Raw genomic sequence first — 95,185 nt, 5'->3', positions numbered from 1 at the left:
CCGCGTCCAAGCCTCAAATGTGTAAACGATGTCCCCGGTTTCAGATGTAAACGATGTCTACGGTTCTACACCCCGATGACAGTGTGTCAGTCAGCAAATCCAGTGACTGACACTCCGCTATCGGGGGCAAGCCCCCTCCCATATTTAGATCATACCCACAGGCATTTTTAGTGAGTGCGCGCGACCGCAAACTCACTCAGCTCGACCAGGGCGTCCCGGTATTCGCTGGCGGGAAGGGCTTCCAGGCACTGAATGGCACGGGCCACGTAGTCACGCGCCAGTTGCGCGGTGTAGTCCAACGAACCCGAAGCTTCCACGGCTGCACGGATGGCTTCCAGGTCTTCGATCCCGCCTTTCTGGATCGCCTTGCGCACCAGGGCAGCCTGTTCCGGCGTGCCTTCGCGCATGGTGTAGATCAGTGGCAGGGTCGGCTTGCCTTCGGCCAGGTCGTCGCCGACGTTCTTGCCCAGGGTTTCAGCGTCGCCCTTGTAGTCGAGCAGGTCGTCGACCAGTTGGAACGCTACGCCCAAGTGATCACCAAAGGTACGCAAGGCTTCGGCCTGTTCGGCCGTTGCGCCGCACAGCGCAGCGGCGCTGTGGGTGGAGGCTTCGAAGAGCATCGCGGTTTTGCCGCGAATCACTTCCATGTAGGTTTCTTCGGTGGTGCTGGCGTCACGCACCTTCGACAGCTGCAACACTTCGCCCTCGGCGATGATGCGTGTGGCTTGTGAAAGAATCTTCATCACTGGCATCGAGCCCAGCTCGACCATCATTTCGAACGAGCGCGAGTACAGGAAGTCACCCACCAGCACGCTTGGGGCGTTGCCCCACATGGCATTGGCGGTCTCGCGGCCACGGCGCATGCCGGACATGTCGACCACGTCGTCATGCAGCAGGGTGGCGGTGTGCAGGAATTCGATAGTGGCTGCCAGCAGGCGCAGGTCATCGCCTTCGCGACCCAGGGCCTTGCCGCACAGCAACACTAATAAAGGACGCAGGCGCTTACCGCCCGCCGACGTAATATAGTCGCCAATTTTGGAGACCAGCGGCACTTTAGACGTCAGCTGCTGCTTGATGATGCCGTCGACGGCGCTAAAATCGTCCGCGACCGCGCGGTAGAAAGCTTGGGGTTGCATCAGCGACAGTCGCTCCAGAAGGGTTGCGCGGCATGCTAGGACCCAGACCCCCGGGTGTCAAGGCGCGATGGACGGCCACTTGCAAGGCCTCTATAGCTTGCGTACAATCGCGCACCCTGAACTTCCTGGGCAGCACCTGCCTTACGCAATTGCATTCGGGACGTCCATCCCATGCAGCCATGCCAGCCAATACCTTTTCTTATAAAGCGCTGGGTGAGCAGGATTATCGGAGAAATACCATGTCGTACGCAGTAATTGTTACTGGTGGCAAGCAATACAAAGTCGCCCCAGGTGAATACCTGAAGATCGAAAAACTGGAAGTCGCTACCGGCGAATCCGTTACCTTTGATCGCGTTCTGTTGGTCGCCAATGGCGATGACGTGAACATCGGCGCTCCAGTTGTTGCTGGCGCTACCGTTGTGGCTGAAGTGATCTCCCAAGGTCGTCACGATAAAGTCCGCATCATCAAGTTCCGTCGTCGTAAGCACCACATGAAGCGTATGGGCCACCGCCAGTGGTACACCGAGATCAAAATCACCGGTATTCAGGCTTAATTTCAGCCTAATTCCTCACTAGGAGAATTGACTCATGGCACACAAAAAAGCTGGTGGTAGTACCCGTAACGGTCGCGACTCAGAAGCCAAACGCCTTGGCGTGAAGATGTATGGCGGCCAGAAAATCATTCCGGGCAACATCATCGTGCGTCAGCGCGGCACCCAATTCCACGCCGGTTACGGTGTAGGCATGGGTAAAGATCACACCCTCTTCGCTAAAATCGAAGGCGTGATCAAGTTTGAAGTAAAAGGCGCGTTCAACCGCCGTTACGTGAGCGTTGTCGCAGCTTAATTGCGAGATCGCTGGAAAAGCCCTGTCTTGCGACGGGGCTTTTTCGTTTGTGGAGTGAGTCTCTTGCAAAGCTGTTTGTAATCGGCGAGAGCAGCAGGATTTGCGGTCGTTGCTTGAGGTCGCTGCGCTCATTTTTGCAAGAGTCTTATGTCTTGGTTTCTTAAGCTCGTCCATGCGACGAGAGGCGTTTTGTTATGAAGTTCGTTGATGAAGTTTCCATCCGAGTAAAAGCAGGCGACGGCGGTAACGGTTGCATGAGTTTCCGTCGCGAAAAATTCATCGAAAACGGTGGCCCGAACGGCGGTGACGGCGGTGACGGCGGTTCCATCTACATGATGGCCGACGAAAACCTCAACACCCTGGTCGACTACCGTTACACCCGGCACTTCGATGCTGAGCGTGGCTCCAACGGTGGCAGCACCGACTGCACCGGTAAAAAAGGCGAAGACCTGGTACTGCGTGTACCGGTTGGCACCACGATTATCGACTCTGCTACCCAGGAAGTGATTGGCGACCTGACCAAGGCCGGCCAGAAGCTGATGGTTGTACAGGGCGGCTGGCACGGTCTGGGGAACACCCGATTCAAGTCCAGTACCAACCGTGCGCCACGCCAGACCACGCCAGGCAAGCCGGGCGAGCAGCGTGACCTCAAGCTGGAAATGAAAGTACTCGCCGACGTAGGCCTGCTGGGTCTGCCGAACGCCGGCAAAAGTACCTTCATCCGTTCAGTTTCGGCCGCCAAGCCGAAAGTCGCCGACTACCCGTTCACCACCTTGGTGCCGAACCTGGGCGTGGTCAGCGTCGACCGTTGGAAAAGCTTCGTAATCGCCGACATTCCTGGCCTGATCGAAGGGGCTTCCGATGGCGCAGGCTTGGGTATTCGCTTCCTCAAGCACTTGTCGCGTACCCGGTTGCTGCTGCACCTCGTCGACATGGCGCCGCTGGATGACACCAGCGCACCGGACGCCGCCGAAGTGATCGTCAGCGAGCTGACCAAGTTCAGCCCGTCCCTGGCTGAGCGTGATCGCTGGCTGGTGCTGAACAAGTGCGACCAGATCCTCGAAGAAGAGCACGAGGAGCGCGTCAAGGAAATCGTCGAGCGCCTGGAGTGGGAAGGTCCGGTCTATGTGATCTCGGCCATTGCCAAAGAAGGTACTGAGCGCCTGACCCGCGACATCATGCGCTACCTGGAAGACCGTGCCGACCGCCTGGCGGCCGACCCAGTGTTCAAGGCCGAACTGGCCGAACTCGACCAGCGCATCGAAGACGAAGCCCGTGCCCAGTTGCAGGCTTTGGATGATCAGCGTGCCCTGCGCCGCAGCGGCGTGAAGTCGGTCCATGACATCGGCGACGATGATTGGGACGAAGAAGACGTGGATGATGAAGACGGTCCTGAAATCATTTACGTGCGCGACTGATTCGTTGCGATAAACTTGAACGCCGCTCCCTGGAGCGGCGTTTTGGTATCCGGGTATAACGTTACGGGCCGCGCTGGGTCGCGCAGCCCTCAATCTAAGGTTGAAGATGATGCGGAGCAAAGTGACAGGTGCGCAGCGCTGGGTCGTAAAGATCGGCAGTGCGTTGCTGACGGCGGATGGCAAGGGGCTGGATCGCGCAGCCATGAGCGTCTGGGTCGAGCAGATGGTGGCCTTGCATGAGGCCGGTGTGGAGTTGGTGCTGGTGTCGTCCGGTGCCGTTGCCGCCGGGATGAGCCGCCTCGGCTGGACCGCGCGACCCAGCGCGATGCACGAGCTGCAAGCCGCCGCCGCCATCGGCCAGATGGGCCTGGTGCAAGCCTGGGAGTCCAGCTTTGCCGAGCACGGTCGCCACACGGCGCAGATCCTGCTGACCCACGACGATCTGTCGGACCGCAAGCGCTACCTGAACGCCCGTAGCACCCTGCGCGCGCTGGTGGAGCTCAAGGTCATCCCGGTGATCAACGAAAACGACACGGTGGTCACCGACGAAATCCGCTTCGGCGACAACGACACCCTGGCCGCCCTCGTGGCCAACCTGGTGGAAGCCGACCTGCTGGTGATCCTCACCGACCGCGACGGTATGTTCGATGCCGACCCACGAAATAACCCCGATGCCCAGTTGATCTACGAAGCCCGCGCCGATGACCCGGCGCTGGACGCCGTGGCTGGCAGTGTCGGCGGTGCGCTGGGCCGTGGCGGTATGCAGACCAAGCTGCGAGCGGCGCGCCTGGCTGCACGCTCCGGTGCCCACACCATCATCGTCGGCGGGCGCCTGGAGCGTGTGCTGGACCGCCTCAAGGCTGGCGAACGTATCGGCACACTGTTGTCGCCGGAACGCGGCATGCTGGCGGCGCGCAAACAGTGGCTGGCCGGTCATCTGCAAACCCGCGGTACCTTGGTGCTGGACGACGGCGCCGTGTCGGCGTTGTCCCAAGGCAACAAGAGCTTGCTGCCGGTGGGCGTCAAGTTGGTGCAAGGCAGCTTCCGCCGTGGCGAGATGGTGGTGTGTGTCGCGCCCGATGGTCGTGAGATCGCCCGTGGCCTGGCCAACTACAGTGCCCTGGAAGCGCAGAAAATCATTGGACAATCGTCTGATTCGATTGTCGGACTATTGGGTTACATGGCTGAACCGGAACTGGTTCACCGCGATAACCTGATCCTGGTCTAACCAAAGGAATACACAATGCGTGTCATGAAGGGATTGCTTGGCCTGCTGCTGGCCATGCCGTTGCTGGCCTCGGCCGAAGAGATCGGCCAGGTGTCGACGGTGTTCAAGTTTGTCGGCCCCAACGACCGCATTGTGGTCGAGGCGTTTGATGACCCCAAGGTGGATGGCGTGACCTGCTACCTGTCGCGCGCCAAGACTGGTGGCGTGAAAGGCGGGCTGGGTCTTGCTGAAGATCGTGCCGAAGCCTCGATCGCCTGCCGCCAGGTGGGGCCGATTCGCTTCAAGGGCGAGCTCAAGGACGGCGACGAGGTGTTCAAGGAGCGTACCTCCCTGGTGTTCAAGACCATGCAGGTGGTGCGCTTCCTCGACAAGAAGCGCAATACCTTGGTTTACCTGGTGTACAGCGACCGCTTGATCGAAGGCAGCCCGCAGAATGCGGTGACCGCGATTCCGATTTTGCCGTGGCCGACCGCTCAGTAGTCCGCAGGCAAGTTTTATCATCGGCGTCTATGATTGCAGGCTTGCGAGTTGTAATCTCGAATGGCCGTAATGCAAAGAACATGGGATATCTGGAGTTCGTCATGAGCGCTTTCCACGACTTGAAACTCAAAGCTTTAGACGGACACGAGCTGCCGCTGGCACCTTTCAAGGGGCAGGTGGTATTGGTGGTCAACGTGGCCTCCAAATGTGGCTTGACCCCGCAATACGCGGCGTTGGAAAACCTCTATCAGCAGTACAAGGACCAGGGTTTTACCGTGCTTGGCTTGCCATGCAACCAGTTTGCGGGCCAGGAGCCGGGCAGCGAGGAAGAGATCCGGGAGTTCTGCAGCCTCAACTACGGTGTGACGTTTCCGTTGGGCAGCAAGCTTGACGTCAATGGCCATGATCGCCATCAGCTCTACCGCTTGCTGGCGGGCGAGGGCGCGGAGTTTCCTGGGGATATCACCTGGAACTTCGAAAAATTCCTGCTGGGCAAGGATGGGCGTGTGCTGGCGCGCTTCTCTCCACGTACAGCGCCGGATGATCCGACGATCATCCAGGCCATCGAAAAAGCCCTGAGCTAAACGCCGTCTTTGTCGTGAGCGAGCTTGTCCTGCGCTGGGCTGCGAAGCAGCCCCAAACGGCCATCACTTTTACCCCTTAATCACCCTGATCAATAGTGCTGTTCAGCGCTAGGCACGCTCCATATTATCTACATCATAAATCCCGTCTCCCGTGGAGTGATCCCATGCCTGTCCAAGCCTTGTTCAAACCGTTCCAGCTCGGTGCATTGCAACTGTCGACTCGCGTAGTCATGGCGCCGATGACTCGCTCGTTCTCGCCGGGTGGCGTGCCCAACTCCAAAGTCATCGAGTATTACCGCCGTCGCGCTGCCGCCGGTGTAGGACTGATCATTACCGAAGGCACCGTGGTCGGCCATCAGGCTTCCAATGGCTACCCCAACGTTCCGCATTTTTACGGTGAAGCGGCCTTGGCCGGCTGGAAGAAGGTGGTCGACGCAGTGCACGCCGAAGGCGGAAAAATCGTTCCACAGTTGTGGCACGTGGGCAGCGTTCGCCGTATCGGCACTGAGCCAGATGCCAGCGTTCCCGCCTACGGGCCGATGGAAAAACTCAAGGATGGCAATGTGGTCGTCCACGGCATGACCACTCAAGACATCAAGGACGTGATCAACGCCTTCGCCCAAGCCGCCAAGGATGCCCAGCGCATCGGCATGGACGGTGTGGAGATCCACGGCGCCCATGGCTACCTGGTGGACCAGTTCTTCTGGGAAGGCAGCAACCAGCGTACCGACGAATACGGCGGCAGCCTGGCCAACCGCTCGCGCTTTGCCATCGAGCTGATCCAGGTCACTCGTGCCGCCGTGGGCCCAGACTTTCCAATCATTTTCCGGTTTTCCCAGTGGAAGCAGCAGGATTACACCGCACGTCTGGTGCAAACGCCTGAGGCGTTGGGTGAATTCCTCAAGCCTCTGGCTGACGCGGGCGTGGATATTTTCCACTGCTCCACTCGCCGTTTCTGGGAGCCGGAATTCGAAGGCTCGGACCTCAACCTGGCCGGCTGGACGCGCCAACTGACTGGCAAGCCGACCATCACCGTGGGCAGTGTCGGCCTGGACGGCGAGTTCCTTCAATTCATGGTCAACACCGACAAGGTCGCGCAACCGGCCAGTCTGGAAAAGCTGCTGGAGCGTCTGAACAACGATGAATTCGACTTGGTGGCCGTGGGCCGGGCCTTGCTGGTTGACCCGGATTGGGCGTTGAAGGTACGTGAAGGTCGCGAAGGCGACATCCTGCCGTTCAGTCGTGAGGCGTTGATGACCCTGGTGTAAGAGGCGACAGGGCGGGCACCGGGTGCCCGTCCTTGCATACACCGCGTAACTGGCGTTCGAATTGCTCGATAATCGCTGGCCAGCCTTGGCGGCTCGCATGTTGGCGGGCATTCAAACGCATGCGTCGCAAACTCTCTGCATCCTCCAGCAACCAATTGGCAGCCTCGCAAAACGCGTTCTCGTCCCCGGGCATCGCCAGCACGCCGTTGTAGCCATGGCGAATATGCTGGGTAGCGGCCGCTTGGTCGTAAGCCACTACGCCCAACCCTGAGGCCATGGCTTCCAACACTACATTACCGAAGGTTTCGGTCAGGCTGGGGAACAGGAACACATCGCCTGATGCGTAATGTCGGGCCAACTCCTCACCGCGCAGGGTGCCGCAGAAAACCGCCTCGGGCAGTTCCTTCTCCATCATTGCCCGTTGTGGGCCATCGCCGACGATGATCAGTTTCATCTGGCGCAGTGGGTAGGTGTCTTGCAGCGTTTCAAAGCAGCGTTTGAGCAGCCCCAGGTTCTTTTCCTGAGCCAGGCGGCCTACATGCAACACAGCGATTTGCTCACTGTTCAATGCCCAGCTCTCACGCAATGCGTTATCGCGTTTGGCCGGGTGGAACAGCTGGCTGTCGACCCCACGTGACAGCATCCCCAGGCGCTCGAAATGTCGGCGCTCCAGCTCCAGGCGCTGGCTGGCGCTCGGCACCAGGGTCAACGTCGAGCGGTTATGAAACCAGCGCAGATAATGGGTGACCATGCGGCTCAGCATGCTCAAGCCGTATTGGTTTGAATACTGTTGGAAGTTGGTGTGGAAACCGCTGACCACACTGATGCCCAGGCGACGTGCCGCACGCAGGGCGGATAAGCCCAGCGGCCCTTCCGTGGCGATGTACAGCACGTCCGGGCGTTGACGGGTCCAGCGCCGCAGCAATTTATGCATCGACGACTGGCCCCATTGCAGGCCCGGGTAACCCGGCAATGGCCAGCCGCGGCACAGCAGCAATTCGTCGTCGCTGGTGCGACTCTGGTCGGTGCCCTGGCGTGGACGTACCAGTTCGACTTGATGGCCACGCGCGCGCAAACCCTCACACAGGCGACCAAGGGTATTGGCCACCCCGTTGATTTCCGGCGGGAAGGTTTCGGTAATTAAGGTGATGTGAAGCGAGGCTGTCGTCATGACCCACAGTGTCACCGTGGGCCATGTCGTCATTGTGTCATTGGGATGATGGATTTATGACTTGGCCACATTTTGCCCTGCCATCGCCTCGGCACCTTGTTCTCGTACCCAGAACAGTGTCGCCCCTGCCACCGCCGCCGGCATCATCAGCAAATTGACCACCGGTACCAGCAACACCAGGTAGACGATGCCGCCGAAGCTCATGCTCTGCCAGCGCTTCTGGCGCAACCACGCGAGCATCTCGTTCCAGCCCAGCTTGTGGTTATCGGCCGGGTAGTCGATGTACTGGATTGCCATCATCCACACCCCGAACAGCAACCATAGCGGCGCGGCGATCAGGTTGACCACCGGGATGAACGACAGGATGAACAGGCCGATGGCGCGCGGCAGGAAGTAGCCCAGTTTACGCATCTCCCGGGCCAGGGTTCGCGGCACCATCGCGGCCAACTCCGCCCAACTGAATGGCGGAAAATCATCGGTGCCACGCACCACCACTTCAACCTTCTCAGCGAGGAAACCGTTGAACGGCGCCGCGATGATATTGGCGAGCATGGTGAAGGTAAAAAACACCATCAACACCACCAGCACCACAAAGAGGGGCCACAGGATGTAGCTGAGGAAACTCAACCAACTGGGCAGCGTCGGCATCAGGCTGTCGACCCACAGGCTGAACTGATGGCCGGCGAAATAGATCAAGCCGACGAACAGCACCAGGTTGATCGCCAGCGGCAGCAGCACAAACAAGCGCAGGCCGGGGCTCAACACCAGTTTGAGGCCTTCACGCAGGTACTGCGGGCCGGAAAGGGCAGGGGCAGGCATGGAAAACTCCGAGCAAAAGGACGAACGCGCCGACCTTACCGACTTTGCACTTGAGGTGAAAGTGGCGACATCAGCAGTAACAAACACGTCGATCAACCGAGTCGACTGCATAGAGACCACCTATGAGCTGGATTGTTATTCCGTATTTCCTTAATCTTGCCCCCCTCGATACGCTGCACCCATTATTTTTCAGGGCCTGCGAGTTGAAGCCTTCCCCAAGTGCTTCGCGGTCCTTTTTTATTCCAGCCGTCTTGTTATCTGGGCGGTCGATAGGAGTGAGTCATGTCTGATACCCGTCATTCGCGAGTGATTATTCTCGGTTCCGGCCCTGCCGGTTACAGCGCTGCTGTCTACGCTGCCCGGGCCAACCTCAAGCCGCTGCTGATCACCGGCATGCAGGCGGGCGGTCAGTTGACCACCACCACTGAAGTCGACAACTGGCCGGGCGACGTCCACGGCCTGACCGGCCCGGTGCTGATGGAGCGCATGAAAGAACACGCCGAGCGTTTTGAAACCGAGATCGTGTTCGACCACATCAACAAGGTCGACTTCTCCAAGAAGCCTTACAGCCTGACCGGTGACAGTGGTGTCTACACCTGTGACGCCCTGATCATCGCCACCGGCGCCAGCGCCCGCTACCTGGGCCTGCCGTCGGAAGAAGCGTTCATGGGCAAGGGCGTTTCCGCCTGCGCGACCTGTGACGGTTTCTTCTACCGCAACAAGCCGGTCGCCGTGGTCGGTGGTGGCAACACGGCCGTGGAAGAGGCTCTGTACCTGGCCAACATCGCCAGCACCGTGACCCTGGTTCACCGTCGTGAAACCTTCCGCGCCGAAAAGATCCTGATCGACAAACTGCACGCCCGTGTGGCTGAAGGCAAGATCATCCTCAAGCTCAACGCGACCCTGGACGAAGTCTTGGGCGACAACATGGGTGTGACCGGTGCGCGCCTGAAGAACAACGACGGTAGCTTCGATGAGCTGAAAGTCGACGGCGTGTTCATCGCCATCGGCCACACGCCAAACACTTCGTTGTTCGAAGGCGTGTTGGACGCCAAAGACGGCTACCTGATTGTACAGGGCGGTCGTGAAGGCAACGCTACGGCCACCAACATCGAAGGTATCTTCGCTGCGGGTGACGTGGCTGACCACGTGTACCGCCAGGCCATCACCTCGGCCGGCGCCGGTTGCATGGCGGCACTGGATGCCGAGCGTTACCTGGATGGCTTGGGTAACGCTTCGCTCTAAATCCGCTGAACAAAAAACCGGCTGCGAGGCCGGTTTTTTTATGCGCACGATTTCAATAACACCGAAGGACAAATGTGGGAGCTGGCTTGCCTGCGATAGCGGTGTGTCAGTCACCACCGCCATCGCGGGCAAGCCCGGCTCCCACATTGACCGGGTGCTTATGTTGAATCAGCGGCGTGTCAGCGGTTGTGCGCTGAACTTCACACCAGCCAAGCCATGGGTGATCAGTGCACGGATGTTGCCGTGGTCGCTGCCTTCCGGCGTTGTCACCACCGAACGATAATGCTCGCCAAACGCCAGCAGTGTTTCTTGATCGCTCAGGCCTTCCAGCAGGGCCAGGCCCAGGGTTTTGCACGATCCTTCATTCTGCCCGGCCGCGTTTTCTACATCGCCGTTGCTGAACGCTTGCGGCTGGTAATCGTAACCGGCTGCCACAAAGGCCAGGGTGTCGGCAAAAATGTGTTCGCCGCTGTTGAGGCTGGCGCGCAGGGTGTTCAGATCAGTCATGGGTTTTTCCTTTGGCAAACGCCGCCTGTTGATCGGCGCTGGCTTCTTTCTGGTATTGGGCTTTCCACTCGGCGTATGGCATGCCGTACACCACTTCACGGGCGTCATCGAGGCTCAGTTCGATCTGGCGCTCGTCGGCCTCGGCCTTGTACCACTTGGACAGGCAGTTGCGGCAGAAGCCGGCGAGGTTCATCAAGTCGATGTTCTGCACGTCCTTGCGGTTGTCCAGATGTGCCACCAAACGGCGGAAGGCGGCGGCTTCGAGTTCGAGGCGTTGTTGGTCGTTCATAAGGCTCACGCAGATTCAGGGGGAGTTAGCGGCTGGCCGCCAGGGTAATCGACACCGATTCGGCAAAGCGCAGCGCATGGGGTTTGTCCACTTCGACTTCGGCGTACAGCACCGATTCGTTACTCATCACCAGGTCCAGCAACTCCTGTGTCAGGCGCTCCAGCAAGGCGAAGCGGTTGCCTTCGACGTGGGCAATGATGGCCTTGGTGATGGTGCGATAGTTCAGCGCGTGGTCGATATCGTTGTCGCGCACGGCTTCCTGGGCGGCATACAGGATCGTCAGGTTGATCAGCACATCCTGCTTGTTGAGAATCTCGTCCTCGTTGATGCCGATAAACGTGCGCAGGCACAGGTCCTTGACCCGGATGCGCGCCATGCCTGGTTGAAGTTGTGGCATTGCTACTTGCTCCGTCCGATCAGTTGCAGGAACTCCATGCGCGTGGTGTTCGATTCGCGGAACGCGCCGAGCATCACCGAGGTGTTCATGGTTGAATTCTGTTTCTCCACGCCACGCATCATCATGCACATGTGCTTGGCTTCGATCACCACCGCCACGCCGGCGGCCTGGGTGACCTGCTGGATCGCGTCGGCGATTTGCCGCGTGAGGTTTTCCTGGATTTGCAGGCGCCGTGCGTACATGTCGACGATGCGCGCCAGCTTCGACAGGCCCAGCACCCTGCCGGTCGGAATATAGGCCACATGGGCCTTGCCGATAAAGGGCAGCAGATGGTGCTCGCACAGCGAGTACAACTCGATATCCTTGAGGATCACCATCTCGTCATTGTCGGATGCGAACAGCGCGCCATTGACGATCTCATCCAGGTCTTGCTCGTAGCCGTGGCACAGGTACTGCATGGCCTTGGCGGCGCGTTTGGGGGTGTCGAGCAAGCCTTCACGCTCGGGGTCTTCGCCCAAGTCCTTGAGGATCTCGCGGTAATGGTGGGGCAGGGATAAGGTCATACAACATCCTCACAAACGGCTTACTTGATATGCCGCCCGCCGTTGACGGTCAGGGTGGTACCGGTGACATAGGGGTTGTCCAGCAGGTAACGCACGCTCTGGTAGATCACCTCTGGCCCGGGTTCAATACCCAGTGCCGATTTGGCCAGGACCTTGGCGCGGTAGGCCGCGTCGTCGCCCTCGTTGAACATCACCATCGCCGGGGCAATGCCGTTGACCTTGATCAGCGGCGCGAACTGCGCGGCAAATGACAACGTGAGGCTGTCGAGCCCGGCCTTGGTGGCGCAATAGGCAATGTGCTGGCGGCTGCCCTTGCGCACCACATCATCGCTGATATGCACGATATCGGCAGGTGTCGAGCGGCGCAGCAAGTCTGAACAATGCAGGTTGATCAGGTACGGCGCAAGCATATGCACGCTGAACATGTCGTGGAAGGCTTGGCTTTCGTCACCTGGCGTTTCCGCGATCCACGCCGAAGCGTTGTGGATGATTGCGCGCAGGCTGTCGGTGTGGGCCTTCAGTTCTGCGATAAAGGCAAGAGTCCCGGCTTCGCTGGAAAAGTCGGCAAACAGGCCGATCGCGCCACGTTCGCGCAGCGTCGTCACGCCTTGGCGCTCGCTGCGGTAGCTGAAGATCACCGAATGGCCTTCATCCAGCAGGCGCTCGGCGCAATGCAGGCCGACACGCTGGCCGGCACCGGTGATCAGGATCGGGGCGTTGGTTGCAGTCATGGGGGGCTCAAATCGCTGGCAGGTTCAAACTATACCAGCGACCGGCCACCCCTGTACTCACGCGGCCGCTTCGGTGACCTTGCGCGGTGGCGTGGGATGCAGCCAGTTCGCCAGCAGATGAGTCGACAACGGGATAAAGAAGTACACCATCAGCGGCGTGAGTGCCGCCGTGCTGACCAATACGCGGCTGAACAGGTCCAACTCGCTGAGCAGTGGCCCCAGGCCAAAGTTGAACAGCAGTGAGACGGGGAAAAATGCCAACCAGATCGCCACGGCCTGTTTCCAGCGAGGGGGACGTGCGCCCACGGCGCCGAACCAGCCATCGATACCACTGACGCGATGCTCGGACGGGTTGGCGAACAACTCACTGCCACGGCCCAGCCAAGCACTGCGTGAAGCGGAGAACTCCCAGGCATGCAGGGTTTTTTCGTCGGCGAAGCGGAAGATGATCTGGAATTCGTCATCGTTGGGCGGCGGTGCGAGCACGCCGGAGCCCAGGTAGCCGGGGAAGTCGGTGGCCAATTGCTCGCCTTCGCGCAGCCAAGCCATCAATTCTTCGTAGCGTCCTTTGGCCACGCGACGCGCAACCATCAAGGTGACGGGGGAGGTAGACATTGTGTATCTCCAAATAGACGAGTGCACTGAACCGGGTAGGTGGCGCACGAACGAAGCTGCGGGGGTGTTGCAGCTACGTGGAAAAAACAGGCAAGGATTATTCCTGTTTTAAAGAAATACGCCAGTGGCATTGGTCTGAAGTGAGCAGGCCTTGAAAAAGACAGCTCTAAAGGCGTTAAATGAGCGCCCAGTCACCGTTGGTTTTTTGCTCAAAATGCCCGTGATTACAGCTCCGTTAGATGGAACTTCGCAGCTAGATACGACCGATTCAGATAAGCTGTTTCCGATTCGTGAAGTCTCGAGATTGACAGGCATCAACCCGGTCACCTTGCGCGCCTGGGAGCGCCGTTATGGCCTGATTCAGCCAGTGCGCACCGAAAGTGGGCATCGCCTCTACTCAAAAGCCGATATTGAAACCGTCAATCGCATTCTCGATTGGATCGAGCGAGGCGTCGCGGTCAGCAAGGTGGGCAAGATTCTCGCCCGCGATGATCAACAGGCCGAAGCGATTCGCGCTGAGCAGGGTGCCGTCGAAAGGAGTGAATTTTCACAATGGCGTGTACGTTTGTTGCACGCCGTCAGTGCGTTTGACGACCGCCAACTGGAAAGCCTGTACGGCCAGATTTTCGCAACCTACCCCCTCAGCGTGGCGTTCCAGGACATCCTGATGCCCCTCTGGAGCGAACTGTTGCGGCACCCTGGGGGATTTGGTCAGGCCAGCGAGTGGCTGTTTTTCGACTCCTTTTTGCGCATCCATACCTTCCTACGTCTGCAAGCCGCAATACTGTCGCCTGCGCCCCGTGTATTACTGGCCGCCATTTCCGGCGAGTGCCGCAAACTGGAACTGCTGGTGGCAGCGCTGTTGATGAGTCGGGACGATCTGGCCGTACAAGTGCTGGGGTTGGGGCAGCCGTTCGATGAATTGACGCTGGTCTGTGAAAAGATTCGCCCCCAGGCATTGGTCATTTTTTCCAACCATGCCCATAACCATGATCTGCCTGGCCGACTCAATCGCCTGGCGTTGACCCTGGATTGCCCATTATTGCTGGCCGGCGCCGCATCGGACCTGGCGCAGAAAGAACTGGCAGGTTCCGCCGTCGGTTGCCTGGGCAGCGAGGGGCGCCTGATGCAGCGCCGCTTGCAGCAGTTTCTCAGTGGTCAGCTCGATACCTGACGTCAGGCGTGTACGTGGGGGTGGACCAGTCGATGTTGATGCAGGATGAACTGGCGCAGGCGCTCGATTTCATCGGCGTCACTCTGGTTCAGGCGGTAAGCGAACAAGCCTCGGGCGGTTTCCCGCTCCAGCGTGCCGCGCAGGGCAATGCGTTCGTAGCCTGACGGGCTGAACCACAGGGAAAAGGTTTTCGGCGGCTTGGCCCGGCCACGACACTCCACCAGTACACCCTTGAATGACACCTCATGCACCCAGAGTGCGCCCGGATTACCACGCACATTCTCCAGCGGCACCGGCGCTTCAAGGGCCAGGCGCCAGGGGCGGATCATCGGCCCATCCTCGAAAATGCTTGGTACACCCAGGCGCAAATGCACCGCATGAAACTCATCTTCAACCAATTGCAGGGGAAAGGTGAGCTGCTGGTTATCGAACTGCGCCTGGATGGTGACATGGTCATGAGCGACCAGCCGCGTAAGCAGATCGCGGATCTGTGCTCCGCCATTGACTGTCAGGCTCGACCAGGCATCCCGCAGGTTGAGCTGCGGGTTATGTTGCATGTCCTGGATGAAATCCAGTTCGTCCTGCGTCAGAAGAGCGTCGCGGTGCATTGATGTAGCTCAAGGGTGAGGCATTAAAAAGCCATTATCGCTCTAAAGACCGCATTTTTTACAGTTTGTTAAATCCACTCGTCGCCTTGAGTGCCGCCAGCTCGTCTTTAAGCTCGGCCACCTGGGCTTCTAACAGGGCCACACGTTGCTGGGCTTTGACTTGAGTCGTGACGTCTTTTTGCACACCGACGAAATACGTCTGCTTGTCCGCCTCGTTGTAAACCGTCGACAAAGACAGTTCGTTCCAGAAGTGGGTGCCATCCTTGCGGTAGTTACGCAGGATTTCCCGGCAGGCGCCGCCGTTGTCGAGGGCTTCACGAATGGCCGTCAGGGCCGGTTGGTCACGGTCGCCCGACTGCAGGAAGCGGCAGTCCTGATACAGGATGTCGTCCAGCGCGTAGCCGGTCAGGCGCTCGAACGCCGGGTTGACGTAGATCAGCGGTTTATCCTTGCCCTCGCGTTCGGCGATGACGATACCGTCGTTGGAGGCGTTGACGACCATCTGCATCAGCTTGGCGTTAATCATTGAGCGGTCCATGGCTTGTTTTTGAAGCTTGGAGTCTATGGCAAGTCTTGAATGTTGCACGGGGTGTGCTGAAAAAATTGCATCAGCTGCTAACATCCCACGCTTTCGCTCAATTACAGGATCAGATTGATGAAAGTCGCCATCCTTTCCGGCTCGGTGTACGGCACGGCTGAAGAAGTCGCCCGCCACGCCGCAGGCATCCTCAACGCGGCCGGTTTTGAAGCCTGGCACAACCCGCGCGCTACCTTGGCCGACGTGCAGGCGTTTGCCCCCGAAGCGTTCCTGGCGGTGACCTCGACCACCGGCATGGGTGAGCTGCCGGACAACCTCCAACCGCTGTATTCGACTATTCGCGACCAACTGCCAGCCGCCTGGCGTGGCCTGCCCGGCGCGGTGATCGGCCTGGGCGACGCCAGTTATGGCGACACCTTCTGCGGTGGCGGCGAGCAAATGCGCGAGCTGTTCGGCGAACTGGGTGTGCGCGAAGTGCTGCCCATGCTGCGCCTGGACGCCAGCGAAAGCGTGACCCCCGAGGCCGACGCCGAACCGTGGCTGGCCGAATTGATCACTGCATTGCGCGGTTGACCGGAAACCCGCGCAACAATGCCAGCCAGGCCTGGGCCGCTTTCGACAGATAAGCGCCCTCGCGCCAGATAAACGCAATGTCCCTGCGCAGATAGTCGGGCGCCTTGAGCGTCAGGCGCACCACACCCGGTCGCCGCGCCTTTACTGGCGGCACTTCTCTGACACGATTTGTACTATTCTCATGGCTGACTCGCTCAGTCATCAAGCTGGCTGCCAAGGCAACTCCGCCTGCCACGACGTCTGACTAGACTGGCCCTTCACTTAAAAAATATAAGAAGTGCGCCAAGGAGGTCGTTGCCGTGAGCCTAGCCCCCGTTCAAACGCCACAGAATATCAAAGACCAGGTCAGTGCTGCCGAATGGCAGACCCGTGTTGACCTGGCGGCCTGCTATCGCCTGGTGGCGATGCATGGTTGGGATGACCTGATCTTCACCCATATTTCGGCCAAGGTGCCGGGCACCGAGGATTTCTTGATCAACCCGTATGGGCTGATGTTCCACGAAATCACTGCGTCGAGCCTGGTCAAGGTCGATCAGGCCGGCAACAAGCGGATGGACAGTCCCTACGAGATCAACCCTGCCGGCTACACCATCCACAGTGCCATCCACGAAGTGCGCCACGACGTGGTGTGCGTACTGCACACCCACACCGCTGCTGGTGTGGCGGTATCTGCGCAGAAGCAGGGCGTGTTGCCCATCAGCCAGCAATCGTTGTTCGTGCTGTCGAGCCTGGCGTATCACGCCTATGAAGGCGTGGCGCTGAACCACGAGGAAAAGGCCCGCCTGCAGGCCGACTTGGGCGAAAGCAACTTCCTGATGCTGCACAACCACGGCCTGCTCACCTGTGGCAGCACCATCGCCGACACCTTCCTGATGATGTTCACCTTCCAGCGCGCCTGCGATATCCAGGTGCTGGCGCAAAACGGTGGCGTCGAATTGATTGCCATCGAGTCGCAGATTCTGGCCGGGGCCAAGGCGATGGTGGCAGCTGTCACAAAGAGCGCCCAAGGTATGGGAGGCGCGCTGGCCTGGCCGGCGCTATTGCGTAAATTGGACTTGCAAGATCCTGGGTATAAAAGCTGATGCCTCTCGCCGAAATCCCGCTCAGTGCCTGGCGTAAACGTGGCCAGGCGTTCGTCTTTCGTGGTCACACAATTCGCTATTGGGTGGCCGGGCAGGGCGAGCCGCTGTTGATGATCCATGGCTTTCCCACGGCCAGTTGGGACTGGCATTACCTGTGGCAGCCCCTGGCCCAGCGCAACCTGGTGATTGCCTGCGACATGCTGGGCTTCGGTGATTCGGCCAAACCGCTGGACCACGACTATTGCCTGTTGGAGCAGGCGGATTTGCAGCAGGCGTTGCTTGAACACCTGGGCGTGGAGCAGCCGGTTCACGTGCTGGCCCATGACTATGGCGACAGCGTCGCCCAGGAATTGCTGGCTCGCCATTACGAAGGCCGGTTTCAGATGGCCAGTTGCGTGTTCCTCAATGGTGGGCTGTTCCCGGAAACGCATCGGGCGGCTTTGGTGCAGAAATTATTGCTGAGCCCGCTCGGCTGGATGATCGGTCGAGCCTTTGGGCGCAACGCATTGGCTAACAGCTTCAATCAGATTTTTGGCCCACACACGCGACCCAGTGAAAGTGCGCTGGATGATTTCTGGAGCCTGATCTACGCCAACGACGGCACCCGCATCCTGCATAAACTGATCGCTTACGTTCCACAACGCCGCCGCCTGCGTGAGCGCTGGGTGGGCGCGATGCAGCGTGACCAGGTGCCGTTGCGGGTGATTGATGGCGAAATCGACCCCATCTCCGGCGCCCATATGGTGGAGCGTTATCAGCAGTTGGTGCCCCACGCCGATACGGTGCTGCTGGCGAATATCGGCCATTACCCGCAGATCGAAGCGCCAGTGCTGGTGCTCAAGCATTACCTGGCGTTTCGCGAGCGTATTGGCCGGTCGGCGCCGCGCGTCGCCTATTCCTGAGCGGTGCAATTATCCTGCTGCCTTATCGTGCACCATTCAGCCTCGGCCGACTTTATTGTGACCCGAAGCTGTGTGCCTGACACTCGATACATTCCCATTGTCACCAGCGGAGTTCGGTATGAGTGAGTCAGTGCAGTTCCAGGATAAGGTCGTGATCGTCACCGGTGCCGGCGGCGGGTTGGGCCGAGCCCATGCGCTGTTGTTCGCCGCACATGGGGCCAAAGTACTGGTCAATGACCTGGGCGGTTCGGCGCAAGGCGAAGGTGCCAACGCCTCGGCGGCGGACCGGGTGGTGGCTGAGATCCATGCGGCGGGCGGCATTGCCGAAGCCAATCATGATTCCGTCACCGACGGTGACAAGATCGTACAGAACGCCCTCGACGCCTTCGGCCGCATCGACGTGGTGGTGAACAACGCCGGTATCCTGCGTGACAAGACTTTCCACAAAATGGAAGACAGTGACTGGGACCTGGTTTACCGGGTGCATGTCGAAGGTGCCTACAAAGTCACCCGCGCCGCCTGGCCGCATATGCGCGAGCAAGGTTATGGCCGGGTGATCTTCACCGCGTCCACTTCAGGCATCTACGGCAACTTCGGCCAGTCCAACTATGGCATGGCCAAGCTCGGCTTGTATGGCTTGACGCGCACCCTGGCGCTGGAAGGGCGCAAGAACAACATCCTGGTCAACGCCATTGCCCCCACCGGTGGCACGCGCATGACCGAAGGCCTGATTCCGCCGCAGGTGTTCGAGCGCCTCAAGCCGGAGTTGGTCAGCCCGTTGGTGGTGTACTTGGGCAGCGAAGCCTGCCAGGAAACCTCCGGGCTATTCGAAGTGGGCGGCGGCTGGATCGGTAAAACCCGCTGGGAGCGCAGTTTGGGCGTGGGCTTTGACCCAGACGTCGGTTTCTCGCCGGACGATGTGGCGGCGCACTGGGCGCAGATTTGCGACTTCGAAGGCGCCGTCCACCCCAAGGACAATATCGAGGCGTTGAAGGAAATGATGGCCAACTTACAGAAGTTCAGCCTCTGATCGTTGTTTAAACAACATTGAATTCTACGGGGCGCTGAGGGCGCCTCGTTTTATTGCGGGCATAAAAAAGGCCGCTGCAAGGGCAGCGGCCGAAGTAAGACGTTGGATCAAGGAGCGACAAATCAACGTCAGTGAACACCGGTAACAGATTGAATACATTAGCCAATCTGTCGAAAATCGGCTTCTTTCCCGAAGGTGGGAGCGGGCGGTTTGCCCTGAAAGCCCAGTAAGAATAGTCCGTTGTAACAAAATGAGTAATAGCAGATCGGGACAAGGACTGTTACCAGATTGGCAACAGTCACTCGGCGTGCCATCCATCCTCCTGATAACCCGCCATCTACCCAATCCATGGTTCGCCGCGAAGCCCGGCCAGCGCGCCCATTCATCCTTTCGAGCGACAACACGAATACCTCCTTGGTGCGCTTATCCCTCCTGACGAGCGGCAGTAGGGTGGGGCCTTCTGTCACTCACCGGGGAAGACGCATGACAAAAACAACAATGCGCGCCATCTTCACGCCACAGGCGCTCGCCGCGGCGGTTGCATTGGGCTGCTGTGCCCAGGCCCAGGCCGTCTCGTTCAACATTGGCGAGATCGAAGGGCAATTCGATTCTTCGCTATCGGTCGGTGCCAGTTGGGGCATGCGCGATGCCGACAAGAAGCTGGTGGGCGTTTCCAACGGCGGTACGGGGCAGGCATCCACCGGGGATGACGGGCGGCTGAACTTCAAGAAGGGCGAAACCTTCTCCAAGATCTTCAAGGGTATTCACGATCTGGAGCTCAAGTACGGCGACAGCGGCGTATTCGTGCGCGGCAAGTACTGGTACGACTTCGAACTGCAGGACGAAAACCGCGAATTCAAGCAGATCAGCAATAACCACCGCGATGAAGGGGCACGTTCCTCCGGCTATGAGCTATTGGATGCGTTCGTGTATCACAACTATTCCATCGGCGACCTGCCGGGAGCCGTTCGTGTCGGCAAGCAGGTGGTGAGCTGGGGCGAGAGTACGTTTATCGGTAACTCGATCAACAGCATCAACCCCATCGACGTCTCGGCCTTCCGCCGGCCGGGTGCCGAAATCAAGGAGGGGCTGATCCCGGTGAACATGCTGTTCGCCTCCCAGAGCCTGACCAATCAACTCTCGGTGGAAGGCTTCTACCAGTTGAACTGGGAAAACACCGTGGTGGATAACTGCGGCACCTTCTTCGGCAACGATGTGGTCGCCCATGGCTGCAATAACAACTACACCGTTGGCAGCCCGGCGATTGCGCCGTTGCAACCGGTGGCGGCGGCCTTCGGGCAGGGCTTCCAAGTCACCCGCGAAGGCGTGGTGGTACAGCGCGCCAAAGACCGCGAGGCCCGTGATGGCGGCCAGTTCGGCGCGGCCTTGCGCTGGCTGGGGGATGACACCGAATACGGCCTGTACTTCATGAACTACCACAGCCGTACACCGACGGTGGGCACCATTACTGCCAACACCAACCTGGCCACCATCGGGCGTATCGTCAACGCCGCCAACGCCATTGCACCGGGTTCGGGCGCGGGGCTGGCCCAGAGCACCATGCTCGGTCGCGGCCAGTATTACCTCGACTACCCGGAAGACATTCGCCTGTATGGCGCCAGCTTCTCCACGACGTTGCCGACCGGCACGGCCTGGACCGGAGAGATCAGCTACCGCCCGAATGCGCCGGTGCAACTCAATACCACTGACCTGACCCTGGCCTTGGTCAACCCGATCGCCGGCAACACGGCTTCGCCGATCCGCAGCTCATTCGGCTCGGACAACTCTGGATACCGCCGCAAGGAAATCACCCAGATCCAAAGCACCATGACCCAGTTCTTCGACCAAGTGCTGGGTGCCGAACGCCTGACCCTGGTGGGCGAAGCGGCCTACGTGCATGTTGGCGGACTGGAAGCCAAAAACAAGCTGCGCTATGGCCGCGACTCGGTGTTCGGCGCCTACGGCTACCAAGGTGATACCGATGGGTATGTCACCGCCAACTCCTGGGGTTATCGCGCCCGCGCAATCCTCGACTACAACAACGTGTTCGCCGGGGTGAACCTCAAGCCCAACCTGTCCTGGTCCCATGACGTCAGTGGCTATGGCCCCAACGGCATTTTCAACGAAGGCGCCAAGGCGATCAGCGTCGGCGTGGATGCGGACTACCGCAACACCTACACCGCCAGCCTGAGCTACACCGACTTTTTTGGCGGCGACTACAACACCCTGACCGACCGCGACTTTATCGCCCTCAGCTTCGGCGTGAACTTCTGATCTGGTTTTAAGGAAGGACAACAACCTATGCGTAAGCTATTTGCAGTGATGGCGCTGAGTGTATTGGCCGCCAACGTGATGGCGGCGGTGTCGCCCGAAGAAGCCGCCAAGCTTGGCACGACCCTGACCCCGGTCGGCGCCGAGAAAGCCGGCAACGCCGATGGCTCGATCCCGGCCTGGACCGGTGGTATCCCGAAGAATGCCGGCGCGGTAGACAGCAAGGGCTTTCTCGCCGACCCGTTCGCCAATGAGAAACCGCTGTTCGTGATCACGGCCGCGACCGTGGACAAGTACAAGGACAAGCTCTCCGAAGGTCAGGTCGCGATGTTCAAGCGCTACCCCGAAACCTACAAGATCCCGGTCTACCCGAGCCATCGCACGGTCAACCTGCCACCGGACATCTATGAGTCGATCAAACGCAGCGCCTTGAATGTACACGCCATCAATGACGGTAACGGCCTGGAGAACTTCACCGGCAACCGTTACTACGCGTTCCCGATCCCCAAGAACGGCGTGGAAGTGCTGTGGAACCACATCACCCGTTACCACGGCGGCAACCTGCGCCGCATCATCACCCAGGCCACCCCGCAGACTAACGGCAGTTACACGCCGATCCGCTTCGAGGAAGAAGTGGCGGTGCCCCAAGCCATCCCCGACATCGACCCGGCCAAGGCGGCCAACGTGCTGAGCTTTTTCAAGCAATCGGTGACGGCCCCGGCGCGTCTGGCGGGTAACGTGTTGCTGGTGCACGAAACCCTCGACCAGGTGAAGGAACCACGCCTGGCCTGGATCTACAACGCCGGTCAGCGCCGTGTACGGCGTGCGCCGCAAGTGTCCTATGACGGGCCGGGCACCGCGTCCGACGGCCTGCGTACCACCGACAACTTCGACATGTTTTCCGGCGCCCCCGACCGCTACGACTGGAAGCTGGTGGGCAAAAAAGAGATGTACATCCCTTACAACAGCTACAAGCTCGATTCGCCGACCCTCAAGTACGACGACATCATCAAGGCCGGGCACATCAACCAGGACCTTACCCGCTATGAGCTGCACCGCGTGTGGGAAGTGGTCGGCACCGTCAAGCCGAGTGAGCGCCACATCTATGCCAAGCGCCACATGTACATTGACGAAGACAGCTGGCAAGTCGCGCTGGTGGATCACTATGACGGCCGTGGCCAACTGTGGCGTGTCGCCGAAGGCCACGCGCAGTTCTACTACGACCACCAAGTGCCGGCTTATACCGTGGAAACCCTGTACGACATCATCGCCGGGCGCTACATCGCCCTGGGCATGAAGAACGAAGAGAAGAGCAGTTTCGTGTTCGGCTTTGCGGCCAAGGCGGCGGATTACACGCCGGCGGCGTTGAGGTCCGAAGGCGTTCGATAATGCCTATTTGAAACGCAATAAAAATGTGGGAGGGGGCTTGCTCCCGATGACGGTGTATCAGTCACTTATAAGTCGACTGTCACCCTGCCATCGGGAGCAAGCCCCCTCCCACATTTGGTTTTATGCATGCCCATCAATCAGTGTGCTGAATACTTCTTCAATAACCGCCGCCCACAGGACTAGGGTAGGGGTCAGGTTGCATAACAATAAAAAAGCAGGATGCAGCAATGACCGCCATGACACGCTGCCTGGACCGTCCTGGATTCATGCCACGGCTGTCCGCCCATCATCTGTTGCGCCCGCGCCTGACTGAGCCGTTGCTCGCCGCGTCGGTCAGGGTGAAGCTGCTGTGTGCTCCCGGTGGCAGCGGCAAGAGTGCGCTGCTGGCGGAGTGTGCATTGCAGGCACCGGCGGGGTGCCAGGTCTGTTGGCTGCCTCTCAATGGCGCCGCTCTCACGGCTCTGGATTTTTGCCGGCTGCTGGCGCAGAACCTCGGGTTGCCCTTCGTCGACGAGGCGACCTTGTTGCTCGATCTTGGCCACTGGCAGCGCCCGGGGTGGGTATTCCTCGATGACTTTTGCCGCCTGCCCGCGCCCGAACTGGACGCCTTGCTTGACCGTCTGCTCACTGCCGCCAGCCCGGCGCTGACCTGGTGGCTGGGCGTACGGCGGCGCCCGGCGTGCAACTGGCCGCGGTTGCTGCTCGACGATGAACTGTTGGAATGCAACGAGCTGCAGTTCAGTCCTGCGGAGATCCAGCCCTTGCTCGATACCGGGCACACTCTCGACGATGTGATGCAGTTCAGCGGTGGTTGGTGTGCCGGGGTGCGCATCGCGTTGCTCGGCGACGGCCATCCCGATAAGACCTTGCTCGATTACCTTCAGCACGAGCTGTTCAGTACCTTGCCGCCCGAGTTGGCCGAAGCCTGGCGCGTGCTGGCCCATTTGCCACGCTTCAATCCGGGGTTGTGCGAGCACCTGTTCGGCTTTGGTGACGGTGATCATTACCTGCGTGAGTTGCAGGCGCTGGGTGCCTTTATCCAGCCCTGGGAAGACACCCAGGACTGGCTGCAGGTGTTCCCACCTCTGGCGCGATTGCTGCGTGATGAGCCTTGGCCGGCCAAACGTTCCTGGCATCGACGCGCCTGCCAGTGGTTTACCGGCGAGCGTGATTGGCAGGCGGCCTTTGAACAGGCGCTGCTGGCCGAAGAGTACGAAGTGGCGGTGAGCCTGTTACAGCACTTCAGCTTCGAGGATCTGTTTCGTGGGGAAAATGCCGTGCTGTTGTTGCGTCTGCATGAGCAGCACGGAGATGAATTGCTGCTGGGCTCGGCGCAACTGGTCGGGCTGGTGACGGCGGCATTGCTGTTTGCTGGCCGTTTCGAGCAAGCCGGTGTGTGTATCGATCAACTTGCACGGTTTGCTCCGCAGCCGACGGGCGCGCAGCAACGCCATTTGCTGGCACGCTGGCAGGCGCAATGGGGTTGGTTGCTGCACCTGGGCGGAGATGCCGAGCGCTCTCGCGAGCATTTTCTGGAGGCGTTGCAGGCCTTGCCTGACAGCGCCTGGACCTCGCGCCTGATGTGCCTGTCGGGCCTGACCCAACAAGCGTTGCTGCGCGGCGAGCTGGATGTGGCGCAAGCCTTGAATCGCGAAGCCCTGTGCCTGGCCCGCGCCCATGGCTCACTGGTCCTGGAAGCCTTGCTTGAGTTGGATCACGCTCAATGGTTGGAACAACGTGGTGCGCCTTACCGGGCACAAAGCTTGCTGGAAACGGTGCAGGCGATGCTGGTTCGCCAGCGTCTCAAAGCCGGGCCGCTGATGGGGCGTATTGCGCTGCGCCGTGGTCACCTGGCGTTGCGCCAAGGGCAAGACGCCTTGGCGAGTGAGTGTTTCACCGAAGGGTTGAAGATGTGCCTGCACAGCCACGACAAACGCGTGCTGTACGGGTTTCTCGGCCTGGCGCTGCTGGCCGCCAACCGTGGCGATTACGCCCAGGCCTTTATCCAGTTGCGTGATGCCGAGCGCTTGATGCAGCAACGGCATGTGCCAGACACGGTGTACCGCGCCGTACTGCTGTTGGTCAGCGGGCACTTCTGGTTACAGCAAGGGCGCGCCGAGTTGACGGTGGAGGCGGTGCGTCGGGTCTTGCGTCACTTTCGTGCCCCCCAGGCCCGGCAGGCGCCGCCGGCTACCCTGGAATTGGTGCCGCGTCTGGAATACCTGCTGGTGTTGGCCGAGGTGAAACTGGGTTGTGCCGACCAACCTATCGCACGCCTCAATGCCTTGCTCGACACCACTCGGCAACGCGGCATGCTGTGCCTGGAAACCGAATTGCACCTGGTACTGGGTGAAGTGGCTTGGCAACTGGGCGATTCGGCCCTGGCGCGTGGTGCGCTGCAAACCGGCCAGGCTCTGGCGCAGCGCTGTCAGGTACAACAGGCAATTCGTGAGCTGCGCTTGCGCGCGCCGGGGTTGTTGAGCGAGTTGGGTCTGGAGGCTCAGGTGTCTACGGCGGGCGTAGCGGAGAATCCCCTGAGCCAGCGCGAGCTGGAAGTGTTGCAGTTAATCGCCCAGGGCAACTCCAACCTGGAAATCGCCGACCGCCTGTTTATTTCCCTGCACACCGTCAAGACCCACGCGCGGCGCATCCATAGCAAACTCGGTGTGGAGCGGCGCACCCAGGCGGTGGCCAAGGCCAAGACGTTGGGCTTGATGACCTAGGCGCTGAACGCCTGGCGGTACTCCCCAGGCGTGGCGCCCATGGCCTGGCGAAAACGGTGAGTGAAGTGGCTGGCACTGGAGAAACCGCACATCCAGGCGATTTCACCCAAGGGCAGCGCGCCACCGCGCAGCAGGGTTTGCGCACGCGCCAGGCGACGCGCCAAGAGATATTGATGGGGCGGCAGGCCGAAGCTTTGGCGGAACATCCGCGCAAAATGGTACTCCGACAGCGCACACAGTCCGGCCAACTGCCCCAAGCTGATCGGTTCTTCCAGGTGGTGGTCGATGTATTCCACCAATAGCCGCCGCTGGTGGGCGGCCAGCCCGCCTTTCAAGCGCAGTCCGTTTCGCGCGCCCACTTGGCTGAGCAGGGTGTGGCTGAGCATTTCGTGGGCCAGGCTGCTGGTCAGCAGGCGCTCGGCGGGTTCGTGCCAGTTGAGGGCGATCAACTGGTGAAAGCGCCGGGCCTGGGCGGCGTCTTCCAGGAAGGTGCTTTCGCGCAGTTGAAGTTCACGCGGCTCGCGGTCAAGCAGGGTGACGCAACCGAGGGCAAATTGTTCCGGGCTGAAATACACGTGGGCCAGGCGGATCTCACCGTTGATGACCCAGGCCGACTGATGCTCGGCGGGCAGGATGCACAGTTTGTCGGGGCCGCCCTTGGTGCCCGGCTGGTCACGCCGAAAGGTGCCGGTGCCACCGCCGATGTAGCAGGACAAGGTGTGATGGCCGGGTGCCTGGTAATCCTGGGCATCGTGGTGATTGCTCCACAGGGCCGCAGACAATCCGTCACCGAGCTCGGCGCAAGCTTCGAGGCGTGCGTTGGGCGAGCGGTTAAGGGACTGAAAGACTTGCAGGGATTCCAGATCTGGCATGGCGTGTTCTCCGACGCCTTGCATCCTACTCCTGGCGACCGGCGCTGTGAGCCCTCCGGCCGACAAAAGCGCAAGAATCTGCAAGTGCTTTCCCGGCGTTGGCGGCGACACTGTGGCTCAATTGACGGAGCCCGCTATGAACCTTTTCCTGTATTTACTCACGGTGTTGATCTGGGGCACGACCTGGATCGCCCTCAAATGGCAGTTGGGCGTGGTGGCGATTCCCGTGTCGATCGTCTATCGCTTCGGCCTGGCGGCGCTGGTGCTGTTTGCGCTGTTGCTGCTCAGCCGCAAACTGCAGGTGATGAACCGGCGTGGGCACCTGATCTGCCTGGCCCAGGGGTTGTGCCTGTTCTGCGTCAACTTCATGTGCTTTCTCACCGCCAGCCAGTGGATTCCCAGCGGGTTGGTAGCGGTGGTGTTTTCCACGGCCACGTTGTGGAACGCGTTGAATGCCCGGGTGTTCTTCGGTCAGCGGGTAGCGCGTAATGTGTTGATGGGGGGCGCGTTGGGGCTGTTGGGGCTGGGCTTTCTGTTCTGGCCGGAATTGGTCGGGCATACCGCCAGCCCACAGACTTTGCTCGGCCTGGGCTTGGCGTTGCTCGGCACGATGTGTTTTTCGGCGGGCAATATGCTGTCGAGCCTGCAACAGAAGGCCGGGCTCAAGCCGCTCACCACCAACGCCTGGGGCATGGCGTATGGCTCGGCGATGCTGGCGACCTACTGTGCCGTGCGCGGTATTCCGTTCGATATGGATTGGAGCGCGCGCTACATCGGCGCCCTGTGGTATTTGGTGATCCCGGGCTCGGTGATCGGTTTTACCGCCTACCTCACGCTGGTCGGCCGCATGGGGCCGGAGCGCGCGGCGTATTGCACGGTACTGTTCCCCGTGGTGGCGCTGAATGTGTCGGCGTTTGCCGAAGGCTATCAATGGACCGCGCCAGCGTTTGCGGGGTTGGTGCTGGTGATGCTGGGCAATGTGTTGGTGTTTCGCAAACCCAAGCCTGTGAGCCCGGTGTTTCAGGCTAAGCAAATCTAATGTGGGAGGGGGCTTGCCCCCGATGGCGGTGCATCAGTCAGCTAATTTATTGACCGGCACACTGCTATCGGGAGCAAGCCCCCTCCCACATTTGACCGAGTTGCCTGGGTTATTTGAGGCCAAGGCGCTTGGCCATGCGCCCCAGGTTGGCGCGGTCCAGGCCCAGTTCGCGGGCGGCGCCGGCCCAGTTGTGCTGGTGGCGTTCCAGGCAAGCGCTGATGATCTGGCGCTGATAGTGCTCGGTGGCTTGGCGCAGGTCGCCGGTGACGACGGGGGCTGATTCGGCCTGCGTTTCGACCGGCAGTGGCGCGCTGATGTCGGGCAAGTCCAGGTCCTGGGCGCTCAGGCTGAGAATCTTCGGCCGTTCGCGACAGTTACCCAGGGCCTTCAGGGCGCTGCGGCCAATTAAATGTTCCAGCTCGCGCACATTACCCGGCCAGTTGTAGGCCAGCAGTGCTGCCTGGGCATCGCTGGTCAGACGCAGGCTGCCCAGGCCCATGCGCGAGCGGTTCTGCTCCAGGAAGAACCCCGCCAACAGCAGCACGTCCCTGCCGCGCTCACGCAACGCCGGCACTTGCAGCGGGTATACGCTGAGGCGGTGGTAGAAGTCCGCGCGATAGCGACCATTGCGTACTTCTTCGGCCAGGTCACGGTTGGTGGCGGCGATCAGGCGCACGTCCACTCGGTGCTCTTTGTCCGAGCCCAGGCGCTGCAACTGACCGCTCTGCAGTACGCGCAGCAGCTTGGCTTGCACGGTCAGTGACAACTCGCCCACTTCGTCGAGGAACAGGGTGCCGCCATTGGCCAGCTCGAACTTGCCCCGGCGCTCGTTCAACGCGCCGGTGAAGGCGCCGCGCACATGCCCGAATAACTCGCTTTCCACCAGGGTTTCCGGCAACGCGGCGCAGTTGAGGCTGATCAACGGTTTGTCCGCACGGGGCGAGGCCGCGTGGATCGCGTGGGCCACCAGCTCCTTGCCGACACCGGTTTCGCCAGTGATCAGTACGGTGAGGTCGCTGCCGCCCACCAGCTTGATCTCTTCCACCAGGCGTTTATGGGGCTTGCTCTGGCCGATCATTTCCTTGTGCTGCTGGCCGCTGGCCTCGCGGTAGATTTCGGCGCGCAGGGTCAGCCGTTCGATGCGTTCAGCCACGTTGACGGTCGCCGCGGCGAGGCTGGCAAAGGCTTGCAGGGCGTCCAGTTCGACGCGCTCGAAACGCTCGGTGTCCAAGGCGTCGAGGGTTAGCAGGCCCCAGGGTTGATCGTCGACAAACAGCGGGCAGCCCATGCAATCGTGCACTTCCAGATGCCCGTGCAAACCGTCGACCAAACCGTCGTAAGGGTCGGGCAGTTCGCTGTCGCTGTCGAAGCGCGTCGGGCCGGGACTGCTTAATAGCACGGCAAAGCGCGGGTGTTCGCTGACCTTGAAGCGCCGGCCCAAGGTATCGGGGCTCAAACCGTCCACTGCCAGGGGCACCAGCCATTCACCGTCCAGGCGTAGCAACGCGGCGGCATCACACGGCAGCAAGGCGCGCATGGCTTGCAGCAGGCGGCGGTAGCGCTCGCCTTCGGGCAGCTCGCGGGACAAGTCGGCGACCAGGGGCAGCAGGGTGGTGAGCAGCGATTGTGCAGTCATAATGACTCCTTGTAGTCCTTATGACTATAAAGTGTAGGAGGTCATACTGACCACATAATATTTAAGTCATTGAAAAATAACGATTAATAAGTTGGCACGAATACTGACTAAGCAAAGGCAATCAGTAAAAAGACCCAGGAGTCAGCCATGCTTAGTGCCCAAGACCGTGCCATCGTCAAATCCACTGTGCCCCTGCTGGAAAGCGGCGGCGAAGCCCTGATCACCCATTTCTACCGCATGATGCTCAGCGAATACCCGGAAGTTCGCCCGCTGTTCAACCAGGCCCACCAGGCCAGCGGCGACCAGCCTCGTGCCCTGGCCAATGGTGTGTTGATGTACGCGCGGCATATCGACCAGTTGGATCAACTGGGTGACCTGGTGGCGAAGATCATCAACAAACACGTCGCCTTGCAGATTCTGCCGGAGCACTACCCGATCGTGGGGGCCTGCTTGCTGCGCGCCATCTCCGAAGTGTTGGGCAGCGAGATCGCCACCCCGGAAGTGATGAGTGCCTGGGGCGCGGCGTATGGTCAGCTGGCGGATATCCTGATCGGTGCCGAAGCCGCCATCTATGACGAAAAAGCCCAGGCTCCGGGCGGCTGGCGCGGTGCGCGGACGTTCATCCTGGTCAAGCGGGTGGAGGAGAGCGACGAGATCATCTCCTTCTATTTCGCTCCGGTGGATAACGGCCCGATCCTGGCGGCTGCGCCGGGCCAATACATTGGCCTGAAGTTGGTGCTCGATGGCGAGGAAGTGCGCCGCAACTATTCCCTGTCGGCCCTGACCGATAAAGGCCTATACCGCATCAGCGTCAAGCGTGAAGCCAATGGGCGGGTCTCCAATTACCTGCATGACCAGATGCACGTTGGCGCGACCATCGATCTGTTCCCACCTTCGGGCGAGTTCACCCTGGCAGCCAGCGACAAGCCGCTGGTGCTGATCAGCGGTGGGGTTGGCATCACGCCGACATTGCCGATGCTCGAAGCAGCCCTGGCGACAGAACGGCCTGTGCACTTCATTCACTGTGCGCGTAACGGCGGGGTGCATGCGTTCCGTGATTGGGTCGATGGCCTGGCGGCCCAGCATCCGCAGCTCAAGCGTTTCTATTGCTATGCCGAGGACGACGGTGTGAGCCCGGTGGCGGACAAAGTGGGCATGCTGACCCAGGAGCAACTGGCGGCGTGGTTGCCTGAGCAGCGTGATGTGGATGCTTACTTCCTGGGGCCTAAAGGTTTCATGGCGGCGATCAAGCGCCACCTCAAGGCGCTGGGCGTGCCAGAGAAACAAAGCCGCTACGAATTCTTCGGCCCGGCGGCGGCGCTGGAATAAGGTTTAACCGAAACATAGGGGAGGCACCATCGCGGGCAAGCCCGGCTCCCACAGGGGATCGCATTTCCCTGTGGGAGCCGGGCTTGCCCGCGATAGCGTCCGCACAGCCACAACATTCCTCCTGATTAATCCGCACTTAACCCCCCTCTGTTTAAACGGTGGCCTGTGTGTAAACTTGCGGCCATTGGCACAACGACAAAGGGAAACGGGGATGAGTGACGAATTGCGTTTGGGCAGGGAGCGGCGCTTTCTGGTGTTGCTGGGCATCATCTGCCTGTCGCTGATCGGCGGAGCGCTGTACATGCAAGTGGTGTTGGGCGAGGCGCCGTGCCCGCTGTGCATCCTGCAGCGCTATGCGCTGTTGTTGATCGCGGTGTTCGCGTTTATCGGTGCCGCGATGCGTACCAAGGGCGCGCTCACCTTTTTCGAAGGGTTGGTGGTGCTCAGTGCCCTGGGTGGCGTCGCTGCCGCCGGTCATCATGTGTACACCCAGTTCTTCCCACAAGTCAGCTGCGGCATTGATGTACTGCAACCGATTGTGGACGACCTGCCTCTGGCCAAGGTGTTCCCCCTGGGCTTTCAGGTCGATGGCTTCTGCAGCACCCCATACCCGCCGATCCTTGGCCTGTCCCTGGCGCAATGGGCGCTGGTGGCGTTCGTGCTGACGGTGATCCTGGTACCCCTGGGCATTTACCGTAACCGCCAACGCAACAACTAGCCGTTCACGAAAAACGCCCCGGTCTTCCTTGAAGGAAGGTCGGGGCGTTTTGCTTTGTAGGTATTTTGTGAAACTGCCGTGACGGGGAGCAATTTCAGGTGCGCGCAGCGTGCGACATGTTGTCACACGGAAGCTGTCGCAGGACGTTTCTGATCCGTCGCATGGGCCATTAAATTTGCGTCAAATGCGCAATTTGTGCTGTCAGTTCGTGGCGTGTGAGACACCGCAAAGCTCACGGGGTTCCAGCGCCAGGGCGATCTGCGAATGCCTTGTTTTATGGGGACTTGCTCGCGTTTGCCATGCCCTTACAGGCTGTAAGGGATGTGGCTCTTTGCCCAATAACACGGCAATTTTTGTGGTTTTTGTTGAGAATCGAACGCGATAAGATCGCGAACCTTTGCAAGAATGGCGAAGGATTATTGCTGTAATCGATAAAAATTATTTCTTTATAAGACATGGTTTATACATCGCTAGCTAACTACAATCGCCCGCACTGAATGTCCGGTGCTGTTCAATATTTGAGCATTGGAGCGGTCGAGGAGCAGATGGAAGGCTCTGTGCGACCCCAGGTTCCGGCAGCCTTTCAACTATCCGCACCAAATGGAATTGGTCTGTAACAAGGCCTTTTAACCACGAAATCGAATAAGAACTCACTGCAGGTCCGTGAAACGTACAGATATGACGTGGCGGGCAGGCTCTTATTCAATCGAAGAGAAATGCCAACCCTTGGCAGGGTGAAGTGTTGGCGATCAAAACCCAACTGCATTGCGCAAGCTGCTTTAGAGGTCGTGAGATGAGTAAAAACAGGTACCCCCGATTACTAGGCTTTTTGCCGCTGCTTGGCATGATGTTAATGCTGGGAGGCTGCAAGTGGACCTTGATGGACCCGAAAGGACAGATCGGTCTGGATCAACGAAACCTGATCATCACCGCCACCCTGCTGATGCTGCTGGTCGTGGTTCCTGTGATCGTCATGACCTTCGCCTTCGCCTGGAAATACCGCGCGTCGAACACCAGCGCGACCTACGCGCCGAAGTGGTCGCACTCCACCAAGATCGAGATCGCGGTGTGGCTGGTTCCGATCCTCATCATCATCGCCTTGGGTTACATCACCTATAAGTCGACCCACGAGCTGGACCCGTACCGTCCGCTGGAGTCCGACGTCAAGCCGATCAACATCGAAGTGGTCGCGCTGGACTGGAAGTGGCTGTTCATCTACCCGGACCTGGGTATCGCCACTGTCAACGAGATCCAGTTCCCGGAGCACACTCCGCTTAACTTCCGGATCACCTCCGACGCCGTGATGAATTCGTTCTTCATCCCTGCCCTGGGTGGTCAGATCTACGCGATGGCAGGCATGCAGACCCGCCTGCACCTGATCGCCAACGAAAAAGCTGAAATGGAAGGCATCTCCGCAAACTACAGCGGCGCTGGCTTCACCGGCATGAAATTCAAAGCGATCTCGACGAGCCAGGAAGATTTCAACGCCTGGGTAGCCGCAGTCAAGGCCGCACCTAAACAGCTTGATCAAGCTGAATACGACGCCCTGACCAAACCAAGCCAGAACAACCCAGTCGCCCTGTACTCCACGTATGAGCCGAACCTGTTTCAGAAAATCGTCGACAAGTACGAAGGTATGAAGCCAGGCAAGCCGGTCAAGCACGAGAAGAAAGAAGTGGCCGTGGTTGAAGGTTCTGACACGGGCTCGCATTCAACTGCTGGGGCAGAGGAGTAAACGATGTTTGGTAAATTAAGTTGGGATGCGGTCCCGTTCCACGAGCCGATCGTGATGGTGACCATCGCCATGATCGCGCTGGGTGGTCTGGCACTGTTTGCAGGTATCACGTACTTCAAGAAGTGGACCTACCTGTGGACCGAGTGGCTGACGTCGGTCGACCACAAGAAAATCGGCGTCATGTACGTCATCGTTGCCATGGTCATGCTGCTGCGTGGCTTTGCCGACGCCATCATGATGCGTACCCAGTTGGCCATGGCCACCGAGGGTTCGCCTGGCTACCTGCCACCTGAACACTATGACCAGATCTTCACCGCTCACGGTGTGATCATGATCATCTTCATGGCGATGCCTTTCTTCACCGGCTTGATGAACCTTGCCTTGCCGCTGCAGATCGGTGCGCGTGACGTTGCCTACCCGTTCCTGAACTCCCTGAGCTTCTGGCTGCTGGTTTCCGGCGTGGTGCTGATCAACGTTTCCCTGGGCGTCGGCGAATTCGCCAAGACCGGTTGGGTTGCGTATCCGCCATTGTCGGGCATTCAGTACAGTCCGGGCGTGGGTGTGGACTACTACATCTGGGCGCTACAGCTATCAGGACTCGGGACGACGCTGACGGGGGTCAACTTCCTGGCCACCGTCCTGAAAATGCGCGCCCCTGGCATGAAACTGATGGACATGCCGATCTTCACCTGGACCTGCACCTGGGCCAACGTCCTGATCGTGGCTTCGTTCCCGATCCTGGCCGCTACCATGGCGCTGCTGTCGCTTGACCGTTACCTGGATTTCCACATTTTCACCAACGAACTTGGTGGCAATCCAATGATGTACGTGAACCTGTTCTGGGCGTGGGGTCACCCTGAGGTGTACATCCTGATCCTGCCAGCGTTCGGTATTTTCTCCGAAGTGATCTCGACCTTTACCGGCAAGCGCCTGTTCGGTCACCACTCGATGGTCTACGCCTCCGGCGCGATCTCGATCCTGGGCTTCATGGTTTGGCTGCACCACTTCTTCACCATGGGTTCGGGGGCCAGCGTCAACGCCTTCTTCGGCCTGGCGACCATGCTGATTTCCATCCCGACGGGGGTGAAGCTATTCAACTGGCTGTTCACCATCTACCACGGCCGTCTGCGTATCACCAGCCAGGTCCTGTGGACCCTGGGCTTCATGGTGACCTTCGCCATCGGCGGCATGACCGGCGTACTGCTGGCCATTCCGGGTGCTGACTTCGTCCTGCACAACAGCCTGTTCGTGATCGCTCACTTCCACAACGTGATCATTGGTGGTGCTGTATTCGGCTACATCGCTGGTTTCGCCTTCTACTTCCCGAAAGCGTTCGGCTTCAAGCTGCACGAAGGCTGGGGCAAGGCTGCGTTCTGGTTCTGGATCTCGGGCTTCTTCGTCGCATTCATGCCGCTCTATGCACTGGGCTTCATGGGCATGACCCGTCGTCTGAACGCCACTACCAACCCTGAGTGGGTGCCGTACCTGTACGTCGCCATGTTCGGTGCGGTGATGATCGCCGTGGGTATCGCCTGCCAGCTGATCCAGCTGTATGTCAGCGTGCGTGATCGCAAGCAGAACATGTGCGAATCCGGCGACCCATGGAACGGCCACACCCTGGAATGGTCGACCTCGTCGCCACCTCCGTTCTACAACTTCGCCGTGATCCCTACTGCGGACACCATTGATGCGTTCACCGAAGCCAAGGAAAACGGTACTGCGTACCAGAAGCCTAAGCACTACGAACCGATCCACATGCCAAGCAACACCGCCACTGGCGTGGTGATGGGCGGCCTGCTGACCGTGTTCGGTTTCGCGATGATCTGGCACATCTGGTGGCTGGCAATCGTGAGCCTGGTCGGCACTATCGGTTACTTCATCATCCACGCTGCCCGTGATGATCAAGGCTACATGGTGCCGGTCGAGACGATCGAGCGCATCGAAGCCGAGCAGCACGCTCGCCTGGTAGCCGAGAAGAAGATTCCGGCCAACCGTGTAGAAACCTCGTTGGAACAGGCTTAAACCATGTCGAACTTAGTGACCAATGCTGGACACGCCCATGTCGATGACCATGGGCACGATGACCATCACCACGATTCGGGGCCAATGACCGTTTTCGGTTTCTGGCTCTACCTGATGACCGACTGCATCTTGTTTGCGTCGATCTTCGCGGTATACGCGGTACTGGTAAACAACGTAGCGGGTGGCCCGTCGGGCCACGACATCTTCGAACTGCCTTACGTGCTCGGCGAAACCGCCTTGCTGTTGTTCAGTTCGATCACCTACGGCTTCGCCATGTTGGCCTTCTACAAGGGCAACAAGAAAGGCGTACTGAGCTGGTTGGCACTGACCTTCCTGTTCGGCCTGGGCTTCATCGGCATGGAGATCAACGAGTTCCACCTGCTGATCTCCGAAGGCTACGGCCCGCACCGTTCCGGCTTCCTGTCTGCGTTCTTCACGCTGGTAGGCACCCACGGTCTGCACGTATCTGCTGGCCTGCTGTGGATGGCGGTGATGATGTATCAGGTCAATAAGCACGGCCTGACCAACACCAACAAGACTCGCCTGACTTGCCTGAGCCTGTTCTGGCACTTCCTGGACGTGGTCTGGATCTGCGTATTCACCGTCGTCTACTTGATGGGGACTCTGTAATGGCTAATGCACACTCCCACGACAGCCACGATTCAAGCCACGGCAGCGTCAAGTCGTATGCCATCGGCTTCATCCTGTCGGTCATCCTGACGCTCATCCCGTTCGGTCTGGTCATGTACCCGACCCTGCCGAAGTCGATCACCTTGATGATCGTGCTGGCATTCGCGGTGATTCAGGTTCTGGTTCACCTGGTGTACTTCCTGCACCTGGATCGTTCCAAAGAACAGCGCGATAACGTGGTTGCGTTCGTGTTCGCAGGGATAGTAATCGTGCTGCTGGTTGGCCTGTCGATATGGATCATGTTCAGCATCCATACGTTCATGATGGCGAAGTGAGGTAAGACCCGATGTCGCTTAAGCACTTTATCCAAATCACCAAACCGGGGATCATTTTCGGTAACGTGCTTTCTGTGGCGGGCGGTTTCTTCCTGGCCTCCAAGGGACATGTCGATCTAGCCATCTTCCTGGCTGCAATGATCGGCACGTCCCTGGTGGTAGCTTCCGGTTGTGTCTTCAACAACTGCATCGACCGTGACATCGATATCAAGATGGAGCGCACCAAGAACCGCGTGCTGGTCCAGGGCCTTATCTCCCTGAAACTGGCACTGGTCTACGCGACCGTCCTGGGTGTTGCCGGTGTGGCCCTGTTGTACAAGGTGGCCAACCCGTTGGCGGCGCTGTTTGCCGTGATCGGCTTTGTCATCTACGTCGGCCTCTACAGCCTGTACCTCAAGCGCAAGTCGGTTCACGGCACGCTGGTGGGCAGTCTGTCGGGGGCGATGCCGCCGGTGATTGGTTATGTGGCTGTGACCAATAGCTTCGACATGGCCGCGCTGACGCTATTGGTGATGTTCAGCCTGTGGCAGATGCCGCATTCCTACGCCATCGCGATTTTCCGCTTCAATGACTACCTGGCTGCGTCGATTCCGGTTCTGCCGGTCAAGCGTGGTATCCAGGTGGCCAAGAAACACATCCTGCTCTACATCCTGGCCTTCCTCGTGGCGACCTTGATGTTGACCTTCAGTGGCTACGCCGGCATGAGCTACCTCGCCGTTGCCGCCGCCATGGGCATGTACTGGTTGTACATGGCCTGGACCGGCTACAAGGCGGTGGATGACACCGTCTGGGCGCGCAAGCTGTTCGTGTTCTCGATCTTCACCATCACCGCGCTGAGCGTGATGATGTCCCTGGATTTCCAAGTGCCGAAAGAGCTGTTGCTGACTTACGCACACTGAGTCTTTGAGTCATGAAAAGCCCCGCCTTCGAAAGAAGCGCGGGGTTTTTATGGCTGGGCCTTTAAACTATTCCCACATTCTACAAATGCAGGAAGCGCACCGATGAGTAAAAAAGCCGTGATGGTCTTCAGTGGCGGGCAGGATTCGACGACCTGTCTGATCCAGGCACTGCCCCTGTATGACGAAGTGCACTGCATTACCTTCGATTATGGTCAGCGCCATGTGGCGGAAATCGAAGTCGCGCAAAAACTGGCCAAACAACTGGGCGCCACCGTTCACAAAGTGATGGATGTGTCCTTGCTTAACGAGTTGGCCATCAGCAGCCTGACCCGCGACAACATCCCGGTGCCGACCGTGAACAGCTCGGGCGAGAGCTTGCCCAGCACGTTTGTGCCAGGGCGCAATATTCTGTTCCTGACCCTGGCGTCGATCTACGCCTATCAGGTGAAAGCTGAGGCCGTGATTACCGGTGTGTGCGAAACCGACTTCTCGGGTTACCCCGATTGCCGCGATGAGTTCGTCAAGGCGCTGAACAAGGCGCTGGAACTGGGCATGGAATACAAACTGCGTCTGGACACCCCGTTGATGTGGCTGAACAAGGCAGAGACCTGGGCCCTGGCTGACTATCACAATCAGTTGGACTTGGTGCGTGAGCAGACCCTGACTTGCTACAACGGCATCATCGGCATAGGTTGCGGCAATTGCGACGCGTGCAACCTGCGTGCTCGGGGCTTGAATGAGTATTTGCAGGACAAGGCGGGAGTGATGAGCAGCCTGAAGCAGAAGTTGCAGTTGAGCTAGTAGTCGTACTCGGTCAAATGTGGGAGCTGGCTTGTCGGGTCGCCGCATCGCTGCGATAGCATCAACTGGATGTCACTGACATACCGAGTTGCCTGCATCGCAGGCAAGCCAGCTCCCACATTTAGAGCGCCTTACATTAGGCAGCGGTGCCGGTAATCCAGCGTTTGAACAACGCCCGCGCACCGTAGGCTGGCAGGATATTGAAGAAGGCAAAGCCGACTTTGATCGCGATCTGCACGTAGATCATGCTCAGGATGTCACTGGTTTGCATCGCGCCGTAAAAGGCGATGAAGCAAAACAGGAAGCTGTCGATGATCACCGCGAAGAACGTGCTGAGGAAGATGCGCAAGTACAAGTACTTGGAGTTGGTCAGCTCTTTGATCTTGCACAGCAAGTAGGAGTTTATGTTCTCGGACACCAGGAACGACACCGAGGAGGCAACCAGCACCGAGGACACTTGAATGATCACATCGTTGTACGGCCCATCCAGCTTCCAGCCCGGCAACCCCGGCAAAAAGGTCGAGCCGTAGAGCAGGATGATGATCATCGCGTTACTGGCAAACGCAAACAGAATGGCCCTTCTGGCCAGACGCAAGCCGAACTGCTCGTTCAGCAGGTCCACGATCAGAAAGGTCAGGGGATACAGGAAGGTGCCCGGCGTCACGATGATGCCCAGCGACTCCAGGTAAATAGGCTTGGTCGCGGCGATGCTGGTGAAAATATAGAACGTGAACAACAGCAGGTTGAGGATGATGTAGATCATCCAGGAGTTCTCGTTGCGGTCATTCAGGTCATAGGCGGTCAGCGTTCCTCCCTGTGAATAGAACTTTTTGTACATGTTCTTGACTTCCATTTTGTTCAGATTGTCCATTATTTCGCTGTTGATGACTTCGCTCAGTTTCATCTTGATGACCTTGCCGGTGGCGATCACCATGATCACTGCCAGGCTCTTGTCATTCTCAAATCCCAGCAGTTTGTATTTGCTGTTTTCGACGGCCGCTTCATACGTTGTCATTGAAGCGCTCCTCGATGATGTCGCCGACCACACACAGGCGCTCTGAGTTGCCACAGGCTTCAAGGGTGATGAACATCTTGCGGGTGGCCCGGTCGTACACCAACTTTTCCTTACCGGTGCTCGACGTGCCTTTTTGCACGATCAGCAAGTCGCCGGCTTCGTTGATACCGGGAATACCCTGTTCCAGGCGTACGCCGATCAGGTTGCAGCAGGTGCCGAAGTAATAGGTCAGCGGATACAGCGCGGCCAGTTCGCCGATACGCTTGTCCAGATTCTGGATGACCTGGCTTTCCTTGAGGATCGGCACCGCCGCTGGGTTCATGTTGCCCTGGGGGGAAACACTGCTTTCGATGATTTCCTTGGCTTCGAAATCGACGGTCTCGATTTCGTCGTAGGAGATACCAAAGAAGTCGGAGATCTTGCGAATGGTCGACTGTTGTACGTTGACGACCTTGCCTTCGAGGATGTTGTAGATGGTGGTCCTGGTCAGGCCGGCGGCACTGCTCAACGAAAGCTGGGTTTCGCCACGGCTTTTGATCAAGTACTTGATGTTGCTCTTCAAGTGCTCGGCTTTTTCCCGTTTGTGTATCACGTGCTCACCACTTCCCTTTAGTTATAAACGCCCGTTTTCACACCGCCTGGCTTCACGGCGTCGCGAGTGTTGCACGCGTCGGCCACAACAATAAAGTGCGAATGCTCTGCCTCGCTGCTTTCTGGTGAGCGAGATCGGCAAAAATGAACATTTAATTTGGAAAATGTTTAAATTCCTGTTTAATTGGACGCCTCGGTTCAGGATGAATTCGCTCGCAATACCCAGGAAGGGAACCGCACTGATGGCACTCAATACCGCACCACTGAAAGATCAGGCTGACCTGCTGCGTCGTGGCCTGGCGGATCTGCGCGCTGAAGACGCCGAGCTTGCGAGCATCCTCGATGCGGAAGTCACGCGACAGCACCGCACCTTATCCCTGGTCTCTTCCTCCTGTGCCGTCAAGCCGCGCACGCTGGTGGCCTGCGCCTCGGCGCTGGTCAATGTCACCGCTGAGGGCACGCCGGGCAGACGTCATCGCACCGGCTGCGAGAACGTCGACCTGGTTGAGTCCTTGGCCATCCGCCGCGCCAGGGAACTGTTCGATGCCCACTATGCGGGTGTGCAGTCGCATTCGGCCTCCAACGCCATTGCCCAAGTGTTGTCAGCGCTGTTGGAGCCTGGGGATACGTTGCTCGGCATGGCCCATGACCATGGTGGCGCGCTGACCCTGGGCAGTCCGGCCGTGTTCACTGGCGCTTACTACAAGGCCCTGCGCTACGGCACCACCGCCGAGGGCCTGGTGGATTACGCGCAAGTGCGCAGCCTGGCCCTTGCGCACCGCCCGCGTATCATCATCTGCGGGGCATCGGCTTACTCACGGGTGGTGGATTTCGAGCGGTTTCGCGCGATTGCCGACGAGGCGGGTGCCATCCTGCTCGCGGACATTTCCCACATCGCCGGGTTGGTCGTGACGGGGCGACATCCCAGCCCGATCAATGCCGCCCATGTCACCGTCACCTGTACCCACAAGCAACTGGGCGGGCCGCGAGGCGGCCTGGTGCTGTGCGGTCGTGATGCCAACAGCAAAGTGCCGGGCTTGAAGTCGACCTTCGCCCGCGTGTTGGATCAGGCCGTATTCCCACGTATGCAGGGCGCGCCGGCCGTCAACCTGATCGCCGCCAAAGCCGCCGCCCTGGGCTACGCGAAATCAGCGGAGTTCGACGCCTGTATGGGACGGGTTCGCAGGCTTGCCGATGAAGTCGCCAGTGCGTTCCAGGCACGGGGTTATGAGGTGGTCGGTGGGTGCAGTGAAAACCATACGGTGCTGATCCGCTTGCGTAACGACGTGACCGGCGCCATTGCCGAGTCGGCGTTGGAGGCCTGTGGCATCGTAGTGAACAAGCATCGCGTACCGGGTGAGACACGCTCTTCGTTGATCACCAGTGGGTTGTGCATTGGCACCGGTTCCATGGCGCAACGTAACGTCGACTCAGAAGGCTGCCGCCAGATCGTCGAGTGGGTGTGCCAGGTGTTGGACCGCGTGACGCCGCTTGGCGAGCAGGACTACCTGCTTGAACCCGATGTGCAGGCGCCGTTGCGTACGGCGGTGGAGGCGTTGTGCGCCCGTTACCCGATTGCCGACTACCTGGATAGCTGACGCACGGACACTGGGTTAAATCAACCGGCCGGGTGCTCGTCATACTCCTTTGTACGACCCGTGCGAATCCCTCGCTCGCCTACAAGGAGTAGTCATCATGGTCAGTGTCAGTCGTCGCTCTCTTCTCGCCCTGGGCGCGGCCTTGCCGGTGCTGGGGCACTTGGATTGGGCTGTTGCCGCCCCGGCGTCGGCACCGTCTGACAAGGTGCGGCTCAACTACAACGAAAGCCCCTACGGCCCCTCCAGAGCGGCCCGTGAGGCCATGCAGCGTGGGATCGCCGAGGCTGGCCGCTATCCCTACCCGGACATGTACGCACTCGCCGCCTTGTTTGCCCAGCAACAGGGCATCAAGGAAGAACAGGTGGCAGTGTTTGCCGGCTCCATGGCGGCCCTGCGTTATGCCGTACTGGCGTTCACCAGCCCAACCCGCAGCCTGGTCATGGCTACGCCGTCCTACGAAGTGCCGCGCCAGGCCGCCGAGTCGCGCAAGGTGGCGGTGCATGAAGTCGACCTCGACACCCAGCACGCCCATGATGTGCCCGCCATGCTCGCCGCTGATCCACAGGCCGGCATGTTTTATCTGTGCAACCCCAACAACCCCACCGGCACGCTGACGCCGACCGACGCCATTCGTCATGCCTTGGCCAATAAACCCCAAGGCAGCGTGTTGGTGGTGGACGAGGCGTATATCGACTTCTGCGACGCCCCCAGTTGCCTCAGTTGGGTCAAGGACCACGACGACCTATTGGTGCTGCGCACGTTCTCGAAAATTTACGGTATGGCCGGTGCGCGCCTGGGCCTGGCAATCGGCCATCCTGCCTTGCTGGAGCGCTTGGCGGTGTTCGGCGGTGACAATGTACCGGCCGGTTCCAGCCTGCTCGGGGCGCGTGCCAGCCTGGAGGACGCCAAGCTGGTGCCTGAGCGCAAGGTACTCAATGCCAGGTTGCGCGATGAAACCCTGGCTTGGCTGAAGGGGCGCGGGTTTACCTGCACGGCTTCGCAGAGCAATTGCTTCATGATCGACGTCAAGCAACCGGCGGGGCAGGTCATCGAGCGGCTGGCTGCACAGGGTGTACTGGTCGGGCGGGTCTGGAAGAACTGGCCGCAGTGGGTACGGGTGACCGTGGGAAATGCGCAGGAGATGACGCACTTTCGTGAAGTGTTCACAGCGCAGGTGGTGAACGCTTAGACGCTCCCTGGACAGCCACTCCGGACATGCTGCATCCTCGCGTTTGTTAACGGCTCAAGGACGATCCCCATGCGACGCGATGGCCAGCCCGACCAGAACCCCTCCCTGTTGGGCGACGACATGCGCCAATTGCTCGATGCTGAGCTCAGCCGTCGTGGCCTGGGGCATTTCGAGGTTTACCAGTGCGGACCGACCCTGGATGAGGCCGAGATTGTTTCCAATTACCCTGAGGCCCTGGAACCGTCCGACACGTCCGATGATTTCTACCGACGTGACAAACTGGTGTCCCTGACCCGCAAACGTATCAAGCCATTTTTCTGGAGTGACGAAGACCTGCTTGCCCCGGTTGATGAGGCCGTGCCGGTGCCAGGCCCCTGTAAGCCTGTGGAGGAGGGCGCGAGCTTTATCGTGCATGGCAATCAGGGATTTTATTCAGTCCTCAACCTGTGCAGCTTCGGCGAGCAGCAACAGTTTCGCGAGACGGTGCTGGCTAATCAGAGCGAGCTGCAGATGCTGCTGGTTTCGGTGTATGACGAGGAATTGGAGCGCCGCGAGCCGGCGAACCGGCAAACGGTGCTGACGCCACGGGAAACCGAAGTGCTGTCCTGGGCCAGTGTGGGCAAGACCTATAACGAAGTGGCGCTGCTGACCTCCATGACCTCGCACACCGTCAAGTTTCATATGAAAAACATCTTCATCAAGCTTGAAGTCACCAACGGTAAATCGGCGATCCGCAAGGCCCTGCAATTGGGCTATATCCGCCACCCGTAACGGCATACCTCACCAAATGGGCAGCTTGTTGGCGGCTCTAGGGTGCATTAGGTTCCACCGCTATTGAGTTCGACACCGGATGAGCCGGCGTCGCCATTGCGAAGGAATCTCCTCATGAAACGCAGCTGTTACCAGGGGCCCCGCTAATGGGTACCTATCGTGCTTTGCGCAGCCTGAATACTCGGTTGCAGTCGCTGTTCATCATCACGCTGGTGTTCCGCATGGGCACCCTGGCGTTTCCCTTTTACGCGGCTTATCTGATGCATCAGCATGCTGTGTCGGCGGGCACTGCCGGCCTGTTGGTGGGGGGGTATGGCGCGGGCGCATTGTGTACCGACCTGATCATCGGGGCGCTGATCAAGCGTTGTTCGGCCAGCCGCGTGATTCTGGCTTCCTTGCTGCTCAATGCACTGCTGTTGCTGATCATCCCGTCGGTGGAAAACACGCTTGCACTCTTGCTGCTGTCGTTCTTCTGGGGGGCTTGCTATGAGGCATTCACGCCGGCGACGCTCTCTGAAATAGTGGCCCATAGCACGGTGGAAACGCGCAAAGTGGCGTTTTCCTGCAACCGTCTGGCGATCAATATCGGCATGGCCATCGGGCCGCTGCTGGGCAGCCTGGTCTTTCTGAAGCATGCGGATGCGGTGTTCTACATCAATGCAGCGTTGTCCCTGGCGGCCTTTGTCGCTTGCATGCTGTTGGGTCGTACGCAGCCGCTGGTCGTGGGGGCGCCAGTCGCTGGCAAAGGTGGCAGCCTGCCGCCTACGGCGCCGCACGAGCGTTCACGGTTGTTGGTGATTCTACTGGCGGCGCTGCCTGTGCACGTGGCTTATGCGCTGCCGCCGACCTTTCTGTCGGCGTACATCATCAACTACACCCAACTGCCAACCTATTACGTGGGCGTGCTGTTTTTCATCAACGCGTTATTGGTGATTGTGTTCGAAGTACCGATCAATCTGCGTATGGCGCATCTGTCGAGCAGTCGCGCGCTGGTGGCCGGCTTTCTGCTGGCCGGCGTCGGGTTTTTCTTGATGGGGTTCGGTGAGATAGGCGCGCTGCTGATGCTGGCCACGGTGCTGTGGAGCTTGGGCGAGATGATTGTGTTCCCTGGTATCACCCACTACATCAGCAGCATTTCCAGTCGTGATACGGTGGACCGCAACCTGGGTTATTACGCGGCAGGCGTCAATATCGGAGTCATGCTGGCGCCGTCGCTGGCATTCATGCTGGTATCGCAGCCGTCGCTGCCTTCGCCGTGGTGGCTGGTCGGTTTCGTGTTGCTGCTGTTCGCGATCGCTGTCGGCGTGATGAAAGGCTCGGTGGTGTTATGGAACCGAGAGGCGTGAGCGGTACAAGGCGCGACATAGTGTGTGTGCGCCTTGGTGCATCAAGCGTTTACTGTGCGGCGATGGTGTAGCCGTCGAAGGCGCTTTGCTGTTGCAGTGCGGTCACGATGCTTTTGCGCGTGACCGGCTGCTCTGCGCCACTGTTGTCGACGAAGGTTTCACTTTCCAGCTCCGCCTCGCTGCCTTCACCCACGAACGCAAAGCCCAGGAACTCCAACGCCTCACGGTCAACGTTGAGCTTGGAGCGTGGCGTGCGCAGCGGCAGGGTGACGCTGATGCCGTCTTTGCTGATCACAAACACTTCGGTGTCTTTCTTGGCGCGGGCCGCCTTGCTCTTGCCGGCGCTCGGGTTGCTGATGGCCTGGTGGCTCTGCTTCAGCACCTTGAGGGCCAGGCCGTAGACCAACTCCTGAAACTCAGGGTCGTCCTTGAAGCTGGACAGGATGCGGCTGATGGAAAACTGACTGCTGAGGTTTTCCAAGGCGGCGTTGTCGGCGGCTTCGGCGTCCTTCAGTTGCTTGAGCTGGCCCATCAGCTCGTAGGCTTTGTCATCGTCGAAGGCGTCGTGGGCCAGGCGAATCGCCATGCGCAGCTCGCGGATCTGGTCGCTTTCCTTGGAGGTGTGAAACGCGTCCAGCACCATCTCGCTGATGATCTTGGCCGCTGGCACATGCTGTGAAAGATTGATGGCGTTTTCGTATTCAGCTTTGGATTGCAAGGCGACTACGGATTCTTCGGTGTGCGAATCGGACATTGAAATTTCACTACGTCAGTAAACGGGGACAAAAAAGCGTCGCGCATTTTCAAGGGGCAGGGGGATCAGGTCAAGGCAGCACTCGAATTGACCCTGACCCACATCAAAACGCCATCTCCCCAAACCCGCTACAACACAGGTGCCTGAAGAACCGATAAAAACAACCACTGTCCTGTGCCGAGGGGGCCGCCCCACGCTCAGGTGATTAAAGGATTAATACAATGGCGCTTTCCCTCTCCCGCCTGGCCTTGCTGGGGGCGACGCTCTGTTTGGCGCTACCCTTGCACGCCGCTCCCACCGAAATCGAACACGGTAAATACGTTGCGCAGCTGGGCGACTGCATCGCCTGCCACACCGCCAGCCAAGGTCGGGTGATGGCCGGCGGGCTGGAGTTGAGCACGCCGATGGGCACGATCTATTCGAGCAACATCACGCCGGACCCAGAGACCGGAATCGGTCGCTACACCTTCGAGCAGTTCGACCGGGTGATGCGCGAGGGCGTGACGCCCACGGGGATGAACCTGTACCCGGCGATGCCGTATCCGTCCTACGCCAAGATGAGTGAAAAGGACATGCGCGCGTTGTTCGCCTACCTGATGCAAGGCGTGGAGCCCGTGCAGCAAACCAACCTTGAGGCCGACATGGGCTTCCCGTTCAACCAGCGCTGGGGCTTGGCGCTGTGGAATTTTGCCTTCCTCGATAAGCGGCCGTTTACCCCGGACCCGAACCGTGACGCCGTGCTCAACCGAGGTGCCTACCTGGTGCAGGGCCTGGGCCATTGCGGCTCATGCCACACACCGCGTGGCATCGCGTTCCAGGAAAAAGCCATGAGTGATGACGATGACCGTGGTCGCCATTACCTGGCCGGGGAAACCGTCGAGCATTGGCGCGCCTTGAGCCTGCGCAACCTATGGACCGTGGAAGACACTGTGCAATTGCTCAAGACCGGGCAGAACCGCTTCGCCACGGTGGCCGGCAACATGGCCGATGTGATTCATCACAGTACCCAGCATTTCACTGATGATGACCTGACCGCCATCGCCAGTTACCTCAAGTCCCTGCCACCGGGTAAAGACGATCTGCCGATGCCCTCGGTAGCCCGTGCCCCAGTGGCACCGCCCGCTGATTTGTTCAGCAGCCGTGGGGGGTTGGGCTACATGCAGTTCTGCAGCGACTGCCACCGCAGTGACGGTGCGGGTGTGAAAGGTTTGTTCCCTCCCTTGGCCGGCAACCCGAGCATCACCTCGAACAACCCGACCTCGCTGCTGCACATCACCCTTACCGGTTGGGAAACGGCGCAAACCGCCACTCACCCACGGGTGTACACCATGCCTGGCTTCGCTCGCCTGGCGGATCAGGAAATCGCCGAAATCCTGAGCTTCGTGCGCACCCGTTGGGGCAACGAGGGCACACCGATCAGCGTCGCCCAGGTGAAGAAACTGCGCGATCAACTCAACCCGGCCACCACGGATTCGTCGGCGTTTGAAACCCCGCGCCTGGCCAACCTGCTCGCCGCCCCCAATGCCGACCAAGTGCTGCGCGGCATGCGCCTGCACCTGCAAACCAAAGAACTGCTGCCCGACAACGTCGGCAACTCGCTCAATTGCACCAGTTGCCATCTCAACGCCGGCACCGTGGCCGATGGCTCGCCCTTTGTCGGTGTGTCGGCGTTCTTCCCCAGCTATGCGCCGCGCGCGGGCAAAGTAGTGACCTTGGAAGAGCGCATCAACGGCTGTTTCCGCCGCTCGATGAACGGCCAGCCGCTGGCGCCGCAATCGGCGGATATGCAGGCGATGGTGGCCTACTTCGACTGGATGAAAAACAACACCCGCCCTGAAGACAAGGTGGCCGGGCGCGGGGTCGGCAAGATCGACCCGGGGATCAAGCCGAACCTGGACAACGGCAAGCAGGTCTACGCCAAGCAATGTGCGGTGTGCCATGGCGACAATGGCCAGGGCCTGGCGCGTGCCGATGGCGAGTTGATCTACCCACCGCTGTGGGGCGAGCAGTCGTTCAATATCGGTGCAGGTATGGCCCGCACCTACACGGCGGCCGCGTTCGTCAAACGGAATATGCCGATTGGCTTCCACGAGAAATTCCCGTTGGGCCAGGGTGGTTTGTCGGATCAGGATGCGGTGGACGTGGCGGCTTATTTCTCGGGGCAACCTCGTCCGGATTTCCCGGACAAGGTCAAAGACTGGCCCAACGGCGGCAAACCGGTCGATGCGCGCTACTAAGCCAGTTGTTTGAGGCATGCCTCCAGGATATCCAGGCCCTCCTCCAGCACCGCGGGCTCGATGGTCAGCGGTGCCAGCAGGCGGATAATGTGTCGCGACTTGCCGCTCGGCATCAGCAGCAAGCCGGCATCGCGAGCCAGGCCCAGCAGTTGGGTCAACTGCTGGGCGGCGGGCGAGCCGTCGGCGTTGGTCAGTTCGATGCCCCGCATGGCGCCGACGCCGGTCAGGCGGCCCAGGTAAGGGGACACATCCTGGGCGCGCCAGCTGTTGTAGCGGCTGACGATGGCTTCTTCCTGCTGTGAACCCCAGGTTTTCAGCTGTTGATCCGTCATCGCATCAAGGGTGGCCAACGCGGCAGCACAGGCAATGGGGTTGCCGGAATAGGTGCCGCCCAGGCCGCCTTTGGGCAGGTTGTCGAGCAGGGCTTTGCGGCCGACCACTGCGCCCAATGGCACACCGCCGGCGATGCTTTTGCCGAGCAGGATCAGGTCCGGTTCGATACCCAGTCGTGAGAACGCAAAACGCTGGCCGGTGCGGCCAAAGCCGGATTGGATTTCATCGGCAATCAGCAGAATGTTTTTCTCGTCACAGAAGCGGCGCAGGGCTTGGGCAAACTCGATGTCCAGGGCCAGGAAACCGCCTTCACCCTGCACCGGTTCGAGGATGAAGCAGGCCACGTCATTGACGTCGATTTCCACACTGAACAAACGGTCCATGGCCTTCAGCGCTTCGGCGCAGGTCACGCCGTTGTCGGCGCTGGGGTAGGGCAGGTGATACACCGGGCCTGGCAGTACACCGACCTTTTGCTTGTAGGGCGCGACCTTGCCATTCAGGTTGAGGGTGGCCAGGGTGCGGCCATGGAAGGCGCCGTCAAAGGCGATCACCGCCGTGCGGCCAGTGGTGCCGCGGACGATCTTCAAGGCATTTTCAGCGGCTTCCGCGCCGCTGTTGGTCAGCATGCCGCTGACCGGGTAATCCACCGGAATAAACGCGGTAAGACGTTCCATCAATTCGAAGTAGGGCGCGTGGGGTGCCGCGTTGAACGCGTAGTGGGTCAGCTTGGTCGCCTGCTCGCGAATCGCCTCGACCACACCGGGGTGGCAATGGCCAAGGTTGAGCACGCCGATGCCGCCGACAAAGTCGATATAGCGTTTGCCCGTGGTGTCCCACACCTCGGCGTTCTGGCCGTGGCTGAGGCTGATAGGGTGAACGATGGAAATCGACTGGCTGATGGTTTCGTGGCTCATGACTCCGGGACTCGGCAGTGGCGGGCGTCTTTTTATCTAAGCTGTGCGCCCGGCTTTGTCGCAAACGAAATAAAGTCGCCGGGTCATTCCAAATGGGAAGGAGTTGTTGCCTAAAGGTCGTTTGTGACGCAGGTGCAAAGCCGTCGATACTGCCTCGCAACTTCAAAAACCGGTGCGGGTTGTGCAGCGCCGAATAATAAAGATCGACAGGGAGTGCTTCGCATGAAAAACCTCAAGACCACCGTGCTCGCCCTCACCGCCGTTGCGGCCTTGGGTTTGGCGGGTAGCGCCCACGCTGGCGCCACCTTGGATGCGATCCAGAAGAAGGGTTTCATCCAGTGCGGCGTCAGCGACGGCCTGCCGGGCTTTGGTGTACCGGACAGCCAGGGCAAGATGACCGGCATTGATGTCGATGTGTGCCATGCCGTCGCCGCAGCGGTGTTTGGCGACGCCTCGAAGGTGAAGTTCAGTCAGTTGACCGCCAAGGAGCGGTTCACCGCGCTGCAATCCGGTGAAGTCGATGTGATCTCACGCAACACCACGTGGACCAGTTCCCGTGATTCGGGCATGGGCCTGGTGTTCACCGGCGTGACTTACTACGACGGTATCGGTTTTCTGGTGAACAACAAGCTGGGCGTGACCGACGCCAAGCAATTGGATGGGGCGACCGTCTGCCTTCAGGCCGGCACCACGACGGAGCTCAACGTCTCCGATTACTTCCGTACCCATGGCATGAAGTACACGCCGATCACCTTCGATACCGCTGACGAGAGCGCCAAGGGCCTGGAATCCGGGCGCTGCGATGTGCTGACCACCGATCAATCGGGCCTGTACGCCCAGCGCATCAAGATGGCTCACCCAGAGGAGTTCGTGGTGCTGCCGCAAGTGATCTCCAAGGAGCCGTTGGGCCCGCTGGTGCGCAAGGGGGACGATGAGTGGTTCAGCATCGTCAAGTGGACGCTGTTTGCCATGCTCAATGCCGAGGAGATGGGCATCACCTCGCAGAACGTCGAAGAACAAGCCAAGACCACCAAAAACCCTGATGTCGCGCGGTTGCTCGGCGTCGACGGCGAATATGGCAAGGACCTGAAACTGCGCAAGGATTGGGTGGTGCAGATCGTTAAACAGGTGGGCAACTATGGCGAAGTGTTCGAGCGCAACATCGGCCAGGGCAGCGTGTTGAAGATCAAGCGTGGGCTTAATGCCCTGTGGAGTGAAGGCGGTATCCAGTACGCGCCTCCGGTGCGCTGATCGTTACTCCGAAACCTTGTCTTTCCCCGCCGCCTTGGACCGGTACAGTGCCTGATCGGCTCGTATCATCAGGGCGGTCGGGGACTCACCCGGACGACGCTCCACCACACCCAGGCTCAATGTCAGCGCGAACTCGCCCACTGCGGGTACCTCGCGCATGGCGTGGCGAACCGTCTCGGCCAACGCCTTCGCAACCACCAGCGAACTTTTGGGCAAGACCAACATAAATTCGTCACCTCCCCAGCGCGCCAGCAAATCGCCCTGCCGTGCGCAGGCCAGCAGGCTCTCCACCACTCGTATCAGGGCTTGGTCACCGACGGCGTGACCGTGTTGATCATTGATCGGCTTGAAGTCATCGATATCCATGGCCACCAGTGCCAGCGGCAAACGAAAGCGCTCGGCGCGCTCGCATTCTTCCAGCAAGACTTTCTCCAGGCAGTAGCGGTTCGCCACGCGGGTCAAGGCGTCGTGTTCGGCCAGGAAACGGTTTTCGTCCAGTTGCAATTGCAGTTGCTGGTTGACCCGCGACAGCTCGCGGGTGCGCTCGGCCACCAGGGCCTCGAGGGACTGGTTACGTCGCTCCAGCTGTTCGATCGAGGATTTGCGTACCTGGATATCGCGATGAGCACCGACCATACGCGCCACCGAATCGTCGTCATTGCGCGCGATGACGTAGCCACGGTCTTCGATCCACAAGTAAGTGCCATCGGCCTTGCGGCAGCGGTACTCGGCCCGGTAGAAGGACGCGCGACGATGGATGTAGTCATCGAACAGGGTCATGACTTGAGGGTAGTCATCGGCGTGGATCACCCTCTCCCAGGTGAACACACTGTTCTCCATGGAGTGGCGGGGGTAGCCGAGCATCTCGTACCAGCCAGGGTTGCGGTAGACGAAGCCGGTATTGGCGTTCCAATCCCAGATCCCATCGCTGACCAGTTCCATGACCGCATGCAGCATGTCAATGTTGAGGTCGGAAAAGTCATTGCTCAGCGGCTTGCTGTCGGAGTTATCGTCCATATGTGCGCTTCCTGCGTAGGCTGGTTTCCAAGGCCAGTCGTGGTTGACGCCGATACTCCGTGGCTGGGGCTACTGTACATCGGGGGCTGCGGGCTTTGAATAGGGCGAGTGAAGACTTTAGTTGGGTGGATCTGGGTTAGTGCTTCGGTGCGTTCCTGTCGATACCGTTGTTGAGGATCTGACATGATTGGGGACGATGTTGTGGGTAGGTATAAGACGGGCAGCTCAAACTAATAGTTATGTGTCCGGATTAATTAAATGGGTTGTTATTGTCGAGTTATGGCGCTGTATTTAAAGCGATAGAGTTGTTGATTTGATTAAATGGCCTACAAGGAGCAGCGTGTTAGCGCTGCTCTTTTAGCAGGTATTAAAGATGAGGTTTACTTATTACAGAATACGGCCTTGACCCAGGCTGTCTAAGCCACCACCGGTGCGTCGACGACCTTTATCTGGGTTGGCTTCATAGGACGCACTTTCGGCGAATGGTTGTGGTTCTGCGGCGCTTCGTTTTTGACGGGAATTAGCGTGCTGGTCAGCCTGGGCGGCTGGAAAGGTGGCGTATGGAAAGGCGTGGGTGTTGATAGAGTTAATCATTGGAAGGTCTCTCTCTATGAAGATTAAGTTTTAAGTCTTACATGGCATGTTCTTCCCTGTAACAATGCGAGGGTTAAGTTAGTTTGATTTGTTGTGGTTGGCGAGCGCTTATATGTGTCGGGTTGTAATGGGGGAGGGGTCGGGCTAAATACTTGTAAAGTTTTGGATGGTTTATTAAGGGGGAGTTAAGTAGTCGTGACGGTGTGTGAACTTATATGTTTAAGCCGCGCGGTACCCGGTAGTTAGTCGGGAGCCGCTGTTCTGCATATCGATCAAATGTTTGCGCTTCCAGTCACCATGGGTCTGGACGATCACCCTGGATAATGTCGCGGCGCCATCAATGCATGCACATGCCCTGCTGGGTCAGTGCCGTTTGCACGCATTCAAGTAAGCGCTCGGCGCTCCAGGGTTTGGGCAGGAACCGCACGGAACTACCCAGTTGTGCCGCCAGCGTGGTATTACCGGAAGTCAGCACCACCGGTAAGGACGGCCAGCGATGCGCCACCACCTTGCTCAGGTCGTACCCATTGAGCAGACCCGGCATCTGGATATCGCTGACAATCAGGTCCACTGGGTCATCGCCTCGCTCCAGGTAAATCATGCCTTCATCCGCCGAAGGAAACGATGTCACTAGCGCACCGAAATCTTCCAGCACATCCACCATCAACGCCCGAATGATTTCGTCGTCTTCCAGTACTAAAATCGATGGCTGAGCCATGATCCTTACTCCACCATCAGGGTTCAATTAGGTGGAGTGGGGCGGGCTTGAATAGGTTCGATTGAATGTATCCCAAGCGATGGATGGTCATTGGCGGCGTGCTGCAGGATACTCGGCACACTCAGGATCGGCCGTTACCCGGCCACGCACAAGGCCGTCAACCGTGAACGCACCCGCTGTTTCGATTTTCGACAAAGATCTCGGCCACCGCATGATCAAGGTTGACCATGCCGGCGAGCATGGCGCGATCTGTATCTACAGTGGCCAGTTGTTCATGGCGCGGTTCTCTGCCCCGGGCATGGTCGCTGAGCTCAAGGAGTTCCTCTCTCACGAGCGCCGCCACCGCGCCGTGTTCCAGGCCGAGTTGCAGCGCCGGGGTTATCGCCGTTGCCGCAGCTACTGGTTGTGCGGGCTCGGTGGCCTGGTACTGGGGCTGATCACCGGGTTGTGCGGTCGCAAGGCCATCGTGGCCACCACCGTGGCGGTGGAAAGTGTGGTGCTCAAACACCTCGCCCATCAACTCCACACACTACGCGACATCGACCCCCTGGCCGTGGCCGCCATCGCCTCGATTGTCGACGAAGAACAACATCACCACGATCACTCGGCCGCGCAGATCGATGTGCGTGACCCTTGGTTCAGAGCGCTGACACCGATAGTCACCGCCTGGACTGAAACCGTGATCTGGATGGGCATGCGTTCCTGACAAACAGGCATAATCGTGCGCTACACCCGATGTGGAGTTGTCCATGAAGTACGCCTTACTGATCGCTGCCCTGATACTCACCACCGCCCCGGCCTACGCTGCCGGCGATGCCGAGGCGGGCGGCAAGCTCTTCACCAAGACTTGCGGCGGCTGCCACAGCATCGGTGAAGGTGCGCGCGGTGGTTTTGGTCCCGAGCTCAACGGCATCATCGACAGGCCAGCGGGCACCACCACGGACTATCAATACTCCGACGCGATGAAGAACTCCGGTGTGGTCTGGACCCGGGATAAACTGGCCGCTTATATCGAAGCACCGAAGAAAGTAGTCAGTGGCACCCGCATGATTTTCTGGGGCATCAGCGATCAGGACAAGATTGCAGACATCCTGGCGTATCTCGAAACCTTCCAGCCCAACAAGTAGTCACTCGCGCACATTCCTGAACAGCATCAATCGCGCGCTTTCATGTAGCCCATGCGTGAGCCCTTGCAAGCGTTGAAACTCTTCGGGATGTTGCTCGGCGACATCCTCCCGAGGCGTTTGCGAGGCCAGGTCATGCAACGTCGGTGAGCTGCCGTCGTGCTGCATTTGCAGCAGGAAGTGGCGGGTCACACCGCCGATAATCGGGAAGGTGCCTTCCTGCAGTACCAGCGGCACCACGCGTTCGCCTTCGGGCGCCGGTTGCTGGATATCCCGGCCCATCGCGCTATTGGAAAACGGCACACCTGCCATCCCGGCCACGGTGGGCAGCAGGTCGGCCAGGCCCACGGCGTCTTCGATCACCCGAGGTTGCAGGCCTGGGGCGTGGATCAACAGCGGCACATTGTTGCTTTCCAGTCCCAGTTGCTCGAAGGCGGGCGCCATGTGAGGGATCTGGCTGATGCGTGTGTTGTGGTCGCCGAAGAACACAAAGATGCTGTTGTCGTACCAACCCCCGGCCTTGGCGATCTCCATCAGGCGACCGATGTTGTAGTCCAACAGGCGCACGGCCTGGTATTGCTCGACACTGCGTGAACCCGCCGCCTGGACCTGCTCCAGTGTCACGTCTTTTATCTGGAAACCGTCGTTTTGCTTCGGGATCGTGAAGGGCCGGTGGTTGCCGGAGGTTTGCAGGTAGGCGAAGAACGGTTGGTGTTTGGGCACGGCGCGCAATAACAGGTCGCCTTCCTTGAACAGGTCCAGATCGGAAATGCCCCACACATCCACGCGTGGCGAGCGCCAGTGGCTTTCCTCAAACAGTTGCACATCGTCGATGCTCTGGCGGATCAGTGCGTTGATATTCGCCCAACCAGCGTTGCCGCCGATCATGTAGAACTTCTGGTAGCCCTCGAAGGCGTTGATCAAGGTGTGTTGACGGGTGATCAGCGGGTGGCGGGTAGCGGTCTCCTGGCGGGTCACGTCGGGCACGCCGGTGATGCTCGCCCACACGGTTTTCGCGGTGCCGGTCACAGGCACGTAGAAGTGTTTGAAGAACCAGCTCTGTGTCGCCAGTTTGTCCAGGTTCGGCGTTGGATTCAGTGGGTTGCCGTAGGCACCCACGGCGCTGGTGCCGAGGGATTCAAGCATCACGAAAATCACGTTGGGCGGTCGCTCGCCGGCCAGGCGATAGGGCTGCACGGCTTGTTTGCGGGTGAAGTCCAGTTGCTCGGCGTCGGGTTGATCGACGCCCAGGTAATGGGCGACTTGTGGGTACAGCTCGCGCACCTTGGCTTCATCGAACTGCGACTGGCCAACCTTGAGCGTGTCATACAAAAACAGCACCGGGTTCAAGCCCACGGCAGCCACTTGGCTGTTGCCGGAAAAGAACGCATCACTCCATCGCAGCGGCACCGGGTTTTCCAGGTTGAGGTTGGCCACACGGCCGAGCAGGGCCAGCAGCACGGCGATGACACCGATCACTGAAGCAGAGGCCAGGGTCAATTTGCCGAGGGGCTTGGGGTCGTGATCTAGGGTCAGTCGTTCCAGGCAGACGAGTGCCCACACCCATAGCGCCACGGCGGCCAGCCAGCAGGCTGTTATCCACAGCACTGGGTAGGTTTCCCACACCATCTGTTGAGAGATCTGTGCATCTTGCAGGTAACGTAGCACGGTCGCGTTGATGCGCACGCCCAGGTAGGCGTAGTGGCCGAAGTCGATGATGTACACCAGGCCGACCACCGCCAGTGCTACCACCAGATAGCCGCGCGCCAACCAACGCAGGGCGGGCAGGGTAGTGAGGTTCCAGCAGGGTATCCACGCAAGCACCGCCAGCGGTAACAGGAGCAATACGGCCAGGCGCAGGTCGAAACGCAGGCCGATGCCTAGGGTTTCCAGCAACGCAGGCGTGGTGAAATCAAGCCCGGAAAAACCCACGACAAACACCAGCCGCAGCGCGGCCAACACCACAAACACCAACCCGATCGCCCCCACGCCGTAGCGCAGGCGGCGTGATTGCAACGCACCCATTACTGACCTTCCAAATTTTCCAAAACACCGTGGATCAAATGTGGGAAGGGGCTTGCCCCTGATAGCAGTGTGTCTGTATCAGCTAGGCTGCCTGGCACGCCGCCATCGGAGGCAAGCCTCCCCCCACAGTTTGAACTGCATGAGCCCAGCGATTACGCAGTAACCCGCTAGCAGCGGATCAATCAGATAATCCCAATAGTTCTCCGATGCCTTCAACCGCAGCGCGAATGCCAACGTGCCCACTGCCAGCATCCACACCACCAGCCTGTTGCGCAGCGCCAGCATCAACAGGGCCAATGCGCCTACCAGCACAATCATCGGCCGAGGGTTGAAACCCCAACGATAAGGATCGACATACGTCAGCCCCATCGTGGCCGGATACAGCAGCAGGCTCAGGCCCCCAAACAGCATCAACAGTTGCAACTGGTGCGGGCGGTCAAGCGGCTGCAACAGCCCCAACCGGCACAGCGCGACCCACGCCAGCAACACCAGCGTGCTGATCGCCAGGTCATCGGTATAGCTGCGCACATACGCCGCCAAGGGCAGTTCATTCACCGGGACAACACTGAGCGCCACCAGCACCGGCAACAACCATGGTCGCCATCGCGAGGTCATTCGAAACGTGCTCAACAGCACAAACCCCAACAGCACAAAACTCAAATGGGCTTGCCACAGCGACACCATCACAGACGCTCCGCCAGCCAGGCTTCGTTGAAGCTGACATGTTTGATAAAGGTGTTATTCCACGAGTACACCAAGTGATACATGCCATCCGGGCTGCGGCTGAAGTACGGGTATTCGTACTCGAAATCACAGCCGCGGGGTTTGCACACGCGGTAATCCAGGTTGCTCAGAAAACGTTGTTCCAACGGCAGGCGCCGGGCGCCGCTGGAGGCCCGGAAGCCTTCGCCGATGATCTCTTTGTACGCCTCGGGGGCGAACGGTTGGCCGAGCGGGTCGGGGGACTCGTCCAGATCGATCAGGTTGCGCCATTGGCTGAGCCGAGCGTCGGTGCCGTACAGGCTGAGCTTGAAGCGGCCGTCTTGCAGGTCATTGAGGGCCACCAGCAAACCATCGTCCTGGGTGGCCACCGCCGCGAGCGAGGAGTTGGGGTTGGCCGGCTCCAGTGGGTAGGGCTCACTCCAGGTTTGCCCTGCATCCTCGGTGCGGCTGGCCAGCACGCGGTGATGGGTTTCACCGGCGTAGCGCAACATCGCCACTGCGCGTTGACCATCCTGCGGCACGATGGTGGGTTGCAAGGAATGTTTACCGCGACTGATGCGGAATTTATCGATCACCGCGCCGTCGGCGCTCAAGTACAGGTACTCGGCAAACTTGCCCATGAACTCGTGATACACCGGCAGGCCGATGGAGCCGTCGGCGTGGAACACCGGCGCGGCACGCACCAGCGTGCTGATGTTAAAGAACGGTGAGGTCACCAGTTGCCTCGGGGCTGTCCAGGTGGCGCCCAGGTCCTCCGATACCATCAGATTGATCGCACTGGTGGCCCAGCCACCGACTGATACCGACACGTAAAACATCCACAGGCGGTTATCCGGCCCCAAGGCGATCACCGGGTTGCCCAGCTTGCGGATATAGCGCTGGGTGCCATCGCGTGTACTTTCCCGCGTAGCCAATACCTGCTCGGCACCCCATTCGCCGCTGAGCGCATCAAAACGTGCGGTACGCACCTGCACATCGGCGGCGCCTTCGCGGGAACCGGCGAACCACACGGCCATCAAGTCGCCGCCGGGCAGGGCGGTGACGGATGAGGAGTGCACAAAGTCGGTGAGCTGCGAAGACACAAAACGGCTGGTGTACTGCGGGGCTGTCGTAGCCGGTGTGTTGTTCGGGCTGGCTTGGGCGAAGGGGGCCAATGTGTGGGGCGGATGGCTTTGCCACGCGGCGAAAAATATCGCGAGCAGGCTGCAGATCAGTAAGGCGGAGCGCATAGAAAGCCTGTCAGGAACTCATCGCTTGGGTAGGAGGCTGCACAGTGCAAAACCAACCTTAGTGCAACCTTAGTTGGCAATGCGCCGTAACACCTTTCCCGGAATAGCCCGCGCTGGAACCCGGCATGATGCGGCCGATTCCTACAGAGATTCTGCTATGCGCCTACTCCTCGTCGAAGATGATCGTGCCCTCGGCCAAGGGATTCGCATGGCATTGGGCTCTGATGGCTACACATTGGATTGGCTGCAAGACGGCCTCAGTGCCTTGCATGCCTTGCGCACGGAAAGCTTTGACTTGCTGCTGCTCGACCTCGGCTTGCCACGCCTGGATGGCTTGGATCTGTTGCAGCAACTACGCGCCGAGCAACATGACGTGCCGGTGCTGATCCTCACTGCCCGCGACGGCACCGCCGAACGTATCGCCGGGCTGGATGCTGGCGCCGATGACTACCTGATCAAACCGTTCGACGTCCAAGAGCTCAAGGCTCGCGTGCGCGCCCTGTTGCGCCGCAGTCAGGGCCGCGCCCAACCCATATTGGAACATGCCGGTATCAGCCTCGAGCCGTCCACCCAACAAGTGCGTTACCAGGACGAAGACATCATCGTCACCCCGATGGAATACCAACTGCTGCATCAACTGATGGTACGCCCCGGCAAAGTGGTGACTCGTGAGCGGCTGTCCCGTGCGTTGTATGGCTGGCAAGACCGGGTTGAGAGCAATACCTTGGAAGTGCTGATCCATAACTTACGCAAAAAGTTATCCACCGAGCTGATCCGCACCGTACGTGGCGTCGGTTATGTGCTGGTGCTTAAACCATGAATTCGGTTCGCGCGCGCATCCTCATTCCCGTGCTGGTGTTGATCCTGCTGGGCGATGCGCTTATCAGTTGGCTGGTGCTGCGTGACAGCCACCATGAAATCGAAGAAGTCTATGACGCCCAACTCGCCCAAAGCGCTCGTCTGCTGCAAGGCGTGCTGCGCCAGCGCGACCCCGGCGATGCGGATTGGAACCGCCTGTATGAGGCGTTCGACCAGGCCATGAGCCGGGTGGGCGAAGAGGGCGTGGCCCACCCCTATGAAACCCGGCTGACCTTCCAGGTATGGCGCAGCAACGGTGAGCTGCTGATGCGCTCTGCCGAAGCCCCCGTGCTCGCCGCGCCACCGGCCACGCTCGGCGCCCACGACATCCTGGAAAATGGCAATGATTGGTGTGCCTTCCTCCTGGCCGACCCGCAACAAGGCCTGCTGATTTGGGTGGGCGAGCGCGACGACATTCGCCAAGACGTGATTGAGCGCATCATGCGCCATACCCTCTGGCCCACCTTGATCGGCGTGCCACTGCTGACCGTATTGATCTGGCTGGCCATCGGCTGGGGCCTCAAGCCCCTGCGCGCCATGGTGTCGTCGATTCGCGGGCGCAACACCGCCACCCTGCAACCCTTGCAACTCAAACCGCTGCCGACCGATCTGGAACCCATGCAAACCGCGCTGAACCGTCTGCTGGTGCAGATCGACGACCTGCTGGAGCGCGAGCGCCGCTTTATCGCCGACGCAGCTCACGAACTGCGCACCCCGTTGGCGATCTTGCGCATTCACGCACAAAACGCACAAAGCGCCGGCACCGAGGAGCAGCGCCGTGAGGCGTTGGACTTCCTGGTCAACGGCGTCGACCGCGCCACCCGCATTGGCAGCCAATTGCTGACCATGGCGCGCATCGAACCCCAGTTGAACAACCCCGTGCGCAGCCGTGTGCAACTGACCGAACTGGTGCGCGAAGAACTGGCCGAACTGACACCGCTGGCCTTGGAAAAAGGCGTGGAACTGGTGCTCGAAGGCGATGAGGAATGTTGGGTGGAAACCGAGCCGGTGGCGATGGCCATCGCGCTGCAAAACCTGGTGACCAACGCCCTCAACTTTTCACCAGCGGGCAGTGAAGTGAAAGTGGTAATTGGCACTCATTGCCTGAGCGTGAAAGACCAAGGCCCGGGCATTGATGAGGCGCAAATGGAGCGCCTGTTCGAGCGGTTTTACAGTCAAGGCAACGCCAATGGTGCGGGGTTGGGGTTGGCGATTGTGCAAATGATCGTTGGCAAGATTGGTTGGCGGTTGGCGCTGCATAACCGTGCGCGGGGTGGGTTGTGTGTGCGGTTGGTGTTTGAAAGCACCTGAAACGGTCGCACCTCCGATCCCCTGTGGGAGCTGTCGAGCCCCGGCGAGGCTGCGATGGGATCACCTCGGTATGCCTGGCAGGCCAAAATGCTCGTATCGCTGTCACTCGCCGTTTGCGCGCTAGAGGCTACGGGTGTTGACTGAGCGATAGAGAAGGGGCTTTTGCGGTGTAGGTTTCATTGCATCAAGACTCCTTCTTAGGTTGCTTTGGAGGCGGTGGCCAGGTGCCTTGGTAGCGGAAGGAAATTTGGTAGTCGAATTGGCCTGGATCAATCATGTGCTGGAAGTACGGTTGGAGAATTGTTATCCAATTAGGCAGCACGTTGAATGCGTCGGCATATATTGCAGTCTCCTCACCTAATCCCAATGCTTCAAAAACGCTATCTGGGTCTTCGAGATCCGCTGAATACTCACCTGCCTTCAAGTCATCGTAGTGCTTTTCGTACCACCGCAATCTAATTTTCATCGCCATTTTGAAAACCTATCTATTGGCAATTACGCCAGTGTTGGTGACGGCATTGGGTGGACAAGGAGGAGGTGAAGGCGGGTTAAACGGACTGACCGAACAATTGCGGGTGTTGCGTTTGGAAGGACCTGAAGGTTTGATACCTCCAGCGTCTTCCGCCAGTGTCTTCATCGGCCGTGCTGACTTCGCCGAAGTACCAATGTTCTGACTCGAAGATGTTTCCATTTTCGTCCTCGTGGATGAAGTGAAAACCAACTTCGCGCAGGCCTGGCGGAACGACCAATCCCCATTCGCGGGCCAGGCTTCGGCCGGTGATGCGAATTTGGCGGAAATACTCGTAGTCGAATGGTTGGGTGTGACCGAGCACACGTGCTTTGTCGGTGTAGACACAGACTCGGCTTGAGAACATGTCCGGGACCATGACGCAGGCGATAATCCAGCACTCAGGATCATCGTCTGATCGTGCTTCAACCAGGTGGCCTGCAACCTTGATCAACTGTTGAGCGCAGTGCGCCAGAGTTTTCGGTGTGGTTTGTTTGCCTTCAACAAGATTTTCGATAACTGGGATTTTTATATTTACGTAGTCGGGTTGCGGCGGTAACTCTTGGTAGAAGCAGCCTTCGAAGCTGTCTGCCCAGCGGGTCAGGGCTCTGAGGTGCCTGGGGATATTGCGGAGTTTTTTATTGGTCAGTGACAGTCTGCGCATGAAACTGAGCCCTCTACGCCTGCGTTATTCGTATGCATCTTCGTAATCAAACGCGATGAAGTAGTCGCTTTCTGAAAGAGCAATTTCATGAGAAAAGTGTTCCTGTATCAGTGATATCCACTCCCGGCGCAGCTCAAACATACCGTTATTGATGTCCTCATTTGGCGACAGCCCAAGCTTGGAAATCACGGAGTAGTCGTCTCCTAAGTCCGCTGAGTCCTCTGTACCGCTTAGACACTCGGTGGTTCTGTCGAACCATTCCAGTCTCACTTTTAGTCCCATGTATCCCTCACAGATATTTTTTGATGTTTCGTTTTTTCTTCGGCCCTTTTAGCTGCTCACCGGTTATGTGGTTGAACGCACCTATATGGCTCCCATCGCTTGCTAGATAAACTTCCAACTCCCCATGTTGGGAGTCCCACTCATAGATCCTCCGGCCTTTTTCCTCGATCCAGCGCTCTCTCAGGCCGGCGCCTCCTTGTCTGGGAGTCATGGGTTTTGCTTTTATCAGGCTCTCAAAGCCAGTTATTTGTTCAGTACTCGGAGCCTTGTGGTACTTGTGATCTCCAGCCTTAATGCTCACTACCACATACAGTGGCCGAACCCCCGACTCCACCGGGAACACCAGAATAAAATCCCGATACTCCGGTGGATAAACCGGGTTCACCAGAATCTGCGCAGCCTTCTCCGTCGGCGGGTAAATCCACATCACTGGCGCTTGCGGCGCAGCCTCCAGTGCTGGAATGCCAAGCGTGTCGCCAGGATCAATCGCTGGCGTCCAGATCAGCTCTGCTCCCTCACCCAAATCCACCATAAACCGCTCGCCACGGCGTTGGAACTGCACCACATCAATCATCTGCCAATCGGCGTTGTTGCCCGTGTAAAACCCATACCCCTTGAGCGTGCCATCCTCACGTTGTTCGACATGCAACCGCATCTGCGACCGTGCCCGTTGCAGTGAGCGCAATTGCTCATCGCTGTAGAGCGCGCTGTCGCCCAGCTCCGATGGCCAAACCAGTGCGACCAAGCCCGCGAGCAGGCCTCCCGCCACGGTTTCGACAGCCACGGCTGCCGAGTCCAACACCGCCGAACGCAATGCCAACTGACCTAACCCAACGGGCAAGGCGCTGCCACTGATCTTGCGCAGGGCTACCACGCCCTGGCTGTCCACTTCGCGCCCACCCAACAGGCTTAAATGGCCGTACTCCTTGATCAGCTCCAGCGGTACGTGGCCGGTGGGGTCGTTATAGCGAATGATGCCGTCGGGCAACTGGCAGGATTTGGTGAAGGTACAACCGGGCAGTTTGGCGGGTGCTGGCTGTTGGGCAGGTGCGGGTTCGAATAAGGCAATCGGCGGTGAAAAGGGCGCCCGCGATGGCTGTGGGGTCAGGATTCGCTGTTTGAGTTGTTCCTCCTCAGTGGGAGGGTAAAAGCGCTCTGACATGACCGGCTCACTTCCTTGTGTGGGGGAGTGAGCCTATGAGGGTGGGGCTAGAGGTTGATGTCGGCTGAGTTCGATGGCATGGGCGGGAAAAGTGGACTGATGCTTGCCGAGCATGTGTCCGTCCTTGTGTGAGCGGCGCAGTAAGCGCCTGCGCCTGTATGACGTTTTGCTCGCGAATCTGTATCTAACGGCCTGCTGTTGGACGCCCTACCATGGCGCCCAACACCGCAACGTTGGCCAAGGGTTTCATGCCGACAGAAGAAAAATCCAGGAGCCAAACAATGCCCGAAATGTCCAACTGGCTGGCCTATGCGCTGATCTCGCTCGGCATGGTGCTGACGCCCGGTCCGAACATGATTTACCTCATCTCCCGCTCGATCTGCCAGGGCCGCACGGCGGGGTTGATTTCCCTGGGCGGCGTGGCGCTGGGTTTTCTGGTTTACATGCTGTGCGCGGCATTGGGCATTACGGCGTTGGTTATGGCCGTGCCGTTTGCCTACGACGCGCTGCGCTTTGGCGGTGCGTTGTATTTGATCTATATGGCCTGGCAGGCGGTCAAACCGGGTGGGCGCTCACCGTTCCAGGTGCGGGACTTGCCCCAGGACAGCCCGCGCAAGCTGTTCACCATGGGCTTGGTGACCAACCTGCTGAACCCCAAGGTGGCGGTGATGTATTTGTCGCTGCTGCCCCAGTTCATCGACCCGAATGGCCATGGCAGTGTGTTGACGCAATCCCTGGTGCTGGGCTTTACACAAATCATGATCAGCGTGAGCGTCAACGCAGTGATCGCCACCATGGCCGGGTCCATCGCGGTATTTTTCGTCACCCGGCCGGGTTGGCAGGTGGTGCAGCGCTGGGTGATGGGCTCGGTGTTGATGGGGTTGGCGGTGCGGATGGCGGTGGAAGGGCGGCGCTAGCTTGTGCTTCACAGAATAGCTTTCAGATAGTCCTTGAGTGCGCTGAGCGGGGTATTGAGTTCATCCAGTGTCGACGCTTGGCGCACGTCCACCGCCAACCGTTGCAGCTCGCGACCCATCACGGTATCGGCGCCGCCCAGGGAGGCGAGCGCCAGTGTCATGCACTCAGCGATCTTCAGTTGAATCCCAACCAAATCCCCCTGCCGCACCAACAACCCAAACACCTCGCGATCATACCCAACCATCACCGGGTCATCCCGCAAAACCGGGCTACCACCCTCAGTTTCGTGCACCAGTTTGAGGGCGAACAACGCAACCGCTTCGAGCAACAATTCCATGGTCCCGCTACCTCCACTGGCGTGCCGGTCACTTTTCGACAGGCGAAAAAAAAGACCTTGAATTTCAAGGTCTTTCTTTAAGATGGTGCCCCGAGGGAGACTCGAACTCCCACTCCTTTCGAAAACGGATTTTGAATCCGCCGCGTCTACCAATTCCGCCATCAGGGCTCAATGGCGGCGAAGTATAGAGATGAGATTACCGTTGGTCAATCACGTTTCATGGTCAATTTTCACTATTTCCGCTAGACTTCCCGGCCCTGCTAGACGAACCCCATCATGCGCGTTGCTGACTTTACTTTTGAGCTCCCTGATTCGCTGATCGCTCGCCACCCTTTGGCCGAGCGTCGCGCCAGTCGACTGCTGACCCTGGACGGGATCAGCGGTGCCCTCGCACACCGTCAATTCACTGATTTGCTTGAGCATTTGCGCCCAGGCGATTTGATGGTGTTCAACAATACCCGGGTGATTCCGGCACGGCTGTTTGGCCAGAAAGCGTCCGGCGGCAAGCTGGAAATTCTGGTGGAGCGGGTGCTGGACAGCCACCGTGTGCTGGCCCATGTGCGCTCGAGCAAGTCGCCGAAACCGGGCTCGTCCATCTTGATCGATGGCGGTGGCGAAGCCGAGATGGTGGCGCGTCATGATGCATTGTTCGAACTCAAGTTCGCCGAGGAAGTGCTGCCGTTGCTGGATCGCGTCGGCCATATGCCGTTGCCTCCTTATATAGACCGCCCCGACGAAGACGCGGACCGCGAACGCTATCAGACGGTGTATTCCCAGCGCCTCGGTGCGGTGGCTGCGCCGACTGCCGGGCTGCATTTCGACCAACCGCTGCTGGATGCGATTGCCGCCAAGGGCGTCGAGACCGCCTATGTAACCCTGCACGTGGGGGCCGGCACTTTTCAGCCGGTGCGTGTGGATAAGATCGAAGACCACCATATGCACAGCGAATGGCTGGAAGTCAGCCAGGAAGTCGTCGATGCCGTTCAAGCGTGCAAGGCGCGCGGCGGTCGTGTGGTGGCGGTTGGCACCACCAGCGTGCGCTCCCTGGAGAGCGCGGCGCGCGATGGCGTGCTCAAGCCGTTCAGTGGCGACACCGATATCTTTATTTTCCCAGGTCGGCCGTTCCATGTGGTCGATTGCCTGGTCACCAACTTCCATTTGCCGGAATCCACGCTGTTGATGCTGGTGTCGGCATTTGCCGGTTACCCGGAAACCATGGCCGCTTATCAAGCCGCCATCGCCAACGAGTACCGTTTTTTCAGCTACGGTGATGCGATGTTTATCACCCGTAACCCGGCGCCACGCGGCCCAGAGGAACAACTATGAGTCGTATGTCGTTTGAATTGCTCGCTACCGACGGCAAGGCCCGTCGTGGTCGCCTGACCTTTCCGCGCGGCACGGTGGAGACCCCGGCCTTCATGCCGGTCGGCACCTATGGCACCGTAAAAGGCATGCTGCCGCGTGACATCGTCGCCACCGGCGCCGAGATCATCCTCGGCAACACCTTCCACCTGTGGCTGCGCCCGGGCACGGAAGTGATCAAGAAGCATGGCGACCTGCATGACTTCATGAAGTGGCAAGGCCCGATCCTGACCGACTCGGGTGGTTTCCAGGTGTTCAGCCTGGGCGCCATGCGCAAGATCAAGGAGGAGGGTGTGACCTTCGCCTCGCCGGTAGACGGTTCCAAAGTGTTCATGGGCCCGGAAGAGTCAATGCAGGTGCAGCGTGACCTGGGCTCCGACATCGTGATGATTTTCGACGAATGCACGCCGTACCCAGCGGATGAAGACGTCGCACGGGTTTCCATGGAGCTGTCGCTGCGTTGGGCCCAGCGTTCGAAGAATGCCCACGGTGATAACACCGCGGCACTGTTCGGCATTGTGCAGGGCGGTATGCATGAAAGCTTGCGCAAACGCTCGCTGGAAGGCTTGGACAAGATCGGCTTCGACGGCCTGGCCATCGGCGGTTTGTCGGTGGGCGAGCCCAAGCACGAGATGATCAAGGTGCTGGATTATCTGCCGGGCCTGATGCCCGCTGACAAACCTCGTTACCTTATGGGCGTTGGCAAACCGGAGGATCTCGTAGAGGGTGTGCGCCGCGGTGTGGACATGTTCGATTGCGTGATGCCAACCCGTAATGCCCGCAATGGGCATCTGTTCATCGATACAGGCGTGCTCAAGATCCGTAACGCGTTCCATCGCCATGATGATTCGCCGCTGGATCCCACCTGTGATTGCTACACCTGCCAGAACTTCTCCCGTGCTTATCTGCACCATCTGGACAAATGCGGGGAAATGCTGGGTAGCATGTTGAATACCATCCACAATTTGCGCCATTACCAAGTCCTGATGGCTGGTTTGCGCGAGGCTATTCAACAGGGTACATTGGCCGCCTTCGTCGATGCCTTCTATGCCAAGCGTGGGCTCCCTGTGCCGCCCTTGGACTGAGTTTTCCGACCCTAAGATTCACTATTTGCAACTGGAGTGCTAAATGAGCTTTTTTATCTCTAACGCCATGGCTGACGCCGCTGCGCCTGCTGCTGCCGGCCCTATGGGCGGTGGTTTCGAGTGGATTTTCCTGGTCGGTTTCCTGGTCATCTTCTACCTGATGATCTGGCGTCCACAGGCAAAGCGCGCCAAAGAGCAGAAAAACCTGCTGGGCAGCCTGCAGAAAGGTGACGAAGTTGTGACCACCGGCGGTATCGCTGGCAAGATCACCAAGGTTTCTGACGCTTTCGTGGTCCTGGAAGTCTCCGACACCGTAGAAATGAAGTTCCAGAAGGGCGCCATCGCCGCCACGCTGCCAAAAGGCACGCTCAAAGCGATCTGAGTAACAACCTTTACCAATCGACGGGGCGCGCAAGGCGCCCCGCGTTATAAGCGGGCGGCGTGATGCTGAACAAATACCCTCTGTGGAAATACGTACTGATCCTGGCGGTGCTGGCGATCGGTTTTATTTATTCCGCTCCCAATCTCTATCCTGATGACCCGGCGATCCAGATCACTGGCGCCAGCACTGCGCTGCAAGTCAATCAGGCTGACCTGGACCGCGCGAGCAAAGCGCTCACTGACGCAGGTATCCAGGTCAAGGCGGCAACATTGGCGGCTGGTGCGAAGGGCGGCTTGTTGCGCCTGACCAAGGCAGAAGACCAATTGCCAGCCAAGGATGTCGTGCGCAAGGCCATGGGTGACGACTACGTAGTCGCGCTCAACCTGGCGCAGACCACCCCGCAATGGCTACGCAGCATTGGCGCGCACCCGATGAAGCTGGGCCTGGACTTGTCCGGTGGTGTGCACTTCCTGCTGGAAGTCGACATGGACAAAGCCCTCGACGCGCGCCTGAAAGTCTACGAAGGCGACGTGAAGAGCCTGCTGCGCAAAGAGAAGTTGCGTTATCGCAGCCTGCCGCAGCTCAACGGCGCCATCCAGCTGGGCTTCTCTGACGAAGCATCCCGCGAACAGGCCCGTGCCCTGATCCGCAAGAATTTCAATGATTTCGACATCGTACCGGCTGACCTGAATGGTCAGGCTGTACTGCGTCTGGCGATGAGCCCGGCCAAGATCGCGGAAATCCGCGAGTACTCCATCAAGCAGAACTTGACCACGGTACGTAACCGCGTCAACGAGCTGGGTGTGGCCGAACCGATCGTTCAGCGCCAGGGCGCCAACCGTATCGTAGTTGAGCTGCCAGGCGTGCAGGACACCGCTGAAGCCAAGCGTATCCTGGGTAAAACGGCCAACCTGGAGTTCCGTCTGGCTGCTGAGCCGGGTGCTACCCGCGCGACTGCCGAGGAGTTCGAGTTCCGCGAAGGCAACCGTCCTCCTGCATTGATCGAGCGTAGCCTGATCATCACCGGTGACCAGGTGACCGACGCCAAGGCTGGCTTCGGCGAGCACGGTACCCCTGAAGTGAACATCCGTCTGGATGGCCACGGTGGTGAACTGATGAGCCGCGCTACGCGCAGCAACGTCGGTCGCAGCATGGCGGTGATCTTCATCGAGCAGCGTCCGGTCACTACCTACACCAAGCAAGTGGTCGACGGTGTCGAGAAAGACGTGCCGGTGCAGACCTTCAAGGAAGAAAAGAAGATCATCAGCCTGGCGACCATCCAGTCGCCGCTGGGTGCTCAATTCCGCATCACTGGCCTGAATGGCCAGGGTGAGTCGTCCGAACTGGCATTGCTGTTGCGTGCTGGTGGCCTGGCGGCTCCGATGTACTTCGCTGAAGAACGTACCATTGGCCCGAGCCTGGGTGCCGACAACATCACCAAGGGTATCGATGCCGCCTTGTGGGGCATGCTGTTCGTTTCCCTGTTCATCATCGCCATCTACCGCTTCTTCGGTATCATCGCCACCGTGGCCCTGGCGGGCAACATGGTGATGCTGCTGGCCCTGATGTCGCTGCTGGGCGCTACACTGACCCTGCCAGGTATCGCCGGTATCGTACTCACCATGGGTATGGCGGTAGACGCCAACGTACTGATCTTCTCGCGGATTCGTGAAGAGATCGCGGCGGGCATGACCGTGCAGCGTGCAATCAACGAAGGCTTCGGCCGGGCATTTACCGCGATTCTCGACTCCAACTTGACCACTTTGCTGGTCGGCGGGATTCTCTTTGCCATGGGCACCGGCCCGGTCAAGGGTTTTGCGGTCACCATGTCCCTCGGTATCTTTACCTCGATGTTCACGGCCATCATGGTGACCCGCGCAATGGTCAACCTGATCTTTGGCGGGCGTGACTTCAAGAAGTTGTGGATTTAAGGGGCTGCCATGTTACGTACAATCAACTTCATGGGCGTTCGCAACATTGCGTTCGGCGTCACCGTGCTCCTTACCGTTCTGGCGTTGTTCAGCTGGTTCCATAAGGGCCTGAACTACGGTCTGGATTTCACCGGCGGTACGCTCATCGAGCTGACCTACGAGAAGCCGGCTGACGTCACCTTGGTGCGCAGTGAGCTGGTCAAGGCTGGCTATCACGAAGCCATCGTGCAGAGCTTCGGTGCAACCACTGACCTGCTGGTGCGTATGCCGGGCGAAGATCCGCAGTTGGGTCACCAGGTAGCCGAGGCCTTGCAGAAGGTCGGCGGCGACAACCCAGCATCGGTCAAGCGCGTCGAGTTCGTGGGCCCGCAAGTGGGTGAAGAGCTGCGCGACCAGGGCGGCCTTGGCATGCTGATGGCGCTGGTCGGCATCATGATCTACCTGGCGTTCCGCTTTCAGTGGAAGTTCGGTGTCGGCGCCATTGTGTCGCTGATCCACGACGTGATCGTGACCGTGGGTATCCTGGCGTACTTCCAGATTACCTTCGACCTGACCGTGCTGGCTGCGGTGCTGGCGATCATTGGTTACTCCCTCAACGACACCATCGTGGTATTCGACCGGGTTCGTGAGAACTTCCGCGTACTGCGCAAGGCGACGTTGATCGAGAACATCAACATCTCCACTACCCAGACCCTGCTGCGGACCATGGCGACGTCGATCTCCACGCTGTTGGCGATTGCGGCGCTGATGATCTTCGGTGGCGACAACCTGTGGGGCTTCTCCCTGGCGCTGTTCATCGGCGTTCTGGCGGGCACCTACTCGTCGATCTACATCGCCAACGTGGTGCTGATCTGGCTGAACCTCAACAGCGAAGACTTGATCCCTCCTGCTGCTACCGGCAAGGAGGTCGACGACCGTCCTTGATGGGCGTTTGTTGATCTGCTGTTACAAAGAAGGCGCGAGTATTGAACTCGCGCCTTTTTTTTTGCTCCAAGGCTGGGTATAGCGCGGACGTTTCAGTCCGCTTGTGATGGTCAGGAGGTTCATGTGAACAAGTCGTTGCTGGTTGGTGCGGTACTGGGTGCTGTCGGTGTGACTGCCGGGGGCGCTGTTGCCACCTACAGCCTGGTAAAAAGCGGCCCTGAGTATGCGCAAGTACTGGCGGTACAGCCGGTCAAAACCCAGATCAAAACGCCGCGTGAGGTCTGCAAAGACGTTGCCGTGACGCGGCAGAAGCCTGTAGAAGATCAGCATCAGATCATCGGCACTGTGGTCGGTGCGCTGGCCGGTGGCTTGTTGGGTAACCAGGTCGGTGGTGGTAATGGCAAGAAACTGGCCACCGTGGCCGGTGCGGTCGGTGGCGGTTACGCTGGTAACAAGGTTCAGGAAGGCATGCAGAACCGCGACACCTACACCACCACACAAACTCGCTGTAATACCGTTAATGACATCAGTGACAAGGTTGTCGGCTATGACGTGCGTTACAACCTGGATGGCAAGGAAGGCACCGTGCGTATGGAGCGTGATCCTGGTAGCCAGATTCCAGTCGACAAAGAAGGTCGACTGATTCTCGGCCAGAACCAGTAGTAATCCCGAGCCTTGTATCGCTCAAATGTGGGCTGTGTTTGGTTCATTTGTATTGGGTTTTTCCCTGATCCCAGGCATAAAAAAAGCACCCCGAGGGGTGCTTTTTTGTGCTCGCTCACTTAGCGCTTCAGCGAAGCCGGCAGGTGCGGCTGGATCGCCGTCAGTACTGCCTTGAAGCATTTGGTGTTACCGGCAACGACGTGGCCTTTTTCCAGGAAGTCGTGACCGCCGGTGAAGTCGCTCACCAGGCCGCCGGCCTCTTGGATCAACAGGGCGCCAGCAGCCATGTCCCACTCGGACAGGCCCGACTCCCAGAACGCATCAAACCGACCGGCGGCAACGTAGGCCAGGTCCAAGCTCGCTGCGCCTGCGCGACGGATGCCGGCAGTCTGGCCAACCAGGGCGCGGAACATGCCCAGGTAGTTTTCCAGGTTATCCATCTGGTCGTCACGGAAAGGGAAACCGGTACCCAGCAGGGCGCCGTCCAGGCTGGTGCGGCCGCTGACGCGCAGGCGACGACCATTCAGCTGGGCGCCACGGCCACGGCTGGCGGTGAATTCTTCTTGGCGGACTGGGTCCAGAACAACGGCGTGTTCCAGGCGGCCACGGTATTTGCACGCGATGCTCACGGCAAAGTGCGGGATACCGCGCAGGAAGTTTGTGGTGCCATCCAGTGGGTCGATGATCCACAGGTAGTCTTCGCCTTCGCCGCTACCTTTGTGCAGGCCGGTTTCTTCGCCGAGGATGCCGTGGGTAGGGTAGGCCTTGCGCAGCGCGTCGATGATTTTCTGTTCGGCGGCGCGATCCACCTCGGATACATAATCCTTGGCGTCTTTTTCGTCGACCTTGATGGTATCCAGGCGCTCGATGGAGCGGAAGATCAATTCACTGGCGCTGCGGGCGGCGCGCAGCGCGATATTCAGCATGGGCTGCATGGATGTGTCACCTAAGGTTGTTAAAGAAAGCCGGGCATTCTAGCAGAAACTTTCTTCAGGTGAAGGACGACGTTAGCTTTCATGGCATAACCTTAGGCTGTTCTGTAAGATTTGCTCCCCTTTCCCGTGTCCGAGAGCGCCTCCCTTGCTGCAAAACATTCGTGTCGTCTTGGTCAATACCAGTCATCCCGGCAACATCGGCGGGGTGGCGCGAGCCATGAAAAACATGGGGCTGACGCGCCTGGTGCTGGTCGAACCGCGTGTGTTCCCGCACCACGAGGCCGATGCCCGTGCATCCGGCGCCAATGACATCCTTGAAAAAGCCCAGGTCGTCGCCACCTTAGAAGACGCCTTGGTCGGCTGCAACCTGGTGCTCGGCACCAGTGCCCGCGATCGCCGTATCCCTTGGCCGCTGCTGGACCCGCGTGAATGCGGTTCCAAAGTGGTGGAGGAGGCGGCCGGAGGTGCTGAAATCGCCCTGGTATTCGGTCGTGAAGATTCCGGCCTGACCAATGAAGAGCTGCAGCGATGTCATTACCACGTGCACATTCCATCAGACCCGGAGTTCAGTTCGCTGAACCTTGGGGCGGCGGTGCAAGTGCTGACCTACGAAGTGCGCATGGCCTGGCTGGCGGCGGCTGGCCAACCAAGCAAAGTGGAGAAGGAAGAGGTCGCATCGACCAAGAGTGGCGAATTGGCCACTATGGATGAGCTGGAGCGTTTCTATGAACACCTGGAACAAACCCTGGTGGCCATCGAGTTCCTCGATCCCGAAAAACCACGGCACTTGATGGCGCGCCTGCGTCGCCTGTACGGGCGCAGCTCGGTCAGTCGAGCAGAAATGAATATATTGCGTGGCATCCTCACGGAAACCCAAAAAGCGGCCCGTGGTGAGCTTCTTAAGCGGAAGGATTAAAAATGTTCGAGCGTTTGCGAGAAGATATCCAGAGTGTTTTCCACCGTGACCCGGCGGCGCGCAACGCCTTTGAAGTGCTGACTTGCTATCCAGGCATGCATGCAATCTGGATTCACCGCCTGTCCGCTGCCCTGTGGGGTATGGGCTGGAAATGGCTGGCGCGGCTGGTGTCGAACTTTGGTCGTTGGTTGACTGGGATCGAGATTCATCCGGGAGCCAAGGTGGGGCGCCGCTTCTTTATCGACCACGGCATGGGCATCGTCATTGGTGAAACAGCCGAGATTGGTGATGATGTGACCCTTTATCAGGGTGTGACGCTGGGTGGTACCACTTGGAACAAAGGCAAGCGCCACCCGACGCTGGGTGATGGCGTTGTGGTGGGGGCAGGGGCCAAGGTACTCGGTCCTTTCACTGTGGGGGCGGGTGCCAAGGTCGGTTCCAATGCGGTGGTGACCAAGGCTGTTCCTCCAGGCGCTACGGTTGTCGGTATCCCTGGTCGAATCATCGTCAAGCCGGAAGTGGGTGATGAGCAGGAGGCCAAGCGTAAGGCCATGGCTGAGAAGATTGGCTTCGATGCCTACGGCGTCAGCGAGGACATGCCTGACCCGGTGGCGCGCGCCATCGGCCAGTTGCTCGATCACTTGCAGGCGGTGGATGGCAAGCTGGATGGTATGTGTGGTGCGCTGAAGGATCTCGGCAGCCCCTACTGTGCCAAAGAGTTGCCAGAGTTGCGCGAAGAGGACTTTGCCGAGATCAAGGATGAAGCCGGTGCCACCAAGGCTGGCTAGATTTCAAGACTGGTAAAATCCCTGTGGGAGCTGGCTTGCCTGCGATAGCGGTCTGCCGGCCACCTTTTGAGCCGCTGATCCACCGCAATCGCAGGCAAGCCAGCTCCTACATTTGATCTCCATTGGTCTTGAGATTGAGGGTTGGCCCTGTTCCCGCTGTTCGTCCCCACCCCATCCTGCTATGATTCGCGCGCCCTTTTTACGGGTAATCCTGACTAAAGTACTAGGTCTTATAGTTGACTTAAATACTCGGGAATCGCATACTCGCTCCCATTCTGAAACACCTTGGTACTTGTCCATGAGACTGACTACAAAAGGCCGATACGCGGTGACCGCCATGCTTGACTTGGCCTTGCACGCGCAAACTGGGCCGGTGTCCCTGGCCGATATCTCCGAGCGCCAAGGCATTTCCCTGTCCTACCTCGAGCAACTGTTTGCCAAATTGCGCCGTAGCAACTTGGTTTCCAGTGTGCGTGGGCCGGGTGGCGGTTACCAGCTGTCCCGCGATATGCAGGGCATCCAGGTAGCCCAGGTGATCGACGCGGTGAACGAATCCGTTGATGCCACCAAATGCCAGGGTCTGGGTGACTGCCACGCCGGCGACACCTGCCTGACGCACCACCTGTGGTGTGACTTGAGTCTGCAGATCCATGAGTTTTTGAGTGGTATCAGCTTGGCTGATCTTGTGACTCGCCGTGAGGTGCAAGAAGTAGCCCAGCGTCAGGACCAGCGCCGTTGCAACACCAAGGCGCCGCGTCTGGACAAGATTGAAGCGTCCGCCGTCGAGTGACAGCCGAAGAGCTAACGGCACGCCAGCCAGCCTGATTTAGGAGAAAGTCCATGAAATTGCCGATTTACCTTGATTACTCAGCGACCACCCCGGTTGATCCGCGTGTCGCGCAAAAGATGAGCGAATGCCTGCTGGTTGACGGAAACTTCGGCAACCCGGCCTCCCGTTCCCACGTATTCGGCTGGAAAGCCGAGGAAGCGGTCGAGAACGCTCGTCGCCAAGTCGCCGATCTGGTCAACGCCGATCCACGCGAAATCGTCTGGACCTCGGGCGCCACCGAATCCGACAACCTGGCAATCAAGGGCGCCGCGCATTTCTACGCGACCAAAGGCAAGCACCTGATCACCACCAAGATTGAGCACAAGGCTGTCCTGGACACCATGCGCCAACTGGAGCGTGAAGGTTTCGAGGTCACCTACCTTGAGCCAACCACCGACGGTATCGTCACCCCGGCCATGATCGAAGCGGCCCTGCGTGAAGACACCATCCTGGTTTCCGTGATTCACGTGAACAACGAAATCGGCACCATCAACGACATCGCAGCCATCGGCGAGCTGACCCGCTCCAAAGGTGTGTTGCTGCACGTCGACGCCGCTCAGTCCACTGGCAAGGTCGATATCGACCTGTCGAAACTGAAAGTCGACCTGATGTCGTTCTCTGCCCACAAGACCTATGGTCCTAAAGGCATCGGCGCCCTGTACGTGAGCCGTAAACCGCGTGTGCGTATCGAAGCCACCATGCACGGCGGCGGTCACGAGCGCGGCATGCGTTCGGGCACCCTGGCGACCCACCAGATCGTCGGCATGGGCGAAGCCTTCCGTGTAGCCAAGGAAGACATGGCTGCCGAAAACGTGCGCATCAAGGCCCTGAGCGATCGCTTCTACAAGCAGGTCGAGAACCTTGAAGAGCTGTACATCAACGGCAGCATGACCGCCCGTGTACCGCACAACCTGAATTTGAGCTTCAACTACGTCGAAGGCGAGTCGCTGATCATGGCGCTCAAGGACCTGGCAGTTTCGTCCGGTTCGGCCTGCACCTCGGCCTCCCTTGAGCCTTCGTATGTACTGCGTGCCCTGGGCCGCAACGACGAGCTGGCACACAGCTCGATCCGCTTTACCTTCGGCCGCTTCACCACTGAAGAGCAAGTCGACTACGCCGCGCAGAAAGTCTGCGAAGCCGTCAACAAGCTGCGCACTCTGTCGCCGCTGTGGGACATGTTCAAAGACGGTGTCGATATTTCCAAGATCGAGTGGGCGGCACACTAAATATAGAAGCCGCCACCCAAGCTCTGTAGGAACGTGGCGGAAAACGCAGGCGTTTCTACAGGGTTCCAGAGCGGCCCTGATGAGTGAGGATTCAGTACCATGGCTTACAGCGAAAAGGTCATCGACCACTACGAAAACCCGCGCAACGTCGGCAAGATGAACGCGGAAGACCCTGATGTCGGCACCGGCATGGTCGGCGCTCCGGCGTGCGGTGATGTGATGCGCCTGCAGATCAAGGTCAACGAGCAGGGCATCATCGAAGATGCCAAGTTCAAGACGTATGGCTGCGGTTCGGCTATCGCCTCCAGCTCCCTGGCGACCGAGTGGATGAAAGGCAAGACTCTGGATGAAGCAGAGACCATCAAGAACACTCAGCTGGCCGAAGAACTGGCCTTGCCGCCAGTGAAAATTCACTGCTCCGTACTCGCAGAGGATGCCATCAAGGCAGCCGTTCGCGACTACAAGCAGAAGAAAGGCTTGATCTAAGCATTTGGCGACGAGTAAGGAGTCAACGATGGCTATCAGCATGACGGAAGCGGCTGCACGGCACGTGCGGCGCTCCCTGGATGGGCGCGGTAAAGGTGAGGGGATTCGTCTGGGTGTGCGCACCACAGGCTGTTCCGGCCTTGCCTATGTGCTGGAGTTCGTCGACGAGGTGGTTGCGGAAGACCAGGTCTTCGAAAGTCACGGCGAGAAAGTGATCATCGATCCTAAAAGCCTGACTTATCTCGACGGCACCGAGCTCGATTTCGTCAAGGAAGGGTTGAACGAAGGCTTCAAGTTCAACAACCCCAACGTGCGCGGTGAGTGTGGCTGCGGCGAAAGCTTCAACATCTGAGGCTATTTGTGGGTACTCCTTGTCATTTCGCTTTATTCGAGCTGCAGCCGAGCTTTCGGCTGGACCTTGAGCAGCTCGCCACGCGCTATCGAGAATTGGCGCGTGGGGTGCATCCGGACCGCTTCGCTGATGCTTCCGAGCGTGAGCAACGCCTGGCGCTGGAGCAGTCGGCCAGCCTCAACGAGGCCTATCAGACTCTCAAAAGTCCTCCGAAGCGTGCGCGTTACCTGCTCGCGATGAAGGGGGGCGAGTTGCCATTGGAAGTCACGGTGCACGATCCGGATTTCCTGATGCAGCAGATGCAGTGGCGCGAAGAACTCGAAGACTTGCAGGACGAAGCCGATCTGGCAGGTGTCGCAGTCTTCAAGCGTCGTCTGAAAGTGGCCCAGGATGAGCTCAACGAAAGCTTCGCAGCCTGTTGGGATGACGCAGCGCAACGTGAGCAGGCCGAGCGCCTGATGCGGCGCATGCAGTTCCTCGACAAGCTCACCTACGAAGTGCGCCAGCTAGAAGAGCGCCTCGACGATTAACCCAGTGTGCTGCCCGTGATGCACGCCTGATAGACAGATAAGACCTGATTACCATGGCCCTACTGCAAATCGCCGAACCCGGCCAAAGCCCTCAACCACACCAGCGTCGCCTGGCGGTCGGGATTGACCTGGGCACCACCAATTCCCTGGTTGCTGCCTTGCGCAGCGGCCTGTCCGAGCCGCTGCCCGACGCCGATGGCCAGGTGATCCTGCCCTCTGCCGTGCGCTATCACGCTGATCGCACCGAAGTCGGTGAGTCGGCCAAGCGGGCAGCGTCTGCCGATCCGTTGAATACCGTGCTGTCGGTCAAGCGCTTGATGGGTCGTGGGCTGTCCGACGTCAAGCAATTGGGTGATCAACTGCCTTACCGCTTTGTCGGCGGCGAATCCCACATGCCATTTATCGACACCGTACAAGGCCCGAAAAGCCCTGTGGAAGTGTCAGCCGAAATTCTCAAGGTACTGCGCCAGCGTGCGGAAACCACTTTGGGTGGCGAACTGGTCGGTGCGGTGATCACGGTTCCGGCCTATTTCGACGACGCCCAGCGCCAAGCCACCAAGGATGCGGCAAAACTCGCCGGCCTGAATGTGCTGCGCTTGCTCAACGAGCCGACAGCCGCCGCCGTGGCCTATGGCCTGGATCAGCACGCCGAGGGCCTGGTTGCGATCTATGACCTGGGCGGCGGCACCTTTGATATCTCGATCCTGCGCCTGACCGGCGGCGTCTTTGAAGTGTTGGCGACCGGTGGCGACAGCGCCCTGGGCGGCGATGACTTCGATCACGCTATCGCTGGCTGGATCATCACCAGCGCCGGCTTGTCGGCCGACCTGGACCCGGGCGCCCAGCGCAACTTGCTGCAAGCCGCCTGCGCCGCCAAAGAAGCTCTGACTGATGCGGCATCTGTTGAAGTGTCCTACGGCAACTGGTCGGCCCGGCTGACTCGCGAAGCCTTCGATTCGTTGATCGAACCGATGGTCGCCCGCAGTCTTAAAGCCTGCCGTCGCGCTGTGCGTGATTCCGGTGTCGAGCTGGAAAATGTGGGTGCCGTGGTCATGGTCGGCGGTTCTACCCGCGTACCACGTGTTCGCGAGGCAGTGGCCGAAGCTTTTGGTCGTCAGCCGCTGACGGAAATCGACCCGGATCAAGTCGTTGCCATCGGCGCTGCAATCCAGGCCGACACGTTGGCGGGCAACAAGCGTGATGGTGGCGAACTGCTCCTGCTTGACGTGATTCCGTTGTCCCTGGGGCTGGAAACCATGGGCGGCCTGATGGAGAAGGTGATTCCACGCAATACCACCATCCCCGTCGCCCGTGCCCAGGACTTCACCACCTACAAAGATGGCCAGACGGCCATGATGATCCACGTGCTGCAAGGCGAGCGCGAGCTGATCAGCGATTGCCGATCCCTGGCGCGCTTCGAATTGCGCGGCATCCCGGCGATGGTGGCGGGTGCTGCGAAGATTCGCGTGACCTTCCAGGTTGACGCCGACGGCCTGCTGAATGTGGCTGCGCGTGAGCTGGGCTCGGGCGTTGAGGCCAGCATCCAGGTCAAGCCGTCCTACGGTCTGACCGACGGCGAAATCGCCAAGATGCTCAAGGACTCGTTCCAGTATGCCGGTGACGACAAGGTCGCCCGCGTGCTGCGTGAGCAGCAAGTGGATGCCCAGCGCCTGCTTGAAGCTGTGCAGGGCGCCTTGGACGTCGATGGCGAACGTCTGCTGGATGCCGAAGAGCGTATGGTCATCGACCTGCAGATGCAGGAACTGGCCGAACTGATGAAGGGCACCGATGGTTATGCCATCGAGCAGCAGACCAAGCGTCTGTCGCAAGTGACCGATGCTTTTGCTGCCCGCCGCATGGATCAGACGGTGAAAGCCGCACTGGCCGGGCGCAACCTGAATGAAATCGAGGAATAATTAATGCCGCAGGTCATTTTTCTGCCACACGCCGAGCATTGCCCGGACGGTATGGTTGTGGAGGCTGAGACCGGCAAGTCCATCCTCGAAGTTGCCCATGACAACCACATCGAAATCGAGAGTGCCTGCGGCGGTGTCTGCGCTTGCACTACCTGCCATTGCATCATTCGTGAGGGTTTCAACTCCCTTGAAGAAGCGGATGAGCTGGAGGAGGACTTTCTTGATCGGGCATGGGGCCTTGAGGCGCAATCGCGCCTAAGCTGTCAGGCAAAGGTCGGGACGGAAGACATCACTGTCGAAATTCCGAAGTATTCGCTCAACCATGCTGCCGAAGCGCCGCATTGATTCAAGGAAATGTCATGAGCCTGAAATGGGTTGATGTACAAGAAATCGCCATTCTGTTGGCTGATGGTCATCCGGATCTGGACCCCTATTCGCTGAACTTTGTCGCTTTGCGTGACATGGTCATCGCTTTGCCGGGGTTTGAAGATGAGCGGGATCGCGGTGGCGAGAAGGTCCTGGAGGCTATCCAGACTGCCTGGAAAGAAGAACAGGACTGACGCCTCCCTTACGCAGTTAGGCAATACCCAATAACCCGCGTATAATTCGCGGGTTTAATTTTTCGTAAATTACCGTTTCTGGAGTTACACCATGGCTGTTCAACGTACTTTCTCCATCATCAAGCCTGACGCTGTTGCAAAAAACGTCATCGGCGAGATCACCACTCGTTTCGAAAAAGCCGGCCTGAAGGTTGTAGCTTCGAAACTCAAGCAACTGTCCAAGGCTGAAGCTGAAGGCTTCTACGCTGAGCACAGCGCTCGTGGCTTCTTCGGCGACCTGGTTGCCTTCATGATCTCCGGTCCTGTTGTTGTTCAGGTTCTGGAAGGCGAAAACGCTATCGCTCTGAACCGTGAGCTGATGGGCGCTACCAACCCTAAAGAAGCAGCTGCCGGCACCATCCGTGCTGACTTCGCTGAGTCCATCGACGCCAACGCTGTTCACGGTTCGGACTCCGAAGCCGCTGCTGCTCGCGAAATCGCTTACTTTTTCGCTGCTACTGAAGTAACCGCTCGCTAAGCATCGGCTTAAAGAGTGAGGGTGAATCCATGACTACATCGACTGTTAAAACCAACCTGCTGGGTCTGACTCAGCCGGAAATGGAGAAATTCTTCGACTCAATCGGGGAGAAGCGTTTCCGTGCCGGTCAGGTAATGAAGTGGATTCACCACTTTGGCGTTGACGATTTCGACGCCATGACGAACGTCAGCAAGGCCCTGCGCGACAAGCTCAAGGCCATTGCTGAGGTCCGTGGTCCTGAAGTGGTGAGCGAGGACATCTCCAGCGACGGCACCCGTAAGTGGGTGGTGCGCGTGGCGTCCGGCAGCTGCGTCGAGACCGTATACATTCCCCAGGGCAAACGCGGCACCTTGTGCGTTTCGTCCCAGGCAGGCTGTGCCCTGGACTGCAGTTTCTGCTCCACCGGCAAGCAAGGCTTCAATAGCAACCTCACCGCCGCCGAAGTGATCGGCCAGGTGTGGATTGCCAACAAATCCTTTGGCAGCGTCCCGGCGACCGTCGACCGTGCCATCACCAACGTGGTGATGATGGGCATGGGTGAGCCGCTGCTGAACTTCGACAACGTCGTTTCGGCCATGCATTTGATGATGGACGACCTGGGCTACGGCATCTCCAAGCGCCGTGTGACCCTGTCGACCTCCGGCGTGGTGCCGATGATCGATGAGCTGTCCAAGCACATCGACGTCTCCCTGGCGTTGTCGCTGCACGCACCCAATGACGCATTGCGTAACCAATTGGTGCCGATCAACAAGAAGTATCCGCTTAAGATGCTGCTCGAATCTTGCCAGCGCTACATGTCGTCCCTGGGCGAAAAGCGCGTGCTGACCATCGAGTACACCTTGCTCAAAGACATCAACGACAAGGTTGAGCACGCGGTCGAGATGATCGAGTTGCTCAAGAACATCCCGTGCAAGATCAACCTGATTCCGTTTAACCCGTTCCCCCATTCTGGCTACGAGCGGCCGAGCAACAACGCTATCCGCCGTTTCCAGGATCAACTGCACCAGGCCGGTTACAACGTCACCGTACGCACCACCCGTGGTGAAGACATCGACGCGGCCTGTGGTCAGTTGGTAGGGCAGGTGATGGATCGCACCCGCCGCAGCGAACGCTATATCGCCGTGCGCGAATTGAACGCCGCTGACGATTTGCCGCAAATCGCTGTGAATCGAATCTGAGAGAGGATCTCTATGCCCTTGCGCCTTGCGCTGCTCTTGCTTGTTACCGGCCTTGCGGCCGGTTGTGTTTCGTCGGGCCATGACAGCCCTTTGCAAACCGGTAAAGGCCGTGACGAGGCGCGAGTTGCCTATGTGCAACTGGGTTTGGGTTACCTGCGGCAAGGCATGAGCGAGCAGGCCAAGGTGCCGTTGAAGAAGGCCCTTGAGCTGGACCGCGATGATGCCGACGCGAATGCCGCCCTGGCCTTGGTGTTTCAGGCCCAGGCCGAGCCTGAACTGGCCGACCAGTATTTCCACAAGGCCCTGGCCGCCCGTCCTGCTGATCCACGGTTGCTGAACAACTACGGCAGCTTTCTGTTCGAGCAGAAACGATATGACCAGGCGTCCCATTATTTTCAGCAAGCCTCTACCGATCCCCTCTACCCCGAGCGGTCGCGTGTGCTTGAGAACCTGGGCGTCACCTCGGTGCGTCTCGGCCAGCGTGATAGTGCTCGCCAGCAGTTGGAAAAAGCCCTGCATTTGAACCGTCGTCAGCCACGGGCTTTGCTCGAAATGGCTGAGTTGTCTTACGAAGACAGGCATTATGTGCCGGCACGTGACTATTACGAGCGTTTTAGCCTGCTCAGCGGGCAAAATGCACGTAGTCTATTGCTCGGTGTGCGCCTGGCGACGGTTCATGAAGAACCCGATACGGCCGCACGTTTTGGCCAGCAACTCGAACGACTCTATCCCGGTACGCCGGAATATCAGCAATACCTGTCGGAGCAATGATGAAAGCGGCGCACCCGGAAGTTGTAGCAGCTAATCGCGTAAACCCAGGCGAGACCTTGCGTCAGGCCCGCGAAAGCAATGGCTGGTCGCTGGCAGAAGTGGCCCTCAAGCTCAATTTGACCAGCACGTCACTGGCCAACCTGGAAGCTGGAGCGTTCGACAAGTTGCCGGGGCATACGTTTGCCCGCGGCTATATTCGTGCCTACGCCAAGCTGCTGGGCATCGACCAGGCTGTTCTGGTCCAGGAATTCGACCAGTTCACCGGTACCGATTCCCAGGGCAGCAATGTCCATGGCCTGGGCCGTATCGAAGAGCCGGTACGGGTTTCCCACACTATTTTGCGTATTGTCAGTCTCCTGCTGCTGATCGCCGTGATCGGTGGCGGTTTCGTCTGGTGGCAAGACCAGACCTCCCAGCGTACCAAGGACCTGACCAGCAACGCCCTGGAGCACGTCGAAGTCGAAAGCGCCGACGGCACCACCCAGATCCATCCGCTGGATGAGCCGGAAGACCAGGCCGTCACCGAAGCCCAGGGCACACCTCAAGCACCGGCTACTACCGAGCAGCCAGTCCCGCAAGCGGATATCACCCCTGCCGCGACCGCTGCTGTACCAGCCCCAGCCGTACCTGCGACGCCTGCCGCTCCAGTCGCACCGACGCCGGCTCCAGTAGTCACCGCGCCAGTCGCCCCGGCTGCTCCTGTTGCTGCCGCGCCTGCTGCACCCGCTGCGCCCGCGTTGATCGCCGGCGACGGCCACATCCAAATTACCTTCATCGCTGACTGCTGGACGCAAGTCACCGATGGCAATGGCAAAGTGCTGTTTAGCGGTCTGAAGCGTAAGGGAGATACGCTCGACCAGGGCGGCAAGCCTCCTTTGACGCTGCGTCTGGGCTATGCCCGTGGCGCGCAAGTGGCCTATAACGGCCAGCCTGTGGACGTGGCGCCGTTCACCAGTGGCGAGACTGCTCGCCTCAAGTTGGGACAATAGTCATGCACGGCGAATCTCCAATCAAACGTCGCGTATCGCGCAAGATCTGGGTCGGCTCGGTGCCGGTGGGTGGCGATGCCCCTATCGCGGTACAGAGCATGACCAACAGCGACACCAATGATGTGGCTGCCACTGTTGCCCAGATCAATCGTCTGGAAGCGGCCGGCGTCGACATCGTGCGGGTTTCCGTGCCGGATATGGACGCCGCCGAGGCGTTCGGCCGCATCAAGCAACTGGTCAAGGTGCCGCTGGTCGCCGATATTCACTTCGACTACAAGATCGCCTTGCGCGTAGCCGAACTGGGTGTGGATTGCCTGCGTATCAACCCGGGCAATATCGGTCGTGAAGATCGTGTGCGTGCAGTGGTAGACGCTGCCCGTGACCGTGGCATTCCAATCCGTATCGGCGTCAACGCCGGTTCCCTGGAAAAAGACCTGCAAAAGAAATACGGCGAGCCCACCCCGGCGGCGCTGGTTGAATCGGCGCTGCGCCACGTTGAGCACCTTGAGCGCCTGAATTTCCAGGACTTCAAGGTCAGCGTAAAGGCCTCCGACGTGTTCATGGCGGTAGAGGCCTACCGCTTGCTGGCCAAGGAAATCGTGCAGCCGCTGCACCTGGGTATCACTGAAGCGGGCGGTTTGCGTTCAGGCACAGTGAAATCTGCGGTGGGTCTCGGTATGCTGCTCGCCGAAGGGATTGGCGATACTATCCGCATCTCCCTGGCGGCAGACCCGGTAGAGGAAGTGAAAGTCGGTTACGACATTCTCAAATCCCTGCATTTGCGTTCCCGTGGCATCAACTTCATTGCCTGCCCGAGCTGCTCGCGGCAGAACTTCGACGTGGTGAAAACCATGAACGATCTTGAAGGGCGCCTCGAAGACCTGCTGGTGCCGCTGGATGTTGCGGTGATCGGTTGCGTGGTCAACGGCCCGGGTGAAGCCAAAGAGGCGCACATCGGTTTGACCGGTGGCACACCGAACCTGATCTACATCGACGGCAAGCCGGCGCAGAAGTTGACGAATGACAATCTGGTGGATGAGCTTGAACGGCTGATCCGCGAGAAAGCGGCCGAGAAGGTCGCGGCTGACGCAGCGCTGATCGCGCGCGGCTAAGAACGAATTTAAGGATTAGATGTGAGCAAGTCTCTGCAAGCCATTCGTGGCATGAACGACATCCTGCCGGAGCAGACGCCACTGTGGCGCTACTTCGAGAACACGGTCGCGCGTTTGCTGGATAACTACGGTTACAAGCAGATCCGCATGCCGATCGTCGAGTTCACCGAGCTGTTCAAGCGCTCCATCGGTGAAGTGACCGACATCGTTGAAAAAGAGATGTACACCTTTGAAGACCGCAACGGCGACTCCCTGACGTTGCGTCCGGAAGGTACTGCCGCGTGCGTGCGCGCCGTGCTTGAGCATGGCATCACCGGTGGTGGCCAGACTCAGAAGCTCTGGTACATCGGCCCGATGTTCCGCCACGAGCGTCCGCAAAAAGGTCGTTATCGCCAGTTCCACCAGATCGGTTGTGAGGTCTTCAACCTGGACGGTCCGGACATCGATGCCGAGTTGATCGTGCTGACCTGGCGCCTGTGGGGCCAGTTGGGCATCCGCGACGCGGTCAAGCTCGAACTCAACAGCCTGGGCACCAGCGAATCCCGAGGCCGCTACCGCGAGGCCCTGGTCGAATACCTGTCCGCCCACCTGGACAAGTTGGATGAAGACAGTCAACGCCGTCTGAAGACCAACCCGTTGCGCGTGCTGGATACCAAGAACGCCGACACCCAGGCTGTTCTGGTCGATGCGCCGAAGATGGCCGACTACCTGGACGACGAATCCCGCACGCACTTCGAGGGCCTCAAGGCTCGTCTGGATGCAGCCGGTATTCCCTACGTGATCAACCCGAAACTGGTACGCGGCCTCGATTACTACAGCAAGACCGTATTCGAGTGGGTCACCGACAAGCTTGGCGCCCAGGGCACGGTGTGTGCCGGTGGTCGTTATGATGGTCTGGTTGAGCAGATGGGCGGCAAGCCGACCACGGGCGTGGGTTTCGCCATGGGTATCGAGCGGCTAATCCTGTTGCTGGAAACCCTGGAGCAGATCCCGGAAGAAATCTCCCGTCAGGTGGATGTGTACCTGTGCGCCTTTGGCGAGGCTGCCGAGTTGGCGGCCCTGGCCTTGAGCGAAAAAGTACGCGACCAACTGCCGAACCTGCGCCTGCAGATCAATGCGGGCGCCGGCAGCTTCAAGAGCCAGTTCAAGAAGGCTGACAAGAGCGGTGCGTTGTACGCGCTGATCCTCGGCGATGACGAACTGGCCCAGCAAGTGATAGGTTTCAAACCCCTGCGTGGCCAGGGCGAACAACAAAACATTGCCTTTGATGCGCTCGCTGCGCACCTGGCCACCTGCGTCGTGCAGGGTTGAAGCTGTCGAACAGCCGAATTTAGCGATTAAGGAGTATTGGGGTGTCGAGTACTGATGATGAGCAACTGGCCGAGTTCAAGGACTGGTGGCAGCGTAACGGCAAGCCCCTGGTCACTGGCGGCCTGCTGGCTTTAGTGGTGGTGTTCGGCTGGCAAGCCTGGCACAAGTATCAGGCCAACCAGTCCCAGGGCGCCTCGATCCTCTATCAGCAATTGCTGGAAACCACGCTGAGCCCGGATGGCAAGCCTGACCCTGCGCAGGTTGCCGACTTGGCCGGCAAGCTGAAAAACGAATTCGGCGGTAGCACCTACGCCCAATACGGTAGCCTGTTCGTCGCGAAAGTCGCGGTCGACACCGGCAAGCTGGATGATGCAGCCACTGAGCTTAAGGCCATCGCCGACAAACCGACCAACCCGACCCTGGGTGAAATCGCACGTCAGCGCCTGGCACAGGTATTGGCGGCGCAGAACAAGGCTGACGAAGCACTCAAACTGCTCGACGGCGATGCTGACAAGGCATTTGTGGCCACTCGCGAAGAGCTCAAGGGCGACCTGTTGGTCCAATTGGGTCGTACCGACGAAGCCCATGCTGCGTACCAAAAAGCCAAGGCGGCGCTGTCTGATGAAGCGGCGGTCGGTGGCTTACAAATCAAGCTGGACGACTTGGCCAAAGGGGATGCGTGACGTGATCCGTTGGAAACATGCAGCATTGCTGGCTCTGGCCGTTCTGGCCGCGGGTTGCAGCAGCAACAGCAAAAAAGAATTGCCTCCGGCCGAGCTGACCAGCTTCAAGGAAGAAGTGGTCCTGCAAAAGCAGTGGAGCCGCTCCATCGGTGATGGTCAAGGCGACCTCTACAACCTGTTGCAGCCGGCAATCGACGGCGACAACATTGTGGCCGCTGACTCCACCGGTGTCGTGGTCTCCATGGACCGCATGAACGGCGACGTCAAGTGGAAGAAGGACCTAGACCTGCCAGTATCCGGCGCTGTCGGCGTGGGTTACGGAATGGTGATGCTGGGCACGCTCAAAGGCGAAGTGATTGCCTTGGACTCCAGCACCGGTGAAGAGAAATGGCGCGCTCGCGTGACCAGTGAAGTGCTCTCCGCACCGGCTACCAACGGCGATATCGTCGTGGTGCAGACCCAGGATGACCGTGTAATCGGTCTGGATGCCGCCACCGGCAACCAGCGCTGGTTGTACGACAGCACCCCGGCGGTGTTGACCCTGCGCGGTACCAGTGGTCCGATTGTGACCAACAACCTGGCCGTTGCGGGCCTGTCCACCGGTAAAGTGGTGGCCCTGGATACCCAGAACGGCGTGCCGGCCTGGGAAACCCGCGTGGCGATCCCGCAAGGTCGTTCCGAGTTGGATCGCGTGGTGGACATCGACGGCGGCTTGCTGCTGTCCGGCGAGACCATCTATGTGGCTACCTACCAAGGGCGCGTTGCTGCGCTGGACCTGCAAAGCGGCCGTATCAACTGGCAGCGTGATGCTTCCAGCTATGCCGGTGTCGCTCAAGGGTTTGGCAGCGTCTACGTAAGCCTGGCGTCTGGCACCGTTGAAAGTGTCGACGAGCGTTCCACCACTGCGTTGTGGAGCAACGACTCCCTGGCTCGTCGTCAACTGTCGGCCCCGGAAGTGTTCTCCAGCTACGTAGCCGTTGGCGACTTCGAAGGCTACCTGCATCTGCTGAGTCAGGTGGACGGTCGTTTTGTCGGCCGCGAACGTATCGACAGCGACGGCCTGCGTGTTCGTCCGCTGGTCGTGGGTAACATGCTTTATGTGTTTGGCAACAGCGGCAAGCTGGAAGCCCTGACCATCAAGTAAGAACTATGCTTGGGGTAAAACCCAGGCGGCCCCGCTTCGGCGGGGCATGCGGCATTTAAATATGCTGCCCCGAGCACCAGCCGCTGCCTTGCAGCGGCTTTTGTATTTTCTGAAATAACGAAGTGGAGAGCCGCATGGTTCCCGTAATCGCCCTGGTGGGCCGACCTAACGTCGGCAAGTCCACCTTGTTCAACCGCCTGACCAGGACTCGCGACGCCATCGTCGGCGACTTGTCCGGTCTGACCCGTGATCGCCAATACGGTGAGGCAAAGTGGCAAGGGCGCTCCTACATTATTGTCGACACCGGTGGTATCTCCGGTGACGAGCATGGCATGGACGAAAAAATGGCCGAGCAGTCGCTGCTGGCCATTGAAGAAGCCGACGTCGTGTTGTTCCTGGTGGACGCCCGTGCGGGCTACACCGCTGCCGACCAGATGATTGGCGAGCACCTGCGCAAGCGCAACAAGCGTTCCTACGTGGTCGCCAACAAGATCGACAACATCGACCCTGAACTGGCCCGTGCCGAGTTCAGCCCGATGGGCCTGGGTGATGCGATTCCGATCGCCGGTGCCCACGGTCGCGGCATCAGCCAGATGCTGGAAATTGCCCTGAGCAGCTTCCCGAAGGATAACGCCGAGGAAGAAGAGGAAGGCGAAGAAGAGATCGTCGCCGAAGGTGAGGAAGCCAAGCGCATTCCTGGCCCGAGCGAAAAAGACGGTATCAAGATCGCCATCATCGGCCGCCCTAACGTTGGCAAGTCGACGCTGGTCAACCGCATGCTCGGTGAAGACCGGGTTATCGTGTACGACCAACCCGGCACCACCCGCGACAGCATCTACATCCCGTTCGAACGTAACGAGGAAAAGTACACGCTGATCGACACCGCGGGTGTGCGCAAGCGCGGCAAGATCCACGAGGAAGTTGAAAAGTTCTCCGTGGTGAAAACCCTGCAAGCGATCAAAGACGCCAACGTGGTGATCTTTGTGATGGATGCCCGCGAAGGCGTGGTGGATCACGACCTCAACCTGCTGGGCTTTGCCCTGGAGGCCGGTCGGGCACTGGTGATCGCGATCAACAAGTGGGACGGCATGACGCCAAGCGAGCGCGATTTCGTCAAGATCGAGCTGCAGCGTCGCCTGTTCTTCGTCGAGTTCGCCGATATCCACTTTATCTCGGCCCTGCACGGCACTGGCGTGGGCAACCTCTACGCCTCCGTCCAGAACTCGTTCAAGTCCGCGGTCACCCGCTGGCCGACCAACCGCCTCACTCAGATCCTGGAAGATGCCGTTGGCGAGCACGCGCCGCCGATGGTCAACAACCGCCGGATCAAACTGCGTTACGCCCACTTGGGTGGTGCCAACCCGCCGATTATCGTGATCCACGGTAACCAGATCGAGAAGGTGCCGAAGTCCTATGTGCGTTACCTGGAAAACACCTACCGTCGTGTCTTGAAGCTGGTGGGTACGCCGATCCGCATCGAGTTCAAAGGTGGCGATAACCCATACGAAGGCAACAAGAACACGCTGACGGATCGTCAGGTGAACAAGAAGCGTCGTTTGATGACTCACCACAAGAAGGTCGACAAGAAGCGCCGCGACAAGCGCTGATACCGACCTCGCAAAAAGGGCTCTTGATGAGCCCTTTTTTGTGCGCGACGGTTTGTGCCTTGACCCGATGCAGTCGGCAGCTTAAAACTTGGGGCTCACCTGCAGGGGCCTTTCGATGATCACCAGCAAGCTGCCGAATGTCGGCACGACCATTTTCACCACCATGTCGCAACTCGCTGCCGAAACCGGCGCGCTGAATCTGTCCCAAGGCTTTCCCGACTTCAATGGTCCACAAGGCTTGCTCGATGCCGTGGGCAAACACGTTGCCAGTGGCCATAACCAATATTCCCCGATGACCGGCCTGCCGGCCCTGCGTCAGCAAGTGGCGGCCAAGATCGCCCGCAGCTATGGCGCCAGGGTCAACCCGGACAGCGAAGTCACCATCACGCCCGGTGCAACCGCGGCGATCTTCTGCGCGATTCAGGCGGTGATTCGCAGCGGTGATGAAGTCATCGTGTTTGATCCCAGCTACGACAGCTACGAACCCTCCGTTGAGTTGGCCGGTGGTCGTTGTGTGCACGTGCAGTTGAGCCTGCAAGGCTTCGCACTGGATTTCGACAAGATCAAGGCCGCGCTCTCACTGCGTACGCGCATGATTATCCTGAACACCCCACACAACCCCACTGGCGCGCTGATCAGCCGTGCCGAACTGGACCAGTTGGCTGAACTGATCCGCGACCGCGATATTTATCTGGTCAGCGATGAGGTTTACGAGCACCTGGTGTTTGACGGGGTGCGTCATGTCAGCGTGTTGGCCCATGAAGAGTTGTACCAGCGGGCGTTCGTGGTCAGTTCCTTCGGCAAGACCTACCACGTCACCGGCTGGAAAACCGGTTACGTGGTCGCGCCACCGGCCCTGACGGGCGAACTGCGCAAGGTGCATCAATATGTCAACTTCTGTGGCGTGACCCCGTTGCAGTATGCTTTGGCCGACTTCATGGCCGAACACCCGGAGCACGTCGACGAACTGCCTGCCTTCTACCAGGCCAAGCGTGATCTGTTCTGCGACTTGCTGGCACCGTCGCGGTTCAACTTCACCCGGGTGACCGGCACATACTTTCAATTGGTGGATTACTCGCAGATCCGCCCGGACCTGGATGACGTTGCCATGTCACTGTGGATGACCCGCGAGCAGGGTGTGGCGACCATCCCGGTCTCGGTGTTCTACCAGCAACCACCCCAAGGCCAGCGCCTGGTGCGCCTGTGCTTTGCCAAACGCGAGGAGACGCTGCAACAAGCGGCCGAAAAGCTATGCGTGATCTGAGTACATTGCCCAACCTGAATATCGCTCTGGTCCAGACCAGCCTGACCTGGCACGACCGTCAGGCCAATCTCGAACACTTCGAACTGCTGCTGGAGCAGGCCAAAGGCGCTGACCTGATCGTATTACCGGAGATGTTCACCACCGGTTTCTCCATGGAGTCGTCCACCCTGGCCGAGCCAGAGCACGGTCCCACTCACCTTTGGCTGCAGGCCCAGGCTGCGAAGTACAGCTCGGTGATCACCGGCAGTGTGATCATCCAGGCCGCCGACGGCAGCCATCGCAACCGCCTGCTGTGGGCGCGGCCGGATGGCGAGGTGTTGCATTATGACAAGCGCCATCTGTTCCGCATGGCCGGCGAGCACGACCACTACACGCCGGGTGAACGGCAGGTGCAGTTCGAGTTGAAGGGGTGGCGCATTCGCCCGCTGATTTGCTACGACCTGCGCTTCCCGGTGTGGAGCCGCGATGCCCAGGACACCGACCTGTTGTTGTACACCGCTAATTGGCCGGGTGCCCGTCGTCTGCATTGGAATCGCCTGCTGCCGGCCCGAGCCATCGAGAACCTGTGCTATGTGGCGGCGGTGAATCGGGTCGGTACAGACGGCAAGGGCTTTGCCTACACCGGCGATAGCCAGGTGCTGGACTTCCAGGGTGAAGCCTTATTGAGTGCAGGGGAGGCTGATGGGGTGTTCCAGGTGAGTCTGGATGCGGCGGAGCTGGCGGCCTATCGCACCAGGTTTCCGGCGAATCTGGATGCCGACAGCTTCCAGTTTGTCTGACAGGTATTTTTCGCCTGGAACATAGCCATCGCGGGCAAGCCCGGCTCCCACAGGGGAGCGCATTCCAAATGTGGGAGCGGGCTTGCCCGCGATGAGGCCATTACCAACAGCATAAATTTACAGCCCAACAAAAAGGCCCCTGGATTCCCATCCAGAGGCCTTTTGTATGACCGCTGCGGATTACGCCGCTTTAGCTTCCAACTGGCTCAGCGAGCGGTTCAGCGCACTGAACAGTGCCTTGAAGCTGGCCGTGGTGATGTTTTCATCAATACCCACGCCATGCACTGGACGCTCACCGTTCACACGCAGCTCAATGTAGGCTGCCGCTTTAGCGTTAGTGCCTGCACCGATCGCATGTTCGTTGTAGTCCATGATCTCCACACCAATCGGCAGGCCCGCCACCAGCGCTTCCAGCGCGCCGTTGCCTTTGCCTTTCCAGTGCAGGTTGGTTTCGCCCTGGCCCTTGCCCGAGACTTCTACCTCGACAAAGCTGTTGCCGTTCTCTTCCTGCAGGCGATGGCTGACCAGCGCGTATGGGGTGTTGGCTTGCAGGTATTCACGCTGCAGCAAGGCGTAGATCTGTGGTGCGGTCATCTCCAGGCCCACGCGGTCGGTTTCGGTCTGTACCACCTGGCTGAATTCGATCTGCATGCGACGCGGCAGGCTGATGTCGTACTCCTGCTCCAGCAGGTAGGCGATACCGCCTTTGCCCGACTGGCTGTTCACACGAATCACCGCCTCGTAGCTGCGGCCGATGTCGGCCGGGTCGATCGGCAAGTACGGCACTTCCCACAGGGCATCGTCTTTCTGCTGGGCGAAACCCTTGCGGATCGCATCTTGGTGAGAACCGGAGAACGCGGTGTGCACCAGGTCGCCAACGTACGGGTGACGTGGGTGAACCTGGATCTGGTTGCACTCCTCGACAACTTTGCGTACGCCGTCGATGTCGGAGAAGTCCAACTGCGGGTCCAGGCCCTGGGTGTACATGTTCAGTGCCACGGTGACGAGGTCGACGTTACCGGTACGCTCGCCGTTACCAAACAGGCAGCCTTCGACACGGTCTGCGCCGGCCATCAGGCCCAGTTCGGTGGCGGCCACGCCAGTCCCACGGTCATTGTGGGTGTGCAGGCTGATGATCACGCTGTCACGACGATTGATATGGCGACCGAACCACTCGATCTGGTCGGCATAGATGTTCGGCGTGGCGCATTCAACGGTGGCAGGCAGGTTGAGGATCATCTTGTGCTCAGGCGTCGGGTTCCACACCTCGATCACCGCGTCGCACACTTCCTTGGCGAACTCCAGTTCAGTGGCGCTGAAGGTCTCCGGGGAGTACTCGAAGGTCCACTGGGTTTCCGGCTGCTGGGCGGCGTATTTGACGAACAGCTTGGCCGCGTTGACCGCGATGGCCTTGATGCCGTCCTTGTCCTGGTTGAACACAATGCGACGGAACGACGGCGAGGTGGCGTTGTACAAGTGCACGATGGCTTTTTTAGCGCCGCGCAGGGACTCGAAGGTACGTGCGATCAGGTCTTCACGGCCCTGGGTCAGCACCTGAATGGTGGTGTCCTCGGGAATGTGGTTGTCTTCGATCAGGGTGCGCACGAAGTCGAAGTCGGTTTGCGATGCCGCTGGGAAGGAGGCTTCGATTTCCTTCACGCCAACGGCGACCAGGGTCTTCCAGAAACGCAGCTTTTTCACCGCGTCCATTGGCTCGATCAGCGACTGGTTGCCATCACGCAGGTCGGAGCTGCACCAGATCGGCGCGGTGGTGATGGTCTTCGACGGCCAGGTGCGGTCCGGGATGTCGATGGTCGGGAACGCGCGGTACTTGGAAGACGGGTCTTTGAGCATGCTCATCAGAAGAATCCTTGTTGTAGGGCCGAGAAGAGGCGGCCTGCCAGAAAGCGTTTATTAGGGATAAAACCGGGGACGAGGCAGATCGATTCAGCCTGGCAGTCGTGCGCTGACGAGGCACAGGCTGCGGTGCTGGCGGAGCTGAATGAGGGTGTGAGAGGTTTTCATAAGCTCAACCCTAACCGCCGAGGTGAAAGATGGCAAGCAGTCGAGAAAAATTGAGAGAAGTTCTGCTGTCTGACAGGTGGGCGGGATTTTATTGCGTTTATCTGGCTAAGAGTTGATTTTAATTGCGATGCCTTTGTTGAGCGCGCAATTGTGTTGGCAGACCTGGCGCCATCGCGGGCAAGCCCGGCTACCACAAGGGATAGCGTTCACCTGTGGGAGTCGGGCTTGCCCGCGATGAGGCCAGTAGCCTCACGCTTCATATCAGGGTTGGAACGCGCCGATAAAGATCGCCGGGTCCACCCGCGCATCGTTGAGGCTGATGTTCCAATGCATATGCGGCCCGGTCGCACGGCCTGTGGAGCCGACCTTGCCGACCACGGCGCCGCGCGCCAGTTGATCACCCACCTTCACATCGATCTTCGACATATGGCAGAACATGCTGATAAAGCCCTGTCCGTGGTCGACGAACACGGTATTGCCGTTGAAGAAGTAGTTACCGGTCAGGATCACTTTACCCGCCGCCGGGGTTTTGATCGGCGTGCCGGCGCCAACGGCGAAGTCCAGGCCCGAGTGCGGGTTGCGCTCTTCACCGTTAAAGAAGCGGCGGACGCCGAACTTGCTCGACAGCGGCCCGTTGACCGGCTTGTCCAGCAGCAGGTTGCTCGGCGTGTTCGGACTGAAACTACGGTAGGCCTTGAGCTGCACCGCCAGTTCGCCCTCGATGCGTTTTAGCTGCGCCGGGTCCGGGTTCACCTGGCTTTTGTTCTTGAGGGTGATGTGCTGCTCGGGATATTTCTTGAAACCCACCACAAACGGCAGGCTCTTGGTGCCGTTGGTGATGCGTTCGGTGCCGGGTTTGACCGTCAACGGAATCCCGACAATGGCCAGCCAGTTGTTCTGTTCCTTGACCACCAGCACCGGCCTGTTCAGGTAGGTGGCCTTGGGGGCCGTGGCGGAAGTTCCCAGGTCGATGACCGCGACGCCACCGGGCACAGGCTTGTTCAGAAGACGTGTGATGTAGCTGTCGGCGTGAGCATTGAAGGTCAGGCAAACGAGCATCAACAAGCTGAGTAAACGTGGCATCAATCAATCCAATAGCGAAAGGGTGACGGGGGTCAGGTGATTGTCTTCCACCCGTACCTGCAATTGACCCTCACCCAGGCGCGCGGTCAGGCGCTGGCCGGTGTGGGTTTGTGCGGCGTTGCGAATCGCCTGACCGCGCTCATCCAGCAGGATGCTGTAGCCACGACCGAGGGTTGCCAGCGGGCTGACCACGTGCAACGTCTGCACCTGGCTTTGCAGTTGCAGGCGGCGCGCCTTGAGCCCTTCGCGCATCGCGCGGGGCAGGCGTTCGGCGAGGCTGTCCAGGCGTTGGCGCAACAGGGCCAACTGACGGCCGGGGTGCTGGCCGGCGAGGCGGGTTTCCAGGCGGATCAGGCGTTCGCGTCGGGTATTGAGGCTGCGTTCGAAGGCGCGGCGCAGTCGCATGTCCAGGTCGTCCAGACGCTGTGCCTGCTGGCGCAGACGCTCGCCGGGATGACGCAGGCGGCGGGCCATGCCTTCCAGGCGCAGACGGTCGTGGCTCAGGCGGTTGCGCATCAGCATCACCAGGCGGCGGTGCAGGTTTTCAACCTGACGCACCAGATGGCTCGCGTCTGGTGCGAGCAATTCGGCCGCAGCGGATGGGGTAGGCGCGCGGACGTCGGCGACGAAGTCGCTGATGGACACATCGGTCTCATGCCCGACGGCGCTGACGATGGGCGTGACGCAGGCATCCACCGCACGGGCCACGGCCTCTTCGTTGAAGCACCAGAGGTCTTCCAGCGAACCGCCGCCACGGGCCAGGATCAGCGCGTCAAACCCACGCGCATCCGCCAGTTTCAACGCTCGTACAATCTGCGTGATCGCTTCACGGCCTTGCACGGCCGTGGGGATCAGTGTCAGTTCAACGTTCGGCGCCCGGCGGCGGAACACGCTGATGATGTCGCGGATCACCGCGCCGGTCGGCGAACTGATGATGCCAATGCGCCGAGGATGCGCCGGCAGCGGTACCTTGCGCTCGGCACTGAACAGGCCTTCGGCGCTGAGCTTTTCCTTCAGTGCATCGAAGGCCAGGCGCAGTGCGCCGTCGCCGGCGGGCTCCACGGTGTCGAGAATCAGTTGGTAGTCACCACGGCCCTCGAACAGCGAGACCTTGCCGCGCACTTTCACTGCCAGGCCATCCTTCAACGCCTGGCGCACCCGCGCCGCATTGTTGCGAAACAGCGCGCAACGCACCTGGGCGCCGCTGTCCTTGAGGGTGAAGTACACATGGCCAGAGGCCGGACGGGCGAGGTTGGAGATCTCGCCTTCGACCCAGATATTGGTGAATACGTCTTCCAGCAACACCCGCGCACGGCCGTTGAGCTGGCTGACAGTCAGGACTTCGCGGTCCAGGCCCAGGCGGGCAAAAGGATCTTTAATCATGGGCGGCAGTTTATAGGCATTCGTGCAAGGTTTGGCAGAATTGCTCCACCAGCGCGCTGGGTGTCTGCGCGCAGACCAGAGCCACGGTACTGAGGCAGTCGGGGTCGGCCAAGGGCAAAAAGTGCAGGTTGGCCGGTGCAATGTCCTGCATGGATTTTGGTAACAAGGCAATACCGAAACCGGCCTGGATCAGCTGCAGTTGGGTGGTCTTGCGCGACATCACCCGTGCCGACTTGGGAAAAAATCCCGCGCGCATGCACAACTCGGCCGACAGATAACTCAGGCCGCCACGCTGAGGATGAGGGATCGAGATAAACGCTTCGTCCTTGAGTTGTTCCAGTTCTATCGGAGTATTGCTGTTCGCCAGCGGATGAAGCGGCGGCACCGCGAGCAACAGTTGCTCACTATATAAAGGCTCCACGCGCACGCCTTCACGTTGGCGCAGCACCGGCAGGCGCAACAGGCCGACGTCCAGGCGACCGTCGGCGATTTCCTCCAGTTGCGCTTCAGAGGAGAGTTTGACGATATCCATCGATACGCCGGGGCAGCGCTCCAACCAGGTACTGATGCCTTGCAGCAACGGCCCGCTCATCGGCACGGTGCTCGAGTGGCTCAGACGTAGGGTGCCGAGTTGACCATGACCCACTTGTGTCGCCATCTCGCTGGCCTTGAGTAATTCACTCAACAGGTTACGCGCCCGTGGGTAGAAAGCTTCTCCCGCAGCGGTGAGGCGGGGCTGGCGTGCGGTACGTTCGAATAGCGGCGTTTGCAGTTGGTTTTCCAGCTCCTTGATCTTTCGGCTCAAGGCTGATTGCGCCACGAACAAACGTTCGGCGGCAGCGCTGAAGCTGCCGCTGTCGGCGATTTCGACGAAGTAGCGCAGTTGGCGGGTGGAAATCACGCGTCATGCCTTTTCGAGATGGGTGGAGGGCTTTGAAGATATTAGTCGCATCCCTCGTCGATGGCTAAAGTGATGGTCATCTCTTTAAAGGAATAAGCCCATGAGCCCGGTTGAGCTGATGAGTCAGTGGTCGTTTGGCGGTGTGGACTGGCTGGTGATCGGCCTGGGCGTGGGCGTGGCCTATATCGTGTTCGGCATTGCCGGCTTTGGTACGGCGTTGGTGGCGGGGCCGATCCTGATTGTGTTTATGCCACTGTCGAAGATCATTCCACTGCTGGTGTTGCTGGATTTCGTTGCCGCCTTCGGCAATCTGTTGCAATCACGACGCGAGGTGAACAAGCCGGAGTTGTTGCGCTTGCTTCCGTGCATGGCTGTTGGTTGCACGCTCGGCGTGGTGTTTTTGCTCAACCTGCATTCGGATCTGTTGCTGCTGTTGATGGGGCTGTTTATCAGCGCCTATGCGGTCTACAGCTTGGCAGTG

97 protein-coding genes, 1 tRNA gene and 2 pseudogenes (1 of these 100 running past the window's edge) are annotated in these 95,185 nt (G+C 59.4%); 65 read left to right on the top strand and 35 right to left on the bottom strand.

Annotated elements, in window-relative coordinates; all coding sequences use genetic code 11:
• Positions 1-167: 167 nt before the first annotated feature.
• A complete protein-coding gene (locus AC07V4_RS24275; RefSeq protein WP_492638390.1) occupies positions 168-1,136 on the bottom strand; it encodes a polyprenyl synthetase family protein in 969 nt (322 codons plus the stop codon).
• A gap of 239 nt (positions 1,137-1,375) precedes the next feature.
• On the opposite strand from AC07V4_RS24275, the gene rplU reads away from it, so the two are divergent.
• The 7 genes from rplU to AC07V4_RS24240 all read left to right on the top strand — a co-directional run bounded on the left by rplU (position 1,376) and on the right by AC07V4_RS24240 (position 6,960).
• Complete coding sequence (gene rplU / locus AC07V4_RS24270) at positions 1,376-1,690, top strand: 50S ribosomal protein L21 (RefSeq protein WP_007950961.1); 315 nt, start codon at positions 1,376-1,378, stop codon at positions 1,688-1,690.
• 34 nt (positions 1,691-1,724) lie between these two features.
• Positions 1,725-1,982 (top strand): 50S ribosomal protein L27, encoded by a 258-nt coding sequence (rpmA, locus tag AC07V4_RS24265; RefSeq protein WP_003176049.1) that lies wholly within the window; start codon positions 1,725-1,727, stop codon positions 1,980-1,982.
• A 194-nt stretch (positions 1,983-2,176) separates the two neighbouring features.
• Positions 2,177-3,400 (top strand): Obg family GTPase CgtA, encoded by a 1,224-nt coding sequence (cgtA, locus tag AC07V4_RS24260; RefSeq protein WP_135310222.1) that lies wholly within the window; start codon positions 2,177-2,179, stop codon positions 3,398-3,400.
• A gap of 109 nt (positions 3,401-3,509) precedes the next feature.
• Positions 3,510-4,628: a glutamate 5-kinase gene (gene proB / locus AC07V4_RS24255; protein ID WP_431752910.1), complete on the top strand. Its 1,119-nt coding sequence runs from the start codon at positions 3,510-3,512 to the stop codon at positions 4,626-4,628.
• A gap of 15 nt (positions 4,629-4,643) precedes the next feature.
• The gene (locus AC07V4_RS24250) at positions 4,644-5,108 is read left to right on the top strand and encodes a CreA family protein (protein WP_015885841.1); all 465 of its coding nucleotides are present in this window, start codon (positions 4,644-4,646) and stop codon (positions 5,106-5,108) included.
• Between the two features lie 101 nt (positions 5,109-5,209).
• A complete protein-coding gene (locus AC07V4_RS24245) occupies positions 5,210-5,692 on the top strand; it encodes a glutathione peroxidase (RefSeq protein ID WP_492638389.1) in 483 nt (160 codons plus the stop codon).
• 164 nt (positions 5,693-5,856) lie between these two features.
• Positions 5,857-6,960, top strand: coding sequence for an NADH:flavin oxidoreductase (locus AC07V4_RS24240; RefSeq protein ID WP_492638388.1), 1,104 nt, complete (start codon positions 5,857-5,859; stop codon positions 6,958-6,960).
• Here AC07V4_RS24240 and AC07V4_RS24235 read toward each other — a convergent pair.
• Positions 6,929-8,131, bottom strand: a complete 1,203-nt coding sequence (locus AC07V4_RS24235; protein ID WP_492638387.1) for a glycosyltransferase family 4 protein — start codon at positions 8,129-8,131, stop codon at positions 6,929-6,931. The two genes, AC07V4_RS24240 and AC07V4_RS24235, sit on opposite strands and share 32 nt — an antisense overlap.
• Before the next feature lie 54 nt (positions 8,132-8,185).
• Positions 8,186-8,950 carry a sulfate transporter CysZ gene (gene cysZ, locus AC07V4_RS24230; protein WP_492638386.1) on the bottom strand — a complete coding sequence of 255 codons (765 nt, stop codon included), beginning with the start codon at positions 8,948-8,950 and terminating at the stop codon, positions 8,186-8,188.
• Between cysZ and AC07V4_RS24225 the strand changes: the two genes are divergently transcribed.
• Positions 8,949-9,104 carry a hypothetical protein gene (locus AC07V4_RS24225; protein WP_492638385.1) on the top strand — a complete coding sequence of 52 codons (156 nt, stop codon included), beginning with the start codon at positions 8,949-8,951 and terminating at the stop codon, positions 9,102-9,104. The two genes, cysZ and AC07V4_RS24225, sit on opposite strands and share 2 nt — an antisense overlap.
• A 128-nt stretch (positions 9,105-9,232) precedes the next feature.
• The gene (gene trxB, locus AC07V4_RS24220) at positions 9,233-10,195 is read left to right on the top strand and encodes a thioredoxin-disulfide reductase (RefSeq protein ID WP_492638384.1); all 963 of its coding nucleotides are present in this window, start codon (positions 9,233-9,235) and stop codon (positions 10,193-10,195) included.
• Between the two features lie 168 nt (positions 10,196-10,363).
• On the opposite strand, the gene AC07V4_RS24215 is transcribed toward trxB, so the two are convergent.
• From AC07V4_RS24215 to AC07V4_RS24190, 6 genes are read right to left on the bottom strand one after another with little or no spacing between them, the layout of a single operon-like run.
• Positions 10,364-10,702, bottom strand: a complete 339-nt coding sequence (locus AC07V4_RS24215) for a HopJ type III effector protein (RefSeq protein ID WP_492638383.1) — start codon at positions 10,700-10,702, stop codon at positions 10,364-10,366.
• The gene (locus AC07V4_RS24210; RefSeq protein WP_492638382.1) at positions 10,695-10,991 is read right to left on the bottom strand and encodes a DUF1244 domain-containing protein; all 297 of its coding nucleotides are present in this window, start codon (positions 10,989-10,991) and stop codon (positions 10,695-10,697) included. The genes AC07V4_RS24215 and AC07V4_RS24210 overlap by 8 nt, the downstream gene beginning before the upstream one ends.
• A gap of 25 nt (positions 10,992-11,016) precedes the next feature.
• Positions 11,017-11,388 (bottom strand): dihydroneopterin triphosphate 2'-epimerase, encoded by a 372-nt coding sequence (gene folX, locus AC07V4_RS24205; protein WP_003194073.1) that lies wholly within the window; start codon positions 11,386-11,388, stop codon positions 11,017-11,019.
• 2 nt (positions 11,389-11,390) lie between these two features.
• Complete coding sequence (gene folE / locus AC07V4_RS24200) at positions 11,391-11,951, bottom strand: GTP cyclohydrolase I FolE (protein WP_492638381.1); 561 nt, start codon at positions 11,949-11,951, stop codon at positions 11,391-11,393.
• A 20-nt stretch (positions 11,952-11,971) separates the two neighbouring features.
• Entirely contained in the window at positions 11,972-12,682 is a 711-nt protein-coding gene (gene folM / locus AC07V4_RS24195; RefSeq protein ID WP_492638380.1) for a dihydromonapterin reductase, read from the bottom strand.
• 57 nt (positions 12,683-12,739) lie between these two features.
• Positions 12,740-13,297, bottom strand: a complete 558-nt coding sequence (locus AC07V4_RS24190; RefSeq protein ID WP_431751578.1) for an antibiotic biosynthesis monooxygenase — start codon at positions 13,295-13,297, stop codon at positions 12,740-12,742.
• A gap of 214 nt (positions 13,298-13,511) precedes the next feature.
• On the opposite strand from AC07V4_RS24190, the gene AC07V4_RS24185 reads away from it, so the two are divergent.
• Entirely contained in the window at positions 13,512-14,471 is a 960-nt protein-coding gene (locus tag AC07V4_RS24185) for a MerR family transcriptional regulator (RefSeq protein ID WP_492638379.1), read from the top strand.
• A 2-nt stretch (positions 14,472-14,473) separates the two neighbouring features.
• Here AC07V4_RS24185 and AC07V4_RS24180 read toward each other — a convergent pair whose 3' ends face one another.
• Both AC07V4_RS24180 and AC07V4_RS24175 read right to left on the bottom strand, forming a co-directional pair.
• Positions 14,474-15,079: a hypothetical protein gene (locus AC07V4_RS24180; protein WP_431751577.1), complete on the bottom strand. Its 606-nt coding sequence runs from the start codon at positions 15,077-15,079 to the stop codon at positions 14,474-14,476.
• 58 nt (positions 15,080-15,137) lie between these two features.
• The gene (locus AC07V4_RS24175) at positions 15,138-15,605 is read right to left on the bottom strand and encodes a PAS domain-containing protein (RefSeq protein WP_492638378.1); all 468 of its coding nucleotides are present in this window, start codon (positions 15,603-15,605) and stop codon (positions 15,138-15,140) included.
• A 129-nt stretch (positions 15,606-15,734) separates the two neighbouring features.
• Here AC07V4_RS24175 and AC07V4_RS24170 point away from each other — a divergent pair, with 129 nt between their 5' ends.
• Positions 15,735-16,190, top strand: coding sequence for a flavodoxin (locus AC07V4_RS24170; RefSeq protein ID WP_431751575.1), 456 nt, complete (start codon positions 15,735-15,737; stop codon positions 16,188-16,190).
• On the opposite strand, the pseudogene AC07V4_RS24165 reads toward AC07V4_RS24170, so the two are convergent.
• Positions 16,171-16,344, bottom strand: a pseudogene (locus tag AC07V4_RS24165) (LysR family transcriptional regulator); the annotation flags it as partial. The gene AC07V4_RS24170 and the pseudogene AC07V4_RS24165 overlap by 20 nt on opposite strands.
• Positions 16,345-16,489: 145 nt before the next feature.
• Between AC07V4_RS24165 and AC07V4_RS24160 the strand changes: the two are divergent.
• The 6 genes from AC07V4_RS24160 to AC07V4_RS24135 all read left to right on the top strand — a co-directional run bounded on the left by AC07V4_RS24160 (position 16,490) and on the right by AC07V4_RS24135 (position 25,587).
• Positions 16,490-17,272: a class II aldolase/adducin family protein gene (locus tag AC07V4_RS24160; protein ID WP_492638377.1), complete on the top strand. Its 783-nt coding sequence runs from the start codon at positions 16,490-16,492 to the stop codon at positions 17,270-17,272.
• Positions 17,272-18,174: an alpha/beta fold hydrolase gene (locus AC07V4_RS24155; RefSeq protein ID WP_492638376.1), complete on the top strand. Its 903-nt coding sequence runs from the start codon at positions 17,272-17,274 to the stop codon at positions 18,172-18,174. The genes AC07V4_RS24160 and AC07V4_RS24155 overlap by 1 nt, the downstream gene beginning before the upstream one ends.
• 118 nt (positions 18,175-18,292) lie before the next feature.
• Entirely contained in the window at positions 18,293-19,204 is a 912-nt protein-coding gene (locus tag AC07V4_RS24150; protein WP_492638375.1) for an SDR family oxidoreductase, read from the top strand.
• Positions 19,205-19,702: 498 nt separating this feature from the next.
• Positions 19,703-21,478, top strand: coding sequence for a DUF1302 domain-containing protein (locus tag AC07V4_RS24145; RefSeq protein ID WP_492638392.1), 1,776 nt, complete (start codon positions 19,703-19,705; stop codon positions 21,476-21,478).
• Between the two features lie 27 nt (positions 21,479-21,505).
• Positions 21,506-22,864, top strand: a complete 1,359-nt coding sequence (locus tag AC07V4_RS24140; protein ID WP_492638374.1) for a DUF1329 domain-containing protein — start codon at positions 21,506-21,508, stop codon at positions 22,862-22,864.
• A gap of 227 nt (positions 22,865-23,091) precedes the next feature.
• A complete protein-coding gene (locus AC07V4_RS24135; protein WP_492638373.1) occupies positions 23,092-25,587 on the top strand; it encodes a LuxR C-terminal-related transcriptional regulator in 2,496 nt (831 codons plus the stop codon).
• Here the strand turns inward: AC07V4_RS24135 and AC07V4_RS24130 are convergent.
• Entirely contained in the window at positions 25,584-26,459 is an 876-nt protein-coding gene (locus AC07V4_RS24130) for a helix-turn-helix domain-containing protein (RefSeq protein ID WP_492638372.1), read from the bottom strand. The genes AC07V4_RS24135 and AC07V4_RS24130 overlap by 4 nt on opposite strands.
• A 136-nt stretch (positions 26,460-26,595) precedes the next feature.
• Between AC07V4_RS24130 and AC07V4_RS24125 the strand changes: the two genes are divergently transcribed.
• Complete coding sequence (locus AC07V4_RS24125) at positions 26,596-27,498, top strand: DMT family transporter (protein ID WP_492638371.1); 903 nt, start codon at positions 26,596-26,598, stop codon at positions 27,496-27,498.
• 109 nt (positions 27,499-27,607) lie between these two features.
• On the opposite strand, the gene norR is transcribed toward AC07V4_RS24125, so the two are convergent.
• Entirely contained in the window at positions 27,608-29,134 is a 1,527-nt protein-coding gene (gene norR / locus AC07V4_RS24120; protein WP_492638370.1) for a nitric oxide reductase transcriptional regulator NorR, read from the bottom strand.
• A 147-nt stretch (positions 29,135-29,281) separates the two neighbouring features.
• On the opposite strand from norR, the gene hmpA reads away from it, so the two are divergent.
• Positions 29,282-30,463, top strand: coding sequence for an NO-inducible flavohemoprotein (hmpA, locus tag AC07V4_RS24115; RefSeq protein ID WP_492638369.1), 1,182 nt, complete (start codon positions 29,282-29,284; stop codon positions 30,461-30,463).
• Positions 30,464-30,674: 211 nt separating this feature from the next.
• On the top strand, positions 30,675-31,181 hold the full coding sequence (locus AC07V4_RS24110) for a disulfide bond formation protein B (protein ID WP_492638368.1): 507 nt from the start codon (positions 30,675-30,677) through the stop codon (positions 31,179-31,181).
• Positions 31,182-31,655: 474 nt separating this feature from the next.
• Here AC07V4_RS24110 and AC07V4_RS24105 read toward each other — a convergent pair.
• A pseudogene (locus AC07V4_RS24105) lies at positions 31,656-31,947 on the bottom strand (hypothetical protein).
• A gap of 27 nt (positions 31,948-31,974) precedes the next feature.
• Here AC07V4_RS24105 and cyoA point away from each other — a divergent pair.
• The 6 genes from cyoA to queC all read left to right on the top strand — a co-directional run bounded on the left by cyoA (position 31,975) and on the right by queC (position 37,603).
• A complete protein-coding gene (cyoA, locus tag AC07V4_RS24100; protein ID WP_492638367.1) occupies positions 31,975-32,916 on the top strand; it encodes a ubiquinol oxidase subunit II in 942 nt (313 codons plus the stop codon).
• A gap of 3 nt (positions 32,917-32,919) precedes the next feature.
• A complete protein-coding gene (gene cyoB, locus AC07V4_RS24095; RefSeq protein WP_492638366.1) occupies positions 32,920-34,938 on the top strand; it encodes a cytochrome o ubiquinol oxidase subunit I in 2,019 nt (672 codons plus the stop codon).
• A gap of 3 nt (positions 34,939-34,941) precedes the next feature.
• Positions 34,942-35,568, top strand: coding sequence for a cytochrome o ubiquinol oxidase subunit III (locus tag AC07V4_RS24090; RefSeq protein WP_058426759.1), 627 nt, complete (start codon positions 34,942-34,944; stop codon positions 35,566-35,568).
• A complete protein-coding gene (gene cyoD / locus AC07V4_RS24085; RefSeq protein ID WP_492638365.1) occupies positions 35,568-35,903 on the top strand; it encodes a cytochrome o ubiquinol oxidase subunit IV in 336 nt (111 codons plus the stop codon). The genes AC07V4_RS24090 and cyoD overlap by 1 nt, the downstream gene beginning before the upstream one ends.
• 11 nt (positions 35,904-35,914) lie before the next feature.
• Positions 35,915-36,802 (top strand): heme o synthase, encoded by an 888-nt coding sequence (gene cyoE / locus AC07V4_RS24080; protein ID WP_034100500.1) that lies wholly within the window; start codon positions 35,915-35,917, stop codon positions 36,800-36,802.
• A 102-nt stretch (positions 36,803-36,904) separates the two neighbouring features.
• Positions 36,905-37,603 (top strand): 7-cyano-7-deazaguanine synthase QueC, encoded by a 699-nt coding sequence (queC, locus tag AC07V4_RS24075; protein WP_492638364.1) that lies wholly within the window; start codon positions 36,905-36,907, stop codon positions 37,601-37,603.
• A 136-nt stretch (positions 37,604-37,739) separates the two neighbouring features.
• On the opposite strand, the gene AC07V4_RS24070 is transcribed toward queC, so the two are convergent.
• Both AC07V4_RS24070 and AC07V4_RS24065 read right to left on the bottom strand, forming a co-directional pair.
• On the bottom strand, positions 37,740-38,618 hold the full coding sequence (locus AC07V4_RS24070; protein ID WP_492638363.1) for a queuosine precursor transporter: 879 nt from the start codon (positions 38,616-38,618) through the stop codon (positions 37,740-37,742).
• The gene (locus tag AC07V4_RS24065) at positions 38,605-39,210 is read right to left on the bottom strand and encodes a helix-turn-helix transcriptional regulator (protein WP_492638362.1); all 606 of its coding nucleotides are present in this window, start codon (positions 39,208-39,210) and stop codon (positions 38,605-38,607) included. The genes AC07V4_RS24070 and AC07V4_RS24065 overlap by 14 nt, the downstream gene beginning before the upstream one ends.
• Before the next feature lie 241 nt (positions 39,211-39,451).
• On the opposite strand from AC07V4_RS24065, the gene glyA reads away from it, so the two are divergent.
• From glyA to AC07V4_RS24045, 4 genes are all read left to right on the top strand, one after another.
• The gene (gene glyA, locus AC07V4_RS24060; RefSeq protein ID WP_492638361.1) at positions 39,452-40,807 is read left to right on the top strand and encodes a serine hydroxymethyltransferase; all 1,356 of its coding nucleotides are present in this window, start codon (positions 39,452-39,454) and stop codon (positions 40,805-40,807) included.
• A gap of 97 nt (positions 40,808-40,904) precedes the next feature.
• Positions 40,905-41,996, top strand: a complete 1,092-nt coding sequence (gene ptaA / locus AC07V4_RS24055) for a pyoverdine biosynthesis transaminase PtaA (RefSeq protein WP_492638360.1) — start codon at positions 40,905-40,907, stop codon at positions 41,994-41,996.
• 69 nt (positions 41,997-42,065) lie between these two features.
• Complete coding sequence (locus AC07V4_RS24050; protein ID WP_492638359.1) at positions 42,066-42,767, top strand: helix-turn-helix transcriptional regulator; 702 nt, start codon at positions 42,066-42,068, stop codon at positions 42,765-42,767.
• Between the two features lie 146 nt (positions 42,768-42,913).
• Positions 42,914-44,113 (top strand): MFS transporter, encoded by a 1,200-nt coding sequence (locus tag AC07V4_RS24045; protein ID WP_492638358.1) that lies wholly within the window; start codon positions 42,914-42,916, stop codon positions 44,111-44,113.
• A gap of 49 nt (positions 44,114-44,162) precedes the next feature.
• Here the strand turns inward: AC07V4_RS24045 and AC07V4_RS24040 are convergent, their stop codons facing one another.
• The gene (locus tag AC07V4_RS24040; protein ID WP_492638357.1) at positions 44,163-44,867 is read right to left on the bottom strand and encodes a hypothetical protein; all 705 of its coding nucleotides are present in this window, start codon (positions 44,865-44,867) and stop codon (positions 44,163-44,165) included.
• A gap of 221 nt (positions 44,868-45,088) precedes the next feature.
• On the opposite strand from AC07V4_RS24040, the gene AC07V4_RS24035 reads away from it, so the two are divergent.
• On the top strand, positions 45,089-47,104 hold the full coding sequence (locus AC07V4_RS24035) for a c-type cytochrome (RefSeq protein WP_492638356.1): 2,016 nt from the start codon (positions 45,089-45,091) through the stop codon (positions 47,102-47,104).
• Here AC07V4_RS24035 and AC07V4_RS24030 read toward each other — a convergent pair.
• The gene (locus tag AC07V4_RS24030; protein ID WP_492638355.1) at positions 47,101-48,351 is read right to left on the bottom strand and encodes a 2-aminoadipate transaminase; all 1,251 of its coding nucleotides are present in this window, start codon (positions 48,349-48,351) and stop codon (positions 47,101-47,103) included. The genes AC07V4_RS24035 and AC07V4_RS24030 overlap by 4 nt on opposite strands.
• 222 nt (positions 48,352-48,573) lie before the next feature.
• Between AC07V4_RS24030 and AC07V4_RS24025 the strand changes: the two genes are divergently transcribed.
• A complete protein-coding gene (locus AC07V4_RS24025; protein ID WP_492638354.1) occupies positions 48,574-49,602 on the top strand; it encodes an amino acid ABC transporter substrate-binding protein in 1,029 nt (342 codons plus the stop codon).
• Positions 49,603-49,605: 3 nt separating this feature from the next.
• Here the strand turns inward: AC07V4_RS24025 and AC07V4_RS24020 are convergent, their stop codons facing one another.
• Entirely contained in the window at positions 49,606-50,619 is a 1,014-nt protein-coding gene (locus tag AC07V4_RS24020; protein ID WP_492638353.1) for a diguanylate cyclase domain-containing protein, read from the bottom strand.
• Between the two features lie 931 nt (positions 50,620-51,550).
• Positions 51,551-51,931, bottom strand: a complete 381-nt coding sequence (locus tag AC07V4_RS24015) for a response regulator (RefSeq protein ID WP_492638352.1) — start codon at positions 51,929-51,931, stop codon at positions 51,551-51,553.
• Positions 51,932-52,094: 163 nt separating this feature from the next.
• Here AC07V4_RS24015 and AC07V4_RS24010 point away from each other — a divergent pair, with 163 nt between their 5' ends.
• Positions 52,095-52,637, top strand: coding sequence for a demethoxyubiquinone hydroxylase family protein (locus AC07V4_RS24010; RefSeq protein WP_492638351.1), 543 nt, complete (start codon positions 52,095-52,097; stop codon positions 52,635-52,637).
• A gap of 43 nt (positions 52,638-52,680) precedes the next feature.
• Entirely contained in the window at positions 52,681-53,058 is a 378-nt protein-coding gene (locus AC07V4_RS24005) for a c-type cytochrome (protein WP_492638350.1), read from the top strand.
• On the opposite strand, the gene AC07V4_RS24000 is transcribed toward AC07V4_RS24005, so the two are convergent.
• From AC07V4_RS24000 to AC07V4_RS23990, 3 genes are all read right to left on the bottom strand, one after another.
• Positions 53,059-55,080, bottom strand: a complete 2,022-nt coding sequence (locus tag AC07V4_RS24000) for an LTA synthase family protein (RefSeq protein WP_492638349.1) — start codon at positions 55,078-55,080, stop codon at positions 53,059-53,061.
• A gap of 78 nt (positions 55,081-55,158) precedes the next feature.
• Positions 55,159-55,764, bottom strand: coding sequence for a hypothetical protein (locus tag AC07V4_RS23995; protein WP_492638391.1), 606 nt, complete (start codon positions 55,762-55,764; stop codon positions 55,159-55,161).
• Complete coding sequence (locus AC07V4_RS23990) at positions 55,764-57,032, bottom strand: sialidase family protein (RefSeq protein WP_492638348.1); 1,269 nt, start codon at positions 57,030-57,032, stop codon at positions 55,764-55,766. Before AC07V4_RS23990 ends, AC07V4_RS23995 begins: the two co-directional genes overlap by 1 nt.
• A gap of 157 nt (positions 57,033-57,189) precedes the next feature.
• Here AC07V4_RS23990 and AC07V4_RS23985 point away from each other — a divergent pair, with 157 nt between their 5' ends.
• Positions 57,190-57,852, top strand: a complete 663-nt coding sequence (locus AC07V4_RS23985; protein WP_492638347.1) for a response regulator — start codon at positions 57,190-57,192, stop codon at positions 57,850-57,852.
• The gene (locus AC07V4_RS23980; RefSeq protein WP_492638346.1) at positions 57,849-59,201 is read left to right on the top strand and encodes an ATP-binding protein; all 1,353 of its coding nucleotides are present in this window, start codon (positions 57,849-57,851) and stop codon (positions 59,199-59,201) included. Before AC07V4_RS23985 ends, AC07V4_RS23980 begins: the two co-directional genes overlap by 4 nt.
• Positions 59,202-59,385: 184 nt before the next feature.
• Here the strand turns inward: AC07V4_RS23980 and AC07V4_RS23975 are convergent, their stop codons facing one another.
• The 4 genes from AC07V4_RS23975 to AC07V4_RS23960 form a co-directional block, all read right to left on the bottom strand.
• Positions 59,386-59,673: a colicin E3-like toxin immunity protein gene (locus tag AC07V4_RS23975; RefSeq protein ID WP_492638345.1), complete on the bottom strand. Its 288-nt coding sequence runs from the start codon at positions 59,671-59,673 to the stop codon at positions 59,386-59,388.
• Positions 59,674-59,749: 76 nt separating this feature from the next.
• The gene (locus AC07V4_RS23970; protein WP_492638344.1) at positions 59,750-60,373 is read right to left on the bottom strand and encodes a DUF3916 domain-containing protein; all 624 of its coding nucleotides are present in this window, start codon (positions 60,371-60,373) and stop codon (positions 59,750-59,752) included.
• A gap of 24 nt (positions 60,374-60,397) precedes the next feature.
• Positions 60,398-60,655, bottom strand: a complete 258-nt coding sequence (locus AC07V4_RS23965; protein WP_492638343.1) for a colicin E3-like toxin immunity protein — start codon at positions 60,653-60,655, stop codon at positions 60,398-60,400.
• A gap of 7 nt (positions 60,656-60,662) precedes the next feature.
• On the bottom strand, positions 60,663-61,817 hold the full coding sequence (locus AC07V4_RS23960; RefSeq protein ID WP_492638342.1) for an S-type pyocin domain-containing protein: 1,155 nt from the start codon (positions 61,815-61,817) through the stop codon (positions 60,663-60,665).
• A 281-nt stretch (positions 61,818-62,098) separates the two neighbouring features.
• On the opposite strand from AC07V4_RS23960, the gene AC07V4_RS23955 reads away from it, so the two are divergent.
• Positions 62,099-62,734, top strand: a complete 636-nt coding sequence (locus AC07V4_RS23955) for a LysE family translocator (RefSeq protein WP_431751648.1) — start codon at positions 62,099-62,101, stop codon at positions 62,732-62,734.
• A gap of 8 nt (positions 62,735-62,742) precedes the next feature.
• On the opposite strand, the gene AC07V4_RS23950 is transcribed toward AC07V4_RS23955, so the two are convergent.
• Both AC07V4_RS23950 and AC07V4_RS23945 read right to left on the bottom strand, forming a co-directional pair.
• A complete protein-coding gene (locus tag AC07V4_RS23950; RefSeq protein ID WP_492638341.1) occupies positions 62,743-63,072 on the bottom strand; it encodes a hypothetical protein in 330 nt (109 codons plus the stop codon).
• 83 nt (positions 63,073-63,155) lie between these two features.
• A tRNA-Leu gene (locus tag AC07V4_RS23945) sits at positions 63,156-63,240 on the bottom strand.
• A gap of 108 nt (positions 63,241-63,348) precedes the next feature.
• Between AC07V4_RS23945 and queA the strand changes: the two genes are divergently transcribed.
• The 6 genes from queA (at position 63,349) to AC07V4_RS23915 (ending at position 69,419) form a co-directional block, all read left to right on the top strand.
• Positions 63,349-64,398 carry a tRNA preQ1(34) S-adenosylmethionine ribosyltransferase-isomerase QueA gene (gene queA / locus AC07V4_RS23940; RefSeq protein WP_492638340.1) on the top strand — a complete coding sequence of 350 codons (1,050 nt, stop codon included), beginning with the start codon at positions 63,349-63,351 and terminating at the stop codon, positions 64,396-64,398.
• 5 nt (positions 64,399-64,403) lie between these two features.
• A complete protein-coding gene (gene tgt / locus AC07V4_RS23935) occupies positions 64,404-65,519 on the top strand; it encodes a tRNA guanosine(34) transglycosylase Tgt (protein ID WP_010565220.1) in 1,116 nt (371 codons plus the stop codon).
• A gap of 43 nt (positions 65,520-65,562) precedes the next feature.
• Positions 65,563-65,901 carry a preprotein translocase subunit YajC gene (yajC, locus tag AC07V4_RS23930; protein WP_003175975.1) on the top strand — a complete coding sequence of 113 codons (339 nt, stop codon included), beginning with the start codon at positions 65,563-65,565 and terminating at the stop codon, positions 65,899-65,901.
• 62 nt (positions 65,902-65,963) lie between these two features.
• Positions 65,964-67,832, top strand: a complete 1,869-nt coding sequence (secD, locus tag AC07V4_RS23925; RefSeq protein ID WP_492638339.1) for a protein translocase subunit SecD — start codon at positions 65,964-65,966, stop codon at positions 67,830-67,832.
• A gap of 9 nt (positions 67,833-67,841) precedes the next feature.
• Positions 67,842-68,756: a protein translocase subunit SecF gene (secF, locus tag AC07V4_RS23920; RefSeq protein ID WP_431751416.1), complete on the top strand. Its 915-nt coding sequence runs from the start codon at positions 67,842-67,844 to the stop codon at positions 68,754-68,756.
• 123 nt (positions 68,757-68,879) lie between these two features.
• Positions 68,880-69,419, top strand: a complete 540-nt coding sequence (locus tag AC07V4_RS23915) for a glycine zipper 2TM domain-containing protein (protein ID WP_492638338.1) — start codon at positions 68,880-68,882, stop codon at positions 69,417-69,419.
• A gap of 119 nt (positions 69,420-69,538) precedes the next feature.
• Here AC07V4_RS23915 and suhB read toward each other — a convergent pair whose 3' ends face one another.
• Complete coding sequence (gene suhB, locus AC07V4_RS23910) at positions 69,539-70,354, bottom strand: type III secretion system regulator SuhB (protein ID WP_003175971.1); 816 nt, start codon at positions 70,352-70,354, stop codon at positions 69,539-69,541.
• A 145-nt stretch (positions 70,355-70,499) separates the two neighbouring features.
• Here suhB and trmJ point away from each other — a divergent pair, with 145 nt between their 5' ends.
• From trmJ to AC07V4_RS23805, 21 genes are all read left to right on the top strand, one after another.
• Complete coding sequence (trmJ, locus tag AC07V4_RS23905; RefSeq protein WP_492638337.1) at positions 70,500-71,270, top strand: tRNA (cytosine(32)/uridine(32)-2'-O)-methyltransferase TrmJ; 771 nt, start codon at positions 70,500-70,502, stop codon at positions 71,268-71,270.
• Positions 71,271-71,272: 2 nt separating this feature from the next.
• Positions 71,273-72,058, top strand: a complete 786-nt coding sequence (cysE, locus tag AC07V4_RS23900; RefSeq protein ID WP_492638336.1) for a serine O-acetyltransferase — start codon at positions 71,273-71,275, stop codon at positions 72,056-72,058.
• A 298-nt stretch (positions 72,059-72,356) separates the two neighbouring features.
• Positions 72,357-72,848 carry a Fe-S cluster assembly transcriptional regulator IscR gene (gene iscR / locus AC07V4_RS23895; RefSeq protein ID WP_003194020.1) on the top strand — a complete coding sequence of 164 codons (492 nt, stop codon included), beginning with the start codon at positions 72,357-72,359 and terminating at the stop codon, positions 72,846-72,848.
• A gap of 50 nt (positions 72,849-72,898) precedes the next feature.
• Entirely contained in the window at positions 72,899-74,113 is a 1,215-nt protein-coding gene (locus AC07V4_RS23890; RefSeq protein ID WP_431752330.1) for an IscS subfamily cysteine desulfurase, read from the top strand.
• Between the two features lie 99 nt (positions 74,114-74,212).
• Positions 74,213-74,599 carry a Fe-S cluster assembly scaffold IscU gene (gene iscU / locus AC07V4_RS23885; RefSeq protein ID WP_007929523.1) on the top strand — a complete coding sequence of 129 codons (387 nt, stop codon included), beginning with the start codon at positions 74,213-74,215 and terminating at the stop codon, positions 74,597-74,599.
• 28 nt (positions 74,600-74,627) lie between these two features.
• Positions 74,628-74,951, top strand: a complete 324-nt coding sequence (iscA, locus tag AC07V4_RS23880; RefSeq protein WP_010565230.1) for an iron-sulfur cluster assembly protein IscA — start codon at positions 74,628-74,630, stop codon at positions 74,949-74,951.
• A gap of 8 nt (positions 74,952-74,959) precedes the next feature.
• Complete coding sequence (hscB, locus tag AC07V4_RS23875) at positions 74,960-75,481, top strand: co-chaperone HscB (protein ID WP_123715337.1); 522 nt, start codon at positions 74,960-74,962, stop codon at positions 75,479-75,481.
• 53 nt (positions 75,482-75,534) lie between these two features.
• Positions 75,535-77,397: a Fe-S protein assembly chaperone HscA gene (gene hscA, locus AC07V4_RS23870; RefSeq protein WP_492638335.1), complete on the top strand. Its 1,863-nt coding sequence runs from the start codon at positions 75,535-75,537 to the stop codon at positions 77,395-77,397.
• A gap of 3 nt (positions 77,398-77,400) precedes the next feature.
• Entirely contained in the window at positions 77,401-77,742 is a 342-nt protein-coding gene (gene fdx / locus AC07V4_RS23865) for an ISC system 2Fe-2S type ferredoxin (protein WP_032890689.1), read from the top strand.
• Between the two features lie 14 nt (positions 77,743-77,756).
• Complete coding sequence (gene iscX, locus AC07V4_RS23860) at positions 77,757-77,957, top strand: Fe-S cluster assembly protein IscX (protein WP_492638334.1); 201 nt, start codon at positions 77,757-77,759, stop codon at positions 77,955-77,957.
• A 91-nt stretch (positions 77,958-78,048) separates the two neighbouring features.
• Positions 78,049-78,474 (top strand): nucleoside-diphosphate kinase, encoded by a 426-nt coding sequence (ndk, locus tag AC07V4_RS23855; RefSeq protein ID WP_060754319.1) that lies wholly within the window; start codon positions 78,049-78,051, stop codon positions 78,472-78,474.
• A gap of 29 nt (positions 78,475-78,503) precedes the next feature.
• Entirely contained in the window at positions 78,504-79,652 is a 1,149-nt protein-coding gene (gene rlmN / locus AC07V4_RS23850) for a dual-specificity RNA methyltransferase RlmN (protein ID WP_025859274.1), read from the top strand.
• A 12-nt stretch (positions 79,653-79,664) separates the two neighbouring features.
• Positions 79,665-80,423, top strand: a complete 759-nt coding sequence (pilW, locus tag AC07V4_RS23845; RefSeq protein WP_492638333.1) for a type IV pilus biogenesis/stability protein PilW — start codon at positions 79,665-79,667, stop codon at positions 80,421-80,423.
• Positions 80,423-81,412 (top strand): RodZ domain-containing protein, encoded by a 990-nt coding sequence (locus AC07V4_RS23840; RefSeq protein ID WP_492638332.1) that lies wholly within the window; start codon positions 80,423-80,425, stop codon positions 81,410-81,412. Before pilW ends, AC07V4_RS23840 begins: the two co-directional genes overlap by 1 nt.
• A gap of 2 nt (positions 81,413-81,414) precedes the next feature.
• On the top strand, positions 81,415-82,524 hold the full coding sequence (ispG, locus tag AC07V4_RS23835) for a flavodoxin-dependent (E)-4-hydroxy-3-methylbut-2-enyl-diphosphate synthase (protein ID WP_104994745.1): 1,110 nt from the start codon (positions 81,415-81,417) through the stop codon (positions 82,522-82,524).
• Positions 82,525-82,545: 21 nt separating this feature from the next.
• Entirely contained in the window at positions 82,546-83,835 is a 1,290-nt protein-coding gene (gene hisS / locus AC07V4_RS23830; protein ID WP_431752326.1) for a histidine--tRNA ligase, read from the top strand.
• 41 nt (positions 83,836-83,876) lie between these two features.
• Positions 83,877-84,518 carry a YfgM family protein gene (locus AC07V4_RS23825; protein ID WP_492638331.1) on the top strand — a complete coding sequence of 214 codons (642 nt, stop codon included), beginning with the start codon at positions 83,877-83,879 and terminating at the stop codon, positions 84,516-84,518.
• Positions 84,511-85,662, top strand: coding sequence for an outer membrane protein assembly factor BamB (gene bamB, locus AC07V4_RS23820; RefSeq protein ID WP_431752325.1), 1,152 nt, complete (start codon positions 84,511-84,513; stop codon positions 85,660-85,662). The genes AC07V4_RS23825 and bamB overlap by 8 nt, the downstream gene beginning before the upstream one ends.
• A 134-nt stretch (positions 85,663-85,796) precedes the next feature.
• Positions 85,797-87,269 carry a ribosome biogenesis GTPase Der gene (gene der, locus AC07V4_RS23815; RefSeq protein ID WP_492638330.1) on the top strand — a complete coding sequence of 491 codons (1,473 nt, stop codon included), beginning with the start codon at positions 85,797-85,799 and terminating at the stop codon, positions 87,267-87,269.
• Between the two features lie 115 nt (positions 87,270-87,384).
• Positions 87,385-88,533: a pyridoxal phosphate-dependent aminotransferase gene (locus tag AC07V4_RS23810; RefSeq protein WP_492638329.1), complete on the top strand. Its 1,149-nt coding sequence runs from the start codon at positions 87,385-87,387 to the stop codon at positions 88,531-88,533.
• Positions 88,521-89,312 carry an amidohydrolase gene (locus AC07V4_RS23805; protein WP_492638328.1) on the top strand — a complete coding sequence of 264 codons (792 nt, stop codon included), beginning with the start codon at positions 88,521-88,523 and terminating at the stop codon, positions 89,310-89,312. The genes AC07V4_RS23810 and AC07V4_RS23805 overlap by 13 nt, the downstream gene beginning before the upstream one ends.
• Positions 89,313-89,492: 180 nt before the next feature.
• Here the strand turns inward: AC07V4_RS23805 and leuA are convergent, their stop codons facing one another.
• The 4 genes from leuA to AC07V4_RS23785 form a co-directional block, all read right to left on the bottom strand.
• Positions 89,493-91,172, bottom strand: a complete 1,680-nt coding sequence (leuA, locus tag AC07V4_RS23800; protein ID WP_492638327.1) for a 2-isopropylmalate synthase — start codon at positions 91,170-91,172, stop codon at positions 89,493-89,495.
• Between the two features lie 426 nt (positions 91,173-91,598).
• Positions 91,599-92,420, bottom strand: coding sequence for a peptidoglycan DD-metalloendopeptidase family protein (locus tag AC07V4_RS23795; RefSeq protein WP_492638326.1), 822 nt, complete (start codon positions 92,418-92,420; stop codon positions 91,599-91,601).
• Positions 92,421-92,423: 3 nt separating this feature from the next.
• The gene (xseA, locus tag AC07V4_RS23790; protein WP_492638325.1) at positions 92,424-93,803 is read right to left on the bottom strand and encodes an exodeoxyribonuclease VII large subunit; all 1,380 of its coding nucleotides are present in this window, start codon (positions 93,801-93,803) and stop codon (positions 92,424-92,426) included.
• Positions 93,804-93,813: 10 nt separating this feature from the next.
• The gene (locus AC07V4_RS23785) at positions 93,814-94,704 is read right to left on the bottom strand and encodes a LysR family transcriptional regulator (protein ID WP_492638324.1); all 891 of its coding nucleotides are present in this window, start codon (positions 94,702-94,704) and stop codon (positions 93,814-93,816) included.
• A gap of 100 nt (positions 94,705-94,804) precedes the next feature.
• Here AC07V4_RS23785 and AC07V4_RS23780 point away from each other — a divergent pair, with 100 nt between their 5' ends.
• Positions 94,805-95,185 carry the 5' end (the start) of a sulfite exporter TauE/SafE family protein gene (locus AC07V4_RS23780; protein ID WP_492638323.1) on the top strand. Its footprint extends 387 nt past the window's final position, so only the first 381 of its 768 coding nucleotides appear in the window; the start codon lies at positions 94,805-94,807; its stop codon lies off the right edge, out of view.

This window comes from Pseudomonas sp. GW821-FHT03A09 (assembly GCF_059421065.1).
The sequence above is the reverse complement of the archived record's forward strand: the minus strand, read 5'-3'. Positions and strand labels throughout refer to the sequence as shown.

What these genes read in the sequence shown, in the direction of transcription:
- AC07V4_RS23955 (WP_431751648.1), top strand. Translation starts at nt 62,099, where the DNA reads ATGCCCGAAATGTCCAACTGGCTGGCCTATGCGCTGATCTCGCTCGGC.
- AC07V4_RS24025 (WP_492638354.1), top strand. Translation starts at nt 48,574, where the DNA reads ATGAAAAACCTCAAGACCACCGTGCTCGCCCTCACCGCCGTTGCGGCC.
- AC07V4_RS23950 (WP_492638341.1), bottom strand. Translation starts at nt 63,072, where the DNA reads ATGGAATTGTTGCTCGAAGCGGTTGCGTTGTTCGCCCTCAAACTGGTG.
- rplU (WP_007950961.1), top strand. Translation starts at nt 1,376, where the DNA reads ATGTCGTACGCAGTAATTGTTACTGGTGGCAAGCAATACAAAGTCGCC.
- trxB (WP_492638384.1), top strand. Translation starts at nt 9,233, where the DNA reads ATGTCTGATACCCGTCATTCGCGAGTGATTATTCTCGGTTCCGGCCCT.
- AC07V4_RS24130 (WP_492638372.1), bottom strand. Translation starts at nt 26,459, where the DNA reads ATGCCAGATCTGGAATCCCTGCAAGTCTTTCAGTCCCTTAACCGCTCG.
- cysZ (WP_492638386.1), bottom strand. Translation starts at nt 8,950, where the DNA reads ATGCCTGCCCCTGCCCTTTCCGGCCCGCAGTACCTGCGTGAAGGCCTC.
- AC07V4_RS24180 (WP_431751577.1), bottom strand. Translation starts at nt 15,079, where the DNA reads ATGCACCGCGACGCTCTTCTGACGCAGGACGAACTGGATTTCATCCAG.
- tgt (WP_010565220.1), top strand. Translation starts at nt 64,404, where the DNA reads ATGTCGTTTGAATTGCTCGCTACCGACGGCAAGGCCCGTCGTGGTCGC.
- AC07V4_RS24005 (WP_492638350.1), top strand. Translation starts at nt 52,681, where the DNA reads ATGAAGTACGCCTTACTGATCGCTGCCCTGATACTCACCACCGCCCCG.
- iscX (WP_492638334.1), top strand. Translation starts at nt 77,757, where the DNA reads ATGAGCCTGAAATGGGTTGATGTACAAGAAATCGCCATTCTGTTGGCT.
- norR (WP_492638370.1), bottom strand. Translation starts at nt 29,134, where the DNA reads ATGACTGCACAATCGCTGCTCACCACCCTGCTGCCCCTGGTCGCCGAC.
- iscU (WP_007929523.1), top strand. Translation starts at nt 74,213, where the DNA reads ATGGCTTACAGCGAAAAGGTCATCGACCACTACGAAAACCCGCGCAAC.
- AC07V4_RS24150 (WP_492638375.1), top strand. Translation starts at nt 18,293, where the DNA reads ATGAGTGAGTCAGTGCAGTTCCAGGATAAGGTCGTGATCGTCACCGGT.
- folM (WP_492638380.1), bottom strand. Translation starts at nt 12,682, where the DNA reads ATGACTGCAACCAACGCCCCGATCCTGATCACCGGTGCCGGCCAGCGT.
- AC07V4_RS24035 (WP_492638356.1), top strand. Translation starts at nt 45,089, where the DNA reads ATGGCGCTTTCCCTCTCCCGCCTGGCCTTGCTGGGGGCGACGCTCTGT.
- AC07V4_RS24210 (WP_492638382.1), bottom strand. Translation starts at nt 10,991, where the DNA reads ATGAACGACCAACAACGCCTCGAACTCGAAGCCGCCGCCTTCCGCCGT.
- AC07V4_RS24225 (WP_492638385.1), top strand. Translation starts at nt 8,949, where the DNA reads ATGGAAAACTCCGAGCAAAAGGACGAACGCGCCGACCTTACCGACTTT.
- AC07V4_RS24240 (WP_492638388.1), top strand. Translation starts at nt 5,857, where the DNA reads ATGCCTGTCCAAGCCTTGTTCAAACCGTTCCAGCTCGGTGCATTGCAA.
- AC07V4_RS24090 (WP_058426759.1), top strand. Translation starts at nt 34,942, where the DNA reads ATGTCGAACTTAGTGACCAATGCTGGACACGCCCATGTCGATGACCAT.
- glyA (WP_492638361.1), top strand. Translation starts at nt 39,452, where the DNA reads ATGGCACTCAATACCGCACCACTGAAAGATCAGGCTGACCTGCTGCGT.
- AC07V4_RS23795 (WP_492638326.1), bottom strand. Translation starts at nt 92,420, where the DNA reads ATGCCACGTTTACTCAGCTTGTTGATGCTCGTTTGCCTGACCTTCAAT.
- AC07V4_RS24235 (WP_492638387.1), bottom strand. Translation starts at nt 8,131, where the DNA reads ATGACGACAGCCTCGCTTCACATCACCTTAATTACCGAAACCTTCCCG.
- hscA (WP_492638335.1), top strand. Translation starts at nt 75,535, where the DNA reads ATGGCCCTACTGCAAATCGCCGAACCCGGCCAAAGCCCTCAACCACAC.
- AC07V4_RS23985 (WP_492638347.1), top strand. Translation starts at nt 57,190, where the DNA reads ATGCGCCTACTCCTCGTCGAAGATGATCGTGCCCTCGGCCAAGGGATT.
- secD (WP_492638339.1), top strand. Translation starts at nt 65,964, where the DNA reads ATGCTGAACAAATACCCTCTGTGGAAATACGTACTGATCCTGGCGGTG.
- AC07V4_RS24110 (WP_492638368.1), top strand. Translation starts at nt 30,675, where the DNA reads ATGAGTGACGAATTGCGTTTGGGCAGGGAGCGGCGCTTTCTGGTGTTG.
- folX (WP_003194073.1), bottom strand. Translation starts at nt 11,388, where the DNA reads ATGCCACAACTTCAACCAGGCATGGCGCGCATCCGGGTCAAGGACCTG.
- AC07V4_RS24045 (WP_492638358.1), top strand. Translation starts at nt 42,914, where the DNA reads ATGGGTACCTATCGTGCTTTGCGCAGCCTGAATACTCGGTTGCAGTCG.
- AC07V4_RS24070 (WP_492638363.1), bottom strand. Translation starts at nt 38,618, where the DNA reads ATGACAACGTATGAAGCGGCCGTCGAAAACAGCAAATACAAACTGCTG.
- AC07V4_RS24145 (WP_492638392.1), top strand. Translation starts at nt 19,703, where the DNA reads ATGCGCGCCATCTTCACGCCACAGGCGCTCGCCGCGGCGGTTGCATTG.
- AC07V4_RS24015 (WP_492638352.1), bottom strand. Translation starts at nt 51,931, where the DNA reads ATGGCTCAGCCATCGATTTTAGTACTGGAAGACGACGAAATCATTCGG.
- queA (WP_492638340.1), top strand. Translation starts at nt 63,349, where the DNA reads ATGCGCGTTGCTGACTTTACTTTTGAGCTCCCTGATTCGCTGATCGCT.
- AC07V4_RS24215 (WP_492638383.1), bottom strand. Translation starts at nt 10,702, where the DNA reads ATGACTGATCTGAACACCCTGCGCGCCAGCCTCAACAGCGGCGAACAC.
- fdx (WP_032890689.1), top strand. Translation starts at nt 77,401, where the DNA reads ATGCCGCAGGTCATTTTTCTGCCACACGCCGAGCATTGCCCGGACGGT.
- AC07V4_RS23805 (WP_492638328.1), top strand. Translation starts at nt 88,521, where the DNA reads ATGCGTGATCTGAGTACATTGCCCAACCTGAATATCGCTCTGGTCCAG.
- hmpA (WP_492638369.1), top strand. Translation starts at nt 29,282, where the DNA reads ATGCTTAGTGCCCAAGACCGTGCCATCGTCAAATCCACTGTGCCCCTG.
- AC07V4_RS24040 (WP_492638357.1), bottom strand. Translation starts at nt 44,867, where the DNA reads ATGTCCGATTCGCACACCGAAGAATCCGTAGTCGCCTTGCAATCCAAA.
- AC07V4_RS24030 (WP_492638355.1), bottom strand. Translation starts at nt 48,351, where the DNA reads ATGAGCCACGAAACCATCAGCCAGTCGATTTCCATCGTTCACCCTATC.
- AC07V4_RS24175 (WP_492638378.1), bottom strand. Translation starts at nt 15,605, where the DNA reads ATGATTAACGCCAAGCTGATGCAGATGGTCGTCAACGCCTCCAACGAC.
- cyoD (WP_492638365.1), top strand. Translation starts at nt 35,568, where the DNA reads ATGGCTAATGCACACTCCCACGACAGCCACGATTCAAGCCACGGCAGC.
- AC07V4_RS24245 (WP_492638389.1), top strand. Translation starts at nt 5,210, where the DNA reads ATGAGCGCTTTCCACGACTTGAAACTCAAAGCTTTAGACGGACACGAG.
- AC07V4_RS24185 (WP_492638379.1), top strand. Translation starts at nt 13,512, where the DNA reads ATGCCCGTGATTACAGCTCCGTTAGATGGAACTTCGCAGCTAGATACG.
- iscA (WP_010565230.1), top strand. Translation starts at nt 74,628, where the DNA reads ATGGCTATCAGCATGACGGAAGCGGCTGCACGGCACGTGCGGCGCTCC.
- AC07V4_RS23810 (WP_492638329.1), top strand. Translation starts at nt 87,385, where the DNA reads ATGATCACCAGCAAGCTGCCGAATGTCGGCACGACCATTTTCACCACC.
- AC07V4_RS24275 (WP_492638390.1), bottom strand. Translation starts at nt 1,136, where the DNA reads ATGCAACCCCAAGCTTTCTACCGCGCGGTCGCGGACGATTTTAGCGCC.
- AC07V4_RS23890 (WP_431752330.1), top strand. Translation starts at nt 72,899, where the DNA reads ATGAAATTGCCGATTTACCTTGATTACTCAGCGACCACCCCGGTTGAT.
- iscR (WP_003194020.1), top strand. Translation starts at nt 72,357, where the DNA reads ATGAGACTGACTACAAAAGGCCGATACGCGGTGACCGCCATGCTTGAC.
- ndk (WP_060754319.1), top strand. Translation starts at nt 78,049, where the DNA reads ATGGCTGTTCAACGTACTTTCTCCATCATCAAGCCTGACGCTGTTGCA.
- AC07V4_RS23960 (WP_492638342.1), bottom strand. Translation starts at nt 61,817, where the DNA reads ATGTCAGAGCGCTTTTACCCTCCCACTGAGGAGGAACAACTCAAACAG.
- xseA (WP_492638325.1), bottom strand. Translation starts at nt 93,803, where the DNA reads ATGATTAAAGATCCTTTTGCCCGCCTGGGCCTGGACCGCGAAGTCCTG.
- leuA (WP_492638327.1), bottom strand. Translation starts at nt 91,172, where the DNA reads ATGAGCATGCTCAAAGACCCGTCTTCCAAGTACCGCGCGTTCCCGACC.
- cgtA (WP_135310222.1), top strand. Translation starts at nt 2,177, where the DNA reads ATGAAGTTCGTTGATGAAGTTTCCATCCGAGTAAAAGCAGGCGACGGC.
- cyoE (WP_034100500.1), top strand. Translation starts at nt 35,915, where the DNA reads ATGTCGCTTAAGCACTTTATCCAAATCACCAAACCGGGGATCATTTTC.
- cyoA (WP_492638367.1), top strand. Translation starts at nt 31,975, where the DNA reads ATGAGTAAAAACAGGTACCCCCGATTACTAGGCTTTTTGCCGCTGCTT.
- AC07V4_RS23840 (WP_492638332.1), top strand. Translation starts at nt 80,423, where the DNA reads ATGAAAGCGGCGCACCCGGAAGTTGTAGCAGCTAATCGCGTAAACCCA.
- AC07V4_RS24135 (WP_492638373.1), top strand. Translation starts at nt 23,092, where the DNA reads ATGACCGCCATGACACGCTGCCTGGACCGTCCTGGATTCATGCCACGG.
- der (WP_492638330.1), top strand. Translation starts at nt 85,797, where the DNA reads ATGGTTCCCGTAATCGCCCTGGTGGGCCGACCTAACGTCGGCAAGTCC.
- AC07V4_RS23965 (WP_492638343.1), bottom strand. Translation starts at nt 60,655, where the DNA reads ATGGGACTAAAAGTGAGACTGGAATGGTTCGACAGAACCACCGAGTGT.
- cysE (WP_492638336.1), top strand. Translation starts at nt 71,273, where the DNA reads ATGTTCGAGCGTTTGCGAGAAGATATCCAGAGTGTTTTCCACCGTGAC.
- secF (WP_431751416.1), top strand. Translation starts at nt 67,842, where the DNA reads ATGTTACGTACAATCAACTTCATGGGCGTTCGCAACATTGCGTTCGGC.
- AC07V4_RS24020 (WP_492638353.1), bottom strand. Translation starts at nt 50,619, where the DNA reads ATGGACGATAACTCCGACAGCAAGCCGCTGAGCAATGACTTTTCCGAC.
- AC07V4_RS24250 (WP_015885841.1), top strand. Translation starts at nt 4,644, where the DNA reads ATGCGTGTCATGAAGGGATTGCTTGGCCTGCTGCTGGCCATGCCGTTG.
- ispG (WP_104994745.1), top strand. Translation starts at nt 81,415, where the DNA reads ATGCACGGCGAATCTCCAATCAAACGTCGCGTATCGCGCAAGATCTGG.
- AC07V4_RS23995 (WP_492638391.1), bottom strand. Translation starts at nt 55,764, where the DNA reads ATGGTGTCGCTGTGGCAAGCCCATTTGAGTTTTGTGCTGTTGGGGTTT.
- AC07V4_RS24155 (WP_492638376.1), top strand. Translation starts at nt 17,272, where the DNA reads ATGCCTCTCGCCGAAATCCCGCTCAGTGCCTGGCGTAAACGTGGCCAG.
- yajC (WP_003175975.1), top strand. Translation starts at nt 65,563, where the DNA reads ATGAGCTTTTTTATCTCTAACGCCATGGCTGACGCCGCTGCGCCTGCT.
- AC07V4_RS23975 (WP_492638345.1), bottom strand. Translation starts at nt 59,673, where the DNA reads ATGGCGATGAAAATTAGATTGCGGTGGTACGAAAAGCACTACGATGAC.
- AC07V4_RS23970 (WP_492638344.1), bottom strand. Translation starts at nt 60,373, where the DNA reads ATGCGCAGACTGTCACTGACCAATAAAAAACTCCGCAATATCCCCAGG.
- cyoB (WP_492638366.1), top strand. Translation starts at nt 32,920, where the DNA reads ATGTTTGGTAAATTAAGTTGGGATGCGGTCCCGTTCCACGAGCCGATC.
- AC07V4_RS23980 (WP_492638346.1), top strand. Translation starts at nt 57,849, where the DNA reads ATGAATTCGGTTCGCGCGCGCATCCTCATTCCCGTGCTGGTGTTGATC.
- AC07V4_RS24000 (WP_492638349.1), bottom strand. Translation starts at nt 55,080, where the DNA reads ATGGGTGCGTTGCAATCACGCCGCCTGCGCTACGGCGTGGGGGCGATC.
- proB (WP_431752910.1), top strand. Translation starts at nt 3,510, where the DNA reads ATGCGGAGCAAAGTGACAGGTGCGCAGCGCTGGGTCGTAAAGATCGGC.
- bamB (WP_431752325.1), top strand. Translation starts at nt 84,511, where the DNA reads ATGCGTGACGTGATCCGTTGGAAACATGCAGCATTGCTGGCTCTGGCC.
- ptaA (WP_492638360.1), top strand. Translation starts at nt 40,905, where the DNA reads ATGGTCAGTGTCAGTCGTCGCTCTCTTCTCGCCCTGGGCGCGGCCTTG.
- pilW (WP_492638333.1), top strand. Translation starts at nt 79,665, where the DNA reads ATGCCCTTGCGCCTTGCGCTGCTCTTGCTTGTTACCGGCCTTGCGGCC.
- AC07V4_RS24190 (WP_431751578.1), bottom strand. Translation starts at nt 13,297, where the DNA reads ATGTCTACCTCCCCCGTCACCTTGATGGTTGCGCGTCGCGTGGCCAAA.
- AC07V4_RS24170 (WP_431751575.1), top strand. Translation starts at nt 15,735, where the DNA reads ATGAAAGTCGCCATCCTTTCCGGCTCGGTGTACGGCACGGCTGAAGAA.
- suhB (WP_003175971.1), bottom strand. Translation starts at nt 70,354, where the DNA reads ATGCAGCCCATGCTGAATATCGCGCTGCGCGCCGCCCGCAGCGCCAGT.
- AC07V4_RS24050 (WP_492638359.1), top strand. Translation starts at nt 42,066, where the DNA reads ATGCGACGCGATGGCCAGCCCGACCAGAACCCCTCCCTGTTGGGCGAC.
- folE (WP_492638381.1), bottom strand. Translation starts at nt 11,951, where the DNA reads ATGACCTTATCCCTGCCCCACCATTACCGCGAGATCCTCAAGGACTTG.
- AC07V4_RS23990 (WP_492638348.1), bottom strand. Translation starts at nt 57,032, where the DNA reads ATGCGCTCCGCCTTACTGATCTGCAGCCTGCTCGCGATATTTTTCGCC.
- rpmA (WP_003176049.1), top strand. Translation starts at nt 1,725, where the DNA reads ATGGCACACAAAAAAGCTGGTGGTAGTACCCGTAACGGTCGCGACTCA.
- queC (WP_492638364.1), top strand. Translation starts at nt 36,905, where the DNA reads ATGAGTAAAAAAGCCGTGATGGTCTTCAGTGGCGGGCAGGATTCGACG.
- AC07V4_RS24140 (WP_492638374.1), top strand. Translation starts at nt 21,506, where the DNA reads ATGCGTAAGCTATTTGCAGTGATGGCGCTGAGTGTATTGGCCGCCAAC.
- rlmN (WP_025859274.1), top strand. Translation starts at nt 78,504, where the DNA reads ATGACTACATCGACTGTTAAAACCAACCTGCTGGGTCTGACTCAGCCG.
- AC07V4_RS24125 (WP_492638371.1), top strand. Translation starts at nt 26,596, where the DNA reads ATGAACCTTTTCCTGTATTTACTCACGGTGTTGATCTGGGGCACGACC.